Genomic DNA, 113,509 nt, shown 5'->3' on the forward strand with positions numbered 1-113,509 from the left:
GTCGATCAAAGAGGGCGCAGATGTTACCCAAGAGCACCCTAGGTAGCAAGCTCAATCAAGCACAGACTTCGGCAACAATCTTAGCTAATTCATCAGCATAGCCACGGACGCTGCTTTCCTCGTCACCCTCGACCATCACCCGCACCAGCGGCTCGGTACCGGACTTGCGCAGCAACACGCGACCGCGACCGGCCATCTGCTCGGTCACACGGGCACACGCATCCTTCACCGACGGGTGCTCCAGCGGATCGACAGCCCCCGAAAGGCGCACGTTGACCAGCACCTGCGGGCACTTCTTCAGGTCGCTGCGCGCCTCGACCAGGGTCTGCTGGCGTCGCTTCAGGGCCATGAGGACCTGCAGGGCGGCGATGATGGCGTCACCCGTGGTGGTGTGCTGGAAGCAGACCAGGTGCCCCGAGTTCTCGCCACCCAGCAGCCAGTTGCGCTCCAGCAGCTCGGCGATCACGTAGCGATCCCCCACCTTGGCGCGCACGAAAGGAATGTTCAGTTGCTCGAGCGCCAGTTCGAGGCCCAGGTTGCTCATCAGCGTACCGACCACGCCACCGCGCAGACGCCCGCGCTCCTGCATGTCACGCGCGATGATGAACAGCAGTTCGTCGCCGTCGACGACCGCACCATATTGATCGACCATCAGCACGCGGTCGGCATCACCGTCGAAGGCGATGCCGAGATCGGCCTGCTGCGCCACGACCTCGGCCTGCAACGCCGCGATATGAGTGGAACCACAGCCATCGTTGATGTTGAGGCCATCGGGCTGCGCCGAGATGACCCGCACTTCGGCACCCAGCTCGCGGAACACGCTGGGCGCCACCTTGTAGGCAGCGCCATGGGCGCAATCGATGACAATCTTCAGGCCCTTGAAGCTGGTGCCGCTGGGCACGCTGCCCTTGCAGAACTCGATGTAGCGACCCGAGGCGTCGTTGATCCGCGAAGCCTTGCCGATGCCGGCAGACTCGACCACGGTCATAGGCTGATCGAGCAACTCCTCGATCATCATCTCGACATCGTCCGGCAGCTTGGTGCCTTCGCTGGAGAAGAACTTGATGCCATTGTCGTCATGCGGATTGTGCGAGGCGCTGATGACGATACCGGCATCAGCCTGGAAGGTCCGCGTGAGGTAAGCGATGGCTGGCGTCGGCATCGGACCGAGCAGCTGCACGTCGGCACCGGCAGCCGCCAGACCTGCCTCGAGGGCGGACTCGAACATGTAGCCGGAGATACGCGTGTCCTTGCCGATCAGGATGCGGCACTTGCCCTGCTTGCGAAATGCCATGCCCGCAGCCCAGCCGAGCTTGAGCATGAAGTCAGGGGTGATCGGAAACTGCCCGACATGGCCACGGATGCCATCGGTGCCGAAGTATTTTCTAGCCATCAGTCTTTCCTTGTTATTGCGCTGCTTCAACCGCAGCGACCATGCGCACCACGTCCACCGTTTCGGCGACATCGTGCACACGCAGAATATGTGCGCCCTTGGTCAGCGCCAGGGCAGCCAGCGCCAGGCTGCCGTAGAGCCGCCCGCCAACCTCGTGGCCAAGCACCTTGCCGATCATGCTCTTGCGCGAGACGCCCACCAGCAGCGGCCGGCCCAGCTCGGAGAGCTCGCCCATGTGCCTGAACAAGGCCAGATTATGCTCCAGCGTCTTGGCAAAACCGAAGCCCGGATCGAGCACGATCCGCTCAGCGGGGATACCGGCGGCCGCGCATGCCGCCATGCGCTCGACGAGAAAGCCCCGCACTTCGGCGACGATGTCCGGGTACTGCGGGTTGTCCTGCATGTTGCCCGGCTCGCCGCGCATGTGCATCAGGCACACCGGCAGGCCGCTGTCGGCGGCGGCGTCCAGCGCGCCATCGCGCTGCAGCGAGCGCACGTCATTGATCAACCCCGCCCCCAGCCTCGCACTCTCGCGCATCACCGCGGGCGTCGAGGTGTCGACCGAAATGATGACGTCCAGCTCACGCGCAATGGCCTCGACCACCGGCGCGACTCGCTCCAGCTCCTCGGTCGGCGACACGACCCGGGCGCCAGGACGGGTGGATTCACCGCCCACATCGATCAGGGTCGCACCGGCAGCGACCATCGCCTCGGCGTGGCGCAAGGCGGCGTCGCGCGCGGTATAGCGGCCACCGTCGGAGAATGAGTCAGGCGTGACATTGAGGATGCCCATCACGTGCGGACGGGACAAATCAAGAAGCCGGCTGCCACAGGGCAGCCGGCTCGGGTGTTGCGCAAAGGACATAGGCGACCTTAGTGCTCGGCAGCAGGACCGCCGATTGGCTTCTCGGGACGACTGGGCTCATCGACCTTGGCCTGCGGCGCACCGGAGTCGCCACCACCATCCCAACCACGCGGCTCGCGAGGTTCGCGGCCATTCATGATGTCGTCGATCTGCTCGGAGTCGATGGTTTCGTACTTCATCAGTGCTTCGGCCATGGCGTCGAGCTTGTCGCGGTTTTCCACCAGCAGGCGCTTGGCCGTGTCGTAGCACTCGTCGATGATGCGACGCACTTCCTCGTCGATCAGCTTGGCGGTTTCACCAGACACGTTGCTGTGCTGGCTGCCCATGCTGCGCCCCAGGAACACTTCGCCTTCTTCCTCGGCGTACATCAGCGGACCCAGCTTCTCGGACAGGCCCCACTTGGTGACCATGTTCTTGGCCAGCTGAGTGGCGCGCATGATGTCATTGGAGGCACCGGTGGTGACGCCATCGAAACCCAGGGTCATTTCCTCGGCGATACGGCCGCCGAACAGCGAGCAGATCTGGCTGATCAGGGCGCGCTTGCTCAGGCTGTAACGATCCTCTTCCGGCAGGAACATGGTCACGCCCAGGGCACGACCGCGCGGAATGATGGACACCTTGTAGACCGGATCATGCTCGGGCACCAGACGACCGACGATGGCGTGACCCGCCTCGTGGTAGGCCGTGTTGAGCTTCTCCTTGTCGGACATGACCATGGTCTTGCGCTCGGCGCCCATCATGATCTTGTCCTTGGCCAGCTCGAACTCCTTCATTTCCACCAGACGCTTGCCTGCACGGGCAGCGAACAGGGACGCCTCGTTGACCAGGTTGGCCAGGTCGGCACCGGAGAAGCCCGGGGTACCCCGCGCGATGACCGCCGCATTGACGTCGTCGCCCATCGGCACCTTGCGCATGTGCACTTTCAGAATCTGTTCGCGACCACGGATGTCGGGCAGGCCCACCACCACCTGACGGTCGAAGCGGCCGGGACGCAGCAGCGCCGGGTCGAGCACGTCGGGGCGGTTGGTGGCCGCGATGACGATGATGCCATCGTTCATCTCGAAACCATCCATCTCCACCAGCAGCTGGTTGAGCGTCTGCTCGCGCTCGTCATGACCGCCGCCCATGCCGGCGCCACGGTGGCGACCCACGGCGTCGATCTCGTCGATGAAGATGATGCACGGCGCGTGTTTCTTGGCCTGGTCGAACATGTCGCGGACACGGGAAGCGCCGACACCGACGAACATTTCCACGAAATCGGAACCGGAGATGGTGAAGAACGGCACCTTGGCCTCGCCCGCCACGGCCTTGGCCAGCAGCGTCTTACCAGTACCCGGGGAACCGACCATCAGCACGCCACGCGGGATGCGCCCACCGAGACGCTGGAACTTGCCCGGGTCACGCAGGAACTCCACCAGCTCGCTGACTTCTTCCTTGGCCTCGTCGCAACCGGCGACATCGGCGAAGGTGGTCTTGACCTGGTCTTCGGAGAGCAGCCGCGCCTTGGACTTGCCGAAGCTCATCGGCCCGCCCTTGCCGCCCGCACCGCCCTGCATCTGGCGCATGAAGAACATGAACACGGCGATGATCACCAGGATCGGGAAGCTCGCTACCAGCAGCTGGGTCCAGATGCTCTGCTGCTCAGGCTGCTTGCCCTCGATGACCACGTTGTTGTCGATCAGGTCACCAATAAGGCCGCCGTCCTGGATCGCCGGACGAATGGTCTTGAAGCCTTCGCCGTCGGTGCGCTTGCCGGTGATCACGTAGCCGTCGACGGTCACGCGCTCGACGCGCCCTTCCTTGACCTGCTCGATGAACTGCGAGTAGCTCAGGGTCTGCGGCTCGCTCGGGCTGGAGAAATTGTTCATCACGGTGACCAGCACCGCCGCGATGATCAGCCACAGGATGAGATTCTTTGCCATGTCGTTCAATTAGCTACCCTCTGAAGCAGGCCTCGTGGCGAAGCGCGCTTCCCATGACGACCAATGATATACCGGCCTAACTTACACCAAACGCCCACATCCCGCAGGCACCGTCTGTAACCCTTTATGAGGGTTGTACTACCTGAGACCAGCAGGTCGGGCCGCCGTTGCAACTCACAACCCGCGAAAGCCCCGCGCCAGCAGGTACTGCTCACGAGATCGATCGCGCGACGACAACGGCTTGCGCATCTGCACCTTGTCGAAGGTGTCGCGCACCTGCCGGTGATAGGTATCGAACCCCTCACCTTGGAAAATCTTGATCAGAAAGTCCCCGCCCGGACGCAGCACGCGTCCGGCCAGGTCCAGCGCCAGCTCGCACAGATACATCGCGCGCGCCTGATCCGCCGTCCTCACCCCACTCATATTGGGGGCCATATCGGAAATAACAAGGTCAACCGGGTTTTCACCGATGGCGGCGAGAATCTGCTCGAACACGGCATCATCGGTGAAGTCGCCCTGGATGAAGGTCACATCCGGAATGCTGTCCATCTCCAGGATGTCGGAGGCGATCAGACGCCCCTTGTCACCGATCACCCGGCTGGTGACCTGCGACCAGCCACCCGGCGCGGCGCCGAGGTCGACCACGGTCATGCCGGGACGCAGGATGCGATCCTTCTCCTGGATTTCCAGCAGCTTGTAGCTGGCGCGGGAACGATAGCCGTCCTTCTGCGCCATCTTCACGTAAGGATCGTCGAAATGTTCTTTCAGCCAACGCTGGCTGGTCTTGGAACGTGCCACTGAAACCTCGGACTCAACGGGTCATGAATAACTGCGCGGGCTCGGGTAAGATAGGCGCCGTTTTCCAGACCGAATTAGGTACTAACGATTATGCCGCTCACTCAAGAGCAGAAGAAACAATTCAAATCTATCGGCCACCACCTGAAACCTGTATTGATCGTGGCCGACAATGGTTTGACCGAGGGCGTGCTGGCAGAGCTGGACCGTGCCCTGAACGATCACGAGCTGATCAAGGTACAGCTGCGCCTCGCCGAACGCGAGGACCGCCAGGCCGCCATCGTGGCCCTGTGCGAAAGCGGCCGCGCCGAACTGGTCCAGTCGATCGGCAAGGTCGCCCTGCTCTATCGCAAGAACCCCAAACCGAATCGCAACCTGTCCAACGTGATTCGCTACCAGGGCTGACACAGGCAGGCGGCGCCATCAGGCGCCGCGCGTCTTCCCCGGCACGGGTTGCAGCACCAGCAGCAACCCGCAGAATGCCATGACCAGATAGCTGAAGCGTAGCCAGTACTCGGCCCCAGGCCAGTAGTGCAGCGCGGCGAAATGACTCAGCGCCATCGCCGCGACGGTCAGCAGCAGCTGCCCGCGCACATCCCGCAGCAAGCTGGCCAGCCCTTCGACACGCAGCAGCGCCAGTGCCTGCAGGGCAACGCCCACGGCCGCCAGGCCCACCAGCAGCGGCATCAGGCGCGCCGCAATCTCCTGCACCAGCAAAGGCGCCAGGCCGGCCTGTTCGATGGCCGGCAGGACGATGAACTGCAACACCCAGATGCCGCCGACCCAGAGGGTCTGGGCCAGCTGCCAGCTGACAGCGGAGGCCCGTGACGGCTGGCGCGGCTTATACGTGGCGGACTTCGACAATCTCGTACTCGACCAGGCCACTGGGGGTCTGCACGCCGACGACATCCCCTTCGCTCTTGCCCACCAGGGCGCGCGCGATGGGAGATGCAACGGAGATCTTGCCCTGCTTGATGTCGGCTTCGTCTTCACCGACGATCCGATAGGTCACGCTCTCGTCGGTCTCGACGTTGGCGATTTCCACGGTGGAACCGAAGATCACCTTGCCGGTGTGCTCGATGGTGGTGACATCGATGATCACCGCATTCTGCAAACGACCTTCGATATCACGCACGCGCGCCTCGACCATGCCCTGCTCCTCACGGGCGGCATGGTATTCGGCGTTCTCCTTGAGGTCACCCAGCTCACGCGCCTCGGCGATCGCCTGGCTCAGGGCCGGACGACGCACCTTGGTCAGGTGCGCCAGTTCTTCTTCCAGGGCGCGAGCGCCCTGGACGGTCATGGGGTACTTGTTCATGCCTTGATTCCTGCATGCAGATCCTGCAGCCGACGCACGGTCTTCTCCGGACCGAACTTGAGCGCCTCACAGACCGCCTGACCCGCCGCGATGGTGGTGGTGCAGTAGATCTTGTGCTGCAGGGCGTTACGACGGATCGAGTAGGAGTCAGCGATGGACTGACGCCCCTCGGTGGTATTGATGATCAGGGTGACCTCGTCGTTCTTGATCATGTCGACCACGTGCGGACGACCTTCGGTCACCTTGTTCACACGGCGCACCGGCAGGCCGGCGGCCTCGATCACCTTGGCGGTACCGGCAGTGGCGACGACTTCGAAGCCCAGGCTGACCAGGTCGCGAGCGACCTGCACGGCCTCGGCCTTGTCATCCTCGCGCACGCTGATGAAGGCACAGCCGGTGTTCGGCAGGATTTCGCTGGCACCGACCTGGGCCTTGGCGAAGGCTTCGCCGAAGCTGTCGCCGACACCCATCACCTCACCGGTGGATTTCATCTCCGGGCCGAGGATCGGGTCGACACCCGGGAACTTGGCGAAGGGGAACACCGCTTCCTTGACGCTGAAGAACGGCGGAATGATTTCCTTGGTGTAGCCCACTTCGGCCAGGCTCTTGCCCGCCATGACGCGCGCCGCCACCTTGGCCAGCGACTCGCCGACGCACTTGGAGACGAACGGCACGGTACGCGAGGCGCGCGGGTTCACTTCGATGACGTAGATGTCTTCGCCCTGTACGGCCATCTGCACGTTCATCAGGCCGACCACGCCGAGCTCCAGGGCCATCTTCTTGACCTGCTCGCGGATCTCGTCCTGGATGTGTGCCGGCAGCGAGTACGGCGGCAGCGAGCAGGCGGAGTCACCGGAGTGCACGCCGGCCTGTTCGATGTGCTGCATGATCGCGCCGATGACCACGGTCTCGCCGTCGCTGACCGCATCCACGTCCACCTCGATGGCGCAGTTGAGGAAGCGATCCAGCAGCACCGGGCTGTCGTTGGAGACCTTCACCGCTTCGCGCATGTAGCGCTTGAGCTCTTCTTCCTGGTAGACGATTTCCATCGCCCGGCCGCCCAGTACGTAGGACGGACGCACCACCATCGGGTAGCCGATGTTCTTCGACAGGGCCAGGGCCTCGTCTTCGCTGCGCGCGGTGGCGTTGGCCGGCTGACGCAGGTTCAGGCGCTGCACCATCTGCTGGAAGCGCTCACGGTCTTCGGCACGGTCGATGGCCTCGGGGCTGGTGCCGATGATCGGTACGCCGGCTTCTTCCAGGGCGCGGCAGATCTTCAGCGGAGTCTGGCCACCGTACTGGACGATGACGCCCTTGGGCTGCTCGACACGGACGATTTCCAGCACGTCTTCCAGGGTCACCGGCTCGAAGTACAGGCGATCGGAAGTGTCGTAGTCGGTGGAGACGGTTTCCGGGTTGCAGTTGACCATGATGGTCTCGTAACCGTCTTCACGCATGGCCAGCGCCGCATGCACGCAGCAGTAGTCGAACTCGATGCCCTGGCCGATACGGTTGGGACCGCCGCCGAGGATCATGATCTTGTCGCGGCCGCTCGGCTTGGCCTCGCACTCTTCCTCGTAGGTGGAGTACATGTAGGCGGTGTCGGTGGCAAACTCGGCAGCGCAGGTATCCACGCGCTTGTACACCGGCAGCACTTTCAGCTTGTGGCGATGGGCACGCAGGCTCTTCTCGGAAACGCCGAGCAGCTTGGCCAGGCGCGCATCGGAGAAACCCTTGCGCTTGAGCTTGAACATCAGGTCGTAGTCGATGGCCGACAGACCCAGGGTCTGCACGGTGGCTTCGTCCTTGATCAGATCCTCGATCTGCACCAGGAACCACTCGTCGATACGGGTCAGGTCGAACACCTCGGCGACGCTCTTGCCGGCGCGGAAGGCATCGGCCACGTACCAGATGCGGTCGGCGCTGGGCACGGTCAGCTCGCGACGCAGGGTACTCTCGGCTTCCGGGTCGTTCAGGTCGAGCTTCGGATCGAAACCGGCGACGCCGACTTCCAGGCCGCGCAGGGCTTTCTGCACCGACTCCTGGAAGGTACGGCCGATGGCCATGACCTCGCCCACGGATTTCATCTGGGTGGTCAGACGGGCGTCGGCCTTGGGGAATTTCTCGAAGGCGAAGCGCGGAACCTTGGTCACCACGTAGTCGATCGACGGCTCGAACGAGGCCGGGGTACGCCCGCCGGTGATGTCGTTCTGCAGCTCGTCCAGGGTGTAGCCGACGGCCAGCTTGGCGGCGATCTTGGCGATCGGGAAGCCGGTGGCCTTGGAGGCCAGCGCCGAGGAACGCGATACGCGCGGGTTCATCTCGATCACGACCATGCGCCCGGTGTTCGGGCAGATGCCGAACTGCACGTTGGAGCCACCGGTTTCCACGCCGATTTCACGCAGCACCGCCAGCGAGGCGTTGCGCATGATCTGGTATTCCTTGTCGGTCAGGGTCTGCGCCGGCGCGACGGTGATCGAGTCGCCGGTGTGCACGCCCATCGGATCGAAGTTCTCGATGGAGCAGACGATGATGCAGTTGTCCTTCTTGTCGCGGACCACCTCCATCTCGTATTCCTTCCAGCCGATCAGCGATTCGTCGATCAGCAGCTCGTTGGTCGGCGACAGGTCCAGACCACGGGCGCAGATTTCCTCGAATTCCTCACGGTTGTAGGCGATGCCGCCACCGGTGCCGCCCATGGTGAAGCTCGGGCGGATAATGCAGGGGAAACCCACCATCTCCAGCACGCCGTAGGCTTCTTCCATGCTGTGGGCGATACCCGAGCGCGGGCAGGCCAGGCCGATGTCCTTCATTGCCTTGTCGAAGCGCGAACGGTCTTCGGCCTTGTCGATGGTGTCGGCATTGGCACCGATCATCTCAACACCGAACTTTTCCAGCACGCCGTGGCGCTCCAGATCCAGCGCGCAGTTCAGCGCGGTCTGGCCACCCATGGTCGGCAGCAGCGCGTCCGGGCGCTCCTTCTCGATGATCTTGGCCACGGTGGCCCACTTGATCGGCTCGATGTAGGTGGCGTCGGCCATGGCCGGGTCGGTCATGATGGTGGCCGGGTTGGAGTTCACCAGAATGACGCGGAAACCTTCTTCCTTCAGCGCCTTGCACGCCTGGGCGCCGGAGTAGTCGAACTCGCAGGCCTGGCCGATGACGATGGGGCCGGCACCGAGGATCAGGATGCTTTTGATGTCTGTACGTTTTGGCATGATCGTTACTCGAATCCTTAGGTCAGTCGGCGGGGCTTAGCGGCGCTTGGCCATGGCTTCGATGAAGCGGTCGAACAGCGGGGCCACGTCGTGCGGGCCCGGGCTCGCCTCGGGGTGACCCTGGAAGCTGAAGGCGTCCTTGTCGGTACGCTCGATGCCCTGCAGGGTGCCGTCGAACAGCGACTTGTGGATCGGGCGCACGTTGCCCGGCAGGCTGCTCTCGTCCACGGCGAAACCGTGGTTCTGGCTGGTGATCATCACCACGCCGCTGTCGAGGTCCTGTACCGGGTGGTTGGCACCGTGGTGGCCGTGGCCCATCTTCAGGGTCTTGGCGCCGGAGGCCAGCGCCAGCAGCTGGTGGCCGAGGCAGATGCCGAATACCGGAATGTCGGTTTCCAGCACGTCCTTGATCGCCTTGATCGCGTAGTCGCAGGGCTCGGGGTCGCCAGGGCCGTTGGACAGGAACACGCCGTCGGGATTGAGCGCCAGCACTTCGCTGGCCGGGGTCTGGGCCGGCACCACGGTGAGGCGGCAGCCGCGCGCGACCAGCATGCGCAGGATGTTCAGCTTGACCCCGTAGTCGTAGGCGACCACGTGATACGGCAGGTCGGCAGCGGCGATCTGCGGATGGCTGTCGCTCTCCAGGTTCCACACGCTGGAGCGCCACTCGTAGGGCTTGTCGCAGGTGACTTCCTTGGCCAGGTCCATGCCCTTGAGGCCCGGGAAGCTGCGTGCCAGCTCCAGCGCCTTCTCTTCGGTGGCGTCAGCGCCAACCAGGATGCAACCATTCTGCGAGCCTTTCTCGCGCAGGATGCGGGTCAGGCGACGGGTATCGATACCGGCGATGGCGACCGTACCGTTCTCTTTCAGGTACTCGTCCAGCGGCTGCTTGTCGCGCCAGTTGCTGGAGATCAGCGGCAGGTCGCGAATGATCAGGCCGGCGGCCCATACACGGTTGGACTCGGCATCTTCCGGCGTGGTGCCGGTGTTGCCGATGTGCGGGTAGGTCAGGGTAACGATCTGCTGGGCGTAGGATGGATCGGTAAGGATTTCCTGATAGCCGGTCATGGCGGTGTTGAACACCACCTCTCCGATGGTCTGGCCATCGGCCCCGATAGATTCGCCGCGAAAAATACTGCCGTCAGCAAGGGCTAAAATGGCAGGTTTGGGGGCTGGCTTAGTCAAGAAGACCTCCGTCACGATCAAGGCTTGAAGCAAACGCAGGTTGTAAAAAAGCGGGATGACGTGTGAAGGTCATCCCGCTTTTTTATTTGAGCCATTCTGCGTAACTTTTAGTGGACACACTAAAACAGGAAGCTTACAGGAAAACCCTTTTTCGGTCCACCCGCCAGGACGCTTCCGTCACACATTTCTCAACGCAGCCCCAGCACGTCCTGCATGTCGTACAGCGCTGGCGAACGCGACTGCAGCCAGAGCGCCGAACGCACTGCGCCCTTGGCGAAGGTCATGCGGCTGGAGGCCTTGTGGGTGATCTCCACGCGCTCGCCCTCGGCGGCGAACAGCACGGTGTGATCGCCGACCACATCGCCGGCGCGCACGGTGGCGAAGCCGATGGTCTCGCGCTCACGCGCCCCGGTCTGCCCTTCACGGCCATACACGGCGACCTTCTGCAGATCACGCCCCAGGGCATCCGCGACCACCTCGCCCATGCGCAGCGCCGTGCCCGACGGGGCATCGACCTTGTGGCGGTGATGGGCTTCGATGATCTCGATGTCCACATCGTCACCCAGCACGCGCGCGGCGGTATCGAGCAGCTTCAGGCACAGGTTGACGCCGACGCTGAAGTTGGCGGCGAAGACGATGGGAATCTGCTTGGCCGCCTCGCTCAGCAGCTGCTTCTCCTCCGGGGTGAAGCCGGTGGTGCCGATGACCATGGCCTTGCCGGCCTGACGGCAGACTTCCAGGTTCTTCAGCGTCACCGAGGGATGGGTGAAGTCGATCAGCACGTCGAAATCATCGACCACCGCCGCCAGCTCACCGGCCAGCGTCACACCGATCTTGCCCAGCCCGACCAGCTCGCCCGCGTCGGCACCGATCAGGCTGCTGTCGGCACGGTCGATGGCCGCGCTGAGCTTCGCGCCCTCGGCCTGGCTCACGGCTTCGATCAGGGTCTTGCCCATGCGCCCGGCGGCGCCCATCACTGCAATACGTTGCATAACATCAGCTCCAAGCTGCACGCTTCAAGCCACAGGCCAAGCGCAAGAGTCTCTTGCAGCCTGTCGCCTGTGGCTTGCCGCTCAATTAAACGTCGCCGAAGAAGCGCTTGACGCCTTCGAACCAGCCACTGGCCTTGGGCGAGTGGGAGTCATCGCCCTGCAGCGACTTGCGGAACTCCTCGAGCAGCTCGCGCTGACGCTTGGTCAGGTTGACCGGCGTCTCCACCGCGACACGGCACATCAGGTCACCGGCCGCACCACCGCGCACCGGGGCCACGCCCTTGCCGCGCAGGCGGAACAGCTTGCCGGTCTGGGTGCCTTCCGGAATCTTCAGCTTGACCCGGCCGTCGAGGGTCGGCACTTCCAGCTCGCCACCCAGCGCCGCGTCGGCGAAGCTGATCGGCACTTCGCAGTACAGATGCTTGCCATCGCGCTGGAAGATCGCATGTTCACGGACGTTGACCACCACATAGAGGTCACCGGCCGGGCCGCCATGCGCGCCGGCCTCGCCTTCGCCGGACAGGCGGATGCGATCACCGGTATCGACACCCGGCGGCACCTTGACCGACAGCGTCTTGCTCTCTTCCACGCGCCCCTGGCCATGGCAGCTGCCACAGGGGTCGGTGATCATCTTGCCGCTGCCGTGGCAACGCGGGCAGGTCTGCTGCACGGAGAAGAAGCCCTGCTGCATGCGCACCTGGCCGATACCACCGCAGGTGGTACAGGTCACCGGGCTGGTGCCCTTCTTGGCGCCGGAGCCATCGCAGGTCTTGCAACCCACCAGGGTCGGCACGCGAATGGTCACGGTGGTGCCGCGCACGGCTTCTTCCAGGTCCAGCTCCAGGGTGTAGCGCAGGTCGCTGCCACGCTGGGCACCGCCGCGCGAACCGCCGCGACCGCCACCGCCGAAGAAATCGCTGAACACGTCGCCGAAGATGTCGGAGAAGTTGGCGCCGCCGAAACCGGCGCCGGCACCGCCGCCCATCTGCGGATCGACCCCGGCATGCCCGTATTGGTCATAGGCCGAACGCTTGCTGGCGTCGGAGAGCACCTCGTAGGCCTCGTTGGCCTCCTTGAATTTCTCCTCCGCTTCCTTGTCGTCCGGGTTGCGGTCCGGGTGGTACTTCATCGCCAGACGCCGATAGGCCTTCTTCAGCTCGGCCTCACTGGCGCCGCGCTCGACCCCCAGAACCTCGTAATAGTCTCGTTTTGCCATAATTGTGCTGCACTCTCAGATTCGTGAGCTCCAGATACGCCGACGCGGGAGAAGGCTCCCGCGCGGCGTATCCTGACCGCCAGATGCGACGGCGGAGCGAAAAGCAGAGGGCGACACGCCCCTCGCTCCCGGAGGGGCGAAAGGCGTGCGCGCATCCCTTACTTGTTCTCCTTGACCTCTTCGAACTCAGCGTCGACCACGTCGTCACCGGCATCCTTGGCGTCACCGGCGTCGGCCTGGGCGGCACCGGCTTGCGGCTGCTCGGCGTACATCTTCTGCGCCAGCGGCGTGGTGGCCTCGGACAGGGCGTTCATCTTGGCCTCGATGGCTTCCTTGTCGTCACCCTTCAGTGCGACTTCCAGTTCACCGATGGCTTTCTCGATGGCTGCCTTCTCCTCGGCAGTCGCCTTGTCGCCCGCCTCGGTGAGCATCTTGCGGGTGGCGTGCACCAGCTGGTCGCCCTGGTTGCGCGCAGTGGCCAGCTCTTCGAACTTGCGGTCTTCCTCGGCGTTGGCCTCGGCGTCACGCACCATCTGCTCGATCTCTTCCTCGGACAGACCGGAGTTGGCCTTGATCACGATGGACTGCTGCTTGCCAGTGGCCTTGTCCTTGGCAGACACGTGCAGGATGCCGTTGGCATCGATATCGAAGGTCACTTCGATCTGCGGCACGCCACGCGGAGCCGGCGGAATCTCGGCCAGGTCGAACTTGCCGAGGGACTTGTTCTGCGCCGCCTGCTTGCGCTCGCCCTGCAGCACGTGAATGGTCACGGCGCTCTGGTTGTCGTCGGCGGTGGAGAACACCTGCGACTTCTTGGTCGGGATGGTGGTGTTCTTCTCGATCAGCGCGGTCATCACGCCACCCATGGTTTCGATACCCAGGGTCAGCGGGGAAACGTCCAGCAGCAGCACGTCCTTGACATCACCAGCCAGTACCGCGCCCTGAATGGCAGCGCCCATGGCCACGGCTTCGTCCGGGTTGACGTCCTTGCGCGGCTCCTTGCCGAAGAACTCGGCAACGGTCTTCTGCACCAGCGGCATGCGGGTCTGACCACCGACCAGGATCACGTCGTCGATCTTGCTGACGTCGATGCCGGCATCCTTCAGCGCGGTGCGGCACGGCTCGATGGTGCGCTGCACCAGGTCCTCGACCAGCGACTCCAGCTTGGAGCGGGAGATCTTCACGTTCAGGTGCTTCGGACCGCTGGCGTCTGCAGTGATGTACGGCAGGTTGACGTCGGTCTGCTGGCTCGAGGACAGCTCGATCTTGGCCTTCTCGGCAGCTTCCTTCAGGCGCTGCATTGCCAGCGGGTCGCCCTTGAGGTTCATGCCGGTTTCTTTCTTGAACTCGTCGACGAGGTAGTCGATCAGGCGAATGTCGAAGTCCTCGCCACCGAGGAAGGTGTCGCCGTTGGTGGCCAGCACTTCGAACTGGTGCTCGCCGTCGACTTCGGCGATCTCGATCACCGACACGTCGAAGGTACCGCCACCCAGGTCATAGACGATCACGGTGTGGTCGCCCTTGGCCTTGTCCATGCCATAGGCCAGCGCAGCCGCGGTCGGCTCGTTGATGATGCGCTTGACGTCCAGACCGGCGATGCGACCGGCATCCTTGGTGGCCTGACGCTGGCTGTCGTTGAAGTAGGCCGGAACGGTGATCACCGCTTCGGTGACCGGCTCGCCAAGGTAGTCCTCAGCGGTCTTCTTCATCTTCTTCAGCACTTCGGCGCTGATCTGCGGCGGGGCCATCTTCTGGCCGTTGACCTCGACCCAGGCGTCGTTGTTGTCAGCCTTGACGATCTTGTACGGAACCATCTGGATGTCTTTCTGCACGACATCCTCGTCGAAACGACGACCGATCAGACGCTTCACCGCATACAGGGTGTTGTGCGGGTTGGTCACGGCCTGGCGCTTGGCCGACTGGCCAACCAGGGTTTCGCCGTCGTTGGCGTAAGCGATGATGGACGGCGTGGTGCGAGCGCCTTCGGCGTTCTCCAGCACCTTGACGTTGCCGTTTTCCAGAATGGAGACGCAGGAGTTGGTGGTCCCCAGGTCGATACCGATGATTTTGCCCATGAAAATTCTCCCGAAACTTTGATTTTTCCGTCGCCTCGCTTCGCAGGCGCCGGTAGCACTAAAACGCTTGACTCAGAAATGGGGTCGCCCCCGAAAATTTCAAGCCTGCTCGTCGATGGACGGCGGCGGCGTGGTCGGCGCCTTGCTCACCACGACCATGGCCGGGCGCAGCAGGCGACCATTGAGCAGGTAGCCCTTCTGGAACACCTTGAGCACCGAGTTCGGCTCGACGTTGACACTCTCTTCCATCGCCATGGCCTGGTGATGCTCCGGGTTGAACGGAGCGCCATGCGGGTCCAGCGTTTCCAGCTGATGACGCGCCAGGGTGTCGATGAACAGTTTGAGGGTCAGTTGCATGCCCTCGCGCACGCCCTTGATCGCTTCGTCGTCCGGGCTGGACAGCTCCAGACCACGTTCCAGGCTGTCGACGACCGGCAGCAGGTCGTTGGCGAATTTTTCCAGGGCGAACTTGTGCGCCTTCTCCACGTCCTGCTCGGCGCGACGACGCACATTCTGCAGCTCGGCCGCCATGCGCAGCGACTGGTCCTGCGCTGCAGCCAGCTGCTCTTCCAGTGCCTGCACGCGAGCCGCCAGGTCATCGCTCGGCGCGACATTCTCGGCCGCCTGAGCCTCGGGGTTCTGCGTATCCAGGTTCTGTTCGTCAGCCATGCCTATCTCCTCTCGAATGAATCGGCGCGAGTCCGGCCCGCGCACCTGCCCGCCTATATGGAGTCAAATCCACAGCTTTCAAGGGGCGATAGAGGAGGATTGTCAGGGAAAGAAAAAACACTGTATAAATAACCAGACATCAAATTCGGGAGCGTTCGCCATGCTGGTGCACCTGTCCATACACAACTACGCCATCGTCGACCACCTGGACCTCGAGCTGGATGCCGGCATGAGCGCCATCAGCGGCGAGACCGGTGCCGGCAAGTCGATCATGCTCGATGCCCTTGGCCTGTGCCTGGGCGACCGTGCCGACAGCGGCGTGGTGCGCCCCGGCGCGGACAAGGCCGACATCCTCGCCAGCTTCGACCTGGCAGAGATCCCCGAAGCCCGCAGCTGGCTCGCCGAGCGCGACCTGGACAGCGACGGCCCGTGCATCCTGCGCCGGGTGATCACCGTCGAGGGCCGCTCGCGCGGCTACATCAACGGCAGCCCCTGCCCGCAAGCCGACCTCAAGGCGCTCGGCGAGCTGATCATCGACATCCACAGCCAGCATGAACACCAGTCGCTGCTCAAGAGCGACACCCACCGCCGCCTGCTCGACGAGTACGCCGGCAGCCAGGAGCTGGCGCGCCAGGTGCAGCTGGCCGCACAGCGCTGGAAGCAGACGCGCAACGACCTACAGCGCATTTCCAGCCAGGGTGACGAGCAGCGCGCCCGCCACCAGCTGCTCAGCTACCAGCTGGAAGAACTGGAAAACCTGGCCCTGGGCGAGAACGAACTGGACGAGCTGGAGCGCGAACACAAGGCCCTGAGCAATGCCGAAGCGCTGCTCGGTGCCTGTCGCCAGGTACTCGAGCTGTGCAGCGAAAGCGATGCAGGCAACGTGCTGTCGGCGCTGACCGCCAGCCTCAACCGGCTTGGCGCCTTTGGCGGCCAGGGCGGCGCGCTGGGCGAAGCGAGCAACCTGCTGGCCAGCGCGCAGATCCAGGTCGAGGAGGCCGTGGGCGAACTGAACCGCTTCGTCGATCACTTCGATGCCGACCCGCAGCGCCAGCAGTACCTCGAAGAACGCCTGGACACCATCTACACCCTGGCCCGCAAGCACCGCATCCAGCCCACCGAGCTGGCCGCCCTGCAGCAACGACTGTTCGAGGAACTGGAGAGCCTCAATGCCGACGACCAGGCCAGCGAACGCCTGGCCGAGGAACTGGCCGCCTACGCCCGTCATTACCAGGAGAAGGCCGCCGAACTCAGCGCGCTGCGCGGCAGCGCCGCCGAGCGCCTGGCCGCGGCCGTCGAGCAGGAAATGCAGGCACTGGGCATGCCCGGCGGGCGTTTCAGCATCCAGCTGCAGAGCATGAACAGCGAAGAGCCACAGGCCAATGGCCTGGAAACCGTGGAATTCCTGGTCAGCGCCAACCCCGGCCAACCGTTGCGCGGCCTGGCCAAGGTGGCTTCGGGTGGCGAGCTGTCACGTATCAGCCTGGCAATCCAGGTGATCACCGCACAGACCTCGCGCGTCCCGACGCTGGTCTTCGACGAAGTGGACGTCGGCATTGGCGGCCCGACCGCCGAGGTCGTCGGGCAACTGCTGCGCCGCCTGGGCGAGCGCGGCCAGGTCCTCTGCGTGACCCACCTGCCCCAGGTGGCTGCGCAAGGCCATCAGCACCTGTTCGTCCACAAGCGCCGCGGCGAAGAGGCCACGTCCACGGCCGTGAGCAGACTGGACGAGAACGGCCGCGTCGAGGAAATCGCGCGCATGCTCGGTGGCGTCGACCTGACCGAAGAATCCCTGGCGCACGCGCGCAAGATGGTCACCAGCGCCCAGGCCGCCTGAGACAACCATCGCCGCAGCCCGGGTGAAGCAGGCCCGGCGTCACGACCAGCAACCGGGCACGGCTCCCGAGCCCAATAAAAAAGGCGACCCGAGGGTCGCCTTTTTCATCGCAGCAGAAGCATCAGCTCTTCTTGCGTACGTACAACACCAGGTTGTGATCGACCAGTTCGAAGCCATGCTCACGCACGATTTCCTTCTGGCGCTTCTCGATCTCGGCGTCGAAGAACTCGATCACCTCACCGGAATCCACACAGACCATATGGTCGTGATGGCCGCTGTCGGCCAGTTCGAATACCGCATGGCCACCGTCGAAGTTGTGGCGAACCACCAGGCCCGCCGCCTCGAACTGGGTCAGTACGCGGTAGACGGTCGCCAGGCCGACGTCCTCGCCTGCCTCCATCAGTGCCTTGTAGACATCTTCCGCACTCATGTGGCGGTGCTCGGCGTTGTCGAGCATCTGCAGGATCTTGACCCGTGGCAGAGTCACCTTCAGTCCAGCTTTGCGCAGTTCGTTATTTTCAACCATGGTCTGCTTTCTCATGGATGCTGTTTCGCAGCACCCTTCAATACGGGTATGATCCGGGGTTCAAGTTGCCCAAGATAGTGGAAGTCACCCTCCGATGCAAAAAACCAAGCTCTTGCTGACCAGCCTGTCGCTGACCGGGCTCTTCGCACTCGCCGGTTGTTCATTCCCCGGGGTTTACAAGATCGACATTCAACAGGGCAATGTCGTGACACAGGACATGATAGACCAGCTGCGTCCCGGAATGACCCGACGCCAAGTGCGGTTTATCATGGGCAACCCGCTGATCACCGACACCTTCCATGCCGATCGCTGGGATTATCTCTACAGCATCCAGCCAGGTGGCGGTCAGCGCCTGCAGGAACGCGTCAGCCTGGTCTTCGACGGCAGCGACCAGCTGGTCGGCCTGGCCGGCGACTTCATGCCCGGCGTAAGCCGCGACCAGGCCATCCTCGGCCAGGACAGCGATACCACCAGTACGCAGCCGCAGGCCAAGCCGCAGGACGACACGCCGCCGGCACCTGGCTCGCTGCTCGAGCAGATCCAGCGCGAAGTCGACCAGGTGGAAACCGTGCCGGTACCGACGCCGGAGCCGCTGGACACCGAACCGCAGTAACACCCAGACATGAAAAAGCCCGGACTCGCTCCGGGCTTTTTCATGTCTGCTCGCCACGTGGCAGCAAGCGCTGTGCTTCAGGCCGACTCGTCGCCCTCTTCCCGGGCCTTGGCCTTGGCCGCACGCTGCTTGCGCACCTCTTTCGGGTCGGCGATCAGCGGGCGGTAGATCTCCACTCGCTCCCCCTCGACCAGCTCGCGTTCCTCCGGCTTGCTGACCGCCTTGCCGAAGATACCCAGCGGCGCCTGCTGCAGATCCAGTTCGGGAAAGAACTGCTGCATGCCGGAGCGCAGCGCCGCCTCGCGCACCGTGGTGCCGACCGGCACCGACAGGCGCAGCAGCTTCTGCCGTTCGGCCAGCGCGTAGACCACCTCGATCGCAATGCTCGGCTTATCCATAGAGTTGCTTGGCTCGCTGACAGAAGGCATCGACCATGGTGTTGGTCGCCTGGTTGAACAGAGGCCCGAGGGTAGCGCGCACCAGCGGCCCGGCGTAGTCGAAGGTCAGATCGAGGCTGATCTTGCAGGCCTTGTCGCCCAGCGCCTTGAACTCCCAGACACCGTTCAGGCTGGTGAACGGTCCTTCCTGCAGGTTCATCTCGATGCGCTGCCCGGGCTGCAGCGCATTGCGCGTGACGAAACGCTGGCTGATGCTGCCCTTGGCCACCTCGAGACTGGCCAGCATGTGCGTCTCGCTGACCTCCAGCACTTCACTGGCGCGGCACCACGGCAGGAACTGCGGGTAGCTGGCGACATCGTTGACGAGGTCAAACAGCGCCTGCGCCGGATAAGGCAGCAACGCCGAGCGCTGGATTCGAGTAGTCATTTACTTGCTCAGCTCCGCGATGAAAACGATCAGAACGCCGATCGGCGCCACGACGCGAATCAGCCAGAGGGCGAGATTGAACAGCAACGGGCTCTTGATCGCCAACTCGTCACGCACCGAATCACGGCTGAGCACCCAACCGGCGAACAGAGCGAACGCCAGGCCGCCCAGCGGCAGCAGGATGCGGCTGGTCAGGTAGTCGATGCTATCGAAGAAGGTCTTGCCGCCCTCGGCGCCCCACTGCAGCAGGTGGAAGCCATCGTCGGCGAAGACGAAGAACTTGGCCTCGGCCCAGACGTTGAACGACAGCACGGTGCCCATGCCGACCAGCCAGCACAGCAGCGCCAGCACCGCCGTGACCAGGGCACGGCTGCGTCCGCTCTTCTCGACGAAGTAGGCGACTGCCGGCTCGAGCATGGAGATCGACGAACTCCACGCCGCCACGGCCACCAGGACGAAGAAGATCAGCCCCATCACCTGGCCGAAGGCGATGTTGCCAAAGGCGATCGGCAGGGTGACGAACATCAGCCCCGGACCACCGCCCGGCTCCAGGCCGGCGGCGAAGACGATGGGAAACAGGGCCAGACCAGCGGTCAGCGCGACCAGGGTATCGAGCAGGCCGACGGTCAGCACGGTGGCGCCGATCGATGCCTTCTTCGGCATGTAGGCGCCGTACACCATGATCGAGCCAACGCCGACGCTCAGGGTGAAGAAGGCATGCCCCATGGCGGCGAGAATGCCACCCTGCACCTTGCTGGCGTCGAAATGGAAGAGGAAATCGAAGCCTTCACGGAAGTGTCCGGTGGTAAAGCTGTAGCCCAGCAGCACCAGGAGCAGCACGAACAGCAGCGGCATCATGATGCGCAGGCTGCGCTCCAGCCCCGCGACCACGCCCTTGGCGATCACGAACGCAGTGATCAGCATGAACAGGCTGTGCCACAGGGTCAGCCGCCAGGGGTCCGCAGTCAGCCCGCCGAACGCCGCACCGGCGCCTTCGGCGGTGATGCCGGTGAAGTCGCCACGCCCCATGCTGAGGATGTAGTCCAGCGACCAGCCGGCCACCACGCTATAGAAGGACAGGATCAGCAGGGCCGCGACCATGCCGCCCAGCGCCGCCAGCGACCAGCCTTTCGACGCGCCCGCCTCGATGGCGAGGCTCTTCATCGAATTGACCGGGCTCTGCCGGCCACGCCGGCCGATCAGGGTTTCCGCCAGCATGATCGGCACGCCCACCAGGGCGATGCAGAACAGGTACATGACGACGAATGCACCGCCGCCATAGACCCCTGTCATGTAGGGGAACTTCCAGATATTACCGAGGCCTACTGCCGAGCCGGTAGCCGCCAGAATGAATACCCAACGACTGGCCCAGGCGCCATGAATCGAAACGTTGTCGCTCGCCATTACGGCCAACACCCCATCACTACGGGAAAAAGATCGCGCATTGTCGAAGATTAGCCGGACAGGCTCAAGCTTGGCTCGGTAAAGCCCCATGGCGCAGGCGCGGGCGACTCCCTATAATGCGCGCCCTATGGCTAAGCAAAAGAAACATCCACAAGGCACCATCGCGCTGAACAAAAAGGCGCTGCACGATTATTTCGTCGAACAGAAGTTCGAGGCGGGCGTCGCCCTGGCTGGCTGGGAAGTGAAGAGCCTGCGCGCTGGCAAGGCCCAGCTGGTGGACAGCTACGTACTGCTCAAGGACGACGAAGCCTGGCTGATGGGGGCGCATATCACCCCGTTGAAAACCGCCAGCACCCACGTCATCGCCGACCCGATCCGCACGCGCAAGCTACTGCTGAACAAGCGCGAGCTGGACAAGCTGTTCGGTGCCGTGCAGCAGAAGGGCTACACCTGCGTCGCCCTGTCGCTGTACTGGAAACAGCACCTGGTCAAATGCGAGATCGCCCTGGCCAAGGGCAAGAAGGACTTCGACAAGCGCCACGTCGAGAAAGAGCGTGACGCCAACCGTGAAGTCCAGCGCGCCATGCGCAGCAAGGGCAAGGACGACTGACAGCGGCTGCGGGCCATGAGCGCTTTCACAGCGACTCTGGCTCCTGCATGTAGCTTGTAGCTGCCTATAGTCCCTGCCGACGCTGCGCTCGCGCCACGCGCCGAGCCTCCAGCTGAACTTCCGCCAGCACTTCCTGCACATAGTCGATGTGCCGGTTGGACAGGTCGCGCGCGTCCTCCGCACGCCCTTCGATGATCGCCTCGAACAGCGCCCGGTGCTGGCTGATCAGCATGTCGCGGGTTTCTTCGCGCTGGGCGTACATGCCACCGATGTTGGTCACCACGTTGCGCTTGAGCAGATCGAACAGGCCGCGGATGGTGTGCAGCAGCACGGCATTGTGGCTGGCTTCGGCAATCGCCAGATGGAAGCGCGCATCGGCCGCGCCCTCCTCGGCCCGCGTGACCTTGCCAGCGCGCGAGTAGCAGTCCTGCAACGCCTCGAACGCCTCGCTCAGCCGTTGCCGGTCGATATCGGTGGCTCGCCGGGCCGCGTAGTAGGCACAGGAACCTTCCAGCGTATGGCGGAATTCCAGCAGGTCGCGCTGCGCATCCTCCTTGTTCTCCAGCAGGTGCAACAGCGGGTCGCTGAAGGTCGAGCCCAGTGATTCGGCCACATAGTTGCCGCCACCCTGACGGCTGACCAGCAACCCCTTGGCCACCAGTTTCTGAATCGCCTCGCGCAGGGACGGACGTGACACGCCGAACTGCTCGGCCAATGCGCGCTCGGCAGGCAGCCGCTCGCCGGCACGCAGGGTGCCTTCGAGAATCATGGTTTCCAGTTGCGCGACGATGTCGTCCGAGAGACGACGCTGTCGCACCAGACCTACTTCCATTGCGCGCTTCTCCATTGGTTTGACCAGGCCATATGCAGCATGGCGCAAGCCTATAGCGCCGCCCCGCGACGAACAAGACAGCATTCTACGACCAAAGTCTTAGCCCTGCGATTTGACAGCGCATTGATCGACTTTTAACCTGAGCCGGCTGTTTTGTAAATTGGTCTTACCAATTAACCCGATTCAATAACAAGAACGAGTCGTCGAGGTCACGCCATGAAGCCCCATAGCGCTGCACGTCTGCCGAATACCGCATCCCCCCTGCTACTGCGCCGCGTGCGCCTTGCCGCGGAGTAAGCCCCATGTCCAACGGAATTCTCGCCCTGCTGGCGTTCTCGCCGATCCTGCTCGCCGCCATCCTGCTGATCGGCCTGCGCTGGCCGGCCAAGCGCGCCATGCCGCTGGTCTATCTGGTCACCGCCGCCGTCGGCCTGTTCGCCTGGGACATGAGCCTCAACCGCGTGCTGGCCTCCACCCTGCAAGGCCTGCTGATCACCCTCGGCCTGCTGTGGATCATCTTCGGCGCGATCCTGCTGCTGAACACCCTCAAGCATTCCGGCGGCATCACCGCCATTCGTGCCGGTTTCACCACCATCAGTCCTGACCGTCGCATCCAGGCCATCATCATCGCCTGGCTGTTCGGCTGCTTCATCGAGGGCGCCTCGGGTTTCGGTACCCCGGCCGCCATCGCTGCCCCGCTGCTGGTGGCCATCGGCTTCCCGGCCATGGCTGCGGTGCTGATGGGCATGCTGGTTCAGAGCACGCCGGTGTCCTTCGGCGCGGTCGGCACGCCCATCATCGTCGGCGTCAACACCGGCCTGGATACCGCGACCATCGGCGCCCACCTGGTGGAGCAAGGTTCCTCCTGGGCGCAGTTCCTGCAACTGATCACCAGTGAAGTGGCGATCATCCACGCCACCGTCGGCGTCCTGATGCCCACCATCATGGCGATGATGCTGACCCGCTTCTTCGGTGCCGAGAAAAGCTGGAAAGCCGGCCTGGCAGTCCTGCCGTTCGCCATCTTCGCCGGTTTCGCCTTCGTCATCCCCTACGTCTTCACCGGCGTGTTCCTCGGCCCGGAATTCCCCTCCCTGCTGGGCGGCCTGATCGGCCTGGCCATCGTCACCAGCGCCGCACGCGTCGGCTTCCTGGTACCGAAGCAGACCTGGGACTTCGCCCCGGCGGACAAATGGCCGAGCGAATGGCTGGGCAGCGTCGAGATGAAACTGGACGAGCTGACCGCCAAGCCGATGAGCGCACTGCGCGCCTGGCTGCCCTACGTGCTGGTCGGCGCCCTGCTGGTGATCAGCCGCGTGTTCCCGCAGGTGGGCAACGCCCTGAAAGCCGTGGTGGTGAACTTCCCCGACCTGCTCGGCGAAGCCGGCGTCAGCGCCAGCTTCCAGCCGCTGTACCTGCCAGGCGGCATTCTGGTCGCCGTGGTACTGGCCACTTTCTTCCTGCACGGCATGAAGGCGCGTGACCTGGGCAAGGCCGTCAAGGAATCCTCCAGCGTGCTGCTCAGCGCCGGCTTCGTGCTGCTGTTCACCGTGCCGATGGTGCGCATCCTGATCAACTCCGGCGTCAACGGTGCCGAGCTGGCCAGCATGCCGATCCTGATGGCGCGCTGGGTCGCTGACAGCGTCGGCGGCATCTACCCGCTGCTGGCCCCGAGCATCGGCGCCCTGGGCGCGTTCATCGCCGGTTCCAACACCGTCAGCAACATGATGTTCAGCCAGTTCCAGTTCGGCGTGGCCAGCAGCCTGGGCATCTCCAGCGCGCTGATCGTCGCGGTGCAGGCCGTGGGCGCCGCCGCCGGCAACATGGTGGCGATCCACAACGTGGTCGCGGCATCGGCCACCGTTGGCCTGCTGGGCCGCGAAGGCAGTACCCTGCGCAAGACTATCTGGCCGACGCTGTACTACGTGCTGTTCACCGGCATCATCGCGCTGGTCGCGATCTACGTACTGGGCATCAGCGACCCGCTGGCCGCCCGCTGAGCACAAGGTTCCACTGCGCCCCGGCCATGCCGGGGCTCTTGCCGTCAGGCTACGCTTCCCCTTTTTCAGCAACAGGATGAGCCCATGATCATTTCTGCCTCTACCGACTATCGCGCCGCCGCTCAGCGCAAGCTGCCGCCCTTCCTGTTCCACTACGTCGATGGTGGTGCCTATGCCGAGCACACCCTGCGCCGCAACGTCGCCGACCTGTCGGACATCGAGCTGCGGCAGCGGGTGCTGAAGAACATGTCCGAGCTGGACCTGTCCACCGAGCTGTTCGGCGAGAAGATGTCGATGCCGGTCGGTCTGGCGCCGGTCGGCCTCACCGGCATGTTCGCCCGCCGCGGCGAAGTGCAGGCGGCCAAGGCGGCAGCGGCCAAGGGCCTGCCCTTCACCCTGTCCACCGTGTCGGTGTGCCCGATCGAGGAAGTGGCGCCGGCGATCGACCGGCCCATGTGGTTCCAGCTTTACGTGCTGAAGGACCGCGGCTTCATGAAGAACGCCCTGGAGCGGGCCAAGGCCGCCGGCTGCTCGACCCTGGTGTTCACCGTGGACATGCCCGTGCCCGGCGCCCGCTACCGCGACGCCCACTCCGGCATGAGCGGCCCGAACGCGGCCATGCGCCGCGTGCTGCAGGCCATGACTCACCCGCAGTGGGCCTGGGACGTCGGTCTGCTGGGCAAGCCGCATGACCTGGGCAACATTTCCGCCTACCGTGGCAACCCCACGGGTCTGGCCGACTACATCGGCTGGCTGGGCGCCAACTTCGACCCGTCGATCTCCTGGAAGGACCTGGAGTGGATCCGCGACTTCTGGGACGGCCCGATGGTCATCAAGGGCATCCTCGACCCGGAAGACGCCCGCGACGCCGTCAGCTTCGGTGCCGACGGCATCATCGTCTCCAACCACGGCGGTCGTCAGCTCGACGGCGTGCTGTCCAGCGCCCGTGCCCTGCCGGCCATCGCCGACGCGGTCAAGGGTGACCTGAAGATTCTCGCCGACTCCGGCATCCGCACCGGCCTGGACGTGGTGCGCATGCTCGCCCTCGGCGCCGATACCGTGCTGCTCGGTCGCGCCTTCATCTACGCCCTGGCCGCCGCCGGTGGCGCCGGCGTGAGCAACCTGCTCGACCTGATCGAGAAGGAGATGCGCGTGGCCATGGTGCTGACGGGCGCCAAGTCCATCGCCGAGATCTCCTCGGACCTGCTGGTAAAGGAGCGCTGAGTCGATGACCGCTGCCGCCACCACCCCGAGCCGTGAAGACCTGCTGGTGCAGATGCGCCAGATCGTCGGTGCCAGCCATGTGCTGACCGACGAGCAAGGCACACGACGCTTCCGCAAGGGCCACCGTACCGGCGAGGGCAACGTCCTCGCGGTGGTGCGCCCGGGCTCCCTGCTGGAGCAATGGCGCATTCTCCAGGCGGCGGTCGCGGCTGATCGCATCGTCATCATGCAGGCCGCCAACACCGGCCTGACCGGTGGTTCCACCCCCGACGGCGACGACTACGACCGTGAGATCGTACTGATCAGCACCCTGCGCGTCAGCGGCGTGCAGCTGATCAACGATGGCCAGCAGGTGGTGTGCCTGCCCGGCGCCACCCTCGACCGCCTGGAACAGGCGCTGGCACCGCTGAATCGCGAACCGCACTCGGTGATCGGCTCCTCGTGCATCGGCGCTTCGGTGCTCGGCGGCATCTGCAACAACTCCGGCGGCGCCCTGGTACGCCGTGGCCCGGCCTATACCGAACTGGCGCTGTACGCACAGGTGAAGGACGACGGCTCGCTGGAACTGGTCAATCACCTGGGGATCGAGCTGGGCGACAGCCCCGAGGAAATCCTCACCCGCCTGCAGCAGGGCGACTACAGCCCGCAACAGGTACGCAACGAGGCCACCGCCAAGGCCTCCGACGCACGCTATGGCGAGCACGTGCGCGATGTCGACGCCGACACCCCGGCGCGCTTCAATGCCGACCCGTCACGCCTGTTCGAGGCCTCCGGTTCGGCCGGCAAGCTGTGCCTGTTCGCGGTGCGCCTGGACACCTTCCCGAAGGAACCGAGCACGGTGTTCTACATCGGCAGCAACGACCCGCACGACCTGACCGAGGTGCGCCGCCACCTGCTGGCCAGGCTGCCGCGCCTGCCGATCGCGGGGGAATACATCCACCGCACCGCCTTCGACATCGGCGAGAAGTACGGCAAGGACACCTTTCTGGTGATCGACAAGTTCGGCACTTCCAGGGTGCCGGCGGCCTTCGCCATGAAGAGCCGGGTCGACGGGTTCTTCGAGCGCTTCGGCCTGCGTGGCGTGACCGATAAAGTGATCCAGGCGCTGATGAACCTGCTGCCCAGCCACCTGCCCGCGCGCATGCGCGAGTACCGCGACCGCTTCGAGCATCACCTGCTGGTGCGGGTGTCCAACGACACCCTGGAGCAGACCCGCGCCTTCCTCGCCGAGTTCTTCGCTGGCAGCGACAGCGGCGCCTACTTCGAATGCGACGCCGAGGAAGGCCGCAAGGCGTTCCTGCATCGCTTCGCCGTCGCCGGTGCCGCGATCCGCTACCGCGAGGCGCACCGCAGCAGCGTCGAGGACATCCTCGCCCTGGACATCGCCCTGCGCCGCAACGATCGCGACTGGGTCGAGACACTGCCGGACGAGATGGAGGAGCAGATCATCCACAAGCTCTACTACGGGCACTTCTTCTGCCACGTGTTCCACCAGGACTACATCGTCAAGAAAGGCAACGACCCGATCGCGATGGAACACCGCATGTGGGCGCTGCTCGACGAGCGCCGCGCCGAATATCCGGCCGAGCACAACGTCGGCCACCTGTACGTGGCCAAGCCGGCGCTGGCGGGCTTCTATCGCGAACTCGACCCGACCAACAGCTTCAACCCCGGTATCGGCCATACCTCGAAGAAGAAGCACTGGGGCGATTGCTGCTGATACGTTACGCAGCAGCGGCTTCAGAGCTTCACGGCTGAAGCCGCTCCTACGGATAAGCACGCACGCCGGGTACAGTCCGGGGCCGACCCTGTAGCCCGGATGCAATCCGGGTCACCCTGACTGCCATTTTGCGGATGTCATCCGGGCTACAAAAAAACAAAGGCCCGCCAATTGGCGGGCCTTGTCGTTTGCCGCTGCGACCGATCAGGCGAAGACGATCTCGTCGCCCGCCACCTTGGCCTTGACCTGCACACCCGGAGCGAAGTCGCCTGCCAGGATGCGCTGCGCCAGCGGGTTCTCGATCCAGCGCTGGATCGCACGCTTGAGCGGGCGCGCGCCATACACCGGGTCGTAACCGACGGCGATCAGCTTGTCGAGCGCCTCCGGCGTCAGTTCCAGGCTCAGCTCACGCTCGGCCAGGCGGCCACGCAGGCGCTGCAGCTGAATCTCGGCGATGCCGGCGATCTGCTCGCGGCCCAGCGGCTCGAATACCACCACCTCGTCGATCCGGTTGATGAACTCGGGGCGGAAGTGGCTGCTCACCGCGTCCATCACCGCCGCGCGCTGCGCTTCCCTGTCGCCGACCAGTTCCTGGATCTGCGCCGAGCCCAGGTTGGAGGTCATCACGATCACGGTGTTCTTGAAGTCCACGGTACGCCCGTGGCTGTCGGTCAGCCGGCCATCCTCGAGCACCTGCAGCAGCACGTTGAACACATCCGGGTGCGCCTTCTCGACTTCGTCCATCAGCACCACCGAGTAGGGTTTGCGGCGTACCGCCTCGGTCAGGTAACCGCCCTCCTCGTAGCCGACGTAACCGGGCGGCGCACCGATCAGGCGCGCCACGCTGTGCTTCTCCATGAACTCGGACATGTCGATGCGCACCAGCGCCTCCTCGGTGTCGAAGAGAAACTCGGCCAGCGCCTTGCACAGTTCGGTCTTGCCCACCCCGGTCGGGCCGAGGAAGAGGAACGAGCCGCTCGGTCGGTTCGGGTCCGCCAGCCCCGCGCGCGAACGGCGCACGGCGTTGGCCACGGCGACCACCGCTTCGTCCTGGCCGATCACCCGCTGGTGCAGCAGGCCTTCCATCTTCAGCAGCTTCTCGCGCTCACCCTCGAGCATCTTGCTCACCGGGATGCCGGTCCACTTGGAAACGACCTCGGCGATTTCCTCGTCGGTGACCTTGTTGCGCAGCAGCTGGTTCTCGCTCTTGCCGTGCTGGTCGACCATCTGCAGGCTGCGTTCCAGATCGGGGATCACGCCGTACTGCAGCTCGGCCATGCGGTTGAGGTCACCCTTGCGCCGTGCGGCCTCCAGCTCGGTCTTGGCCTGTTCGATCTTCTGCTGGATCTGCGCCGAACCCTGCACCTCGGCCTTCTCCGACTTCCAGATCTCGTCGAGGTCGGCGTACTCCTTCTCCAGCTTGGCGATGTCGTCTTCGAGCTTGATCAAGCGTTTCTTGGTCGCCTCGTCGTCTTCCTTCTTCAGCGCCTCACGCTCGATCTTCAGCTGGATCAGGCGGCGATCCAGACGATCCAGCTCCTCGGGCTTGGAGTCGATCTCCATGCGAATGCGGCTGGCGGCCTCGTCGATCAGGTCGATGGCCTTGTCCGGCAGCTGACGGTCGGTGATGTAGCGATGGCTGAGCTTGGCCGCGGCGATGATCGCGCCATCGGTGATGGTCACCCCGTGGTGCACCTCATAGCGCTCTTTCAGGCCACGGAGGATGGCGATGGTGTCCTCCTCGCTCGGCTCGTCCACCAGCACCTTCTGGAAGCGACGCTCCAGCGCGGCGTCCTTCTCGATGAACTGGCGGTATTCGTCCAGCGTGGTGGCGCCAACGCAATGCAGCTCGCCCCGCGCCAACGCCGGCTTGAGCATGTTGCCGGCATCCATCGCGCCCTCGGCCTTGCCAGCGCCAACCATGGTGTGCAGTTCGTCGATGAACAGAATCACCCGGCCTTCCTGCTTGGCCAGCTCGTTGAGCACCGCCTTGAGGCGCTCCTCGAACTCGCCACGGAACTTGGCGCCGGCGATCAGCGAGCCCATGTCCAGCGACAGCAGGCGCTTGTCCTTCAGGCCATCGGGCACCTCACCGTTGATGATGCGCTGCGCCAGCCCCTCGGCGATGGCGGTCTTGCCGACACCGGGTTCACCAATCAGCACCGGGTTGTTCTTGGTACGCCGCTGCAGGACCTGGATGGTGCGGCGGATCTCGTCGTCACGCCCGATCACCGGGTCGAGCTTGCCGTCCTCGGCACGCTTGGTCAGGTCGACGGTGTACTTGTCCAGCGCCTGGCGCGACTCCTCGACATTGGGGTCGTTGACGGCCTGGCCGCCACGCAGGTTGGCGATGGCATTTTCCAGGGCCTTCTTCGATACGCCCTGGCCAAGCAGCAGCTTGCCCAGCCTGGTGTTCTCGTCCATGGCGGCGAGCAGCACCAGCTCGCTGGAAATGAACTGGTCGCCCTTCTGCTGGGCCAGGCGGTCGGCCTGGTTGAGCAGGCGCGCCAGGTCCTGCGACAGATTGATGTCGCCGGTGGGATTCTGCAGCTTGCCGAGCTGGTCCAGCTCGCGGGTCAGGCCCTGGCGCAGGCTGTTGATGTCGAAGCCCACCTGCATCAGCAGGGGCTTGATCGAACCGCCCTGCTGCTCGAGCAGGGCCTGCATCAGGTGCAGCGGTTCGATGGCCGCGTGGTCCATGCCCACGGCCAGGGATTGGGCGTCGGAGAGTGCAAGTTGCAGCTTGCTGGTCAAACGATCGATACGCATAAATGTCCTTCCTCCAGAAGAGCGGGCCGGGACAACATCCCCGAAAACCGATACCCGCCGAGATGAAGACTAGATAAGGACGATTACGCCGTATTCAAGATCAGGCGATTTGATCCAGGTCAAGCGCGCCTACAGCCAGGTGACCTGTTGCTCCAGCGGGAAGCGCAAGCGCGGGTTGTACACGCCCTTCTCGCCCTGGCGGCCGACGGCCAGGAGCATGATCGGTATGGCCTGGCGCGGAATCTCCAGCACGCGGCGCAGGCGCACTTCATCGAAGCCTTCCATCGGGCAGGTCGCGTAACCGTGGCTGTGGAAGGCCAGCATCAGGTTCTCGGCCGCCAGCGCAGTGGACTTCACCGCCCACAGGCGCATGTCCGCCCGGCTGTTGGGCGTTCGCATCAGGGCCTTGCGCAGCCCCAGCAGGCGTACCAGCTGGCGCTTGAACAGCCCGAGCAGTCCCAGCGGCCCCTGGTTGTACTGAAACGGCGCGGTCTTGCTGTAGAAACTGCGGATGCGGGCCGGCACCTCGGCTTCCGGCCAGTAGTCGATGACGTTGCGGCACGCCTGACGCCAGGTGTCCGGACGGGCCAGCACGGCGATGATCAGTGGCGCCCGAGCAGCATTCTGGCCCATGCAGACCGGGTGCAGGCGGGCCAGCAGGCCCGGGTCGCGAATGACCTGGAAGCTCCAGGGCTGCAGGTTGCAGGAATTCGGCGCCAGCACGGCCAGCTCCAGGCAGTCGCGGATAACGTCGTCCGCCACCGCTTCGGGCGTGAAGCGGCGCACGGCACGGCGCCCTTCGATCAGCGCGCGCAACTCGGCCGGCGACGCCATGGCAGGCAATTGCTCGTTGGGAAAGCTGGTCATGGTTGCACTCCTCGGCAAGTCGTCCGATTAAGCAAGCGAACGACCGCATGAACAAGGGTGCATGAGGAAATGGCCGTGGTTTTGGCCGATTCGCCACGCCTGCCGGCTCGTTCGAGCTGGCAGGCCCACGGCTCAGAGGCCGAGCGCTTTCTCGACGGCCTGGATGAGCGCCGGGTCGTCCGGCGTGGTGCGTGGGGAGAAACGCGCCAGCACACGACCGTCCTGGCCAACCAGGAACTTCTCGAAGTTCCAGGTGATGTCGCCCGGAAACTCGGCGCCCTCACCGGCGAGCAGGCGATACAACGGATGGCGCCCTGGGCCGTTGACCTCCAGCTTGCTGCCCAGCGGAAAGCTCACCCCGTAGTTGAGGCTGCAGAACTCACGGATTTCCTCCTCGCTGCCAGGTTCCTGGCCGGCGAACTGGTTGCAGGGCACACCGAGCACGGTGAAGCCATTGCCCTTGTACTGCTGGTAGAGCTTCTCCAGCCCGGCGTACTGAGGGGTCAGGCCGCACTTGGAGGCGACGTTGACCACCAGTACCACCTGGCCCTTGTAGGGCGCCAGCGGCAGTTCCTGGCCGTCCAGCGCGCGTAGATTGAGATCGTGAAAGGCACTCATGACGAACTTCCTCAGCGAATTCAGTGCAGCGGGCGCGTGGCCCTGAAACGGCTGGCCCGAAGACCAACGGGCATGCATGAAAAAGGCGCCCTGAGGCGCCTTTATCGCAAACTTCAGCTTAGCAGTGGTTCCGCCAAGGGGAACGACCGCAAGTCGCCCGACAGGCAACTCAGTGGTGGTGACCACCTTCGCCATGGATGTGACCGTGGGCCACTTCTTCGGCGCTGGCTTCACGCACGTCGACGACCTTGACCTTGAAGTTCAGGCGCTGGCCAGCCAGCGGGTGGTTGCCGTCGACGGTCACGTCGTCGCCGTCGATATCACGGATGGTGACGATCTGCATGCTGCCGTCCGGGCCGGACGCGTGGAACTGCATGCCCACTTCCAGGGTGTCGACGCCTTCGAACATGGCGCGGCTCAGGGTCGCGACCAGCTCGGCGCTGTACTCGCCGTAGGCTTCTTCCGGCTCGACGGAGACTTCGACTTCGTCGCCCGCCTGCTTGCCCACCAGGGCCTTCTCCAGGCCGACGATGATGTTGCCGGCGCCATGCAGGTACACCAGCGGCGCGCCGCCAGCGGAGCTGTCGATCACCTCGCCGGCATCGTTGGTCAGGGTATAGTCGATGGAGACGGCCTTGTTGGCGGCAATCAGCATGTGGAGACCTTTTGCGAAAGAGAAATGAACGGTCAAGTCTAACCAAGGCTGGTCGCGATTGCGACCCGACCCCGGACAAACGGGCCGCATGGATCGTTGATTTTCGTCAGGACGAACATGGCGATTGGCTGGCAGTCTTGTCTTGTGGTCATACTCAGCATGTACGCCACCGACCGCCCTGGCAGAATCGGCCCTGGGTACTCGATCCCGAACAGCGCCAGGCCAGGCTGGGCAGCCCATTCGCCTGTGGCTGGTGCGCCAGGGATCGGTCGCACGAACCCTCCAAGGAAGCTTAAATGTCGGCACGCAACATTCTGGTGATCAACTGCGGCAGTTCGTCGATCAAGTTCGCGCTGGTCAACGAGGCACAAGAAACCTTCATCCTCAGCGGCCTGGCCGAGCGCCTGGGCAGCCCCGAGGCGGTCCTGCACTGGCGCCTGGGTGAACACAAGGACAGCCTGGCGCTGCCAGGCGCGGACCATCGTCAGGCCCTGTCCCATCTGCTGCCGATCGTGCAGCAGGCCGCAGCCGGCGCCCTGCACGGCATTGGCCACCGCGTGGTGCACGGCGGTGAACACTTCTCCGGCGCCAGCCGCCTGGATGCCTCCAGCCTGCACAGCATCCGCCAGATCGCACCACTGGCGCCGCTGCACAACCCCGCCAATCTGCAGGGCATCGAAGCGGCGATGAAACTGTTCCCGGACCTGGTCCAGGTGGCGGTCTTCGACACCGCCTTCCACCAGACCCTGCCCGAACACGCCTTCCGCTACGCCGTCCCGCAGGCGCTGTACGCCGAACATGGCGTGCGCCGCTACGGTTTCCACGGCACCAGCCACCGCTACGTCAGCCAGAAGGCCGCGCAGATGAGCGGCCTGGCGGTCGAGGCCAGCAGCTGGCTGGTAGCCCACCTGGGCAACGGCAGCTCCACCTGCGCCGTGGAGAACGGCCTAAGCCGTGACACCAGCATGGGGCTGACTCCGCTGGAAGGTCTGGTGATGGGCACACGCAGCGGTGACGTCGACCCCAACCTGCACAGCCACCTGGCGCGAACCCTGGGCTGGAGCCTGGAACAGATCGACGCCATGCTCAACCACGACAGCGGCCTGCTCGGCCTTTCCGGGCTGTCCAACGACATGCGTACGCTGGAGCTGGCGCGCGAGCAGGGCCACCCCGGCGCCACGCTGGCCATAGAGGTGTTCTGCTACCGCCTGGCCAAGTCACTGGCCGCCATGAGCTGCGCCCTGCAGCGTCTCGACGGCGTGGTCTTCACCGGCGGCATCGGCGAGAACTCGGCGCTGATCCGGCGCAAGACCCTTGACCATCTCGGCCTGCTCGGGCTGAAGCTCGACGAGCAGGCCAACGCCCGCTGCATACGCGGCATAGCCGGCGCGATTCATGCGCCAGGCCACCCGCGCGTGCTGGTGGTGCCCACCAATGAAGAGCGGCAGATCGCCCTCGACACCCTTGCCCTGCTCGACTGAGGCTTTTTCATGCACACATTCTTCATCGCCCCCACCGGTTTCGGTGTCGGTCTCACGTCCATCAGCCTCGGCCTGGTCGGTGCCCTGGAGCGCAGCGGCCTGAAGGTCGGCTTCTTCAAGCCCATCGCCCAGCCGCATGCCGGTGACCTCGGGCCGGAGCGTTCCAGTGAACTGATCGCCCGCACCCATGGCCTGCACTCGCCCAAGCCGCTGCCACTCAGCCATGTCGAGCGCATGCTCGGCGACGGCCAGCTGGACGAGCTACTGGAAGAGATCATCAGCCTCTATCAGCAGGCAGCCGCCGGCAAGGACGTGGTCATCGTCGAAGGCATGGTGCCGACACGCCACGCCAGCTACGCCGCGCGCGTCAACTTCCACCTGGCCAAGAGCCTGGACGCCGACGTGATTCTGGTCAGCGCACCGGAGGACGAGAGCCTCACCGAACTGTCCGACCGCGTCGAGATCCAGGCCCAGCTGTTCGGTGGGCCGAAGGATCCGAAGGTACTCGGGGTGATCCTCAACAAGGTACGCAGCGAGGACGGTATCGATGCCTTCGCCGAGCGCCTGGAAGACCTGTCACCGCTGCTCAAGAGCGGCGACTTCCGCCTGCTCGGCTGCATCCCCTGGCAGGACGAGCTGAACGCGCCGCGCACCAAGGACATCGCCGAGCTGCTCGGCGCCCGCATCCTCAATGCCGGTGACTACGAGCAGCGGCGCATGATGAAGATCGTGCTCTGCGCCCGCGCCGTGGCCAACAGCGTGCAGTTGCTCAAGCCCGGCACCCTGGTGGTGACGCCCGGCGACCGTGACGACATCATCCTCTCGGCCTGCCTGGCCGCGATGAACGGCGTGCCGCTGGCCGGCCTGCTGCTGTGCAGCGATTTCGCCCCCGACCCGCGCATCATGGAACTTTGCCAGGGAGCGCTGGCCAGCGGCCTGCCGGTGATGACGGTAAGCACCGGTTCCTATGACACCGCCACCCATCTCAACCGCCTGAACAAGGAAATCCCGCTGGATGACCGCGAGCGCTCGGAGAAGGTCTCCGACTTCGTCGCCGGGCACATCGACCATGACTGGCTGCGCACCCGCTGTGGCACGCCGCGCGAACTGCGCATGTCGCCACCGGCATTCCGCTATCAGCTGGTGCAGCGGGCCAAGGCCGCTGCCAAGCGGATCGTCCTGCCCGAGGGCAGCGAGCCGCGTACCGTGCAGGCTGCCGCCATCTGCCAGGCGCGCGGCATCGCCCGCTGCGTATTGCTGGCCAAGCCGGAAGACGTGCAGGCCGTGGCGCGTGCGCAGGGCATCGAACTGCCGGACGGCCTGGAAATCCTCGATCCGGACCTGATTCGCGGTCGCTATGTCGAGCCGATGGTCGAACTGCGCAAGGGCAAGGGCCTGAATGCGCCGATGGCCGAGGCACAACTGGAAGACACCGTGGTGCTGGGTACCATGATGCTGGCGCTGGATGAGGTCGACGGCCTGGTGTCCGGCGCCATCCACACCACCGCCAACACCATTCGCCCGGCCCTGCAGCTGATCAAGACCGCTCCCGGCTACAACCTGGTGTCCTCGGTGTTCTTCATGCTGCTGCCGGACCAGGTGCTGGTCTATGGCGACTGCGCGGTGAACCCCGATCCGAACGCCGAGCAACTGGCCGAGATCGCCCTGCAGAGCGCCGCCTCCGCGCAGGCCTTCGGCATCGCGCCGAGAGTGGCGATGCTCAGCTACTCCACCGGCGACTCCGGCAGTGGCGAGGAAGTGGAGAAGGTCCGCGCAGCGACCCGCCTGGCTCGCGAGAAACGCCCGGAGCTGCCACTCGACGGCCCGCTGCAGTACGATGCCGCCGCCATCGACAGCGTCGGCCGGCAGAAGGCGCCGAACAGCCCGGTCGCCGGGCGTGCCACGGTGTTCGTGTTCCCCGACCTGAACACCGGCAACACCACCTACAAGGCCGTGCAGCGCAGCGCCGACTGCATCAGCGTCGGCCCCATGCTGCAGGGCCTGCGCAAGCCGGTGAACGACCTGTCGCGCGGTGCGCTGGTCGATGACATCGTCTATACCATCGCACTGACGGCGATTCAGGCGGCGGACCTGCCGAGCTGACCCCGGGAATGCGCCATGTCCCGCAACGAACCGGGCGCACCGGCGGCCGGCATGCATGGCGCAAGCCCGAGGCAGACGAAACCCTCTGGTCATGGCTGGCACTTGCAGGTCAGTGCACAGCCGTTAACCTTGGCGCCGAACCAGCTCGCCGCACGCAATGCCGCAGCTCTTTCAACCGCAACGGGGCTCAGCGAAAGCCCCATTCTCAGGCTGCCCGCCGGGCGTGCAGCCTGCCTACGGAGGCGTTCGCCCGATGCTGCACTTTCTCCCTGCGCCACTGCGCGGCCTGATCGCCGGGCTGCTGTTGGCACTCAACACGCTGTTCTGGTGCTGGCCGCTGTTCATCGTCGCCCTGCTGAAACTGCTGCTGCCGTTCGCCCCCATCCAGCGCGCGCTGCGCTTCGTCATGCACGGCATCGCGGAAAGCTGGATCGGCGTCAACAAGTTCTGGATGCGCCTGGTCGGCACCATCGAATGGAACGTCCAGGGCCTGGAGCGCTTCGATACCCGGCACTCCTACCTAGTGACCAGCAACCACCAGAGCTGGGTCGACATCCTCGTGCTGCAGTACCTGCTCAACCGGCGCATGCCGCTGCTGAAGTTCTTCCTCAAGCAGGAGCTGATCTGGGTCCCGGTGATCGGCCTGTGCTGGTGGGCGCTGGAGTTTCCGTTCATGAAGCGCTTCAGCAAGGAGTACCTGGCCAAGTACCCGGAGAAACGCGGCCAGGACCTGGCCACCACTCGCAAGGCATGCGCCCGCTACAAGACCAACCCGGTGGCGGTGTTCAACTTCCTCGAAGGCACCCGCCTGACCCCGGCCAAGCACGCCCAGCAGCAATCGCCGTTCAGGCATCTGCTCAAGCCCAAGGCTGGCGGCATCGCCTTCGTGCTGGATGCCATGGGCGAGCAACTGCACGCCATCGTCAACGTCACCATTCACTACCCGCACGGCGTGCCGGGCTTCTGGGACCTGCTCTGCGGTCGCCTGGACGCCGTCCAGGTGCGTTTCCGGCAGGTCGACATCCCGCGTGAATTCATCGGCCGCAACTACGACCAGGACGAGGACTACCGCCGGGCCTTCCAGCAGTGGGTCAACCGTCTGTGGGAAGAGAAGGACGCGGAGCTCGCCAGCCTGCACCAGCAGGCCTGAGCGACGCTGCCGGGATCAGTCCTCGCGCGGCAGCGGCAACGTACTCCAGTCCAGCTGGGCCGGCACCCGCAAGGCAGTGCCGGCCGGCACCCCCGGCGCCACCAGAAAGCCCTGCATGAAGTTGCAGTGATGCTGCACCAGCCACTCGCGCTGGGCCTGGGTCTCGACCCCTTCGGCAATCACCTCCAGGCCCAGATGGCGGCCGAGATCGATGATGGTGCTGACCACCGCGGCATCGCGCGGTGAATCGAGCATGTTGGCGATGAACAGGCGGTCGATCTTCAGCGTATCCAGTTCGAAGTGGCGCAGATAGGCCAGCGACGAGTAGCCGGTGCCGAAATCGTCGATGGCGATCTTCACTCCCAGTTCCCGCAGGTGACGCAGCTGCGCCTGGGTCAGCTCCAGGTCCTGCATCAGGGCGCTCTCGGTCACCTCGACCTCCAGCTGGCTGGGCTTGAGGCCATGGGAGTCGAGGACACGCTGCAGGTCGGTGACCAGCTGCGGCATGCCGAACTGCACCGGGCTGACATTCAGGCTCAGCACCATGTCCTCGCCGAACTGGCGCTTGAAGATCGCCAGCTGCCTGGCCCCTTCCCGGAAGATCCACTCGCCCAGGCGATTGATCAGCCGCGTTTCCTCCAGCAAGGGGATGAACACGTTGGGCGCCACCGTTCCGGCAACCCGATGCTGCCAGCGCAGCAAGGCCTCGAAGCCGCGCAGACGTCCGCTCGCCAGTTCGAACTGCGGCTGGTAGACCAGCACGAAATCGTCGTTCTCGATGGCATGGCGCAGGCTTTCCTCGAGCATCAGCCGAGAGCGCGCACGGCCGTTCATCTCTGGCGAGAAGAAGCGGTACTGCTGGCGCCCGGCACGCTTGGCCTCGTACATCGCCATGTCGGCGGAACGCAGCAGGCCCTCGACGTTCTGCCCGCATTCGGGGAAGCAGGCGATGCCGACGCTGGCGCCCAGGGTGACATCGACACCGTCGAGGGTGTGGCGCACCGACACCAGCTCGATCAGTTTCTCCGCCACCCGCGCGGCGTCTTCCGGGTGGCCGAGGTTGTCCAGCAACGCGGTGAACTCGTCGCCACCGATGCGTGCCAGGCTGTCGTATGGCCGCAGGCAGGCCTTGAGCTGCTCGCCGACCCGGCGCAGCAACTGGTCGCCGACATCATGGCCGAGCGAATCGTTGATGCGCTTGAAGCCGTCCAGATCCAGATAGAGCACCGCAAGCCGCTGGCCACTGCGCTCGATGCGCGCCAGCGACGACTCCAGGGCCTGGTGAAAACCGCGCCGATTGAGCAGGCCGGTCAGGGAGTCGGTCACCGCCTGCGATTCCAGCTGTGCGTGAAGATTGCGCACCACCGACATGTCCAGGGCAATGACCACCATGGCCCGTTGCAGCCTGGGCAGCGGCGAACAGGACAGCGCCACCGGCAGGCAACCGCCATCGAGCGTGCGCATCATCGCCTCGTGCACGCGGTAGGTCGCCTCGCGCTTGAAGTGCAGATAGAACTCGGACTGCTGCCAGCCGCCCTCGCAGGCAGGATTCTTGAGAAACGACAGCAGGTCGACGCCCTCCAGGTCCCCCACCTCGCCGCCGAGCATCTGCGCCATGGCCGGGTTGGCGAACTGGATGCGCCCGTCTTCCCCGACCACCAGGATGCCTTCGGCGGCATTGGCCAGGACCGACGCATTGAAGGCGCGAGCACGGTCGAGCTGCAGCGACAGCTGTTGCAGCTCCATACGGTTGCTTTCGTGCTCCAGCAGGCTCTCGATCTTGTGCCGCAACACGCTGGGATCGAAGGGTTTGAGGACGAAGTCCACGGCACCGGTGCTGTACCCGCGCAGCACCGCTTCATGGGTCTGGGCGATGGCCGAGACGAAGATGATCGGCGTCAGCCGGGTGCGCGGATTGCCGCGCATCAGGCGGGCGACTTCGAAGCCGTCCATGCCCGGCATCTGCACATCCAGCAGGACCAGGCCGACATCGTCCTCGAGCAGATAGCGCAGGGCCTCCTCGCCCGACTTGGCACAGCGCAGCTGCCACTCGCCATCCTCGAGCAGCGCCTGCATGGCCTCGAGGTTCTCTATACGGTCGTCCACCACCAGCAGCGTCTGTTTGGCGGGTATGGCAGCGGTCTTGCTCTGCGCCTGGGCCATCACTACTCCTCTATCCTTCGCCCTTGCATCAGTTGCTCCTGAGATCAGGGTAGATCATTGCCGGTCGATGGCACGGCTGACATGCCCAGCCAGTGCTCCAGCATGGCCAGCAGCTCATCGCGCTTGACCGGCTTGGCCATGTAGTCGTCGGCGCCCGCGGTGATGCACTTCTCGCGATCGCCCTTCATGGCGTGCGCGGTGAGGGCGATGATCGGGATCACGCAGCCATGTTCCTGCTTGAGCAGGCGTGTCGCGGTATAGCCATCCATGTTGGGCATCGCCATGTCCATCAGGATCAGGTCGAAGGGCTCACGCTGGTAGCTGGCGATGGCCTCGACCCCATCGGTGGCCGAGCTGACCTGTAACCCGGCCTCGTCGAGCAGTGCGGTCAGCGCGTAGACGTTACGCACGTCGTCATCGACCAGCAGAATGCGTCGCCCCTGCAGGCTGCCGGCCTGTGGCTCGGCCTGCTGCGGCGCGCGCACGTCGCCCAGGAAGCCCTGCACCGCCTGGCACAGCGCCTGGGTATCGTCGCCATGCTTGCGCACCACCACGGCACTGTAGCGGCGCAGGCGCTGCAGGGTCTGCTGGGTCACGTCCACCCCGGTATTGATGACGATGCGCGTCCCCTGCAGCGAGCGCATCTGGTTGAGGCTGTCGAGCAGGGCGAAGCCGTCCTGGTCGGGCAGGTCCAGGTCGATCACCAGCGCGCAGAACTGCCCCTGCGCATACGCCAGGCGCGCCTGCTCGCCGTCGGCGCACGCGCAGACCTTGAACCCCAGCGCGGTCAGTTGCTCACGGTAGTGCTCGCGCTCCACCTCCACGTCCTCGACCAGCAACAGCGCGGTCTCCTGCGCCGCACCATGCTGCAGTTCGATGAAGACCTGCTCCAGCTCATCGGTGCCGATCGGCTTGACCAGGTAGCGCGTGCCGTCGTCGTTCCAGCCCGCCGGCTGCGGTACGCAGGAGATGATGTGTACCGGTGTATGACGATGCGTCGGCTGGGCACGCAGCCGCCGGAACAGCTGCCAGCCACTGAGATCCGGCAGGAGGATGTCGAGGATCACCGCATTGAACGACTCCTGCTGCAGCACCCCCAGCGCCTGCAGGCCGGTGCGGCAGTGGACGCTGGAGAAGCCGTGGGAATGGGCTTCCTCGGCGATCACTGCGGCGAAATTGGCGTCATCCTCGACGATCAGCAACGGCGGCCCCTCGCCGGCGCGTTGCGGCCCCTCGACAGGCGCCTCGACATTCATCGGCGCGACCTGCACCGGCAACCTGACGGTGAAGGTGGAACCCTGCCCCGGCGCGCTCTGCAGGCTGATATCGCCATCCAGCGCCAGGACCAGCTGGCGGGTGATCGCCAGCCCCAGGCCGGTACCGCCGAAACGGCGGCTGGTGGAACCGTCGATCTGCTGGAAGGCCTGGAAGATCTGCTCGTGCTGCGCCGGATCGATGCCGATCCCGCTGTCCCGCACGCTGAAGCACAGCAGCTCGCGCTCGTCGTCCTGGCGTCCCTCGCTGCTGACGGTCAGGGTGACCTCGCCGTGGTCGGTGAACTTCAACGCGTTGGACAGCAGGTTGCGCAGGATCTGGTGCAGGCGCACGCGGTCGGTATGGATCACGCGCGGCACACCGGCGTCGAGCTGCGTATGCAGACGCAGGCCCTTGAGTTCGGCCATCGGCCGCAGGCTGGCATCCAGTTCCACCAGCACGTCCTGCATGTTGATCGGCTCGAGCTTGAGCTGCATGCGCCCGGATTCGACCTTGGCCAGGTCGAGCACATCGTTGATCAGCTGCAACAGGTCGCTGCCGGCACGGTGCACGATGTCGGCATGCTTGCTCTGTTTCTCCGTCAGGTTGCCCGCCAGGTTCTGCCGCAACTGGTCGCTGAGGATCAGAATGCTGTTGAGCGGCGTGCGCAGCTCATGCGACATGTTGGCGAGGAACTCGGACTTGTAGCGGTTGGCCAGCAGCAGTTGCTCGGCCTGCTCGCGCAGTTTCTGTTCGGCGGCCTTGCGCTCGCTGATGTCGATGATCACCGCCTGCACCAGGCTCTCGTCGCCACTGCGAATGGGCGAAAGGCCCACCTCCAGGGGGATCATCCGCCCCTCGCGATGCAGGCCGAACAGCTCGCGATTACCGCCCATGCGCCGTTGCTCGGGCATAGCCTGGTAGCCACGGCGCATAGCCACATGGCTACCGCGCTGTGCCGCCGGCAACAGCATCTCGACCGGCTCACCCAGCAGCATCTGCCGCTCGTAGCCGAACAGCAGCTCGGTCTGGCGGTTGACCATGGCGATACGACCGAGCCCGTCGACCAGCAGGATGGCGTTGGGCGATGCCTCCACCACCAGACGGAAGCGCTCCTCCGCCACCTTGCGCGCACGCAGATCGACCAGGTTGATCAGGTAGCTGCTGCCCTCGTGCAACGGGTTCAGGCTGATGCTGACCGGAATCGACTCGCCACGCAGGGTACGCACCGTGCGTTCGTCGCTCTCGGCCAGCTGTTGCTGCAGGTCCTTGGGCGATTCGATATTGGCCAGCATGCGCAGCACCGATTCGCCAGGCAGCGCGTTCAGCGGGCAGTCGAACAGCTCCGCGGCGCTGCGGTTGGCCATCTCGATCCGCCCCTCGGCGTCGCAGAGCAGCGTGGCGACCGGCAGGCGCTCGACCAGCAGGCGGAAGCGTTCCTCGCGCTCCTGCAGGGCCTGCCCTGCCATCTCGCTGATGTTCAGCTTGCGTTCACGCTGATAGAGGAAGCCGCCGAACAGCAGCGACAGCATCAGAGCGGCGACCAGACCCGCCCAGAGCCCCAGTGTGCCGGTTCGATCGATCAGGCTGCGCTCGTACTCCGGCGTGCCGAATACCTCCAGCTGCCAGGTACGGCCATACAACGACAGCTCCTGCTGATAGCTGAACAGCGGCGACCAGTCGTTGACGCCGACCTCCTGGCTGAGCAGCTGCAGATCGGTGGCCCGGGGGTCCTTGAGCTGGATGTCGAACAGCCGCGTCTGCCGTCCGAGAATCCCCTCGATGAGGTCGTGGCTGCGAAACGCACCGTGGACGAGTCCCAGCAAGGCGGCCCGGCGCTGTTCGGCGGAGTTGACCGGCACGCCCGGACGATACACGGGCAGATAGAGCAGCACGCCGGACTGGACGTTGACATCCACCTCCTGACGCAGCACCAGCGGCCCGCTCAGGCTCGCCTCACCGGTATCGACACTGCGCTCGACCGCCGTGCGACGAACCGTCTCGCTGAGCATGTCGTAGCCGAGCACGCGCCTGTTGCGCCAATCCAGCGGGCTGACGTAGTCGATCGGCAGATAGTGCTCGCGATCGCCACTCGGGAAGATCTGGTAATCGAAGCGGCCGTCGCCCTTCACCTCAGCGGCGAAGTCAGCCAGTTGCTCGGGCGTCAGGTAGCGTGACCAGGCGACAGCCTGGATGCCTGGATAGCGGTCCTGCAGCTGCAGCTGGTCCACCGCTCGCTCCCACTCCGCGAGCGTGACCTGGTCACTGCCGATCATCAGGCCTGCGATACCCCGCAGCACCATCTCGTAGGCCTGCATGCGCGCCAGCACACGCTGGCCGATGTCCTGGGCCTCCTGCTGGAAGCCCCTCTGGCTCTCCTCCCGCGCACGCTCCTGCAGGGTGTTCCACTGCCAGAAGATCAGGCCACTCAGCCCCAACATGAGGCCAAGCGCCACCAACAACGGTGTCCAGGGCCATGGCGGCCGCTTGACAGCTCTGTCGTCCATTCACACTCCTTCGGTCATCCAGAACCAACACCGACAGCCGAGCTGTCCGTGGGTTTTACAGAACCATAAAAAGCATTCTAGTCAGGTTTTGAATGACTGGCCTTTTGCCAGGGGAGATACGACAGGCGGTCAGAAAACGCGAAGATGGCGCCAGCCCGGCGGCGAACGCTCTGCAGCCGCGGCCACAAAAAAGCCCCCGGAACGGGGGCTTTCGTCAGCCTGGCGGCGCCTCAGAGCGGGCGCAGGTTGATCTCGACACGGCGGTTCTGCGCACGCCCCGCCTCGCTGGCGTTGCTCGCGATCGGCTGGCTCGGGCCGGCGCCGTAAGCGGAGATGCGCTGGCCCGGCACGCCGTTGGCCGTCAGGTAGTTGGCCACGCTCTGCGCGCGACGCTGCGACAGGCTCTGGTTCAGTTCCTGGGAACCGGTGCTGTCGGTGTGGCCGACGATGTTCACCCCGTTCTTGTCGAACTCCTTGAACACCAGCACCAGCGAGTTGAGCGTCGGGTAGAAGCCGCTGGAGATGTCGGCGGAATTGCTGGCGAAGGTGATGTTACCCGGCATGATCAGCTTCAGATCGTCGCCGTTGCGCTGGACCTGCACGCCGGTGCCCTGCAGGGTCTGGCGCAGCTTGGCTTCCTGGGTGTCGACGTAGTAGCCGTAGCCACCGCCGGCCGCGCCACCGACGGCTGCACCGATCAGCGCGCCCTTGGCACGATCCTTCTTGCTCGAGGTCGCCGCACCGATCACCGCGCCGGTCACCGCGCCGACACCGCCATAGATACCGGCTTTACCAGCCTGCTGCTCACCGGTGTAGGGATTGGTGGTGCAGCCAGCCAACATGGCCATGAGCGCAGTGGCTGCGATCAGATTACGCCTAGTTTTCATAAGGTTTCCTTTGAGATTTCTTCTGGTATCGGGCAGACATGCCGCAGTCTTCGAGCGCCTCGAGGGCCGCGAAGTTCAACCCTAGCTTAGCAGCCGGCGCATGCCAGAACTGCGACACAGGGCCAATCCGGCCAGTCGTTGCGCAGGAGTCACTGCACGCCCGGCAGCGGCCGCAGGGTCACTTCGACACGCCGGTTCTGCGCCCGGCCCTCGGCCGTGGTATTGCTTGCCAGCGGTTGGTCCGGTCCCATGCCCCGGGTGCTCAGGCGACCCGGATCGACGCCCTGCGCCAGCAGGTAGTCCGCGACGCTCTGCGCCCGGCGCTGCGACAGGTCCATGTTGTAGGCGTGCGAACCCGTGCTGTCGGTGTGGCCGACGATCTCGATACTGTTCTGGTTGTACTGGCGAAACGAGTTGGCCAGGTTGTTCAGCGGCTGATAGAAGCTGCTGGATATCTGTGCCGAGTCGGTAGCGAAGGTGATGTTGCCGGGCATGACCAGCTGGATCACGTCGCCCTGGCGCTGCACCTCCACACCAGTGCCCTGCATGCTGCGGCGCAGCTCTTCTTCCTGCTTGTCGGCGTAGTAGCCGTAGCCCGCCGCAGCGGCACCGGCGACGGCAGCGCCGATCAGCGCACCCTTGCCTCGGTTGTCGTGGTTGATCAAGGCGCCGGCCGCGGCGCCCGCAAGCGCCCCGATACCGCCATAGGTGGCGGCCCGGTTGGAGCTGGGGGCGCTCTGGTCATAGGGATTCTGCGAAGCGCAGCCGCCCAGCAGCAGCGCGGAGGAACACAGGGCAATCAGTGTCGAGCGGAACATGAAGGCATCTCCATGAACGGGGGATGATGGCCTTTTGATCGGTATTCGCTCGATTAGTGCCCCGTCAGGCGCGAATAAAGGGGTTCTCGCGCATCTCGTCGCCCAGTCGTGTGTCGGGACCATGGCCGGTCACCACCGTGGCCTCTTCATCCAGACGATACAGGCGCTGTTTGATCGAGCGCTCGATGGTGGCGTAGTCACCGCCCCACAGGTCGGTACGGCCGATGCCCCGGCGGAACAGCGTGTCCCCCGCGATCAGCAACTTGGCCTCCTCGAACCAGAAGCTCATCGAGCCGGGCGTGTGCCCGGGTGTATGCAGGGCCACGCCACAGCCGCAGGCCAGCTCCTCGTCGTCATCCAGCCACTGGTCCGGCGCCGGCACCGGCGTGTAGGGCACGCCGAACATGCTGCACTGCATCTCCAGGTTGTCCCAGAGGAACTGATCCTCCTTGTGCAGGTGCAGCGTCGCTCCGGTCTTCTCCTTCATCTGCCCGGATGCGAGGAAGTGATCGAGGTGGGCATGGGTGTGGATGATGCTCACGACCTTGAGCCCGTGGACATCCAGGCGCGCCATGATCAGATCGGGGTTGCCGCCCGGATCGACCACGATGGCCTTCTTCGTCAGCGGATCACCGATGATGGTGCAGTTGCACTGCAGCGGGCCGACGGGAAAGGTTTCGCGGATCAGGGCTGGGCGTTCGGCGGTGCTCATCAGGGGGCCTCGTTGCGGTAGTCGACGGGCAGTTTACCGGTCCACTTGCGGAATGCACGACGGAAGTTGGACGGGTCACTGAAGCCCAGCAGCTGCGCGATTTCATACAGCGGCAGGTGCGTGGTGGTCAGGTACTGCAGGGCCAGGCGCCTGCGCACGTCATCCAGCACCTGCTGATAGCTGGTGCCCATCTGCGCCAGGTGCCGGCGCAGGCTGCGGCCGCTGGTGTGCAGGGCGCTTGCCGCGCTGTCCAGATCGGGAAAGTCGCCAGGGCGAGCGAGCAACAACCGGCGCACGCGCGTGAGCAGGCCATCCTGCACATCGAGGCTGGCCAGCAGCGCCTCGCACTGCTGCTCGCACATCTGCACCGTGGCCGGGTTGGCCAGCGCCATCGGGCGCTGCAGGTAGTGCCGGGGCAGACGCAGCCAGTGGCAGGGCTGCTCGAACTGCGCAGCGACGCCGAACACCTCGGCATAACGCCCGGCATAGTCCGGTGCGGCATGGGCGAAGCCGACCGCAAGGCCCTGCAGCGCTTCGCCCAGGAGAAAACGCGCGATGGTGTGGATGCTGGTCAGCAGCCCCTCGGCGGCAAAACGCGACTGCGGCCCCATGGGGAACGACTCGACCGCACGCAGTTCCATGGCATCGCCCTGCTCCACCAGCTCGAGGTCGAAGGCCAGGCCCAGCACGCGGTAATACTTCAAGGCGAACTGCAGCGCCTTGCCCAGATCCGCGCTGGACAGCACGGCATAGCCGAGGATGCCATGGGTGGAAACGTTGAGCCGCTGCCCCAGCACCAGGCCGAGCGCCGGTTCTCCACAGCGCTCCAGTGCGGCCTGGGTGAGCAGGTGGAAATCGAGGAAGGACAGGCGGCCATTGGGGCTGCCCAGTACTTCGGGGCGGACCCGTGCGGCGGCGAACAGCTCGGCGCGTGCCTGGCCCAGTTCTTCGGCCAGCGCCAGCAATGCCTCGGCGTAGGCCACGGGCACCAGTTCGGCGGTGAGGTTGAGGGCGTGCTTCATCGAGGGGTTGTTCCGGCGACTGGCCGTAAATGACCGTCCTGAACGCAGACCTTAACCCAGCACATCGCTGTTCGCGGCCGCACTGCCCCCCTAACTTTCTGCTGGAAAAACGCACTGGCCAGATATGACTGTCACCTTGGCTGTTACGAACCTGTGACGAGCCGCGCATGGCGCTCATAGTGGACGCCAGTCAAACAGCGCAATGGAGCCCTCATGGCCAGCACCACACCGGAAGGATTGCAGATTCGCCCCAGACACATGGACTTCGATCTGCCCAACCCGCTGCCGCGCCACTGGAACGGCGGCGACGCCTTCAAGACCCACCTGTTCGATGCCATGTCGGTGTTGTTTCCCGACGGCGAACGCTTCTTCATCGATTCGGTGCGCCACTTCCGCGACCGCATCGACGACCCGGTGCTCAAGGAGCAGATTCGCGGCTTCATCGGCCAGGAGGGCCATCACAGCCGCGAGCACCTCGAGTACAGCCAGCGCCTGCGTGACCTGGGTTACAACGTCGAGCGCATCGAGAAGCGTGCCCGCGCGCGCATCCGCTACACGCAGAAGAAGTTCTCGCCGCAGCGGCAACTGGCGGCGACCGCCGCACTGGAACACATCACCGCAATCATGGCCGACGGCCTGCTGAGAAACGACGTGCAGATGGCCGACGCGCATCCGACCCTGGCCCGTCTCTGGCGCTGGCATGCGCTGGAGGAGACCGAGCACAAGGCCGTGGCCTTCGACGTCTACAACCAGGTGTGTGGCAGTCGCAAGCTGCTGCGACGGGCAATGCTCATGGGCACCTTCTTCTTCGTGCTCGATACCACCCGTGGCCTGGCGCACATGCTCAAGGTCGACGGCCTGCTGTGGAACTGGCGCGTATGGCGCGACGGCATCCGCTGGATGTGGGGCAAGGAAGGTGTTTTCCGCCCGTTGATCGGCACCTATCTGGACTTCTTCAAGGACGGTTTCCACCCCTGGGAGCATGACAATCTCGACCTGCTGCACGCCACCCGCGAAGAGTTCGACGGCAGCCCGCAGCAGGCCAGTGCCGCCTGAGGCGCTGCCGCAGCCAAGTGATGCGTGAAAAAGCCCGGCTCTGGCCGGGCTTTTTCATGTCCAGTGCGCGCTCAGCCCTTGAGGAACCTCATCGCATCGGCGGCGCTCTGCTCGGGAATTTCCTCCATGGGGATATGCCCGACGCCGGCATAGACCTTGACCTCGATCCCCGGCAGATCACGCTGCCACAGCGGCACGTGACGGGGCGAAATCCAGCGGTCGCGTTCGCCCCACATCAGCAAGGTCGGTGCCTGGATCTGCGCGACCCGCTCGGGCGTCGCGTGCAGCTCCTCCTTGTTGACCTTCAGCAGCACACGGAAGATATCCATCATGCCGCGGCGATTGCCCGGCCTGCGTGACAGGTCGTAGTAGCGATCGACCACACCGGGCTTGATACGCCCCGGCTCGCCATAGACCTCCTTGATGCCCTGGGCGATCAGCGCGCGCGGCATCCACATCGGCATGGCCAGGGTGGCGCCAGGCAACGCCGCGGCGGCAATCATCCAGGGCACCTTGCGCATGGGGTAGCCGGCCGGATCGATGAGCACCAGCTTGCCCACACGCTGCGGCTGGACCAGGGCGAAGTTCCAGGCGATGTAGCCGCCCAGGGAGTTGCCGGCGATATCGGCCTTCTCCACCTGCAAGTAATCGAGCAACAGGCCCAGCACGTGGATCATGCGCTCGGCCGAGTAGCGGCCATCACGTGCGGGCCCGGTCAGACCGAAGCCCGGCACGTCGAAGCGGATGATGCGGTAGTCGGGCGCGAATGCCTGCACCCAGGCGTCCCAGGTATGCAGCGAGGCGACCACGCCATGGATCATCACCAGCACCGGCTTGCCACGACTGCCCTCGTCCCGGTAATGGATGTTGAAGCCGTCGAGTTCGATGTAGCGTGAGCCCTGCTGCGCATTGCCGTAACGCTCCTTGAGGCGCTCCAGGGGCAAGGCGCCGAAGCCCAGGCGGGCGAAACCGGCAGCGAGCGGCGGTTGCAGGGACAGGCTGTTGGCGGTCATGCACGGTACCTCGATCTTGTTGTAGGTAACGTGCATCAGAGCATGAGTCGCGCTGCGTTAGTGCCCAACCTTGGGACTGTTCCCGCTCAGCATGGGCATAGCGACGCGATCAGCAGATCCCCCAGGACGGTCTTGGCCTGCTCGATCTCCACGCGGCTGGCGTTGCGCCCGAGCAGGTCGAGGGAGGCCGCCTCGAGCGCCCAGATCAGCGCCTGGTAAACCAGCGGATCGCGCGGTGCGAGCTCGGGCTCCAGACGCTCGACCAGCAGCCGCAGCATCTCCTGGTGCGCTCGCTGGCGATGGACCGCCAGCGGCGACTGCGCACGCAAGGCTTCCTCCTGCATCAGGCGAATGATCGGCCCGACCGCCAGGTGATAGTCGAAGAAGCGCCCGACCATCGCCCGCAACCACTCCTGCGGGCTCCCGGCGACCTGCTGCATCTCGCGAAAACGCGCGAGCAACAGCTGCACCGAAGTCTGGTAGATGCCTTCGAGCACCTGTGCCTTGTTGGCGAAGTACTTGTAGAAGGTTCGACGCGACACCTGCGCAGCGTCCAGCAGGTCGTTGACCGTCGCCTGCTCCACCCCCTTGCGGGCGAACACACCGATGGCCGCCAGCTGGATGTTGGTACGTTGCAGATGGCCGACCAGCGGCCCCTCGCCGCCTTCGCCCTGTTGCGAGGCTAGCGCGCCGTAACCGCCCAGGTCCTCGAATACCGCCCGTATCGCACCGTGCCCGGCCAACTCGTCCATGCCCCGTCCCAACCAAGGCGCGGGTGACGTGACCGCGCCAGCTGAGTACTCTGGAGCCGCCTTCAACCGCGGAAATCGAATGTGTCCCCGACCCTAGCACGTCGCCTGTCCTGGCCGCTGGCCATCCTTTTGCTGGTCTGGTTGTCGCCGGTTACGGCGGCCGAGCTGTTCTACCTCGGCCAGCGCATCCCGGATATCCACACCCCCTGGCGCAGTGGCGACTACCGGCAACTGCGCGAGGCGCTGGAGAAGATCGACGGGACGCAGGCCAATGCCTTGCCGCGTCGCAGTGGCGAATTCACCGGGCCGATCTACCAGCGCATGGTTTCCCCGGAGAATTTTCGCCCGCAGCTGAACATCTACGCGCCCCTGGAGCTGCGCCAGAACGAGGCACGCGAGGTGCTGTTCGAACTCAAGGAGCTGATGCGCCTGTACTTCGACTTCCGCGCCCGGCAACAACCCTACGCCGCCGAAGCGCTGGGGCTGATGACCTACTCGCTGCGCCAGCAGGCCATTCTCTTCACCCTCACCACCGAGTTCTGGATGACCCTGTCGCAGGGCGAGCAAAGCAACCCGGTGCGCCTGCAGGGCCTGCAGGAAACCAAGGCCGCAGCGGCCATGCTCGGCGGCAGCGCCCTGGACTACCTGGAGCTGACCCAGGCCTTCGGCCGCGACGAGCTGTTGCTCTACAGCGCCGAGCTGAGCCAGCAGCTACCCGAGCTGTTCGTGCATCTGCCGGTCGAGGTGCAGGCACAACTGCTGGCCCGCCTCGAAGGCCTGGCCAGCGGGCATCGCTACCCGCAGGTGCGGCAGGACATGAGCACCTTGCTACCGGTCCTGCAGATGATCCACCAGGACGTGCAGACCCAGCTGGCGCAACCGGCAAAACCGGCGAAGAAGGCGCCCAGCCTGGACCTGTCGGCGCCGGACTCAGTGCAGTAGGCCAAGGCCCTTGGCGCGGGCGACCGCCTGGGTACGCCGCTCGACCCCGAGCTTGCTGTTGATGTGGCGGGCGTGCGTCTTGACGGTGTGCAGGGAGATGAACAGCCGCTCGCTGATTTCCTGGTTCGAGCAACCACGCGCGATCAGCTGCAGCACGGCCAGCTCGCGGCTGCTGAGCTTTTCCGCCAACGGCTCCTGCTCCAGCTCGGGCTCGACGACGAACTGCGCCGCCACCGGCAACTGGGCCAGCAACTCGTCACACAGCGGGCTGGGCGGACGCGCCAGCAAGCGCTCGCGCAACCAGTGCGGCTGATGCTGCAGTAGCTCGACGAACGGCAGCAACGCCCCGCCCTGAGCGGCATCCAGGCAGCTATCTAGCTGTTGCTGCGCCTCGCGCTCACGCCCGGTCTGCTTCAACAGTTGCGCCAGCTGCGCCTGCGCCATCAGACCAACCAGTTGCCCGCCCAGCCCCTGGGCACGCTGCGGCAACGCTCGCAAGCGCCGCTCGGCGTTGTCCACGGCGCCCTGCAGACGCTCCAGCGCGGCGTGCTGCAGGTCGATGTGCATGGCGAGCTGCGGGTGGAACTCCGGCGCCAACGCCCGCCCCTGATCGCCGTAGGTTTCCGCAAGCTGTGGCAGCCAGGCTGCGGCCAGTTCGACCTGGCCCTGACGCAGCCACAGCTCACACTTGATCAGCGTGATCATCGCCAGGTAGTAGATCGCAGGCACATCCCAGACATGCATCAGACGCTCGGCCTCGCCGAGCAGGGCAAATGCCTCGGCAGGACGCTCCTCGCGCCCTTCCAGGCAGGCCAGCACGCAATAGCCGATCAGCACGCCGACATCACGACAGGCACGGGCCTCGGCGATGCCCGCACGTAGATGCTCGGCCGCCCGGGCATCCAGACGCAGGCTGAGCAGATAGCCCTCGTACAGGGTCAGCCGCGCACGCACGGAATAGCTGCGCTGGGTCGGCAGCCGCTGCACCAGCAGCAAGCCCTGATGCACTTCGTCCTGCGCTCGCAACACCTCACCACGGGCCTGCAGTACGCGGGCACGCTCGTAATGCGCGAGGGCCTCGAACAACGGGTTGCCGATACGCTGCGCCAGCTCCAGCGCATCGCGATTCAGTCCCCGCGCACGCCACAGGTCGCCATGCACCATGGCCAGGTTGGACAGCGCCGACAGGCACAGGAAATGCGGACCGTAGCGTTCGCCAGGCAGACAGGCCTGGGCTTCGCTGCACTGCCGCTCGGCCCGTGCCCCATCGCCACGGCCACGGGCGATCACGCCATCGAGGGCCTGCCACTGCGCCAGCAGGCTGCACTGGCTGGCCGCATCGGCAGCGGGCAGGAATCGCCCGAGCTGCTCGAGCAACTCCTGCGCCGCATCCAGCTGACAGGCCAGCGCCAGGGCCCAGCCATAGAGCATGATCAGTCGTGGGGTACTGGCCAGCAGGTCGTCCGGCAGGTTGGTTTTCCAGCGCAGCAGCATGGCGACGTTCTGCTCGGCGAGCATCTTCTCTTCCGAGAGGTTCTGCACCAGGCTGGCCGCCACATCAGCCTGACCGGCCACCAGGGCCTGCTCGATGGCAGAGTCCAGCATGCCCTGCGCGGCGAACCAGCGGCAGGCACGCAGATGCGCACCGCCACGCGAAGCATTCGAGCCATCCGCGGCACGCGCATTGAGCAGGTCGGAGAACAGGTGGTGGTAACGAAACCAGTTGCCCTGCTCGTCGAGCGGCACCAGGAAGACCTGATTGGCCTGCAACTGGCGGATGATCGCAGCGCTGTCGTGGCTGTCGCGCACCGCATCGCACAGATCGGCGCAGAAGCGCTCGAGGCACGCGGTGTCGTAAAGGAACTGCTGCACCTCGGCGGGCTGGCGCTCGATCACCTCTTCGAGCAGGTATTCGCGGATCAGCCCCTCACCGCCGTGCAGCTGCAGACAGGCTCCCGCCCCCAGCTCCTCGGAAGCCAGCAGCCAGAGGCGCAGGCCGGCGATCCAGCCCTCGCTGCGCTGCAGGATACCGGCCACCTGCTGCCGCTCCAGGCGCGTGCCCTGGCTCGCCAGCAATGCATCCAGCTCCGCTGCGGTGAGGCGCAGATCCTGCTCGTTGAGTTCGAGCAACTGCCGCGACAGGCGCAGGCGCGCCAGGTGCCAGTCGGGTCGCTGACGACTGGTGACCAGCAGCAGCACACCGGGCGGCAGGTGATTGAGGAAGAACTGCAGGCAGCGATCGAGAACCGGCCCTTGCGCCAGGTGATAATCGTCCAGCACCAGCAGCAGCGGCTGGCCATCGTCCAGTTGCCGAGTCAGTTCATCGAGCAGGCCGTCGAGCCACTGTTCGAAGGCGAAGGGCTGATGGCGCTGGCGCATTTTCAGCAGGCCAAGGGCGTCCTCGCCAAGGCCCGGGTACGACTGCTGCAGGCCTTGCAACAGCCGTTCGAGGAAGCGCCCGGGATCACGATCCCGCTCGCTCAGGCCCAGCCAGAGGCTGCGCCAGTGATTCGGCAGGCGTTCGCAGAATTCGATCGCCAGCGAGCTCTTGCCAAAGCCGGCAGGCGCGCTGACCAGCAGGAGGCGTCCTTGCAGTCCTTCCTCGAGGCGCTCGCACAGCCTGGGCCTGGGCATGTGCCCGGCCGGCAGCGGTGGCCGATAGAAACGCGCCTCCGCCGGCGTAGCCGGTGCATAGGGGAAGGCTGGGGAGCGGGAAAGGTCTGTCATCGGCCGATTCTTGGAAGTCTTCTGTCTGGGGCTCGATCTGAGCTCAGCCTAGCGACTTGCAGTGGCCTTTAGAAGCGCTTGCTACAGTCCGTAACGAAAAAGCCGGCACAAGGCCGGCTTTTTCGTGGTGCGTGCAACTATCAGCGAACGCCCGCCTGGCGCAGGGCCGCTGGCGTGTAGTCGCTGCTGGAGGCCTTGTAGTTGAAGTCGTAGGCCTGTTTCTCCTCGTTCTTCATACCCAGGGCCAGGTAGCGACCGGACAGCAGGTCGTACAGCGCTTCCAGCGTGTACCACGGCACTTGCTTGTCGTAGTAGTACTGGGCATGCGCCTCGGCTACGCGCCACAGGGTGCCACGACCGTCGTAGTGGTCGATCAGCGCCGCTTGCCAGGTATCCTCGTCGAGGTAGAAGTCGCGCTTGGCATAGATGTGGCGCTCACCCTGCTTGAGGGTCGCGGTCACATGCCATACGCGGTGCAGCTCGTAGCGAGTCAGGTCCTGGTTGATGTGGCCAGCCTTGATGATGTCTTCGTACTTCAGGCTCGGCGAGTCCAGCTTGTAGGCGTTGTAGGGGATGTAGATCTCCTTCTTGCCTTCGAGCTTCCAGTCGTAACGGTCCGGCGCGCCGTTGTACATGTCGAAGTTGTCGGAGGTACGCAGGCCGTCAGCCGCAGTCCCCGGACCATCGTAGGACACCTGCGGGGCACGCCGCACACGACGCTGACCGGCGTTGTACAGCCACGCCAGACGCGGCTCCTTCACCTGGTTGAGGGTTTCGTGCACCAGCAGCACGTTACCCGCCAGGCGCGACGGAGCGGTCACGCGCTGCTTGAAGTAGAACAGGACGTTGCTTTCCTTGCTCGGGTCGAAGTCGGTCAGCGCGTCACGGAAGGTGAACTCGTCCTGGAAGTAGACCAGCGAGTAGGAACCGCTGGCCTGCGGGGTCGCCTGAGTGACCAGACGGCGCACGCTGCCACCGCGGTAGCGGGTGATGTGGTTCCAGATCGCTTCCAGGCCGTTCTGCGGAATCGGGAAGGGGTTGGCGGTCTGGAAGTTCTCCAGGCCGTTGCCACCCTCGACCATCTTGGTGTTGACCGCATTCTGCTTGGCCGCCTCGATCACCGCTGGTGGCAGGCTCGCCGAACGATGGCTCGGGTAGACCGGCATCTTGTAGCTGTCGGGGTAGCGCTTGAACATGGCCAGCTGGCCAGGCGTCAGCTTGTCCTTGTACTGGTCGACGTTCTGCGCGGTGATGGTGAACAGCGGCTGCTCGTTGGCGAACGGGTCGGACAGGAAGCCCTTGCCGTCGACGGTGCCGGCATTGGCCGGCAGGCCGCCGGTCCAGGCCGGAATCGAGCCATCGGCATTACCGGCCATCTCGGCGCCAACCGGGGTCAGCGTGTTACCCAGCTTCGCCGCCTCGTCCGGCGACACCGCCGCCATCACGCTGGTGGCCAGCAGAGACAGGGTCAGGATGCCGCTTTGCCACAGTTTTTTTGTTGTTTTCGTTTGCATCTTCATTCCTCGAAATTCCTGGCCGCTTAGAAGTTCACGCCGAAGCTGAGCGCAACGAAGTCACGGTCAATTGCAGTGTTGTATTTGCCACCGAAGAAATCGGTATAGGACAGACTGGCCGTGTACATATTCTGGTACTCGGCATCCAGCCCCAGGCTGACGGCTTTAGCCCCCTCATTGAACAGGCCATTAGGACCGTAGCCGTTCACGTCATGCGACCAGGAAACACTGGGCTTGAGGTTCACACCGGCGAAAACGTCCGGATAGTCCCAGATTGCGCGCGCACGGTATCCCCAGGAGGTGCTGGTTACAAAGCCGTCATCTTCACAGTACTTGCTGACATTCTCGGCACTGGCGCTGCCCAGGGTGCTGGTGTTCAGCGCACGGCAGGTATTGACAGGCCCAGTTGCAGGCAGAGGACCTGGGCCAAATACCGGGTCACGGCCATAACGCAGGTCATTTGAGTTCTCCAAGCCTCCGACGTGCACCACACCGATCTCACCGACCAGAGTCAGGCGGCTTGCGCCCATTACCTGATCGAAGAAGTGAGTGAAGGTGGTCTGGAACTGGGTGATTTCTTTACGGCGGTAGCCATTGACCTCATCACCAGGCTGCCCGTCGATCAGGGACGCATTGGGGAAGATGGAGACCCCGAGCGGACGAACACCCGCAAACAGGATATCGGTAGTGTTCAGCAGAACAGGCGCATTGGGTCGGTAGCTGATTTCACCGCTCCAGGCAGTACCGGTAGGCAGAGTGGTCGAGAAACTCAGGCCATAAAGGCGGATATCTTCCGGGTACTCGAGGAAGTAGGTGGAGTTACCGGCCACCACCAGCGGTGCCGCCGCACCTGTAAGCCCTGCGGTGGCATAAACGTCAGCACCCGGGGCGGCGGCGCTGAACGCCGGCGTGCGGCTGTGGTAATTCATGAAGTAGAGGCCGAATTCGGTATCCAGCTCCTCAGCGAAATAGCGGAAGGCCGCGCCCCACTGACCGCTGTCACGAGCGTCTCTATCACCGCTGCGTCGAACCAGCACGCCCTCGGAGTTCTGGTCGATCACCAGGTCCGGGCGTCCAAGAAGATTGGTCAGTGCGTTGTTGACCGACGCGCCGGCTGCCAGGTTGTTGCTCAGTACTCGCAGATTGTTGTCGCAACCATCGGCAATGATGTCTGGCTGGGCAAAGAAGGTGCCGCAGTTGTCGACGACCGTCTGATCCCATTCCAGTTGGTAGAAAAGCTCAGCCGACAAGTTGTCGGTCAGGCTTTGCGACACGTAGAACATGTTGACCGGAATCAGGCCTTCCTTGATTTCCGCGCCAGGACGGCGGAATGCAGCCGCATCAATCGGGTTGATGGAGTTGATGCTGTTCTGGATGAAGGTACTTTCACCCCAGCTCACCACCTGCTTACCCAGGCGCACCGAACCCGGCTGGTTACCGATCGTGTAGTTGTGATAGATGAATGCGTCGAGGATTTCGGCACCGGAGGCCTGCGCGGCGGTTTTCCGGTTGCTGTCGTCGATGTCCTTGAACAGGCGGCTCTCGTCCTTCAGCTCGAAGTCGTACCAGTACTTGCCTCGAACGAATACCCCGGTGTCTCCGTACTTCAGTTCGAGATCATGGATACCTTTGAAGATCTTCGAGAAGGTCTCGCCTTTCTTGAAGTTGAGATGACTGTCGTCGGTGGTCTGGGACAGGCCATCACCACCGTTGTTCACGCCGATCAGGTCCTTGTCGGCTCCGCGTACGGACCAGCTGGCACCCACAGACAGCGACGAATCGAACTGACCTTCGATCTCACCGATATTGAAAGTGACGCCGAATGCCGGAGCGGCAAGGGTGGAAGCGAGGCTGACGGCCAGCGGAAGTTTCGCCAAACGCCAGTAGGGTTTTGTTCTTGTTGTCATCGACGCTACTCCATGTGTTTTTTGTTATGGATGCTTGGACTATAGCCAGCGGGTACTACTGCTTGATCCCTCGAAAGTGTGATTTGCAGTCCCCAGGCACTCTGGCTCGCAGGTTTCACGTCCTGCGCCTAGCCAAGCATGGACGCGAAACAGCAATTAGCAAGCCAAACGCTTGTTTGACCGGGCGGTCACTTTCACCGCCCAGCCAGTGCGCCGCTCACAACGTGGAGAGAAATGCGCTGCCCGCCTCCTGCCACTGGGCGATTTCGACGCGAATACGCTTCTTGTCCAGTTTGCCGACGCTGGTCTTGGGAATTTCGGTAACAAGGGCGATCTGCGAAGGAATGGCCCACTTGTTGATGTGCCCCTGCTCGACGAAAGGCTTGAGGTGCTCCTTCAGCCCCTTGGCATCCAGCGCCTCGCCGTCACGCACCACCAGCAGGGCGAACGGCCGCTCGCCCCACTGCGGATCGGGCACGCCCACCACCGCCACTTCGCGCACGGCAGCGTGACGACTGATCAGGTCTTCCAGTTCGAGCGAGGAAATCCACTCGCCACCGGTCTTGATCACGTCCTTGATGCGGTCGCGAATCTCGATGAAACCCATGCCATCGATGGTCGCCACATCCCCCGTGTGCAGCCAGCCGTGGGCCCAGAGCTCCTCGCCTTTCTCCGGTTCGCGGAAGTACCCCTGGGTCAGCCACGGCGCACGCAGCACCAGCTCACCCTGCGCCTCGCCGTCGCTCGGCAACAGCTTGCCCTCATCGTCCATGATCGCGGCTTCCACCAGCGGCACCGGGATACCGGCCTTGATGCGGTACGCCGTGCGCTCATCCTCGCTGCCCGCACGCAGCTCCTCGTTGAGGTAGGCGCAAGAGATCAGCGGACAGGTCTCCGACATGCCATAGGCGGCCGTCAGCTGGATGCCGCGCGCCTTGGCCGCCTCGTACAGCGAACGGTTGAGCGCACTGCCACCGATGATCATCTTCATGCCACCGAAGTCATGCCCTTGCGCCCCCGGTGCGCCCAGCACCATCTGCAGGATGGTCGGCACGCAGTGGGAGAAGCTGACCTTCTCCTCCTTGATCAGGCGGCAGAGCATGTCCGGCTCGTAGCGGCCGGGGTACACCTGCTTGACCCCGAGCATGGTCGCCACGTAGGGCACACCCCAGGCATGCACGTGGAACATCGGCGTGATCGGCATGTAGACGTCGTCATTGCCCAGCAGGCGAATGCTGTCCAGCCCCCCCATGGTGGCGGCCATGGACAGGGTGTGCAGCACCAGTTGGCGGTGGGTGAAGTACACCCCCTTGGGGTTGCCGGTGGTGCCGGTGGTGTAGAAGGTCGTGGCCACCGAGTTCTCGTCGAAGTCGGCGAAGTCGTAGCGGGGGCAGGCGGCGGACAGCAGGCTTTCGTACTCGCCGACGAGCCCTGGCAGCTCGGCACTGCGCTCATCGCCATCGGTCAGCAGCAAGGTCTTCTCGACGGTGGTCAGCTGCCCGGCAATGCCGTTGTAGAGGGCGACGAATTCGCTGTTGACCAGCACGAAGCGGTCTTCGGCATGGTTCATGGTGTAGAGGATCTGGTCCGGCGACAGGCGGATATTGATGGTGTGCAGCACCGCGCCGAGCATGGGGATGGCGAACATGCACTCCAGGTAACGGTGGCTGTCCCAGTCCATCACCGCCACGGTGTCACCGGGCTTGACCCCTGCCTCGCTGAGCACGTTGGCCAGACGCGCGACCCGCTCGTTGAAGGTCGCGTAGCTGTAGCGCAGCTTGTCGCGATAGACGATCTCGCGGGTTTTCTCGTAGCGGCTGCCGGACAGCAGCAGGCGCTTGATCAGCAGCGGATAGGCGTGAGCGTTTTCAGCGGGAGGGATCAGTCGAGTCTGCAGCATGAAGTCACCTTGAGGCACGCTAGGGTTTGGTATCCAGCGACTCTAGAACGGTGCCTGTACAGGGAAATCAGCCCAAAGAATGATTTGCCGCGTGACCCTATTTAGAATCCTGGTCACGAGTTAGAATCGACACCACGCAAACGTATAAAAACAGACTTTACCAAGCCCCATCTTCGTTCGAGGTAACACCATGTCCGATATCGTCATCGTCAGCGGCGCCCGCACCCCAATGGGCGGTTTCCAAGGCAGCCTGGCCAGCGTAGCAGCCGTCGACCTGGGCGCGGCCGCCATTCGCGAAGCGGTCAAGCGCGCCGGGATCGAGGCGGCCGACGTGCAGGAAGTGATCATGGGTTGCGTCCTGCCTGCCGGTCTCAAGCAGGGCCCGGCGCGCCAGGCGTCGCTCAATGCCGGTCTGCCGGCGGCCACCGGCTGCACCACCATCAACAAGCTGTGCGGCTCGGGCATGAAGGCCGTGATGATGGCGTTCGACTCGCTGAAGGCCGGCAGCAACCAGGTGATGATCGCCGGCGGCATGGAGAGCATGTCCAACGCGCCGTACGTCCTGGAGAAGGCCCGCACTGGCTTGCGCATGGGTCATGGCGAGATCAAGGATCACATGTTCCTCGATGGCCTGGAGGACGCCCGTACCGGCCGCCTGATGGGCTCCTTCGCCCAGGAGACCGCAGACCAGTACGGCATCACCCGCGAGGAGATGGACGCCTACGCCATCGAATCGCTGCGCCGTGCCCAGGCCGCGATCCACGACGGTTCGCTGGCGAACGAGATCGTGCCGGTCACCGTGACCTCGCGCAAAGGCGAGGTGATCGTGAAGGACGACGAACAGCCGCTGACCGCCAACCTGGACAAGATCCCCGCGCTGAAGCCCGCCTTCAAGAAGGACGGCACCATCACCGCGGCCAACGCCAGCTCGATCTCCGACGGCGCCAGCGCGCTGCTGCTGATGACTGCCGAAGAAGCGGCTAGACGCGGCCTCAAGCCGCTGGCCAGGGTCGTGGCCCACGCCACCCAGAGCCAGGACCCGAGCGAGTTCACCCTGGCCCCTATCGGTGCGATGAGCAACCTGCTGAAGAAGACCGGCTGGAACAAGGACGAAATCGATCTGTTCGAGATCAACGAAGCCTTCGCCATGGTGACCATGCTGGCGATGCGCGAACACGGCCTGGATCACGCCAAGGTCAACGTCTTCGGCGGTGCCTGCGCCCAGGGACACCCCGTCGGCTCGACCGGCTCGCGCATCATCCTCACCCTGATCAACGCCCTGCAGGCGAAGGGCGGCAAGCGTGGCGTCGCCTCGCTGTGCATCGGCGGCGGCGAGGCCACAGCCGTCGCCATCGAACTGCTGTAACCCCGCCCCTCAAGAAAAAGCCCCGCAACTGCGGGGCTTTTTCGTTCAGCGCATCTCGGTGAACGCCAGCTTCACGCCGATACCGACCAGCACCGCGCCCATCAGTCGATCGAACCAGTGGCCCATGCGTGCGAACCCCGCGCGCACCCGCTGCTGACTGAACAGCCAGGCCACCAGGCAGAACCAGAATGCGGTCGCCAGCGCCAGGTAGAGGCCATAGCCCGCCTGCACGGCGATCGGGGTATGCGGGTTGATCACCACGGTGAACAGCGAGAGGAAGAACAGCGTCGCCTTGGGGTTGAGCCCGTTGGTGACGAAGCCGGTGACGAACGCACCGCGCCCGCTGCGCTCGCCGGCGGCCAGGTTCAGTTCGGCACTGCCCGGTTCAGCCGGGCGGGCACGCAGAGCCTTGACCCCGATGTACAGCAGGTAGGCCGCCGCCAGCCACTTCAGCGCGTTGAACAGAACGATGGACTGCGACACGATCAGGCCGATGCCGAGCAGCGAATAGGTCACGTGCACCAGAATGCCGGTGCCCACGCCAAATGCCGTGAACAGCCCCGCACGGCGACCATAGCCGACGCTCTCGCGCACCACGATGGCGAAATCGGGGCCCGGGCTGGCCACCGCCAGCAGGTGGATCAGGGCGACGGTGAGAAATTCACTCCAGTACATGGCGGCTCCGCATCGGTGATGAAGGTCTGGTAGGCTCGCCAATCTACTCTTGCGACCCTCCTGCGAAAAGGTACAGCTGATGAGCAACAGCCCACGCGCCGTCTTCCTCGACCATGCTTCCCTCGACCTCGGCGACCTCGACATGCAGCCGATGCGACAGGCCTTCGCCGAGCTGACCCTGCATGCCCATACGGCGCCGGATCAGGTCGCCGAACGCCTGCAAGGTGCACAGGTTGCCATCAGCAACAAGGTGCCGCTGGACGCCGCCACATTCGACGCCTGCCCGGATCTGCGACTGGTCCTGGTCACCGCCACCGGTACCAACAACATCGACCTGAACGCCGCCAAGGCCCATGGCGTGACCGTCTGCAACTGCCAGGGCTACGGCACCCCCTCGGTGGCCCAGCACACGCTGATGCTGCTCCTGGCACTGGCCACGCGCCTGCCCGACTACCAGCGTGATATCGCGGCAGGTCGCTGGCAGCAGGCCAGCCAGTTCTGCCTGCTGGATCACCCCATCGTCGAACTCGAAGGCAAGACCCTGGGCATGCTTGGCCACGGCGAACTGGGGGGCGCGGTCGCCCGCCTGGCCGAAGCCTTCGGCATGCGTGTGGTGCTCGGCCAGCTACCCGGTCGCCCTCCGCGCGCCGACCGCCTGCCGCTGCACGAACTGCTGCCGCAGGTCGATGCACTGACCCTGCACTGCCCCCTCAACGAACAGACACGCAACCTGATCGGCGCAGCCGAACTGGCGCTGATGAAACCACGCGCCTTCCTGGTCAACACCGCACGCGGCGGCCTGGTGGATGAACAGGCACTGGCCGACGCACTGCGACGCGGCCACCTGGGCGGCGCGGCGACCGATGTCCTGCTGCAGGAACCGCCGAAGGACGGCAACCCGCTGCTGGCCACTGACATTCCCCGCCTGATCATCACCCCGCACAGTGCCTGGGGCAGCCAGGAAGCACGCCAGCGTATCGTCGGCCAGGTGGTGGAGAACGCCGCCGGCTTCTTCGCCGGTGCGCCGCTGCGAGTCGTCGGGTAACAGGCCGCTGAAAACGCAGGCGAGACGACAAGACAAGGCCCATGGCAGCCCCGCAAAAGCGGCCGAAACACCGCACAGCGGATTAGCCGCCACGGGCTGGCCCGAAGGGCGAACGTAGAGAGTGAGGAGCATTGGGCGCGCTTCGTTCGCCCCTTCCGGGCTGCGCTGAAGCCGGTTCGGCCTCTGGCTATGAGGCTGATGTCAACGCAGCAGTACCAACGTAGGTAGTTTTTCAACGAACTGGTAAGCTGCGCAGCTTTTTCAGGCAGGTGCCCCCATGGATCCGCGAAGCGAAGTTCTCCTGCGCCAGGCCGAGCTGTTCGATGGCCAGGTACTGCTGGCAGGCCTGCCGGCCGATGACTTGCTCGGCGCACTGCCGCAGGCCCGTGGCTGGAACTGGCACGCCGGTGACCAGGCGCTGCTCGCTGCACGCTTTCCGGGGCGCAGCCAGTTCGACACGCAGATGCCGGCGGGTGACTACCGCGCCGCGGTGCTGTTCCTGCCGAAGTCGCGAGAGCTCGCGGACTACCTGCTGCAGGCCCTGGCCGCACGGCTGGCCGGCAAACCGCTGTACCTGGTGGGAGAGAAACGCGGCGGCATCGAGCGCGCCGCGAAACAGCTGGCCGTCTTCGGCAAGCCGCGCAAGCTCGACAGCGCCCGGCACTGCCAACTTTGGTGCGCCACTGTCGAACAGGCACCGCAGCAGCCGGACCTGCAGGCGCTGGCACAGCGTTACCCGTTGCAACTGAGCGACGGCACCCTGGAGATCGTCACCCTGCCGGGGGTCTTCGCCCACGGTCGCCTCGACCGCGGCAGCGCCCTGCTGCTGGAGCACCTGCAGGACCTGCCCAGCGGCCACCTGCTGGACTTCGGTTGTGGCGCGGGCGTGCTGGGCGCTGCACTCAAGCGCCGCTACCCATCGAGCCAGGTGACCCTGCTCGACGTCGACGCCTTCGCCCTGGCCAGCAGCCGGCTGACGCTGGCGCACAACGGTCTCGAGGCCGAGGTCATTGCCGGCAGCGGGATCGAGTCCGCCCCCGAGGCACTGAGCGCCATCATCAGCAACCCGCCTTTCCATCAGGGCGTGCACACCGATTACCAGGCCAGCGAGAACCTGCTGCTCCAGGCCGGCCGTCACCTCGTCAAGGGTGGAGAGCTGCGCCTGGTCGCCAACAGCTTTCTCAAGTATCCGCCGTTGATCGAGCGCCACCTCGGTCCCTGCCGCACCCTGGCCGAGGCCGATGGTTTCCGCATCTACAGCGCACGCCGCTGAACGGAGTTGCTTCGAACGCGGCGCACGGGCACAATGGCGCCCGTCCTAGGGGAGTAGTCTCCCGCGAGCGCCCTGCTCGCCCGGTATGCGTCAACACACTTGCTCCGCAGAGCATGGCGCATGCGACCCAAGGTCTGCTCAGACAGACCTGCGGTTTGACAAGACCTATGACACGTACAACCTCACCCGGGGGCGGGAAGGTCGTTCGTGTCATAAGCCGTGTTGACCCGCCCCTTTAGGAAACCTGATGCTGGAATCCCTGTTCGTACCCACCCTGATCGTTGCCCTCGCCGAAATCGGCGACAAGACGCAGCTGCTCGCCTTGCTGCTGGCGGCACGCTTTCGCAAACCCTGGCCGATCATCTGGGGCATCGTCGTCGCCACCCTGGCCAATCACTTCGCGGCGGGCGCCATCGGCAACTGGGTCGCCAGCTTCTTCTCCCCGGCAACCCTGAGCTGGATCCTTGCCGCGAGCTTCGTCGCGGTGGCGGCCTGGACGCTGGTACCGGACAAGCTGGACGACGACGAAGAATCCGGCCTGAAGAAATACGGCCCCTTCCTCACCACCCTGATCGCCTTCTTCCTCGCCGAAATGGGGGACAAGACCCAGGTCGCCACGGTGATGCTGGCGGCACAATATCCGCACTTCATCCTGGTGGTCGCCGGCACGACCCTGGGCATGCTGCTGGCCAACGTGCCCGTGGTGCTGGCCGGCAACTTCGCCGCCGAGCGCCTGCCGCTGACGCTCATCCGTCGCCTGGCAGCCTGCGCGTTCGCCGCCCTGGCCATCTATGCCGGCTACCAGGCGCTGAAGCTCAGCGGGCTGATCTGACGCTTCCATGACGCCAGCGAACCGGCATTTCGGCCAATCCCATCGCCCCCTGGCCTGCTGCTAAAGTGCGCACCACGTCACGTAAAACAGCAGGCCGCTGAACCCGTGCGCGACCGGCGCACGCCAGGTGCGGAGCCGCCATGGGCGCCCCGGTCACCTGTTCAACGGCCAGCGGCGCCAGCAGCCGGGAGGGCAACATGTCATTGGATGATCGCAAGAAGGTGGTGTGCCAGCACATCGACCTGGTCTGGAACAGAGGCCGCCTGGCGCTGGCCGAGCAACTGCACTCGCGCGACTTTCTCTACAAGAGTTCGTTCGTCGGTCATCCACTCGACAGCGCCGGCTTCATCCAGATGGTGCAGGACATTCGCCACGCCATGCCCGACCTGCAGGTGGTCATCGAGGAATGCATCGCCGAGGGCTGCAAGGTGGTGACCTGGAGCACGCTGATCGGCACCATCCAGAAACCGGCACTGGGTTACCCGCCCAGCGACAAGGTACTGAGCATCTCGGCCATGGCGTTCTGGACCCTGAGCCCAGGCAACGAAATCCAGGAAATCTGCACCATGTTCGACATGGAAAGCTTCCGCTCCCAACTGGGCCTGCAGACCCGCTCCTTCGCCGAAAAAGCCCTCCCCTGAGAAGACCTGCGGCGTACCATGCACGCCGCAGCAGCTCTGTCAGCGCTTGGCCCGAGCCTGTTCGTACAGCGGCATCACCTTGGGAATGGCCGCCTGCAGCGACGCGATACGGCTACTGGACGACGGGTGCGTGCTCATGAACTCGGGGGGCGCACCACCGCCGGCAGCCGCCATCTTCTGCCACAGGCTGATAGCGGCATTCGGGTCATAGCCCGCACGGGCAGCCAGTTCCAGTCCGATCAGGTCGGCCTCGTTCTCGTTGCCCCGACTGTTGGGCAGGGTGAGGCTGTACTGCACCACCGTATCGGCCATCGCCAGGCTGCTTTCACCCAGCCCCAGCAGAGCGCCGGCGCCCTGCTTGGCCAGTTCGATACCGTACGCCTTGGACATGGCTTCGCGGCTGTGCTCGCGCAGCGCATGCGCCATCTCGTGGCCCATGATCGCGGCGATCTCGTCGTCGCTCAGCTTGAGCTGCTCGATGATGCCGCTGTAGAAGATGATCTTGCCGCCCGGCCCGCAGTTGGCGTTGAGCTCGGGGCTCTTGATCAGGTTGACCTCCCACTGCCAGTTGGCCGCATCCGGGCGAAAACGCGGCGCTTGCGGAATCAGGCGGTTGGCGATGGTCTGCAGGCGCCGGGCATTGGCGCTGCTCTTGTCCAGCGCGCCCTTGCTCGAAGCTTCGCTCAGCGTCTGCTGATAGGACTGCGCATACATCTGATTGACTTCATCAGCTGACAGCATGCTGAACATGTATTGCTTGCGCTCGACGCCGACGGCACCCGCGCTGGTGGTATTGACCGCCTGGCAAGCGGAAATCAGCAACGCGGCTGCCAGGCCACTCAGGTGAAGAACCTTGCTCATCGAGCCATCTCCTTGCATGGGCCGCCTATGCTAGGCCGCCCCGGATACTCGGGCAACCGCCGCACTTGCGTGATGGCCAAGGGCAATCTTTGCTGAATGCAGCACTGACGCAAAGGATCATGCCAGGTCACTAAGGTTTTGCCCTGTCACGGCCGATACAACGTGACAGCCGCACATTGCGCTCGGGAGCTCTCATGAAGTTCAAGTCGATCCAGTTTTCCGTCGCCTTTCTGGCCGGCACCAGCGTGCTGGCGGTCGTCGTGGCCCTGGTGCTCTATGCCCTGTTCGCCGGAGACCGGACCCAGACGCTGGTCCAGCAGCGCACCCAGACCCTGCTCGAACGCGTCATCGAACAGCGCCTTGGCGCCCTGGCGCAAGCGCAGGTCAGTGAGATTCAGCGCGAACTGGAAGTGCCCTTGCAGATCACCGCCGACCTGGCGCGGGTCAACGCCATGCTTGGCATGACCGACAGCAATGGCAGCCCCCTGCTCAGCATCAGCCGCGAGGAGCTGGCCAGCCTGGTGCATGAGACCACGGCCGCCAATCCGAAGCTGCTGGGCAGCTACATCGGCTGGGAACCGAACGCCTTCGATGCCAGCGACGACCTCTACGCCGGCAGCAAGGAGAACGGCTACGACGGCAGCGGACGCTTCCTGCCCTGGTGGTACCGCAACGCCGACGGCAGCCTCGGCGTCGATGCCATCGGCTCGACCGAGAGCGAAGAACTCCTGCCCACCGGCGTGCGAGCCGGCGAGTACTACCTCTGCCCCAAGGAGCGCAAGCGTCCCTGCGTGATCGATCCGGCCCCCTACGACGTCGGCGGCAAGATGACCATGCTTGCCTCGTTCACCGCGCCGATCCTGGTCAATGGCGAGTTTCGCGGCATCGCCGGTGCCGACCTGGCCGTCAACTTCATTCAGGAACTGCTGGTCAAGGCCGACTCGCAGCTGTATGACGGCGCCGGGGACATGGCACTGATCGCCAGCAACGGCCGTCTGGTCGCCTCGACCAAGGCGCCGGACAAACTCGGCGAACCGGCCACCGCGCTGCTCGATGCCAACGAGGTCAGCAACCTGGGCAAACTGCAACCCGGTCAGCCGCTCTACGCCATCGACGCCAAGGACGACCCGGACCACAGCCATATCGAACTGTTCCTCAGTTTCAACATCGGCCAGAGCGATGCGCGCTGGGTGATGATGGTGGTGCTGCCGCTGAAAGCGGTCATGGCCGACCTCTATCAACTGCAGGACGACCTGGCGAGCCAGCGCGACAGCGACACCCTGGGCATGACTCTGGTGGGCCTGCTGATCGCCGGCCTCGGTTTGCTGGTCATCTGGTTCGTGGGCTACGGCATTGCCCGCCCGCTGCGGCAGATGGTCGGCATGCTGGACGACATGGCCAAGGGCGACGGCGACCTGACGGTACGCCTGCAGGTGGAGCGTACCGACGAACTCGGCCAGATCGCCCAGGGCTTCAACGCCTTCCTGACCAAGCTGCAGGCGATGATCGCCTCCGTGGTGACCTCGGTGCAGCAGGTCAGCGACTCCTCCGAGCACACCGCCGATATCGCCATCCGCACCAACCAGGGCGTGCAGAAGCAGCTCGCCGAGATCGAGCTCGTGGCCACCGCCGTGCATGAGATGACCGCCACCGCCCAGGACGTCGCACGCAATGCCACCCACGCCGCCGAAGCGGCCAACCATGCCGACCGCGCGGCCAACCAGGGCAAGCAGGTCGTGCAGGAAACCTCGGCCGCCATCGCCGCGCTGGCCAGCGAAATCGGTCGCGCCGTGGGCGTGGTGCAGAACCTGGCCAAGGACAGCGAGAACATCAACGCCATCCTGGTCGCCATCCGTGGCATTGCCGAACAGACCAACCTGCTCGCGCTCAACGCCGCCATCGAGGCCGCCCGCGCAGGCGAGCAGGGTCGTGGCTTCGCCGTGGTCGCCGATGAGGTGCGCAACCTGGCGCAGAAGACCCAGCAGGCCACCGAAGAAATCCAGACCATGATCCAGCAGTTGCAGCAGGGCACCCGCGAAGTGGTCAAGGTGATGGAGCAGAGCCAGAGCAAGACCGACGACAGCGTGGAACACGCCAACCAGGCGGCCAGCTCGCTGGAAGACATCACCCAGGCGGTCTCGGTGATCAACGACATGAACACGCAGATCGCCAGCGCCGCCGAAGAACAGAGCGCCGTCGCCGAGGACATCAACCGCAACGTCACCAATATCGGTCAGGTCGCCAACGAAGTCGCCGGCGGGGCCGACGAAGCCAGCCAGGCCAGCGCCCAGTTGACCAAGCTGGCCGAGCAACAGCGCCGCCTGATCAATCAGTTCAGGGTCTAGTCGCGGTTATCGGCAGGGGCGCATGCCCCTGCCGAGGCGGCGCCTCAGGCTGGCGTCAGGCACTCCGGTGCATCCAGCTGCGGGTCGTTGACCAGCGTCGCCAGCGGACGCTCTCGCAACGCCACCGGGGATTTGGCCAGCAGCGCGGCCAACTGCTCGGCCGAGGCCTCGTCGCTCAACCACAGGGCCTGCTCGTGTTCATCGAGAATCAGCGGGCGCCGCAACGAGGCAGCGGCCTGGGTCACCAGCGCCACGCTCAGGTACTCGTGCCCGCCCACCGGGTAGATTTCCCACAGCGCCGCGAAATACATCAGCGGCTCGCCATTGGTCATCCAGTACGGGCGCTTGCGCGCCGCACCACGCCACTCGAAGAAGCCATTGGCCGGCAGCAGGCCGCGACGCTGACGAAAGGGCTCGCGGAACATCGGTTGCTCGGTCAGGGTTTCGGCCCGCGCATGCGCCGGCGTCTTCGACAGGTCCTTGAGCCAGGCCGGCGTCAGCCCCCAACGCGCCGGCGCCAGCACCCGGCCGCCCTCGCCGGCATGCATCAGCAGCACCTGAGCGTTTGGCGCGAAGTTCCAGTGCGGCTGCTGATCAGCGGGAAAACCTGGCAGCGCCGCAAAAGCGGGCGACCAGCGAAACAGGGCATAACGTCCACACATGAAACGGCTCGACAGGCAACGGGCGACTCAACACAGCAATTCGCCCTGGAAGGACTCCGGTTCGTCACCGGGCACGGGTTGTGCCGCATTGTACTCGGCGATCAGCGCCCGCGCCTGCTCGGCATCCTCGTTGCCGACCATCAGCCCGAGCAGACCGCACGCCGGCAGCTCACCCACCGCCCCCACCAGGTGCTGCCCCTGCAGATGCGCGCCGATGCCTTCGCTGGCCAGCATGTCCACCAGCAACTGGCCTTCCAGCATGTTCTCCGGTTCGTAGATTCGCTGCATCAGTCGTTTTCTCCCCGCACATCCAGCTGCCAGTCTTCGCCATCGGTGCGCAGCTCGAACTCGATGGGCCGGCAACACACCGGACAATCCTCGATATAGGACTGGTCCCCCGCCGACAGGTCGAGCACGGCTTCCACCGGCTCCCCGCAATAGGGGCAGATATAGGCCTCGGTTTCCAGCATCGCGGCCTCCTTGTGACTTGGCGGTATAATCACCGGTCTATTGCTGAGCCTGCCAGACAGGCTGTCGCTTTTAACCTTAGTCGTTCTAGATCAAGAGAGCATGATGGGCGCATTCGATGCCATCCGACCTTATGCCGACACAGAAGTGCGCCCCGTACTGGCGCGCCTGCTCGCCGACCCGGCGTTTCTCGGCACCCTCACCCGCTTTCGCTTTCCGCGATTGGCCGGTCCACTCGGCTGGCTGCTCAAGCCGCTGATCGCCGCGCGCCTGCGCAGCGAATTCGCCAGCGTCGACTCGGTGGCCAGGCTTCAGGAGAAGATCGAACCCTACATCGATCGCACCATTGAACATGCCAGCGACGGTATCAGCTACTCCGGCCTGGAGCACCTGCAGTCCGGCAAGCCCTACCTGTACCTGGCCAACCATCGCGACATCGTCATGGACCCGGCGTTCGTCAACTACGCCGTCTACCATGCCGGCCTGCAGACGCCGCGTATCGCCATCGGCGACAACCTGCTGCAGCGGCCCTTCGTCAGCGACCTGATGCGCCTGAACAAGAGTTTCATCGTGCATCGCTCGATCAGCGGACGCCGCGAGAAGCTGGCGGCGTATCAACTGCTCTCGGCCTACATCAACCACTCGATCCGCGAGGATGGCGAGTCGATCTGGATCGCCCAGGCCGAGGGGCGCGCCAAGGACGGTGACGACCGCACCGATTCGGCGATCCTCAAGATGTTCCACATGAGCCGCAAGGACGAGCCGTTCGCCGAGGTAATCGACTCGCTCAACCTGATCCCGGTCTCGATCAGCTACGAGTACGACCCCTGCGATCAGGCCAAGGCCCGCGAGCTGAGTATTCGTGCAGCCACCGGCAGCTACACCAAGGCCCCCGGCGAAGATGACAGCAGCATCGCGCTGGGCATCACCGGGTACAAGGGGCGGGTGCACCTGCACTTCGGCCCGCCGGTCGGCGGCCTGGAGGACACCAAGCAACTGGCCCAGGCGCTGGACCGTCACATCCTCGGCCAGTACCGCCTGTTCCCGGTGCACTACCTGGCATACGCCATGTGGGAAGGCCGCGAAGCCGAGCTGAACGTGCCCTCAGCCAGCGAGCTGTTTGCCAGCGCCGACCTGGCCAAGGCCGAAGCCGAGTGGAACAGGCGCCTTGCCGGCTGCAGCGAGGAGGAAAAACCCTACCTCATCCTGCAATACGCCAACCCGGTGCGAAACCAGTACCGGATCAAGGCCGGCCTGCCGCTCTAGGCCTGCAGAAATGCAAACGGCAGCCCGATGGCTGCCGTTCGCGTCTATCGCATGCCCCTCAGAGGCGCGTGCTGAACCAGGACAGCAGCAGGGCCGAGCCCAGGCAGGCTGCCCCGAAGCGATAGAAGAAGCGGTTGATGCGCAGCGTGCGCTCATCCTGATCCTGGACATCCAGTTCGCCGTCGGCGAGCACACGCGCCAGACCCCGCTGCTCACGTACGCGCGTCACCAGGCACAACCAGGCGCCCGCCACGGCGAAGAACAACGCCAGCGAATTCACCGCCCCGGCCGGATGAGCGAGAAACAGCGACCACAACACCTGCAGCGACATGCAACACCTCGAGTTCAGCATGGTGCAGCAACCCCGCCACCGCACCAGAATGGGGATTCGCGGCTGAGCACGGGCGCATTCCAGCCAATCAAAATCGTCGCGCAGTGTACTGAACTCGCGCCTTTATAAGGTTCGTTTCCGACGAACGCAGCGTGCTATCCCGAAATCGTCTGAAAACTGTCATCCGCCTGGCCTAAGGTTTGTATCTCTCAAGATGACCAAACAGTCACAGCTGTTCTTGGAGACTACCCCACGTCCTAGGAGGACCTGTCATGCTCAATCCCCAACCGCTGGATCGCGATTATCTGATCGACTCGCTGGATGAAGTGGATGCCGTGGTCGACGAACTTTCCTTCAACGTACAGGACCAGCACTGGCTGGTTTACTGCGCCCTTGGCGGTCACGAGCATTACGACCTGCCGGACATCGACAATCGTACCGGCATGAGCCTGCCGGAGCTTTACGACCAGGCGGCATGAACGCCCAGGACAAATGAAAACGCCCCGCAATGCGGGGCGTTTTCGTTGCAGGGGCCGTACTTACTGCAGCAGCACCTGGCCGATGGTCGGGTCCTTGAAGGCCCGCGTCAGCGCATCGCTGAGCACATCGCCGACCAGCTTGGTGTTGGTCTGCTGGTTCGGCGCGGTGCCGAAGCGCTGGTTGAGCGAAGCGCCATAACGGCCGGTGTAGCGACGGCTGCCGCCTTGCACATCGGCACGGATGGAGGCGGAGATGTCTGCCTCGGTCACGTACATGCCTTCCTTCGGCGACTGGTACTTCAGGTCCGCCAGGGTGATGGTCAGCTGCGGCGCGTTGTAGGCGTTGGCGGATGGGGTGAAACCGAGCAGGCGCACCGCCGCCTCGGCCTCGGCCTGCAGCTTGGGCAACAGGTTCTCGCCGCTGACGCTGATGGCGCTGGTCTCCGGGTACAGGCCACCGCGCGTGCCCAGTACCGGCGAGGACCGGCCATCGACCACACGCACGACCACCGGCTGACCCTGGCCCACCGGGGTCAGCGAGCTGGTGAGCTTGGGTTGCGGGGTGAGTTGCTGAGGGCTGAGGGCGCAACCCGCCAGCGTCAGGCTGGTGGCAGCAAGCAGGGCGATCAACGCACGGTGCAGCATGCTCATCTCTCCGAGTGAGGTAAAAGTGGCCAGCAGTATACTCAGCGCGGCCAGCGGCCAACAGTACTGAGACCCGAGCGGCGGCGCCGGGGTTCCTGTCATCAGGCTGTCACCGCGTCAGGGCATAAAGGCTGCAGTCACCACGCTGGAGCCTTCGCCATGCTTTTGCACCGCCTGTTCGGCCGTTCCCGCCCGATGCGCCACTTCGCCCTGCTCGATGCCCAGGGCTGCTGCCGTGCGCTACGGCAGGTGCAGGAGCACCCGAGCCAACCCGGCTGGGTGGAAGTCAGTGAACCCAACGCCTCGTGGCTGGGCGCCCCCCTGCCTGCCGGCGCCAGGGTCATGCCGGTCGTCAGCCATACGCGAGCGGCCCGCCCGTTGGCGGCCTGACCGGCGGAAGAATAAAAGTCACGCAAGACCGATCAATTTCCCCTCATTCACCGTTATAATCGCGCCCCGATTATAAGGACGTCTCCTGATCGGGCCGCACGACCTCGCCGATGCAACGTCATCGCCCCGCCCCAGAGAGTCGCCCACTTCGAGCTGCCGTATCCGGCCAGCCGCTTTTCGCCCATATGCAGAGCCGATGGCAGCCATGCATTGCATGACGTGCACGGGCAAAAGCGCGCCGAGGCAGTCGAGCTTTTGAGGTTCACAGCTCCAAAAGAGCGTGAAAAGAACGGTTTTTACAAACTTCACAAGAGTGTGGCGAACAGATGAACAGTTTTGCGTCCGCAATTCCCAGCCTTGACCCTCCCCGCCGAACGGCATGGCCTTACGTCTGAGTCTGTCGGTATCGCCCTGAAAGGCCGCATGGCCGTCCATCTGGTGCAGATTTTCCTGGAGAGAGGTTAATGGCGCATAACGATTACCAAAGCGTGGATGTGGTGCTGGTGGGTGCCGGCATCATGAGCGCGACCCTGGGCGTGCTGCTCAAGGAACTCAACCCCGGCATCACGCTGGAAGTGGTAGAGCTGCGCGAGTCTGGCGCAGTGGAAAGCTCCAACCCCTGGAACAACGCCGGTACCGGCCATGCCGCACTGTGCGAACTGAACTACACCCCGGAAGGCGCGGACGGCAGCATCGACATCAAGAAGTCGGTGAGCATCAATGCCCAGTTCGAGGAGTCCAAGCAGTTCTGGGCCTACCTGATCGGCAAGGGCGCGATCCAGTCGCCGAAGACGTTCATCAATCCCGTCCCGCACATGAGCTTCGTGCGCGGTGATACCGGCAAGGCCTTCCTCAAGAAGCGCTTCGAGGCGCTGCGCCAGCATCATGCCTTCACCGACATGGAGTACACCGAGGACCGCGCCACCATCGCCGAATGGGCGCCGCTGCTGATCCCCGGCCGTGACGGCAACGAGCCGCTGGCGATGACCCGCGTGCAGGCCGGTACCGACGTCAACTTCGGTGCGGTCACCGAACAGATGCTCGGCTACCTGACCACGCAACCGAACGCCACGGTCACCTGCAACCAGAAGGTTACCGACCTCCAGCGTGACGGCGAAGGCTGGCTGGTGGACATCAAGGACACCCGCTCGGGCGCCACGCGCAAGCTCAAGAGCAAGTTCGTCTTCCTCGGTGCCGGTGGTGGTGCACTCCCGCTGCTGCAACTCTCCGGCATTCCCGAAGGCAAAGGCTTCGGCGGCTTCCCGGTCAGCGGTCAGTGGCTGCGCTGCGACAACCCGGAGATCGTCAAGCAGCACCAGGCCAAGGTCTACAGCCAGGCCGCCGTGGGCTCGCCGCCCATGTCCGTGCCGCACCTGGACACCCGCGTGGTGGACGGCAAGAAATCCCTGCTGTTCGGCCCGTACGCCGGCTTCACCACCAAGTTCCTCAAGCACGGTTCGTTCCTCGACCTGCCGCTGTCGGTACGCCCCAACAACATCGGCCCGATGCTGGCGGTGGCGCGCGACAACATGGACCTGACCCGCTACCTGATCAAGGAAGTGATGCAGTCCGAGGCGCAGCGCCTGGAGACCCTGCGTGGTTTCTACCCGGAAGCCAAGCCCGAGGACTGGCGCCTGGAAGTGGCCGGCCAGCGCGTGCAGATCATCAAGAAGGACGCCAAGAACGGCGGCATCCTGCAGTTCGGCACCGAGCTGGTGGCAGCAGAGGACGGCACCATCGCCGCCCTGCTCGGCGCCTCCCCGGGCGCCTCGGTGACCGTGTCGATCATGCTCGACCTGATCCGTCGCTGCTTCCCCGAGCAGGCCGACAGCGCCGAATGGCGCAGCAAGCTGGACGAGATCTTCCCGGCCATGGCCGACGTCCTGGCCAAGGACGCCGAGCGCTACCGCGAAGTGCAGGCGCAGTCGAACCAGCGCCTGCAGCTGGACCAGCCCAGCGCCTGATCCGCCCGACAAAAAAACCGCCCCTCGGGGCGGTTTTTTCATGGCTTGCGGCAACGCGTCGGTGCAGTGCCGGCGCGATCCCTCAGGGCTTGCCCCAGGGCAGGATCGGGATGGCGGTCACCGCATTCTGCGGGCTGCCCTCGATCACCCGGTCACTGTAGACCAGGTACACCAGGGTATTGCGCTGCTCGTCGAAGAAACGCACCACCTGCATGGTCTTGAACACCAGCGAGGTGCGCTCCTTGAACACCTCCTCGCCGTCCTCGAGCCTGCCCTTGAAGGTGATCGGCCCGACCTGACGGCAGGCCAGGGACGCCTCGGCACGGTCCTCGGCCAGCCCGAGCCCGCCCTTCACGCCGCCGGTCTTGGCCCGCGACAGGTAGCAGGTCACGCCCTCGACCTTGGGATCATCGAACGCCTCGACGACGATCTTGTCGTTCGGGCCGAGCCACTTGAACACCGTGGACACCTCGCCGATGGTCTCGGCCAGTGCCAACCCTGGCAGCAACATGACACTCAACGCAATTCCCTTGAACAGACGCATGCCTCGCTCCCTTTTCACTAGACCAGGATCAGGTTGTCCCGGTGCACCAACTCGGGTTCATCGACGTAACCCAGCAGCTTTTCGATGGCGTCGGTGGGCTGGCCAATGATCTTCTGCGCTTCCAGCGCGCTGTAGTTGACCAGACCACGGGCAATCTCGCGACCATCAGGTGCCACGCAGACCACCATCTCACCGCGGCGGAAACTCCCCTGCACCGCCTTCACACCCACGGGCAGCAGGCTCTTGTGGTCCTGCTTGAGCGCCTTGACCGCGCCGGCATCGAGCACCAGGGTACCGCGTGTCTGCAGATGCCCGGCCAGCCACTGCTTGCGTGCCGCCAGCAGACCGCGCTCGGGGGCCAGCAGGGTGCCCAGGCGCTCGCCAGCCTGCAGGCGGGCCAGCACCTGCTCGATGGCGCCACCGACGATCACGGTATGCGCGCCGGAGCGTGCCGCCAGGCGCGAGGCACGCAGCTTGGTCTGCATGCCGCCACGCCCCAGCGCGCCGCCCACGCCACCGGCCACGGCGTCCAGTGCCGGGTCGTCGGCACGCGCTTCGGAAATCAGCTCGGCATCGGGGTTGTGACGGGGATCGGCGTTGTACATGCCGTCGCGGTCGGTGAGGATCACCAGCAGATCGGCCTCCACCAGGTTGGCCACCAGCGCGGCCAGGGTGTCGTTGTCACCAAAGCGGATCTCGTCGGTGACCACCGTGTCGTTCTCGTTGATCACCGGCACCACGTCCAGGCCCACCAGCGTACGCAGGGTGCTGCGTGCGTTGAGGTAGCGCTTGCGGTCGGAAAGATCGTCGTGGGTCAGCAGGATCTGCGCGGTGCGTCGGTTGTGCTCGGCAAAGCTCGACTCCCAGGCCTGCACCAGCGCCATCTGGCCGATGGCGGCGGCGGCCTGCAGCTCGTGCATCGCACTCGGTCGGCTGGTCCAGCCCAGGCGGCTCATGCCGGCAGCCACGGCGCCGGAAGACACCAGCACCAGTTCCACGCCCTGCTCACGCAGCGCGACCATCTGCTTGACCCATACCGCCATGGCCGCACGATCCAGGCCACGCCCGTCGGCGGTCAGCAACGCACTGCCGATCTTCACCACCCAGCGCTTCGCGCCGGTCACCTTGTCACGCATGATCTTCCAGCCTTAGTCAGACACGATGGGTTCCAGCCCACCTACAAAAACGCCGCAATTAAGCGGCGTTGGAAAATTTGCTTAATCCCGGACGTAGATGATTTCCGGGCCGTCGTCGTCTTCATCGTCGAAGAAGTCATCGTCTTCGTCGATATCATCGACACTGCGTACCCCAGCCTTGCGCAGCGCACGCTGGTCATCCAGCGCCTGCAGACGGGCACGCGCCTCGTCCTCGATGCGCTGATCCAGCTCGGCCACCTCTTCGGCGAACACCGGGTCCTCGGCGATGCGCTCACCGCGCACTTCCAGGTAATGCATGATGTCGCGACTGATGCGCTCGGTGCCGTCGCGGCTGATGGCGGAAACCACGTAGACCGGGCCCTGCCAGTTGAGGCGGGCAACGATGTCGGCCTTGCGCGCTTCGCGCTCTTCTTCCGGGATCTGGTCCATCTTGTTCAGCACCAGCCAGCGGTCACGCTCGGCCAGCGCTGGGCTGAAGCGGCCCAGTTCGTCGATGATCACCTGCGCCGCCTCGGCCGGATCGCTCTCGTCCAGCGGCGCCATGTCCACCAGGTGCAGCAGCAGGCGGGTACGCGCCAGGTGCTTGAGGAAGCGAATCCCCAGGCCGGCGCCTTCCGACGCGCCTTCGATCAGCCCCGGAATATCGGCGACGACGAAGCTCTTGAAGCGGTCGACACTGACCACCCCCAGGTTCGGCACCAGGGTGGTGAAGGGATAGTCGGCGACCTTCGGCTTCGCGGCGGAAACGGCGCGGATGAAGGTACTCTTGCCGGCATTGGGCAGGCCCAGCAGGCCGACGTCCGCGAGGACCTTCAGCTCCAGCTTGAGATCGCGCGAGTCCCCCGGCTTGCCCGGTGTGGTCTGGCGCGGCGCACGGTTGGTGCTGGACTTGAAGCGCGTGTTGCCCAGGCCATGCCAGCCACCCTGAGCGACCATCAGACGCTGGCCGGCCTTGACCAGGTCGCCGATCACTTCCTGCGTCGCCACGTCGATCACCGTGGTGCCGACCGGCACCGGCAGGATCAGGTCCTCGCCCTTGGCGCCGGTGCAGTCGGTGCTGCCACCCTTCTCGCCGTTCTGGGCGTGGAATTTGCGCGTGTAGCGGTAATCGATCAGGGTGTTGAGGTTCTCGTCGGCCTGGAGGAATACCGAGCCACCGTCACCACCGTCACCCCCGTTGGGGCCACCCTTCTCGATGAACTTCTCGCGGCGGAAGCTCATCATGCCGTTACCGCCGTCACCGGCTTTTACAAATATCGATACTTCGTCGACGAATTTCATCAGTCTGCCTCCCGCTTCATCTGCGGGCTGGGGGAACGCTTGCCGAATCATCCAGGACTAGCGGATTGGGCAAGCGCACCAAAGATACACAAACAAAAAAGCCCCGTCCTACGGACAGGGCTTTTCCAGCGCGTAGGCGATTAGGCCTGAACAACGCTCACGTAGCGACGGCCGAAAGCGCCCTTCACTTCGAACTTGACCACGCCTTCGACTTTAGCGAAGAGGGTGTGGTCCTTGCCGATGCCCACGCCGAAACCGGGGTGGAACTGAGTGCCGCGCTGACGCACGATGATGTTGCCGGCCTTGATGACCTGGCCACCGTACATTTTCACGCCAAGGCGTTTACTTTCGGAATCGCGGCCGTTACGGGTAGAACCGCCAGCTTTTTTGTGTGCCATGAGTCAATACTCCTATAAAGGGATCGGGGCCGACGAATCAGGCCTGGATACCGGTGATTTTGATCTCAGTGAACCACTGACGGTGGCCCTGACGCTTCATGTGGTGCTTACGACGGCGGAACTTGATGATGCGCACTTTGTCGTGACGGCCTTGCGAAACGACTTCGGCAACCACTTTGGCACCGTCTACGACCGGGGCGCCGATTTTAACGTCGTCGCCATTGCCGATCAGCAGAACGCGATCGAAAGTCACGGCGTCGCCAGTGGCGAGCTCGAGTTTCTCGATCTTGAGGAATTCGCCTTCGGTGACTTTGTATTGCTTGCCACCAGTAACAATTACTGCGTACATGGTAAATCTCCGTTGATCCTGCTCACCCAGCGCTTTAGAAAAGTCGTTGTTGGCTGGCATGGCTGCTCGGGGCCGGAAGTGACACCCTTGCAATTGCGTAAGGCAGGGAAATGCCCAGGGGGAAGTTCAGGGTGCGCGATTGTACGCAAGCGCCGAACGCTGCGCAAGGGCCGCAAGTGCTTGCCTTGACAGCCCCTACCCTGCCACCTAGCATGCCGCGCAGTTTAGAAGGAGCGCCCTTTGTCGATGCAACCCCAGGCTTTCTACCGCGTGGTGGCGGACGATTTCACCGCCGTCGACGGCATCATCCGCCAACAGGTGGTTTCTCGCGTGCCGCTGGTGGAAAAGATCGGCGACTATATCATCTCTGCCGGTGGCAAACGCCTGCGCCCGCTACTGGTCCTGCTCAGCGGTCGTGCGCTGGGTTACCAGGCTGACGACCTGCGCCTGCTGGCTGCGACCATCGAGTTCCTGCACACCGCGACACTGCTGCATGACGACGTCGTCGACATGTCCGACATGCGTCGTGGCCGCAGCACCGCCAACGCCCAGTGGGGCAACGCGCCAAGCGTTCTGGTGGGCGACTTCCTTTATTCCCGCTCCTTCGAAATGATGGTCGAACTCGGCTCCATGCCGGTGATGAAGATCCTCTCCCACGCCACCCGCGTGATCGCCGAGGGTGAAGTGCTGCAGCTGTCCAAGGTCCGTGACGCCAGCACCACGGAAGAGACCTACATGGAGGTCATCCGCGGCAAGACCGCGATGCTCTTCGAGGCCTCCACCCATGCCGCAGCCGCCCTGGCCAATGCCGACGAGACGCAGCGCGAGGCCCTGCGCACCTTCGGTGATCACCTGGGCATCGCCTTCCAGCTGGTCGATGATCTGCTCGACTACAAGGGCGACGCCGCCAGCCTGGGCAAGAACGTTGGTGATGACCTGGCCGAGGGCAAGCCGACCCTGCCGCTGATCTACACCATGCGCGAAGGCACCGAAGAGCAGGCTGCCCTGGTACGCCGTGCGATCCAGAAGGGTGGCATCGAGGACCTGGAGAGCATCCGTGCCGCCGTGGAAGCTGCCGGCGCCCTGGACTACACCGCCAGGCTCGCGCGCGACTACGCCGAGCGCGCCATCGCCTGCCTGGAAGTCCTGCCGCAGGGTGAATACCGCGACGCCCTGATCGAGCTGAGCCGCTTCGCCGTGGCGCGCACCCACTGACCATATCGCACCCTAGTCGCTCGTAGCCCGGATGCAATCCGGGATTCTCTGCACCTGGCCATTCCCCGGATTGCATCCGGGCTACAGGATCCAGGCGCAAACAAAAACGCCCCGAACCAGTCGGGGCGTTTTCGTTATCGCGGCGCGAATTACAGACGCAGGCCGCCATCCAGCTCCAGGATACGACCGGTGTAGTAGTCGTTCTCCAGGATATAGGCCACCGAGTGGGCGATCTCGGCCGGTTTGCCCATGCGCTTGAGCGGGATGCCCGCCGTCATCTTCTCCAGGGCTTCCGGCTTCATGCTGCCGGTCATCTCGGTTTCGATGAAGCCCGGCGCCACGCCGGCGACACGAATGCCGTAGCGCGCCAGCTCCTTGGCCCAGACCACGGTATCGGCAGCGACACCGGCCTTGGCGGCGGAGTAGTTGGCCTGGCCCATGTTGCCGGCACGGGAGATCGAGGAGATGTTGACGATCGCACCCTCGTTCTTCAGCTCGATCATCTTCGCCGCCACTTCGCGGGTGCAGAGGAACACGCCGGTCAGGTTGACGTCGATCACCGCCTGCCACTGCGCCAGGCTCATCTTGGTCATTTCGCCATCCTTCACACGGATGGTCAGACCATCGCGCAGGATGCCGGCATTGTTGACCAGGCCATTGATGGCGCCGAAGTCGTCGGCGACCTGGGCGACCATGTGGGTGACCTGCTCTTCATCGGCGACGTTGCACAGGTAGGCACGCGCATCGCCACCGGCCGCCTTGCAGGCCGCCACGGCTTCGTCGAGCTTTTCCTGGTTCAGATCGACCAGCGCCAGCTTGGCACCCCTGGCCGCCAGGTACTCACCCATGGCGCGGCCCAGTCCCTGGCAACCGCCAGTGATGATGATGACTTTGTCTTTCAGTTGCATCGCTTTATCCCCTCAAGGTGCAGCATTTACCGACCCCGCTGATGCCCTTGAAGCGCTATGCTAGGGCGTCTGTCCGTTGATGACGGATTCTTTGCGAGGAGTCATAAGGTGAGCGTGAAAGCCGGCAAGCATGCACGAGAATTGCTGCTCAAGGAATACCGTGGCGTGCTCAGCACCCACTCCAAGGCCATGCCGGGCTTCCCTTTCGGATCGGTAGTGCCCTACTGCCTGGACGCCGAGGGCCGGCCACTGATCCTGATCAGCCGCATCGCCCAGCACACCCATAACCTCGGGCAGGACGCCAAGTGCTCGCTATTGGTCGGCGAGCGCGGCGCAGAGGATGTGCAGGCGGTCGGTCGCCTTACTTTGCTCGCCGAAGCACGACAGTTGCATGACGAAGACGAAATAGAGGCAGCCGCCCAGCGTTATTACCGCTTTTTCCCCCAGTCGCGCGACTACCATCGGGCGCACGACTTCGATTTCTGGCGGCTGGAGCCGGTGCGCTGGCGCTTCATCGGCGGTTTCGGCGCCATTCACTGGCTCGACCAGGTCGCGCTGGCCAACCCCTTCACGACGGACGGCAGCGAAGCGAGCATGGTCGAGCACATGAACGAGGACCATGCCACGGCCATTGCCCGCTACGTCGAACTGGCCGAGCTGCCGCAGCATGAACCGGCGCAGATGGCCGGTGTCGACAGCGAAGGCTTCCACCTGCGCATCGGCCAGAGCCTGCACTGGCTGCCCTTCCCGACATCCTGCAACAACCCCGGACAGGTGCGCGCAGCCCTGGTGGCGCTGGCCCGCGCCGACAAATGGCCCGAGCCTGGCGTCGCTTAAGCTTGAATTCAGGCCAAAGCCCCATACTTACTCCCTACTGGAAGTTCGCTTCCGCCAAGGATTCTTCGATCATGCGTGCGTTTCTGTTTCTGTTCCTGCTGTTCCCGATCATCGAGCTGGCCGTCCTGATCAAGGTCGGCGGTGCCATCGGCGTGCTGCCGACGGTCCTGCTGGTGATCGGGACCGCCATTCTTGGCAGCGTCCTGCTGCGCGTGGCCGGTGTCGCCACGGCCTGGCGCGCCCGTGAGAAACTGGCGCGCGGCGAGATGCCCGAGCAGGAAATGCTCGAAGGCCTGCTGATCGCGGTCGGCGGTGGCCTGCTGCTGCTGCCGGGCTTCATCAGCGATATCTTCGGCGTGCTCTGCCTGCTTCCCTTCACCCGCCGCCTGCTGGTCGGCAAGATCCGTCGCCGCGCCGAGGAGCAGGCCCTGCGCCAACGCGCGTTCTTCGACGATGCCGCCGCCCGCGCCGGCAAGACGCACCCCAATGTGCTCGAAGGCGAATACGAACGCCGCGACTGATTCACGCCACAGGCACTCGCCTGCGGCGATCCCCCGGCAGACCTGCTGTCGAGCGCAGCAGGCTGCCGCGACAAGCGCATCGGCCGCCAATCCTCGGCCTTACCCCGAGAACGCCGACTGCGCACGCAAAAAAAATCACCAGCGCCCCTTGAAATGCCTCCGCCCGCCCACATGTAGCAGTCACCGCAAGGTGCCTGCCCTACGAGGCAGTCCGACTTTCGCGGTGCGCACAGCGCGCCGCACCCGGCCCCGCCGGATTTTACAAACCCGCCGACCAGACAAGAGTCGGCAAGTTGGCCATTCAATTGTTAGGAGAGATCGACAATGAAGCTTCGTCCTCTGCATGACCGCGTCGTGATCCGTCGCAGCGAAGAAGAGACCAAAACCGCAGGCGGCATCGTGCTGCCGGGCTCGGCCGCCGAGAAGCCGAACCAGGGTGAAGTCGTTGCCGTCGGTACCGGCAAGGTTCTGGATAACGGCGAAGTCCGTCCGCTGGCCGTCAAGGTCGGTGACAAGGTGGTATTCGGCCCTTACTCCGGCAGCAACACCGTCAAAGTCGACGGCGAAGACCTGCTGGTGATGGGCGAGAGCGAAATCCTCGCTGTCGTCGAAGCCTGATTCCGACGAATCTCCGTTTAACCTTCAAGAATTTGAGGACTGATCAAGATGGCTGCTAAAGAAGTCAAGTTTGGCGATTCCGCCCGCAAGAAAATGCTCGTTGGCGTCAACGTACTGGCCGACGCCGTCAAAGCCACCCTCGGCCCGAAAGGTCGTAACGTGGTTCTGGCCAAATCCTTCGGCGCCCCGACCATCACCAAAGACGGTGTTTCGGTTGCCAAGGAAATCGAACTGAAGGACGCCTTCGAGAACATGGGCGCCCAGCTGGTCAAGGACGTTGCGTCCAAGGCCAACGACGCTGCCGGTGACGGCACCACCACCGCTACCGTTCTGGCTCAAGCCATCGTCAACGAAGGCCTGAAGTCCGTCGCTGCCGGCATGAACCCGATGGACCTGAAGCGCGGCATCGACAAGGCCACCGCGGCCATCGTTGCTCAGCTGAAAGACCTGGCCAAGCCGTGCACCGACTCCAAGGCCATCGCTCAGGTAGGCACCATTTCCGCCAACTCCGACAACTCCATCGGTGACATCATCGCCGAAGCCATGGACAAGGTCGGCAAAGAAGGCGTCATCACCGTTGAAGAAGGCTCGGGCCTGGAAAACGAACTGTCCGTCGTGGAAGGCATGCAGTTCGACCGTGGCTACCTGTCCCCCTACTTCATCAACAAGCCGGACACCATGGTTGCCGAGCTGGAAAGCCCGCTGCTGCTGCTGGTCGACAAGAAGATCAGCAACATCCGCGAACTGCTGCCGGTTCTGGAAGCCGTTGCCAAGGCTGGCCGTCCGCTGCTGATCGTTGCCGAAGACGTGGAAGGCGAAGCCCTGGCCACTCTGGTGGTCAACAACATGCGCGGCATCGTCAAGGTTGCTGCCGTCAAGGCTCCGGGCTTCGGCGACCGCCGCAAGGCCATGCTGCAGGACATCGCCATCCTGACCGGCGGCACCGTGATCTCCGAAGAAGTCGGCCTGTCACTGGAAGGCGCCACTCTGGAGCACCTGGGTAACGCCAAGCGCGTCGTCCTGAACAAGGACAACACCACCATCATCGACGGTGCTGGTGCTCAGGTCGACATCGAAGCCCGCGTTGCGCAGATCCGCAAGCAGGTCGAAGAAACCTCTTCCGACTACGACAAAGAGAAGCTGCAAGAGCGTCTGGCCAAACTGGCTGGCGGTGTTGCCGTGATCAAGGTTGGCGCTGCCACCGAAGTCGAGATGAAAGAGAAGAAAGCCCGCGTTGAAGACGCCCTGCACGCCACCCGCGCTGCAGTGGAAGAAGGCGTGGTGCCTGGCGGTGGTGTTGCCCTGGTGCGCGCTCTGCTGGCCATCGAAGGTCTGAAAGGCGACAACGAAGACCAGAACGTCGGTATCGCTCTACTGCGTCGCGCTGTCGAAGCACCGCTGCGTCAGATCGTTTCCAACGCCGGTGGCGAGCCGAGCGTCGTGGTCGACAAGGTCAAGCAGGGTTCGGGCAACTTCGGCTTCAACGCCGCGACCGACACCTACGGCGACATGATCGAGATGGGTATTCTCGACCCGGCCAAGGTCACCCGTTCGGCGCTGCAAGCTGCTGCGTCCATCGGCGGCCTGATGATCACCACCGAAGCCATGGTCGCCGAATCGGCTGACGACAAGGCTCCGGCCATGCCTGACATGGGTGGCATGGGCGGCATGGGTGGCATGGGCGGCATGATGTAAGCCAGCCGGCCCTCAGCTGTACCAGGAACCCCGCGCCAGTCGCGGGGTTTTTTATTGCCCGAAAAAAGCTCCCCCGTCGTTCTAAGACGAAAATGCGACATAGGGTCATTTATCGTGGACCTGGGAACGCTGTTTGCTTATGTTTCGTTACAACCCTGAACGACGTAGTAACCGTTCACGAGGCGGACGCTGCGCAAACCTCCAACAGAAGAAGAACAACATGCCTCTATGCAGCACGACTGACCCTTCCCAGCAGGCCTTCCAACACTGGTGGCAGAAAAACGGTGACTGGGTAGAAGAACCCAACGTTCGGCGCGGTGGAGAGAGTGGCGTACAGCGCCTGCTGGATCAGAGCGGCGTGCTCTACGCCAAGAAGCAGGTGGGCCACATCTACCGCAGCCTGCTGTACCCGCAGGGACGCCCTACCGTACTGCGCGAGCGCAGAGCCCTGCAGGCACTACCCGCTCTGGGAGTGCTGGTGCCGAAGATGATCTACTGCGGCATCAACTACGACGCCCAGCAAGGCTGGTGCGGCCTGCTGGTGACCGAAGAGCTGGAAGGCTTCGAGAACATCGAAGTGTGGTACGAGAATGGCGGCCGCGAAGCCTGCGGCGAGGCCGTGCATGCCCAGCTGCTGCAACTTGTTGGTGCAACCCTGGCGCGCATGCACCTGGGGCGCTGGCAGCACGGTTGCCTGTATGCCAAGCACATCTTCGTCCGTATCGACGGCGAAACGCCGCACGTCGCCCTGCTGGACCTGGAAAAGAGCCGTCGCCGCCTGACCCGGGTCCAGGCCGCCCAGCACGACCTGCCGCAACTGCGCCGCCACAGCCCCTGGTCCGATGCGGACTGGCAGCTGGTGCTGAGCGGCTACCGTGAAATTTTCGCCGAGGGCGCACGAGGTCTCGGCACACCTCTTGCGTAACCATCCGGCTGCCGGCCCGTGCCGGCAGCCTCGCTTTGGCTGCAACCCGCTTCACCCGCAACTCCCCCCACCAGGACGTGGCTCTACCTCGCACCTTTGCGCCAGGTAGCGACAGGCATCGCCAAGACGCCAACTGCCAGGGCCGGCTGTTACAGGCGCCCAGTACGGGCACCAAAGGTTACGCCCAAGCGTTACCCAGCACAGGATTGAACCATCCGCGGCGAAGCATGTCTCAGCTCAGCCCCTGGAGGGTGCCAGCCATACGCAGTGACCGCTCGTCGCGCAGATCAGCGACGAGGCGGTGGGTGATCTAGGTTTAGCGAACAGCGTTTGGCAGCGCTATCAAGGGGTTAGCAAAATGAAATTAGAAGTAGCTCGAGGTTTGTTCCTTGGCCTCGCCCTCAGCGTAACGGCGCTCGCTGCCGCTGCCTGGCAGGAACCCGGTCCGCGCGTACTGGACGCGCACGACTGCACGGCCCAGGCCCCCTGCCCCACAGCCCCATTGCGCAAGCACGTGCAACCTGCCGTGAACCCGGATGCCAACCTGCTGGTATTGATGTTCGGCCTGAGCGGCGCGATGAAAGGCGAACAATAGCCCCATCACCCCGTCACCGGGAGACCCGCGCAGCCGCTTGTGCAAATGTTCGCTGCATCACTGATCCAGCCTGAGCCTGGGGCTATCATCGCCGCCCCAACGGAAGCGACTCACAAGGAAGTCACCATGCTCAAGCGCTGGATCTACGCACTCGCCGCTACATTGCTGCTCACTGGCTGCGGCGGCCCGAACAACACCCCCGAAGGCATTGCCGAAGCCTTCCTGCAGGCGGCCTACGGCAACGACGTCGACGCACTGTTCGAGTACATCGACGTTCCCGAAGGCACCGGCGACGAAGAAGTCGCGCTGGTTCGCGGCAAGCTCAGCGCCCAGCTAGCCCGCACCGAGAAGTACACCGAAAGCCAGGGTGGCCTGGATCGCATCGAGGTGCAGGCGCCAACCCTGTCGAACGACGACAGCCAGGCCCGCATCGAGGCCATCGTTCACTTCAACAACAGCGATGCCAAGCCCAAGACCGAGCGACTGCGCCTGAACAAGGTCGACGGCGACTGGAAGATCAAGATCTGAGCCGCCTGCGTCTCGGGCTGTGCCTGAGCCTGCTGCTGGCCGGCGCCACCGTGGCGCTGGCCAGCCTCCAGCCACAACCCTCCGTCAGCGCCCCAGTACGCAGCCTGCCGCCCGTGCAGAACGGCGACTGGGTGTTTCGCCTCGGCCCTTCGCGCGAAAGCCGCCTGATCCAGCAGGTCGGCGGTGGCGACTACTCGCACATCGGCATGATCGTGAGCACCTCGCCCCAAGCGCTGGTGGCACACGCCACCACCGATGACGATCCCGAACGCCCCGACCAGGTCCTGCTCAGCCCGCTGACCGAGTTCGTCGACCCACGCCACGCGCGCGCCTTCGCCATCGCCCGGCCGGACTTTCTCGATGCCGAGCAACGCCTGCAGGTCAGCGCCGCCGTGCGTGACGAGGTCGGCCAGCCGTTCCTCCTGGAGCCACGCAACCTGGCGCATCGCTATTGCACCACCCTGCTCGCCGATGCGATCCGCATGCAGCACCCCAGGTTCGCTCCGCAGTGGCAACGGCTGGACCTGCCGGTGTTTCACGGCGAATATCTGTTCCCTCGCGCATTCGCCGAATATCCCGGCATTACCTGGCTATATCGCTACTCGATCGTCGAGTAATGGCACTTCGGACGGCGCCATTCAGCTTCACTTAAGTCAGCCTCCCTATCGTCTGGGCGAAGCGTGACCGCAGGTCACGTCCTTGCTCGCAACGAGCGATCCAGTCACGCCAGACCAGGAGAGGTCCGCATGCTCCGCACCACCCCCGCCAAACGGACGCCACGCCCAGTGGCCCGCGCCATCGATGACACGGGCATGGCCAGCCCTATCCGCGACACGGGCAAGGAGGACGCCCGATGAATGCACTTCGCGCACTGCCACGGGACGCACTGGCATCCGTGGTGGTCTTTCTCGTCGCCCTGCCGCTGTGCATGGGCATCGCCATCGCCTCCGGCATGCCGCCGGCCAAGGGCCTGATCACCGGCATCATCGGTGGCGTGGTGGTCGGTTTTCTCACGGGCGCGCCGCTGCAGGTCAGTGGCCCGGCGGCGGGGCTCGCCGTCCTCGTGTTCGAGCTGGTGCGCACCCAGGGCATGGCCGCGCTCGGCCCGGTACTACTGCTCGCCGGCCTGATCCAGCTGGTCGCCGGCTCGTTGCGTCTGGGCGGCTGGTTTCGTGTAACGGCCCCCGCCGTGGTCTACGGCATGCTCGCCGGTATCGGCATCCTTATCGTGCTGTCGCAGGTGCACGTGATGATCGACGCCGCGCCCAGGGCCTCCGGCCTGGACAACCTGCTGGCCTTCCCCGACGCCCTGGGCGATGCACTGAGCCTGCTCGGTGGCAACGCGATGATCGCCGGTGCAGTCGGCCTCGGCACCCTTGTCAGCATGGGGCTGTGGGAGCGCTACCGCCCCGCGTCCCTGCGTTTTCTACCCGGCGCCCTGGTCGGCGTGACCCTCGCCACACTGGTCAGCCTGTGGCTGGCCTTGCCGGTCAAACGCGTGGAACTGCCGGCCAATCTCGGCGACGCCATCGACTGGATTACTCCGCAGGGGCTGGCCAGCCTGGCCGATCCGCAGCTGCTGATCGCTGCCCTGGCGATGGCCTTCATCGCCAGCGCCGAGACCCTGCTCTCCGCCGCAGCGGTAGACCGCATGCACGATGGCCCGCGCGCCCGCTTCAACCGCGAACTGTCCGCCCAGGGCATCGGCAACATGCTCTGCGGCGCTGTCGGTGCCTTGCCGATGACCGGGGTGATCGTACGCAGCTCGGCCAACGTCCAGGCCGGCGCCCGCAGCCGCGCCTCGACCATCCTCCACGGGGCCTGGCTGCTGGCCCTGGTCGCCCTTCTCCCCGGCCTGCTGCAGAGCATCCCGGTGGCCAGCCTCGGCGCGGTGCTGGTGTACACCGGCTGCAAGCTGGTCGACCCCAGGGCCATGCGCAACCTCGGCCAGTACGGGCGCATCCCGGTAGTCATCTACGCCGCCACGGCGCTGTGCATCGTCTTCACCGACCTGCTGAGCGGCGTGCTGCTGGGCTTTGCCCTGACCCTGGCCAAGCTGCTGTGGAGTGCCTCACGGCTGCGCATCCGACTCGTCGAAAGCGCCCCCGGCGAGGCGGAACTGCGCATGCGCGGCGCCGCCACCTTCCTCCGCGTCCCCCAGCTGGCCGAACACCTAGCCCGTGTCGAACCCGGAACCCTCCTGCACCTGAGCCTGGCGCGGGTCAGCTACATCGACCACGCCTGCATGGAACTGCTGCAGGACTGGGACCGCTCCGCCCGCGCCCAGGGCGGCGGGCTGGAGATCGTCGAAGGGGCGGCACTGAAACGCCGGGTCGAGGGCCGGCAGCGCACGGCGCTGGCCTGATAGGGAAGTGATTCGCTCACGCTTGCCCTGGGCGAGTCCGCTCGTTTAGCGATGGCACCGCATGGCGACTTGGCGCTAAGGTCTGCCTGAACTCGGACAAGGACGCAGCATGGCCCACGACAAGAACGTTTCACCAACAGGCTGGTACATAGCTTCCTACCTGCTGCGCTTCACTGAAATCGACGCATCGGGGAATGACGATCCTGAAGCACGTTTCCTGTCTTGGGAGAACACCGTCATCGTTCAGGCGCCGAGCCTGGAAGAGGCCTACGACAAGGTCGTAGAAATAGCCACCGAATCCACAGAGCCCTATCTGGGTGGCCCCGATGCCGTGCCGGTCCAGTGGCTATTCGAAGGCGTTACGGAGTTACTTCCAATCTACGAGCCATTGGAGGACGGCGCCGAGGTCATGTGGGGCGAACATCACCCCAGAAAGCTCAAGAACCTGAGAAAACTCGTCAGGCAACGGCATCAGTTTCGCCAATAGGCCGTTGAACGGATAAGAGGTGGGCCGCTGCTGCCAAAAACCTTCCCACAAGAGCCCGCAGCGGCCCTCACGCTCCCGCGATCAAACCTCCGATGATTTGCCGAAGCTCAGGATGTTCGGGCGGTCGAATCCCGAATTCGTCGCGCAGCACCCTCAGCACCTCGTCGACACTGTCCAACTGCACCCGCTCGCTCGCCTGGCCCAGGCGGTGGATCGCGAAACTGCCGTTGTTCAGTGTCTTGCGCAGGCCCGGCCCGGTGCGCGCGGCGATCATCTGGCCGAGAAACGGCGAGTCCGGGTGGGTGCACACGTACCAGTTGCCCACCACGTAGTCGATATCCGCCACCGCCTGCAGATCGAACACGTACATCGCCCGCCAACTGTCGGCCACCCGCGCACGCAAGGTGTAGGTGCCATCCACGTACGACAGTCGATAGGCCTCATGCGGCGTGGCCTGTTCGGCCTCGCTGTCAAGCAGCAAGGGACCGGTCGGCACCATGCCGCCGAAACCGACGTCGGTGATGTAGCGCACGCCCTCCAGCGTCACCAGCACCAGCATGTGGGTACGCGCCGGCAGGGCGTCTTCCGGACCGCCCATCACCACGCGCCCGGTCAGGCCGCGCGCGTCGAAGCCCAGCGCCTGCAACAGCAGCAGGAACAGGCGATTGAGTTCGAAGCAGTAACCCCCACGCCCCTGATGCAGCAGCTTGTCCTGGATCGCAGCGGGCTCGACCTCCACCGGCACACGCAGCATGGTCGACAGCGTTTCGAAGGCGAACTCGGTGGTGTGCCGCCTCTGCAGCTCGCGCAGATTGTCGAGGGTCGCTGCCGGTGCCGAGGCATAGCCCAGGCGCTCCAGGTACCGTTGCAGGTCCAGCATGAAGGGTTCGCTCATCGCGCATCGTCCTCGTCGTCCGGTGGACGGTTTGTAGCAGAGAAGCGGAACGGGCGATATACGAATCACCCTGATCGATTTGCGCCAGCCAGCCCCAAGCGGGCAGTGAGCAGAGTGGGCAACGCCAAGCTCGTCCACCCTCGTGGGTTTCGCGTGCGGCCTCCTCACCCACAGAGGGAACTGATGGTGTCCACTCTGCTGTAGCTGAAGCTGCTCCTGCAGGAGCCTGCGACGGGGCAGTGGGTATGGTTTGCGGCGGCCGGCACATACAAGACGGCCAAAATGCGCCAAGCTGTTGCCATCCCACCCGCTCGCCCGAGGACTTCATCATGCGTCTGCCTCTTTTCTGCTCCCTGGCCCTGCTGCTCTGCCTCGGCGGCTGTGGCGCCGGCGAAACAGCCACCACGGCCACGCTGCAGGCGGAGCAGGCCAAGCAGGCGCAGCAGCAGATGGAGCAGCTCAAGCAGCAGATCGATCAGGCCAATGCGCTGAACAACCAGCGCCTGGAACAGGCCATCGACCAGGCGCAGTGAACGCTGCCTCGCTGCGCGCTAGGCAGTCACTCGATACCCGGAAACAGAAAGGCCGGTCACAAGACCGGCCTTTCTGTTTATCGCCCGATGCTCACTCAGCCATTGCTGGGGAAGGCGAACTGCGCCGCCTCGTGGCTCTTGCGCGCCGGCCAGCGCTGGGTGATGGCCTTCTTGCGGGTGTAGAAGCGCACACCGTCCGGACCATAGGCGTGCAGGTCGCCGAACAGCGAACGCTTCCAGCCGCCGAAGCTGTGGTAGCTCACCGGCACCGGCAGCGGTACGTTGACGCCGACCATGCCCACTTCGATTTCGTCGCAGAACAGACGCGCGGCTTCACCGTCACGGGTGAAGATGCAGGTGCCGTTGCCGTACTCGTGATCGTTGATCAGTTGCATGGCTTCTTCCAGGCTGCCGACGCGGACGATGCACAGCACCGGGCCGAAGATTTCGTCGGTGTAGATGGTCATCTCCGGGGTCACCTTGTCGAACAGGGTGCCACCGACGAAGTAGCCATTCTCGTTGCCCGCGACCACCAGATCACGGCCATCGACCACCAGCTTGGCGCCCTGCTCGACGCCCGCATCGATGTAGCCCTTGACCTTGTCGCGCGCAGCCGCGGTGACCAGCGGGCCCATGTCCAGGCCGCAGGAGGTGCCGGCACCGATCTTCAGCGCCTGGATCTGCGGGACGATCTTGTCGACCAGCGCGTCGGCGATCTGGTCGCCCACGCACACCGCCACCGAGATGGCCATGCAGCGCTCGCCACAGGAGCCGTAGGCCGCGCCCATCAGTGCGCTGACGGCGTTGTCGAGGTCGGCATCGGGCATCAGCACGGCGTGGTTCTTGGCGCCGCCGAGGGCCTGCACGCGCTTGCCGCGCTTGGTGCCTTCGCTGTAGATGTACTCGGCGATCGGGGTCGAGCCGACGAAGCTCAGGGCCTTGACCTCGGGGGCCTCGATCAGCGCGTCGACGGCATCCTTGTCACCGTTGACCACGTTGAGCACGCCCTTGGGCAGGCCGGCCTGGTTCAGCAGCTCGGCGATGAACAGGGTGGAGCTCGGGTCGCGCTCGGACGGCTTGAGGATGAAGCAGTTGCCGCAGACGATGGCCAGCGGGTACATCCACAGCGGCACCATGGCCGGGAAGTTGAACGGGGTGATGCCCGCGACCACGCCGACGGGCTGCAGGTCGGTCCAGGCGTCGATGTTCGGGCCGACGTTGCGGCTGTATTCGCCCTTGAGGATTTCCGGGGCGGCGCAGGCGAACTCGACGTTCTCGATGCCGCGCTTGAGCTCACCCACGGCGTCTTCGATGGTCTTGCCGTGCTCGGCGCTGATCAGCGCGGCGATCTGCTGCTCGTTCTGCTCCAGCAGTTGCTTGAAGCGGAACATGATCTGCGCGCGCTTGGCCGGCGGCGTGTTGCGCCAGGCCGGATAGGCGGCCTTGGCCGCATCGATGGCCAGTTGCATGGTGGCGCGATCGGCCAGGCCGACCTGGCTGGTGGAATCGCCAGTGGAGGGGTTGAACACCGGGGCACTGCGACCGTTGCCGGCAACGCGCTCGCCGTTGATCAGGTGAGGGATATGGCTCATGGGGACTCCTCAGTAGAAATCTTGTGTAGGGTGGATGATGCTCTTCTCATCCACCGTGGCAGATTCGGAACCTGGTGGATGAAAAAGGCGTCATCCACCCTACGGTTGTCGGTATTCGTTTAGTCCAGCTGGTTCAGCACGTCGCCGACGGCGTTGAACACGCGGTCGAGGTCTTCCATCTTGGCGTTGAAGGTCGGGCCGAACTGCAGGGTATCGCCACCGAAGCGTACGTAGAAACCGGCTTTCCACAGGGACATGCCGGCCTCGAACGGGCGGATCACCGCATCGCCGTCACGCGGAGCGATCTGCAGGGCGCCGGCCAGGCCGCAGTTGCGGATGTCGACGATGTGCTTGGTGCCTTTCAGGCCATGCAGGGCCGCTTCGAACTTCGGCGCCAGCTCGGCGGACTGCTGGATCAGGTTCTCGCGCTTGAGCAGGTCCAGAGTGGCCAGACCGGCCGCACAGGCGACCGGATGCGCCGAGTAGGTGTAGCCGTGGGTGAACTCGATCATGTGCTCCGGCGACGGCTGCTGCATGAAGGTGTTGTAGATCTCGCTGGAGGCGATCACCGCGCCCAGCGGGATGGCGCCGTTGGTGATCTGCTTGGCGACGTTCATCAGGTCCGGGGTGACGCCGAAGAACTCCGCACCGCTCCACTTGCCCATGCGGCCGAAACCGGTGATCACTTCGTCGAAGATCAGCAGGATGTTGTGCTGCGTGCAGATCTCGCGCAGACGCTGCAGGTAGCCGACCGGCGGCACGATGGCACCGGCCGAGCCGGACATCGGCTCGACGATCACCGCCGCGATGTTGGACGCGTCGTGCAGTTCGATCAGCTTGAGCAGTTCGTTGGCCAGCTCGACACCGCCGGTTTCGGCCATGCCACGGGTGAAGGCCATGCCCGGCTGCAGGGTGTGCGGCAGGTGGTCGGCGTCCATCAGCTGGCCGTACATCTTGCGGTTGCCACCGATGCCGCCCAGTGCGGTACCGGCGATGTTGACGCCGTGGTAGCCACGGGCACGACCGATGAAGCGGGTCTTGCTCGCCTGGCCTTTCAGACGCCAGTAGGCCTTGGCCATCTTCACCGCGGTGTCAGCGCACTCGGAGCCCGAGCCAGTGAAGAACACGTGATTGAGGTCGCCCGGCATCAGGTCGGCGACCTGCTCGGCCAGCTTGAACGACAGCGGATGGCCGTACTGGAAGCCCGGGGAGTAGTCGAGGGTGCCGAGCTGCTTGGCCACGGCTTCCTGGATTTCCTTGCGCGAGTGACCGGCGCCGCAGGTCCACAGGCCGGACAGGCTGTCGTACACCTTGCGTCCCTGGTCGTCGACCAGCCAACTGCCCTCGGCACCGACGATCAGGCGCGGGTCACGCTGGAAGTTGCGGTTGGCGGAAAACGGCATCCAGTGAGCATCCAGCTTGAGCTGGCTGGCCAGGGACGGGGTTTCGGTCTGCGGCATGTTCATCGGCGTAGCCTCACTCGGCAGGCAATTGAACGCAGGAGTCCGCTTGCGGGCGATCAGCGCCGACGAGCCGGCTCCTGCAGGGTAGTTGCCAGTGAATGTGCCATGAGCATAGAGTCAGTAAAACAACACTCTTTGCAACTTCAGTTCAAGGCCTACTAAACATATGAGCAGTCGTCGTCCCGATCCGCTGGCCCAGGTCAGCGACTTTGAAATTCGCCTGCTCAAACTGTTTCGCAGCGTGGTGGAATGCGGCGGCTTTTCCGCTGCGGAAAGTGCCCTGGGCATCGGCCGCTCGGCCATCAGCCAGCAGATGAGCGACCTCGAGCAGCGCCTGGGCCTGCGTCTTTGCCAGCGCGGCCGCGCCGGCTTCGCCCTGACCGAGGAAGGCCGCGAGGTGTACCAGAGCACCTTGCAGCTGCTCGCCGCGCTGGAGAGCTTTCGCACCGAGGTCAACGGCCTGCACCGGCATCTGCGGGGTGAACTGAACATCGGCCTGACCGACAACCTGGTGACCATCTCGCACATGCGCATCACCCACGCCCTGGCGCGCCTCAAGGTGCAGGGGCCGGACGTGCGCATCCACATCCGCATGACGCCGCCCTCGGAGGTGGAACAGGGCGTGCTCGACGGGCGCCTGCACATCGGCGTGGTGCCACAGGTCAGTGCCCTCTCCGGCCTGGAGTACCAGCCGCTGTACGACGAGCGCTCGCTGCTCTACTGCGCGGTCGGCCACCCGTTGTTCTACGTCGACGACCAGCAGCTCGAAGACCAGCGGCTCAACACCCAGGAAGCCATCGCCCCGACCTTCCGCGTGCCCCCCGAGGTGCAGAGCCACTACCAGGCCCTGAACTGCACGGCCAGCGCCTCGGACCGCGAGGGCATGGCCTTTCTCATCCTCACCGGGCGCTACATCGGCTACCTGCCCGACCACTATGCCCAGGCCTGGGTGCAGCAGGGCCGGCTGCGCGCGCTCAAGCCCGACAGTCGCTTCTACGACATCAACCTGGCGGCAGTCACGCGCAAAGGCCGCCGCGCGCACCTGGTGCTGGAGAGCTTTCTCGAAGCCCTGGCCAGCAGCTGAGCCACGCCTGCCCTAAGCTCCACTTGAGTGCAGCACGCCCCATCGCGGGGCGCGTACGCGCTCGGCCGCAGAATCGAAAACTGAATACCAAGTCAGGAATATTCGTATGCAGTTGATGGGACAAGGCTTTCCGCAACACTGCACACAATTCACCAGCAAGCTGATCAGTTGGATAGCTTTTTGCAACAGGGCGCTCACCTGACCAGATGGACAGGAAAAAAGAATAACGATGATCCTCAGGAGCCAAGATGAACGCCAGTCGCACCATGATGCTCGCCGCCTGCGGCCTGCTGCTGACCACCCAGGCACACGCCGATAGCCCGCTGCTGTGGCAGAACAACAGCCTCACCTACCTGTACGGCAAGAACTTCAAGGTAGAGCCGGCCATTCAGCAGACGCTCACCTTCGAACATGCCAGCGGCTGGAACTGGGGCGACCTGTTCCTGTTCGTCGACCAGAAGTTCTTCAACGGCGCGGAGAACGGTGCGGGGGATACACGCAGCTTCTATGGCGAGTTCAGCCCACGCCTGTCGTTCGGCAAGCTGCTGGGCAAGGATCTGTCGTTCGGCCCGGTCAAGGACGTGCTGCTGGCGGCCACCTACGAATTCGGCGAGGACGAGACCGAAGCCTACCTGCTCGGCCCCGGCTTCGACCTGGACGTTCCGGGCTTCAACTTCTTCAAGCTCAACTTCTACTACCGCCAGCCCGATGGCGACCGCGTCGACCGCAACGGCGATGGCAAGCCGGATGGCAGTGGCGTCTGGCAGGTGACACCGGCCTGGTCCTACACCCTGCCGCTGGGCAAGTCGGACCTGCTCATCGACGGCTACATCGACTGGGTGGTGGACAACGACGCCAGCTACCACAGCAACTACCACATCAACCCGCAGATCAAGTACGACCTGGGCAAGGCCATGGACTGGGGCGACAAGCAGGTCTACGTCGGCGTGGAGTACAGCTACTGGAAGGACAAGTTCGGCATCCAGGACAGCGCCGCCTTCACCACCACGCAGAACACCGCCAGCCTGCTGCTGAAAGTTCACTTCTGATGCGCCTCACCGACCCGCATCGTGGGTCGGTTCCTGCCGCCTGATTCCGACTTGCCACGAGAACGCTCATGACCACTGAATCGCCCTCTTCGTCCGACCTGATCTACGCCCTGGACGACCGCCCCGCGCCCCTGCCGGCCTTCTTCGCCGCGCTGCAGCATGTCCTGGCCTGCTTCGTCGGCATCGTCACGCCGACGCTGATCATCGGCGGCGTGCTCGGCCTGCACGAACAACTGCCCTACCTGATCAGCATGGGCCTGATGGTGTCCGGTGTCGGCACCCTGATCCAGGCCCGCCGCCCCTTCGGCATCGGCGCCGGGATGATCTGCGTGCAGGGCACCAGCTTCGCCTTTCTCAGCGCCGTGCTGGCCGCCGGCCTGATGGTCAAGGCGCGTGGCGGCAGCCCGGACGAGATTCTCGCGATGATCTTCGGCGTGTGTTTCTTCGGCGCCTTCATCGAGATGGTGCTGAGCCGCTTCATCGGCCGCCTGCAGCGCATCGTCACGCCACTGGTCACCGGCATCGTCATCACCATCATCGGCATCAGCCTGATCAAGGTCGGCATCACCGACGTCGGCGGCGGCGTGAAGGCGGAGAACTTTGGCGCACCGATCAACCTGGCCCTCGGCGCCCTGGTGCTGCTGACCATCATTGTCCTCAACCGCCTGAGCAATCCCTGGCTGCGCCTGTCGGCGATCATCATCGGCCTGCTGATCGGTTCGCTGGCTGCCTGGTTCACCGGCGTGCTGGTGCCCAAGGCGCTGCCGGCACTGCCCCTGGTCAGCCTGCCGCTGCCCTTCCGCTACGGCTTCGACTTCGACTGGATGGCCTTCATTCCGGTCGCGCTGATCTACCTGATCACGGCCATCGAGACCACCGGCGACCTGACCGCCAACTGCATGATCTCGCGCCAGCCGATCAAGGGCCCGCAGTACCTGCAACGCATCAAGGGCGGCGTGTTCGGCGATGGCGTCAGCTCGCTGATCGCCGCCGTGTTCAACACCTTTCCCAACACCACCTTCAGCCAGAACAACGGGGTCATCCAGCTCACCGGCGTCGCCAGCCGGCACGTCGGCTACTACATCGGCGCGCTGCTCATCGTGCTGGGTCTGTTCCCCGTGCTTGGCGCGATCCTCCAGCAGATTCCCAAGCCGGTGCTGGGTGGCGCCACGCTGGTGATGTTCGGCACCGTCGCCGCAGCCGGTGTCCGCATCCTCGCGCAAGCCCCGCTGGACCGCCGCAGCCTGCTGATCATGGCCACCAGCTTCGGCATCGGCCTCGGCGTGTCGAGCCAGCCGGACCTGCTGAGCCAGATGCCCAGGCTGGTGCAGAACGTGTTCGGCTCGGCGATCACCAGCGGTGGCCTGACGGCGATCCTGATGAACCTGCTGCTGCCACTGGAAGCGCCTCAGACACAGGACTGACGCACGCAGGCGCAACAGCGGCGACGGCAGCCGAACGCCAAGCAGCCGTCGCCGGTTTGATGACGGCAGGATTCTTGCTGGCAATTCGCCAGATGGCAGCGCACGAACTGCTCTATCTCGGGCAGTTCCGTGCCGATGTCGCCACGTCTTCCACCGCAAGGGGTCATGATGTTCTTCTTCAAACCGGTTCTGGCGTTGATGAACCGCGCCCGCTACGCCCACAAATTCCTGCTGATCTTTACCCTGTTCATGCTGCCCTACTGCTGGCTTTCGCTGAGCAAGCTGCTGGACGTCAACGCGAACCTCGAACAGTCGCGCCACGAGCTGCAGGGCCTGCTCACCCTGGAGCGCTACCTGCCGGTCTATCGCCAGGCCCTGGGCCAGGCCGGCCTGCACGTGATCGGCTATGCCCGTAACAAGGACGACGCCAGGCAGGAAATCGAGCGCCGCAGCCAGGACCTGATCAGCGCCATCAGCACGCTCAACGCCTGGCTGGACGGTGGCCAGTTCAGCGCCATGCAGCTCGCCGAGAGCGACCCCGGCTACAGCCTGGACAAGAAGCTCTCGGTACAGGGCCTGAGCTCGCAGATGATCGAGCATGTCAGCCCGGTACACGCGCTGAGTGCCAACATGCGTGAGATTGCCGCGCTGTCGAAGCTGAGCCAGGACAGCGATCCACGCATCTACCGCAACGTCGACCTGCTGCTCAACCAGTTGCTGCCGCTGTACGAAGTGCTCAACCAGACCCGCACCTTCGCCGGCTACATGACCGCGTACGGGTTTCTCGAATCGTCGTCGCGCGCGGCCATCAGCAATCAGTTCGGCACCCTGCAGCGCTACGCCGATGGCGCCGAGGGCAAGGGCAACGCCCGGGCCCGGCAACTGATGAGCGACGCCGCGCGCGAGGCAGCCGCGCTGTACAAGCGCGAGATCGTCGACACCTACACGCAGAGCGGCTACTTCGACCAGAACGCCGTCGAGCACTGGCTGCAACGCTACGCGGCCTACGCGCCCCATGTCGCCAGCCTGGACCAGGCCGCCGGGCTGCTGCTGGAGGAAACGGCGACGCTGTTGCAGGCACGCGCCGATGCCAATCTCCGTGCACTGCTGCTCTGGGCCTTGTGCCTGTCGCTGGCCGTGGCCCTGCTGGTCTACCTGTTCGTCGGCTTCTATCTGTCCGTGCATGGCGCCATTGCCACACTCAGCAGCGCCACACGGCGCATGGCCGAAGGTGACCTGCGCACCCGCGTCGAGACCGCCGCACGCGACGAGCTGGGCGACCTGGCCCAGGACTTCAACGACATGCAGGCCCGCATGAGCCAGCTGATCGCGCAGGTCTCGCAGTTCTCCGAGAGCACCCTGGGCAAGGCGCAGAACGTCAGCGACAGCGCCTCCACCAGCCAGCTCAGCGTCCAGCGCCAGGCAGGCGAGCTGGAGCTCATCGCCACTTCGATGAGCCAGTTGGTGAGCAACGTCCAGGAGGTCAGCCAGAACTCTCACGTCACGGCCGAGAAAGCCAACAGTGCCGGCGACAAGTGCCGCGAGGGCCGCGTGCAGGTGGATCACGCCGTGTCGCGCATCAACCAGCTGTTCAGCGAAATGGACGACTCCATCGGCGCCATCACCGCCGTGGAGAAGGAAAGCAGCGAGATCGCCAAGGCCGTCGACCTGATCAAGAGCGTCGCCGAGCAGACCAACCTGCTGGCCCTCAACGCGGCCATCGAGGCCGCCCGGGCCGGCGAACAGGGGCGCGGTTTCGCGGTGGTCGCCGACGAGGTGCGCAGCCTGGCCATCCGCTCGCGCGAGCTGACCGGCGAGATCGACCAGACCATCGAACGCCTGCGCCAGCAGGTCGGCAGCGCGGTGAAGATCATTCGTGGCAGCCACCAGAGCGCGGCGCAGAGTGTCGAACAGGTGACCCTGACGGCGAGCATCTTCGAGGCCATCACCGACAGCATGGGACAGATCATCGACCACAACGTGCAGATCGCCTCGGCTGCCGAGCAGCAGGCCGCCGTGGTCCAGGGCGTGGAACAGAACACCCTGGAGATCAAATACCTCAGCGAGAGCAACGCGCAGGAAGCGCAGAGCACCGTACAGGTCAGCGGCGAGCTGACCGGCATGACCCGTGACCTGCACGGGCTGATCGCCAACTTCAGGGTATGAGCGCTCGTCGACGCCACGCGCCGCGCCATTCTGGTGCGCGGCGCACCCTCTCCGTGCAGCGCATGGCGGACCGGGGCGCTGCAGGCAACTTTTCTGGCCATGGAGCTTGTCACCCAGCCAGCGCTGGGGTATCAGTGCAATCGCTCCGCTCCCTGATTCAGTTCGGAATTGCCCATGACCTTCGAAGTCCCCGCCCATAGCAGTAACGGCAAACCCGCCGGGCGCATCCGCCAGAAGAACGAAGAAGCCATCATCAAAGCCGCCGAGGAAGAGTTCGCCCGCCATGGCTTCAAGGGCACCAGCATGAACACCATCGCGCAGAACGTCGGCCTGCCCAAGGCCAACCTGCACTACTACTTCAGCAACAAGCTGGGCCTGTACCTGGCGGTGCTGAGCAACATCCTCGAACTGTGGGACAGCACCTTCAACCACCTGACCGTGGACGACGACCCGGCCGAGGCCCTGGATCGCTACATCCGCGCCAAGATGGAGTTCTCCCGCCGCCACCCGAAGGCCTCGCGCATCTTCGCCATGGAAGTCATCAGCGGCGGCGACTGCCTGTCGCAGTACTTCAACCAGAACTACCTGGAGTGGTTCCGGGGTCGTGCCGCCGTGTTCGAAGCCTGGATCGCCGCCGGCAAGATGGACCCGGTCGAGCCGATCAACCTGATTTTCCTGCTCTGGAGCAGCACCCAGCACTATGCCGACTTCGCCTCGCAGATCTGCCGGGTGAAGCAGTGTTCGCGCCTGACCAAGCAGGACTTCGAGGAAGCCTCGGACCAGCTGGTGCAGATCATCCTCAAGGGCTGCGGCCTGCAAGCCACGCCACGGTAACCTCGTCGTCACAAACCCGCTCTAGTCTGCCGGCCACCAACTGACGAAGAGTGGCCAAACATGCACGACAACGAATCGACCGACCTGCAGCGCCTGGCGATCAGCCGCCGTCGCTTCATCGGCACCGGCGCCCTGGCCGGCGCCGCACTGTTTCTCGCCGGCAGCCCGCTGGGCCGCAGCGCCCTGGCTGCCGGGATCGCCGAAGCCAACTCGACGTTCGGCTTCGCCAACCTGGCCGCCACCCGTGCCGACACCATCACCCTGCCGGCCGGCTACCGCTTCGATCCGCTGATCAGCTGGGGCCAGCCGCTGCATGACGACTCCGCCGCCTACCGCGGTGACGGCAGCCACAGCGCCGCCGAGCAGCTCGGCCAGTTCGGCGAGAACAACGACGGCATGAGCTTCTTCCCCTGGCCAGGCGACAGCGACCGCGCGCTGATGGCCATCAACAACGAATACTGCAACTACCAGTACCTGCTGCAGCACGGCAAACCGCCGCAGTCGCTGGCGGACGTGCGCAAGGCCCAGGCGGCCGTGGGCGTCACCATCATCGAGGTGCGTCGTGACGCCGCCGGCGCCTGGCAGTTCGTCCAGGGCTCGCCCTACAACCGCCGTATCCACGCCAACCTGCCGATGGAGTTCGCGGGCCCGGCGCGTGGCCACGACCTGCTGAAGACCGCAGCCGACCCGGCGGGTATCGCCCCGCACGGCACCTTCCAGAACTGCTCCAGCGGCATGACCCCGTGGGGCACCTACCTGACCTGCGAGGAAAACTTCACCGACTGCTTCGGCAGCAGCGACGCCACGCTGGCCCTGACGCCCGCGCAGAAGCGCTACAGCGTCAAGCTCGAAGGCGCCAGCGACAACCGCTGGCACCTGTACGACGAGCGCTTCGACATCAGCCGTCATCCCAACGAAGTGAACCGCCACGGCTGGGTCACCGAGATCGATCCGTTCGATCCGCAATCCAGGCCGATCAAGCGCACCGCGCTGGGCCGCTTCAAGCACGAGAACGCCGCAATCACCACCAGCCGCGACGGCCACGTGGTGGTGTACATGGGCGACGACGAGCGCGGCGAGTTCATCTACAAGTTCGTCAGCCGTGATCGCTTCAAGGCCGAAGACCCTGCCGCCAACCGCCACCTGCTGGACCACGGCGACCTTTATGTCGCGCGTCTCGGCGGCCAGGAAGGCGAGCAGCGCGGCAGCGGCCAGTGGCTCAAGCTGGCCTTCGGTCACAACGGCCTGACCCGCGAGAACGGCTTCAGCGACCATGGCGACGTGCTGATCCGCGCCCGTGCCGCCGGCAGCCAGGTCGGCGCCACGCGCATGGACCGCCCGGAATGGATCGCCGTCAGCCCGAAAGACGGCCAGGTCTACTGCACCCTGACCAACAACGTCCAGCGCGGCACGGAAGGCCAGCCGGTGGACGCGGCCAACCCACGCGCCAACAACGTCTACGGGCAGATCCTGCGCTGGCGCGAAGCCGGTGGTGATGCGGCTGCCGAGCGCTTCGAGTGGGACCTGTTCGTGGTCGCCGGCAATCCGCAGGCACATCCCGGCAGCGCCAATGCAGGCTCGGCCAACGTCAATGCCGACAACATGTTCAACAGCCCCGATGGCCTGGCCTTCGACAAGGACGGCCGGCTGTGGATCCAGACCGACGGCAACTACAGCGACGCGGGTGACTTCGCCGGCATGGGCAACAACCAGATGCTCTGCGCCGACCCGCTCAGCGGCGAGATCCGCCGCTTCCTGGTCGGCCCGCGCGGCTGCGAGATCACCGGCGTGGCCTTCGCCCCGGACCAGCGCGCCCTGTTCGTCGGCGTGCAGCATCCCGGCGAGGATGGCCAGTCGAGCTTCCCGGACCACCGCGACGGCATGCGCCCACGCTCCACGGTGGTGGTGATCCGCCGCGAGGACGGCGGCGTGATCGGCGCCTGACGCCACGTCGCGCAGCATGACGCCCGCCAGGCTTATACTGGCGGGCGTTTTTCATTGTCCGGCCAACCGATATGCCCAGTACCCTGCTCGGCCCCAGCGAATACCGCGAGGAGATCCGCAAGAGCCGCTTTCTCGCGCTCGCGGCGCCGGTCGCCAGCGCCGCCGAGGCCCAGGCCTTCATCGACCGCCACAGTGACCTGGCCGCCTCGCACAACTGCTGGGCGTGGAAGGTCGGCAACCAGTACCGCTTCAACGATGACGGCGAACCCGGCGGCACCGCTGGCCGGCCAATCCTCGCCGCAATCGAAGGACAGGACTGCGACCAGGTGGCCGTGCTGGTGATTCGCTGGTACGGCGGTATCCAGCTCGGCACCGGTGGCCTCGCACGGGCCTATGGCGGCAGCGCAGCCAGATGCCTGCAGCTGGGCGAGCGCGAGGAACTGGTGACGCGCCTGGCGCTCAGCTGTCACCTGCAGTTCGCCGAGCTGCCGCTGTTCAAGGCACGCCTGGGCGAGTTCGACGCCCTGCTCGCCAGCGAAGAGTACGATGCCAGTGGTGCGCGCCTGCAACTGGCCGTGCCGGCCGAACGCCAGGACGCCCTGGCCCGCCTGCTGGCCGACATCAGCCGTGGCCGCGAGCAGTTGCACAAGCCATGAAGCGCCTGCGTCCGCTCCTGCTGCTGGGCATGAGCCTGAACGCACAGGCGCAGGTGGAAGAACAGCTGCAGTACCAGTACTACGACGTGACCGTCGTCGCCGGCGAGTCCTTGCGCCAGGCACTCAGCCAGGCCTCGACGATTCGCCAGAACGGGCAGGTCTACCACGCCTACACACGCTGGGACGTGACGTGGAACTACTGGTGGCAGGAGGCGCGCGACGGACGCTGCCGCCTGACCCTGAGCCGCACCCGGCTGAGCGCACAGGTGACCCTGCCGCGCCTCGGCGGTGGCGACGCCCGGCAACGCCAGCGCTTCGCGCAGTACCTGCAGGCGCTGCGCGAACATGAGCTGGGGCACTACCGCATCGGTCAGGCGGCCGCCGCCGACATCGATGCCGCGTTGCTGGCCACGGCTGAGTCCCCCAGCTGCAGCGAGCTGCAACGGCACGCCAACCAGCGCGCCAGTGCCGTGCTGCAACGGCATGTCGAACGAGAACGAGACTACGACCGCGACACCGGCCATGGTCGCAGCCAGGGTGCCTGGCTGGCGGAGTAACTGCGCTATGCTGAGCCGTCCCTCTCATCCCTCATGGAGCCTGATATGACCGCGCCCCGATCCATCCTGATCATCGGAGCCTCACGCGGCCTCGGCCTCGGCCTGGCCAGTGAATTCGTCGCCCAGGGCTGGGCCGTTACCGCCACCGTGCGCAGCGCCGCACAGCAGGCGCCGCTGCTGGCACTGCCCGGTGTGCGTGTGGAGCAGCTGGAGATGACCGACGCCGCCAGCCTCGAACAGCTGGCCCAGCGCCTGAGCGGTCAGCAGTTCGACGTCATCTTCGTCAACGCCGGGGTCGCCGGCCCGTCACACCACAGCACCGCACAGGCCAACGCCGAGGAAATGGGCCAGCTGTTCCTGACCAACGCCGTCGCCCCGCTGCGCGTGGCCGAGCGCCTGCTGGCGAACCTGGCCAGCGGGCACGGGCTGATCGTGCTGATGAGTTCGATCCTCGGCAGCATCGAGGCCGGTGCCGGTCTCGGCATGCCGCTGTACGGCGCCAGCAAGGCTGCGCTCAACCACCTTGCGCAGTGCTTCGTGCGGACTCAGGACAACCCCGGCCTCGGGGTCCTGCTGATGCATCCGGGCTGGGTGCGCACCGACATGGGCGGCGCCGATGCCCCGCTGGATATCGCCAGCAGTTGCAAGGGCATGGTCGCGCAGGTCAGCGCCGCCGTAGGCCAGGCCGGGCTGCGCTACCAGGACTACGAGGGCAACCCGCTGCCCTGGTAACGCCTCCCCTTCGCGCGTGCAGCATCAGGGGCGGGCAACGCCTGCCCGCCCCGGTCTTTTAGCCGAACGAAGCACTTTCGCGCCCGAGCGCACAACCCGGGGCGCGTGATCGTTGTACCTTACCGGCCTTGAACACACTCGCAGGATGCGAGCCTCCCCAACCACGACCTGGGTCTAGGTAAATGGACAACCTGTATCAGCCCCCGAAAGCCGAACTGCTGGACGAACAATCCCCTTCCCGTAGCGCCTTCTTCGTCACCTCCAGGGACAAGCTCCATCTGCTGTATTTCGCCACCTTCGGCCTGTACGCCATCTACTGGTTCTACAAGCAGTGGGACAGCCAACGCGCCGCGATGCTGCCCAGGAAGATCGCGCCGGCGGCACGCTCGATCTTCCAGATATTTTTCACCCACTCGCTGTGCCGTCTGATCAGTGAACACAAGCAGCGCCAGGGCCTGGCGTCGTGGGATTACTCGGGCACCGCCTGGCTCTACGTTGCCCTGGCCGTGGCCAACAATGGCTTGTTCCGCGTGGAGATGCAGAACGGTGTTCTCGACCTGCTGCTGTTGATCGGCTGCGTGGCGGTCCCCGCCCTTCCCCTGGCGCAGATCCAGCAGCACGCCAACCAGGCCAGCGGCGATGACACCGGCAAGAGCAACGCCCGAATCAGCGGCTACAACCTGCTGTTCATCATCCCCGGGGCTCTGCTCTGGATGCTCATACTGGTTGGCGTTTTTCTCTGAACTCGAACCGTTGCAGGTCGGGCAGCGTCACGCTCGCACCGAGCCCGCCGCCTGGGTGGACAGGCTTCGCGCTATCCACCCTACGCCCTGATCTCGCTGACCAGCAGTTTGCAAGCGGCGCAGCCGAAGAACGCGGCAAACACCCCCTCGAACAGGGCCCTGGCCTTCATGTACAGGCGCCAGTCTCCTGAGCGAGGGTAGATGCCGGACATGCACCCAGATTGCCAGCAGGGTCGCAGTCGCGGCCAAGGCCTGTCCCACGGATTCGTGACAAGCATCGTGGCGCCTGCCGAGGTACGCGCAAATACGGTGCGCGGGATGCCCGCGGTGGATCGACGCGCACCAATGCCGGGCATGGACATTCGCCACTCCAGGCGGCAAGCCCCCTGCCAGGATTTTCTGACTCTCTGGCCAAGTTTTTGCTTTAGCCCCGCTCAGTTACTTCCATGAGCGCTTTCCATGTCCGCCTCACCCGATTTCCCGCGCCTGCAGCTGACGTCCATCAGCAAGCAGTACCCCGGCTGCCTGGCCAACGACCGCGTCGACCTGAGCATCGCCCCCGGCGAGATACGCGCCCTGCTCGGCGAGAATGGTGCCGGCAAGAGCACCCTGATGAAGATCATCTACGGCGTCACCCAGCCCAGCAACGGAGAGATTCGCTGGCAGGGTGAGGCCTTGACCATGCGCGACCCGGCCATGGCGCGCCGCCTGGGCATCGGCATGGTGTTCCAGCACTTCTCGCTGTTCGAGACCCTGAGCGTGGCCGAGAACATCGCCCTGGCGATGGGCGCGGGCGCCGGTACGCCGAAGCAGCTGGAGCCAAGGATTCGCGAGGTATCGCAGCGCTACGGCATGGCGCTGGAGCCGACGCGCCTGGTACACAGCCTGTCCATTGGCGAGCGCCAGCGGGTGGAAATCGTCCGTTGCCTGATGCAGGACATCAAGCTGCTGATCCTCGATGAGCCGACGTCGGTGCTCACCCCACAGGAGGCCGACGAGCTGTTCGTCACCCTGCGCCGCCTGGCCGCCGAGGGCTGCAGCATCCTCTTCATCAGCCACAAGCTCGGCGAGGTGCGCGCGCTGTGCCAGAGCGCCACGGTACTGCGCGGTGGGCGCGTATCCGGTCATTGCCTGCCGGCCGAGTGCAGCGATCTGCAGTTGGCGCGGCTGATGGTCGGCGACGCCGAGGGCCTGGAAAGCAGCTACGCGAAAGTCAGCGGCGGCCTGCCACGCCTGCGCGTGGATGACCTCAGCTGGCACAACCCCGACCCGTTCGGCTGCTCGCTGCAGAACATTCACCTGGAGGTACGCTGTGGCGAGATCGTCGGTATCGCCGGGGTGGCTGGCAATGGCCAGGACGAGCTGCTCGCCCTGCTCAGCGGTGAAAGCCGCCTGCCCCGTGCCGAGCGCGAGCGCATCAGCCTCGATGCGGCGCCTGTGGCCAACCTGTACCCGGACGCACGGCGCCAGCTGGGCCAGGCCTTCGTCCCCGCCGAACGCCTCGGCCACGGCGCGGTGCCGGAGATGAGCCTGGTCGACAACGCGCTGCTCACCGCCTTCGGCCAGGGTCTGGTCAAGGCCGGCCTGGTGCAGCGGGGCAAGGTGCATGCACTGGCCGAGGAGATCATCCGCCGCTTCGCGGTGAAGACCCCGGATGCCGACACGGCCGCGCGCAGCCTGTCCGGTGGCAACCTGCAGAAGTTCATCCTTGGCCGGGAAATCCTGCAACAGCCCAGGCTGCTGATCGCCGCGCACCCGACCTGGGGCGTGGACGTCGGCGCGGCCGCCGCCATCCATCGCGCGCTGATCGCCCTGCGCGATGCCGGCGCGGCGATCCTGGTGATCTCCGAAGACCTCGACGAGCTGTTCCAGATCAGCGACCGCATCGGTGCGCTGTGCAGCGGGCGCCTGTCGCCGCTGAGCGAGACCGCGCAGGTCAGTACCGTGGAAGTCGGCCGCTGGATGGCCGGTGAATTCGATCAACCCGCCGCTGCCGCGGCCTGCTGACGGAGCCGTCATGCTGTTATCCCTGCAACCCCGCGGCCAGGCGTCGCGCCTCATGCTCTGGCTGTCGCCCCTGCTCGCCGCCGTGCTGACCCTGCTCAGCGGCGTGCTGCTGTTCACCCTGCTCGGGCATGACCCGCTGGAGACCCTGCACACCCTGCTGATCGCCCCGCTCAGCGACTGGTATGGCGTGTCCGAGCTGCTGGTCAAGGCGCTGCCGATCCTGCTCTGCGCCCTCGGCCTGGCCGTGGCCTATCAGGCGCGCATCTGGAACATCGGCGCCGAAGGCCAATTGCTGATGGGCGCACTGGCCGGCAGCGCCATGGCCCTGCAACTGATCGACTGGGACAGCCGCTGGGCCCTGGCTTGGGTGGTGCTCGCCGGCACCTGCGCCGGCGCGGCCTGGGCCGGGCTCACCGCGTGGCTGCGCACGCAGTTCAACGCCAACGAGATCCTCACCAGCATCATGCTCAACTACATCGCGTTGAACCTGCTGCTGTTCTTCGTCCACGGCCCGCTGAAGGACCCGGCCGGGTTCAACTTTCCCGAGTCGGCCATGTTCGGCGATGCCAGCCGCCTGCCGCTGCTCAGCGAGGACAGCCGCCTGCACGGTGGCCTGTACCTGGCGCTGCTGGCCCTGGTGGCGGTGTGGGTGCTGCTGCACAGGAGCTTTCTCGGTTTCCAGATCAAGGTGCTCGGCCTCGACAGCCGTGCCGCCGGCTTCGTCGGCTTTCGCGAGAAACGCCTGGTGTGGTTCGCCCTGCTGGTCAGCGGCGCGCTGGCCGGTGTGGCTGGCGTCGGTGAAGTGGCCGGCCCCATCGGCCAGCTGGTGCCGCAGGTTTCCCCCGGCTACGGCTATGCGGCGATCACCGTAGCCTTTCTCGGCCGCCTCAACCCACTCGGCATCGTCGTCGCCAGCCTGCTGATGGCGCTGCTCTACCTGGGCGGCGAGAACGCGCAGATGAACCTCAACCTGCCGCAGGCGATCACCCAGCTGTTCCAGGGGATGATGCTGTTCTACCTGCTGGCCTGCGACGTGCTGATTCTCTACAAGCCACGCTTCGCATGGCGCTTCAGGCTGCAGGCCACAAGCCGCAAGCAGGAGTCCGCCGCGTGACCTACCTCCATCCTTCTTTTTCTTGCCGCTTGCAGCTTGAGGCGTGACGCATATGGATCTCGACCTGTTGACCAATATCTTCTACGCCATGGTGCGCACCGGCACGCCGCTGCTGCTGGTGGCCCTCGGCGAGCTGGTGTGCGAGAAGAGCGGCGTGCTCAACCTCGGCCAGGAAGGCATGATGCTGTTCGGCGCGGTGATCGGTTTCATCGTCGCGCTGAGCACCGGCAGCCTGTGGCTGGGCGTGCTGCTGGCGATCGCCGCCGGCATGCTGCTGTCACTGCTGTTCGCCGCCGTGGCGCTGGGCTTCAACGCCAACCAGGTGGCCACCGGCCTGGCGCTGACCATCTTCGGCGTCGGCCTGTCCACCTTCGTCGGCGCCGCCTGGGTCGGCAAGCCGCTGTCCGGTTTCGAGCCCATCGTCATCCCGCTGCTGGCGGACATTCCGCTGGTCGGGCGCATGCTGTTCGCCCAGGACGTGCTGATCTACCTGTCGTTCGCCCTCTTCGCCCTGGTCACCTGGGTGCTGCTGAAAAGCCGCATCGGCCTGATCATCCAGGCTGTCGGCGAAAACCCGGACGCCGCCAGTGCCATGGGCCTGCCGGTGCTGCGCGTGCGCACCCTGGCGGTACTGTTCGGCGGCGCCATGGCCGGCCTGGCGGGCGGCTACCTGTCGTTGGCCTACACGCCGATGTGGGCGGAGAACATGACCGCCGGCCGTGGCTGGATCGCCCTGGCGCTGGTGGTGTTCGCCAGCTGGCGGGTCCTGCGCGTGCTGCTCGGCGCCTACCTGTTCGGCCTGGCCAGCATCCTCCACCTGGTGGCACAGGGCATCGGCCTGTCGATCCCCTCCAACCTGCTGGCCATGCTGCCCTACGTCGCCACCATCGTGGTGCTGGTGCTGCTCTCGCGCGATGCGATCAAGACCCGGCTGTACGCACCGGTATCGCTGGGCCAGCCCTGGCAGCCGGGACATTGAAACCAATGAATCGCGGCTGAAGCCGTTCCTGCACGATCAGTGCGGCGTCTGGAAGCGGCTTCGTGGGAGGGGCTTCAGCCGCGACCAGAGGTTTTCAGGTATACCTTTGTCATACCCTGAACAGGAGGCAAAGGAATGCCCCACTCAGCCCGTTTGCGCAACGGCCGGGTCTCGGAAATCCAGCGTATCTATCTACTCACCGCCACGACCGAAAACCGCAAGATGCTATTCTCGGACCTCACTGTTGGTCGGCTCGTCGTTGCCGAGCTGAGAGCCGCTCAGCAAGATGGACTCGCCGACTCTCTGGCCTGGGTCCTCATGCCCGATCACCTGCACTGGCTGATCGTCTTGAAGCAGGGCTCACTCAGCGATTTGATGCGCCGCATCAAGGGACGCAGCGCCAAGCGCGTCAATGCACTGTCCGGCCAACAGGGAAGGCTCTGGCAGGATGGCTTCCATGATCGAGCGCTGCGCCGTGAGGAAGACATTCTGCCGGCCGCGCGTTACATCGTCGCCAATCCATTGCGGGCAGGCCTGGTCAACCGAGTGGGCGACTACCCGCTATGGGATTCGGTGTGGCTCTGAGCTTCGGAGGGTCGCGGCTGAAGCCCCTCCCACAAGAGCAGTGCCAATCCGTGGCATCAGGCCTGCTGCGACATGACCGGCCACAGCTGTGCGACTGCCCAGGCCAGTTCGAAGAACAGGAAGATCGCGATCAGTGGTGTAGCGCCGTGCACCAGCGCGTAGATCTGCCAGGTGGAGAACAGCACGCGCCCCGCCCCGTCGTAGCGGCCGAATACCGCCTGCGGGTCACGGATGCGCAGCACCGACCAGACGCAGACGATCGAGCCCATGAGGTTGGCCAGCAACAGGTGCATCGGCTCGAACGGCGGCAGCGCGCCGGGCAGGCCAAGGCCCTGGTGCAGGGCCTGCAGCAGGCCGTGCAGGGCCATGAAGCTCCAGGGCGTGACGAAGGCGGCGGTCACCAGCAGGTCATACCAGCCACCGGCGCGTACCAGCCGGCGATAGTTTTCGGGCGTCCACATGGGTAATGCTCCAATCATTCAGGGAGCACTCAGGCTAAAGCCTGGAGTATGCTCCAAGGTCAACCCCCACCGAGTGCCGAGCATGCGTATCGGAGAATTGGCCGCAGCCTGTGAAGTGAGCCGTGACACGCTGCGTTTCTACGAACAGCGCGGGCTGATCGCCGCACGCCGCAATGACAACGGTTACCGCGACTACCCGGCCGAAACGGCGCAGCTGGTCACCTATATCCGCACGGCCCAGCGCCTGGGATTCAGCCTCGGCGAGATCGGCAGCCACATCGGCGAGCTGTGGCAGGCCAGTGACCCGGACCAGGCCGTCACCCGGCTGCTGCAGGACAAGCTGGCGTTGATCGAGCAGCGCATCGAGGAGTTGCAGCACCTGCGCGGCGAGCTTCAGCAGCGCCTGGCCACCACCTGCCCGTTGCGCCGCTGACAGGCGGGACGCATTGCATGCTGACCCGAAAGTCAGCTATCGTCGCCGCACGTCGCGCGCGACGCACCTGGATCAGCAGACAGGGTCAACACTGAGCTGGCTTACCTGAAATCAACCTCAGAGGAGCCACTCAATGGCTGCTACCCGTATCTGGATCAAGACTCCCCTCGCCATCTTCACCGCCAACGACCTGGACGCCAGTGGCGGCCTGGTGGTCGAAAACGGTCGCATCGTCGAACTGCTCGGCGCCGGCCAGCAGCCCGCAGGGCCCTGCCAGCAGGTGTTCGATGCGCGCGAGCACGTCGTGCTGCCCGGCCTGGTCAACACCCACCATCACTTCTACCAGACCCTCACCCGCGCCTGGGCGCCGGTGGTCAACCAGCCGCTGTTTCCCTGGCTGAAGACGCTCTACCCGGTGTGGGCACGCCTCACCCCGGAGAAGCTCGCCCTGGCCAGCAAGGTGGCCCTGGCCGAACTGCTGCTGTCGGGCTGCAGCACAGCGGCCGATCACCACTACCTGTTCCCCGGTGGCCTGGAGAACGCCATCGACGTGCAGGTCGAAGCCGTGCGCGAGCTGGGCATGCGCGCCATGCTCACCCGTGGCTCGATGAGCCTGGGCGAGGCCGATGGCGGCCTGCCGCCGCAGCAGACGGTGCAGCAGGGCGAGGTGATCCTGGCGGACAGCCAGCGCCTGATCGGCCAGTACCACGAGCGCGGCGATGGCGCGCAGATCCAGATCGCCCTGGCGCCCTGCTCGCCCTTCTCGGTGACCCAGGACATCATGCGCCAGAGCGCCCAGCTCGCCGATGAGCTGGACGTGCGCCTGCACACCCACCTGGCGGAAACCCTCGACGAGGAAGACTTCTGCCTGCAGCGCTTCGGCCTGCGCACCGTGGACTACCTGGACAGCGTCGGCTGGCTCGGCCCGCGCACCTGGCTGGCCCATGGCATCCACTTCAACCCGGACGAGATCGCCCGCCTCGGCGCCGCCGGCACCGGTATCTGCCATTGCCCCAGCTCCAACATGCGCCTGGCCTCGGGCATCTGCCCCAGCGTGGAACTGCAGGCCGCCGGCGCGCCACTGGGCCTGGGCGTCGACGGCTCGGCCTCCAACGATGCCTCGAACATGATCCTCGAAGCGCGCCAGGCGCTGTATATCCAGCGCCTGCGCTACGGGGCCGAGCAGATCACCCCGCAGCGCGTGCTCGGCTGGGCGAGCAAGGGTTCGGCGCAACTGCTGGGACGCAGCGACATCGGCGAACTGGCAGTGGGCAAGCAGGCCGACCTGGCGCTGTTCAAGCTCGACGAGCTGCGCTTCTCCGGCAGCCATGACCCGCTCTCCGCCCTGCTGCTGTGCGGCGCCGACCGCGCCGACCGGATGATGATCGGCGGCACCTGGCGGGTCGTCGACGGGCAGATCGAAGGCCTGGACGTGGCGCAACTGATCGCCGACCACCGCCAGGCGGCGCGCGAGCTGATCGCCGGCTGACCTCGTCTTCACAGGCGGGGTCGCAGCCGGCGATACCCGGCCCTCATGCCATGGGGCCAGTCGCGGCCGAAGCCCCTCCCACGCGGCCCCTCCCACAAGAACAGCGCCACCCTGTGGGAGGGGCGTTCGCCACGACCATCGTGTCCTCCATGCGAGGCTGGCGCGACGCACCACAACACGACATGCACGCCTGCCACGCACCAATACGGCTCCGGCGTCGGGCCTGGCGCGCGGGGGAAACGCCACCACCTCCGCTATTTGTCCTGTTGGTCAGCTTTTTGCAGTCATGGGATCAGCCAACCAACGGCCATCCCAATACCAAGACTGGAGCTCCACCCACCATGTTCGAGAAGAGCAAGAAACCGCTGCTGCGCACCCTCGTCGCCGCCCTCGGCTTTGGCGCCATGCTCAGTGCTTCCGCCGCCGATCCGCTGAAGGTCGGCTTCGTCTACATCGGCCCCATCGGCGACCATGGCTGGACCTATCAGCACGAGCAGGGCCGGCAGATGCTGATCAAGGAACTCGGCGACAAGGTCACCACCAGCTTCGTCGAGAACGTGCCGGAAGGCGCCGACGCCGAACGCGTGATTCGCAACATGGCCAAGGGTGGCTTCGACCTGATCTTCACCACCTCCTTCGGCTACATGAACCCGACGATCAAGGTGGCCAAGCAATTCCCCAAGGTGACCTTCGAACACGCCACCGGCTACAAGCAGGACAAGAACGTCGGCACCTACCTGTCGCGCTCCTATGAAGGCCGCTACGTCGGCGGCTTCCTCGCGGCGAAGATGACCAAGACCAAGAAGGTCGGCTATATCGCCTCCTTCCCGATTCCCGAGGTGATCCGCGACATCAACGCCATCCAGCTGGCCCTGGACAAGTACAACCCGGGCACCGAGATCAAGGTGGTGTGGGTCAACACCTGGTTCGATCCGGGCAAGGAATCCGATGCCGCCAACGCGCTGATCGATCAGGGCGTGGACGTGCTGTTCCAGCACACCGACAGCCCGGCGCCGATCCAGACCGCCGAGCGCCGTGGGGTCTACTCCGTGGGCTACGCCTCGGACATGGCCCACTTCGGACCCAAGGCCGTGCTCACCTCCATCGTCAACGACTGGGGCCCGCACTACGTGAAATCCGCCCAGGCGGTGATCGACGGCACCTGGCAGCCTCAGGACTTCTGGGGCGGCCTGGCCGAGGACACCATCGAGCTTCCTATCAGTGACCTGGTGCCGGCCGACGTGAAGAGCGAAGCCGAGCAGATCATCGCCGACATCCGCAGCGGCGCGTTCCACCCCTTCACCGGCCCGATCAAGGACCAGAGCGGCGCGGTGCGCATCGCCGAAGGCGTGAGTGCAAGCAACGCCGAGCTGGCCTCGATGAACTACTACGTGGAAAACGTGAAGGCCGAACTGCCCAAGTAAGCACTCGCCACGGCCTGCGGCACCCGCCGCAGGCATCGCGGCCGAGGCAGACACCTCAGCCACGACGACTCGACCACCACCGATGCCGTCCCTGCCGATCTTCGGCAGAACCGCATCCAGGGGATCTCGTACGAGGTCCTTTTTCGCTGCCCTGGGTACGAGAAGACTCGCAGCAACTCCCCGGAGCCTTTATGAACAGCCTGCCCATCATCGATATCGCCCCCCTGTACAGCGACGACGCATCCGCCTGGCCCGCCGTGGCCGAGGCCATCGACCGCGCCTGCCGCGACCGGGGCTTCTTCTACATCGTCGGCCACCCCATCGGCGGCACGCGCATCGACGCCCTGCTGAGTGCGGCGAAGACCTTCTTTGCCCGGCCTGCTGAAGAAAAACTCAGGATCGATATCACCCAGACCGCCCATCACCGTGGCTACGGCGCGATCGCCACGGAACAGCTCGACCCGAACCAGCCGAGCGACCTGAAGGAAACCTTCGACATGGGCTTCCACATGCCTGCCGACCACCCCGAGGTGCTGGCCGGCAAACCGCTACGCGGGCCGAACCGTCACCCGGATCTGCCGGGCTGGGCCGCACTGCTGGAACAACACTACGAGGACATGCAGGACCTGGCCAGAACCCTGCTGCGCGCCATGGCCATGGCCCTGGACATCGACCGGGACTTCTTCGATGCGCGTTTCCACGAGCCGATCAGCGTACTGCGCATGATCCACTACCCACCGCGCCACACCGCCACCAGTGCCGATCAGCAAGGTGCCGGCGCGCACACCGACTACGGCTGCATCACCCTGCTCTACCAGGACGATGCCGGCGGCCTGCAGGTCCGCGCACGCGATGGCGAGTGGATCGACGCCCCGCCGATCGCCGGCAGCTTCGTGGTCAACATCGGCGACATGATGGCGCGCTGGAGCAACGACCGTTACACCTCCACGCCACATCGCGTGATCAGCCCGCTGGGAGTGGACCGCTACTCCATGCCGTTCTTCGCCGAACCGCATCCCGACACGCTGATCGACTGCCTACCGAACTGCTCCAGCGCGGACAACCCGCCCAGGTATTCGCCGGTGACCAGCGCCGAGTACCTGCTGTCGCGCTTCGCTGATACCTATGCCTACCGGCGGGAAGAGGCATAGCGCTGGTTGCCTCGCTGGGTGGATGACACTCTTCTCATCCACCGTTGCGGCAGCGGAACCTGCGCATCGGTGGACATGCAGAGCGATGTCCACCCTACGTATGGATGACCTGTGGGAGGGGCTTTAGCCGCGACAGCCGGCGGTCGGTCTGTCGCGGCTAAAGCGGATCGCCGCCCGCCCCTCCACACAGCAAATTCCTGTCCCTGCGGTTAAACTTTACGACTACCTCAAGCCTGACCACGAGATCCGACCATGCCCGAATGGCTCAATGCCCTGCCCAAGGCCGAACTGCACCTGCACCTGGAGGGCTCGCTGGAGCCGGAACTGCTGTTCGCCCTGGCCGAACGCAACCAGATCGCCCTGCCCTGGAGCGATGTCGAGGCCCTGCGTGCGGCCTACGCGTTCAACAACCTGCAGGAGTTTCTCGATCTGTATTACGCCGGCGCCAACGTCCTGCGTACCGAGCAGGACTTCT

104 protein-coding genes and 1 riboswitch (1 of these 105 only partly in view) are annotated in these 113,509 nt (G+C 64.8%); of the genes, 54 read left to right on the forward strand and 50 right to left on the reverse strand.

Annotated elements, in window-relative coordinates; all coding sequences use genetic code 11:
* Positions 1-55: 55 nt before the first annotated feature.
* The 4 genes from glmM to rlmE form a co-directional block, all read right to left on the reverse strand.
* A complete protein-coding gene (glmM, locus tag EPK82_RS02090) occupies positions 56-1,393 on the reverse strand; it encodes a phosphoglucosamine mutase (RefSeq protein WP_037050825.1) in 1,338 nt (445 codons plus the stop codon).
* A gap of 13 nt (positions 1,394-1,406) precedes the next feature.
* Entirely contained in the window at positions 1,407-2,258 is an 852-nt protein-coding gene (gene folP / locus EPK82_RS02095; protein WP_134675646.1) for a dihydropteroate synthase, read from the reverse strand.
* 8 nt (positions 2,259-2,266) lie between these two features.
* Entirely contained in the window at positions 2,267-4,180 is a 1,914-nt protein-coding gene (gene ftsH, locus EPK82_RS02100; protein ID WP_037050830.1) for an ATP-dependent zinc metalloprotease FtsH, read from the reverse strand.
* A 174-nt stretch (positions 4,181-4,354) separates the two neighbouring features.
* On the reverse strand, positions 4,355-4,978 hold the full coding sequence (gene rlmE, locus EPK82_RS02105) for a 23S rRNA (uridine(2552)-2'-O)-methyltransferase RlmE (protein WP_037050834.1): 624 nt from the start codon (positions 4,976-4,978) through the stop codon (positions 4,355-4,357).
* A gap of 90 nt (positions 4,979-5,068) precedes the next feature.
* On the opposite strand from rlmE, the gene yhbY reads away from it, so the two are divergent.
* Entirely contained in the window at positions 5,069-5,380 is a 312-nt protein-coding gene (gene yhbY / locus EPK82_RS02110; RefSeq protein WP_037050836.1) for a ribosome assembly RNA-binding protein YhbY, read from the forward strand.
* A gap of 18 nt (positions 5,381-5,398) precedes the next feature.
* On the opposite strand, the gene EPK82_RS02115 is transcribed toward yhbY, so the two are convergent.
* From EPK82_RS02115 to grpE, 8 genes are all read right to left on the reverse strand, one after another.
* On the reverse strand, positions 5,399-5,839 hold the full coding sequence (locus EPK82_RS02115) for a DUF4149 domain-containing protein (RefSeq protein WP_134675647.1): 441 nt from the start codon (positions 5,837-5,839) through the stop codon (positions 5,399-5,401).
* On the reverse strand, positions 5,817-6,293 hold the full coding sequence (gene greA, locus EPK82_RS02120) for a transcription elongation factor GreA (RefSeq protein ID WP_037050841.1): 477 nt from the start codon (positions 6,291-6,293) through the stop codon (positions 5,817-5,819). Before greA ends, EPK82_RS02115 begins: the two co-directional genes overlap by 23 nt.
* Positions 6,290-9,511: a carbamoyl-phosphate synthase large subunit gene (carB, locus tag EPK82_RS02125; RefSeq protein ID WP_037050844.1), complete on the reverse strand. Its 3,222-nt coding sequence runs from the start codon at positions 9,509-9,511 to the stop codon at positions 6,290-6,292. The genes greA and carB overlap by 4 nt, the downstream gene beginning before the upstream one ends.
* A gap of 36 nt (positions 9,512-9,547) precedes the next feature.
* Positions 9,548-10,696, reverse strand: a complete 1,149-nt coding sequence (carA, locus tag EPK82_RS02130; RefSeq protein WP_134675648.1) for a glutamine-hydrolyzing carbamoyl-phosphate synthase small subunit — start codon at positions 10,694-10,696, stop codon at positions 9,548-9,550.
* A 188-nt stretch (positions 10,697-10,884) separates the two neighbouring features.
* Positions 10,885-11,688: a 4-hydroxy-tetrahydrodipicolinate reductase gene (gene dapB, locus EPK82_RS02140; RefSeq protein ID WP_134675650.1), complete on the reverse strand. Its 804-nt coding sequence runs from the start codon at positions 11,686-11,688 to the stop codon at positions 10,885-10,887.
* 85 nt (positions 11,689-11,773) lie between these two features.
* A complete protein-coding gene (gene dnaJ, locus EPK82_RS02145) occupies positions 11,774-12,904 on the reverse strand; it encodes a molecular chaperone DnaJ (protein ID WP_134675651.1) in 1,131 nt (376 codons plus the stop codon).
* Positions 12,905-13,062: 158 nt separating this feature from the next.
* Positions 13,063-14,979 (reverse strand): molecular chaperone DnaK, encoded by a 1,917-nt coding sequence (gene dnaK, locus EPK82_RS02150; protein ID WP_037050854.1) that lies wholly within the window; start codon positions 14,977-14,979, stop codon positions 13,063-13,065.
* 99 nt (positions 14,980-15,078) lie between these two features.
* The gene (gene grpE / locus EPK82_RS02155) at positions 15,079-15,648 is read right to left on the reverse strand and encodes a nucleotide exchange factor GrpE (protein WP_037050856.1); all 570 of its coding nucleotides are present in this window, start codon (positions 15,646-15,648) and stop codon (positions 15,079-15,081) included.
* Positions 15,649-15,808: 160 nt separating this feature from the next.
* Here grpE and recN point away from each other — a divergent pair, with 160 nt between their 5' ends.
* Positions 15,809-17,485 carry a DNA repair protein RecN gene (gene recN / locus EPK82_RS02160; protein WP_134675652.1) on the forward strand — a complete coding sequence of 559 codons (1,677 nt, stop codon included), beginning with the start codon at positions 15,809-15,811 and terminating at the stop codon, positions 17,483-17,485.
* Positions 17,486-17,606: 121 nt separating this feature from the next.
* Here recN and fur read toward each other — a convergent pair whose 3' ends face one another.
* Positions 17,607-18,011 carry a ferric iron uptake transcriptional regulator gene (fur, locus tag EPK82_RS02165; protein WP_037001567.1) on the reverse strand — a complete coding sequence of 135 codons (405 nt, stop codon included), beginning with the start codon at positions 18,009-18,011 and terminating at the stop codon, positions 17,607-17,609.
* Positions 18,012-18,105: 94 nt separating this feature from the next.
* On the opposite strand from fur, the gene EPK82_RS02170 reads away from it, so the two are divergent.
* Positions 18,106-18,624 (forward strand): outer membrane protein assembly factor BamE, encoded by a 519-nt coding sequence (locus tag EPK82_RS02170; RefSeq protein ID WP_037050859.1) that lies wholly within the window; start codon positions 18,106-18,108, stop codon positions 18,622-18,624.
* Positions 18,625-18,701: 77 nt separating this feature from the next.
* On the opposite strand, the gene EPK82_RS02175 is transcribed toward EPK82_RS02170, so the two are convergent.
* Genes EPK82_RS02175 through EPK82_RS02185 form a run of 3 tightly spaced genes read right to left on the reverse strand, consistent with a single transcriptional unit; the run spans position 18,702 to position 20,853 of the window.
* A complete protein-coding gene (locus EPK82_RS02175; protein ID WP_037050860.1) occupies positions 18,702-19,022 on the reverse strand; it encodes an RnfH family protein in 321 nt (106 codons plus the stop codon).
* Positions 19,015-19,449 carry a type II toxin-antitoxin system RatA family toxin gene (locus EPK82_RS02180; protein WP_134675653.1) on the reverse strand — a complete coding sequence of 145 codons (435 nt, stop codon included), beginning with the start codon at positions 19,447-19,449 and terminating at the stop codon, positions 19,015-19,017. Before EPK82_RS02180 ends, EPK82_RS02175 begins: the two co-directional genes overlap by 8 nt.
* Positions 19,450-20,853: a sodium-dependent transporter gene (locus EPK82_RS02185; RefSeq protein ID WP_047592256.1), complete on the reverse strand. Its 1,404-nt coding sequence runs from the start codon at positions 20,851-20,853 to the stop codon at positions 19,450-19,452.
* Between the two features lie 127 nt (positions 20,854-20,980).
* Here EPK82_RS02185 and smpB point away from each other — a divergent pair, with 127 nt between their 5' ends.
* A complete protein-coding gene (gene smpB / locus EPK82_RS02190; RefSeq protein ID WP_037050873.1) occupies positions 20,981-21,463 on the forward strand; it encodes an SsrA-binding protein SmpB in 483 nt (160 codons plus the stop codon).
* Between the two features lie 64 nt (positions 21,464-21,527).
* On the opposite strand, the gene EPK82_RS02195 is transcribed toward smpB, so the two are convergent.
* Positions 21,528-22,295: an FCD domain-containing protein gene (locus tag EPK82_RS02195; protein ID WP_037050875.1), complete on the reverse strand. Its 768-nt coding sequence runs from the start codon at positions 22,293-22,295 to the stop codon at positions 21,528-21,530.
* Between the two features lie 302 nt (positions 22,296-22,597).
* On the opposite strand from EPK82_RS02195, the gene EPK82_RS02200 reads away from it, so the two are divergent.
* From EPK82_RS02200 to dld, 3 genes are all read left to right on the forward strand, one after another.
* Positions 22,598-24,292, forward strand: a complete 1,695-nt coding sequence (locus EPK82_RS02200; protein WP_134675654.1) for an L-lactate permease — start codon at positions 22,598-22,600, stop codon at positions 24,290-24,292.
* A gap of 84 nt (positions 24,293-24,376) precedes the next feature.
* Positions 24,377-25,516, forward strand: a complete 1,140-nt coding sequence (lldD, locus tag EPK82_RS02205; protein WP_037050879.1) for an FMN-dependent L-lactate dehydrogenase LldD — start codon at positions 24,377-24,379, stop codon at positions 25,514-25,516.
* Positions 25,517-25,520: 4 nt separating this feature from the next.
* On the forward strand, positions 25,521-27,236 hold the full coding sequence (dld, locus tag EPK82_RS02210; RefSeq protein WP_134675655.1) for a D-lactate dehydrogenase: 1,716 nt from the start codon (positions 25,521-25,523) through the stop codon (positions 27,234-27,236).
* Positions 27,237-27,440: 204 nt separating this feature from the next.
* Here the strand turns inward: dld and clpB are convergent, their stop codons facing one another.
* From clpB to EPK82_RS02230, 4 genes are all read right to left on the reverse strand, one after another.
* The gene (gene clpB, locus EPK82_RS02215) at positions 27,441-30,005 is read right to left on the reverse strand and encodes an ATP-dependent chaperone ClpB (protein ID WP_134675656.1); all 2,565 of its coding nucleotides are present in this window, start codon (positions 30,003-30,005) and stop codon (positions 27,441-27,443) included.
* 129 nt (positions 30,006-30,134) lie between these two features.
* Positions 30,135-30,872 carry a nitroreductase family protein gene (locus EPK82_RS02220; RefSeq protein WP_134675657.1) on the reverse strand — a complete coding sequence of 246 codons (738 nt, stop codon included), beginning with the start codon at positions 30,870-30,872 and terminating at the stop codon, positions 30,135-30,137.
* A 132-nt stretch (positions 30,873-31,004) separates the two neighbouring features.
* Positions 31,005-31,490 (reverse strand): glutathione peroxidase, encoded by a 486-nt coding sequence (locus EPK82_RS02225; protein ID WP_037050890.1) that lies wholly within the window; start codon positions 31,488-31,490, stop codon positions 31,005-31,007.
* Between the two features lie 169 nt (positions 31,491-31,659).
* The gene (locus tag EPK82_RS02230; RefSeq protein ID WP_037050891.1) at positions 31,660-32,145 is read right to left on the reverse strand and encodes an FKBP-type peptidyl-prolyl cis-trans isomerase; all 486 of its coding nucleotides are present in this window, start codon (positions 32,143-32,145) and stop codon (positions 31,660-31,662) included.
* Between the two features lie 11 nt (positions 32,146-32,156).
* Between EPK82_RS02230 and EPK82_RS02235 the strand changes: the two genes are divergently transcribed.
* The 4 genes from EPK82_RS02235 (at position 32,157) to EPK82_RS02250 (ending at position 36,879) form a co-directional block, all read left to right on the forward strand.
* Positions 32,157-32,441 (forward strand): DUF3565 domain-containing protein, encoded by a 285-nt coding sequence (locus EPK82_RS02235; protein WP_081876458.1) that lies wholly within the window; start codon positions 32,157-32,159, stop codon positions 32,439-32,441.
* Positions 32,442-33,626, forward strand: coding sequence for an acetate kinase (locus EPK82_RS02240; RefSeq protein WP_037050893.1), 1,185 nt, complete (start codon positions 32,442-32,444; stop codon positions 33,624-33,626).
* 9 nt (positions 33,627-33,635) lie between these two features.
* The gene (pta, locus tag EPK82_RS02245; RefSeq protein WP_134675658.1) at positions 33,636-35,729 is read left to right on the forward strand and encodes a phosphate acetyltransferase; all 2,094 of its coding nucleotides are present in this window, start codon (positions 33,636-33,638) and stop codon (positions 35,727-35,729) included.
* 253 nt (positions 35,730-35,982) lie between these two features.
* Positions 35,983-36,879, forward strand: a complete 897-nt coding sequence (locus tag EPK82_RS02250; RefSeq protein ID WP_037050896.1) for an acyltransferase — start codon at positions 35,983-35,985, stop codon at positions 36,877-36,879.
* Positions 36,880-36,894: 15 nt separating this feature from the next.
* Here the strand turns inward: EPK82_RS02250 and EPK82_RS02255 are convergent, their stop codons facing one another.
* The 6 genes from EPK82_RS02255 to EPK82_RS02280 form a co-directional block, all read right to left on the reverse strand.
* Positions 36,895-39,042, reverse strand: coding sequence for a putative bifunctional diguanylate cyclase/phosphodiesterase (locus tag EPK82_RS02255; RefSeq protein ID WP_037050898.1), 2,148 nt, complete (start codon positions 39,040-39,042; stop codon positions 36,895-36,897).
* A gap of 44 nt (positions 39,043-39,086) precedes the next feature.
* Positions 39,087-42,803, reverse strand: a complete 3,717-nt coding sequence (locus EPK82_RS02260) for a response regulator (RefSeq protein WP_134675659.1) — start codon at positions 42,801-42,803, stop codon at positions 39,087-39,089.
* 230 nt (positions 42,804-43,033) lie between these two features.
* The gene (locus EPK82_RS02265; RefSeq protein WP_037050901.1) at positions 43,034-43,690 is read right to left on the reverse strand and encodes an OmpA family protein; all 657 of its coding nucleotides are present in this window, start codon (positions 43,688-43,690) and stop codon (positions 43,034-43,036) included.
* Positions 43,691-43,839: 149 nt separating this feature from the next.
* Positions 43,840-44,508 (reverse strand): OmpA family protein, encoded by a 669-nt coding sequence (locus EPK82_RS02270; RefSeq protein ID WP_134675660.1) that lies wholly within the window; start codon positions 44,506-44,508, stop codon positions 43,840-43,842.
* 64 nt (positions 44,509-44,572) lie between these two features.
* Complete coding sequence (locus EPK82_RS02275) at positions 44,573-45,220, reverse strand: MBL fold metallo-hydrolase (protein WP_134675661.1); 648 nt, start codon at positions 45,218-45,220, stop codon at positions 44,573-44,575.
* Positions 45,220-46,242, reverse strand: coding sequence for an AraC family transcriptional regulator (locus tag EPK82_RS02280; RefSeq protein WP_134675662.1), 1,023 nt, complete (start codon positions 46,240-46,242; stop codon positions 45,220-45,222). Before EPK82_RS02280 ends, EPK82_RS02275 begins: the two co-directional genes overlap by 1 nt.
* 213 nt (positions 46,243-46,455) lie before the next feature.
* Here EPK82_RS02280 and EPK82_RS02285 point away from each other — a divergent pair, with 213 nt between their 5' ends.
* The gene (locus EPK82_RS02285) at positions 46,456-47,298 is read left to right on the forward strand and encodes a metal-dependent hydrolase (RefSeq protein ID WP_134675663.1); all 843 of its coding nucleotides are present in this window, start codon (positions 46,456-46,458) and stop codon (positions 47,296-47,298) included.
* Positions 47,299-47,369: 71 nt separating this feature from the next.
* On the opposite strand, the gene EPK82_RS02290 is transcribed toward EPK82_RS02285, so the two are convergent.
* Both EPK82_RS02290 and EPK82_RS02295 read right to left on the reverse strand, forming a co-directional pair.
* Positions 47,370-48,311 (reverse strand): alpha/beta fold hydrolase, encoded by a 942-nt coding sequence (locus tag EPK82_RS02290; RefSeq protein WP_134675664.1) that lies wholly within the window; start codon positions 48,309-48,311, stop codon positions 47,370-47,372.
* Between the two features lie 86 nt (positions 48,312-48,397).
* Positions 48,398-49,063: a TetR/AcrR family transcriptional regulator gene (locus EPK82_RS02295; protein WP_037050912.1), complete on the reverse strand. Its 666-nt coding sequence runs from the start codon at positions 49,061-49,063 to the stop codon at positions 48,398-48,400.
* Positions 49,064-49,144: 81 nt separating this feature from the next.
* On the opposite strand from EPK82_RS02295, the gene EPK82_RS02300 reads away from it, so the two are divergent.
* Complete coding sequence (locus EPK82_RS02300) at positions 49,145-50,005, forward strand: hypothetical protein (RefSeq protein WP_134675665.1); 861 nt, start codon at positions 49,145-49,147, stop codon at positions 50,003-50,005.
* Here the strand turns inward: EPK82_RS02300 and EPK82_RS02305 are convergent.
* The 4 genes from EPK82_RS02305 to EPK82_RS02320 form a co-directional block, all read right to left on the reverse strand.
* Complete coding sequence (locus EPK82_RS02305) at positions 49,994-52,732, reverse strand: LuxR C-terminal-related transcriptional regulator (protein ID WP_134675666.1); 2,739 nt, start codon at positions 52,730-52,732, stop codon at positions 49,994-49,996. The genes EPK82_RS02300 and EPK82_RS02305 overlap by 12 nt on opposite strands.
* Before the next feature lie 140 nt (positions 52,733-52,872).
* Entirely contained in the window at positions 52,873-54,246 is a 1,374-nt protein-coding gene (locus tag EPK82_RS02310; RefSeq protein WP_061241609.1) for a DUF1329 domain-containing protein, read from the reverse strand.
* Positions 54,247-54,272: 26 nt separating this feature from the next.
* Positions 54,273-56,153, reverse strand: a complete 1,881-nt coding sequence (locus EPK82_RS02315; RefSeq protein WP_134675667.1) for a DUF1302 domain-containing protein — start codon at positions 56,151-56,153, stop codon at positions 54,273-54,275.
* Positions 56,154-56,370: 217 nt separating this feature from the next.
* Complete coding sequence (locus EPK82_RS02320; RefSeq protein WP_134675668.1) at positions 56,371-58,053, reverse strand: fatty acid--CoA ligase; 1,683 nt, start codon at positions 58,051-58,053, stop codon at positions 56,371-56,373.
* Positions 58,054-58,243: 190 nt separating this feature from the next.
* Here EPK82_RS02320 and EPK82_RS02325 point away from each other — a divergent pair, with 190 nt between their 5' ends.
* Positions 58,244-59,419: a thiolase family protein gene (locus EPK82_RS02325; RefSeq protein WP_047588054.1), complete on the forward strand. Its 1,176-nt coding sequence runs from the start codon at positions 58,244-58,246 to the stop codon at positions 59,417-59,419.
* Positions 59,420-59,464: 45 nt separating this feature from the next.
* On the opposite strand, the gene EPK82_RS02330 is transcribed toward EPK82_RS02325, so the two are convergent.
* The gene (locus tag EPK82_RS02330; protein ID WP_037050923.1) at positions 59,465-60,094 is read right to left on the reverse strand and encodes a LysE family translocator; all 630 of its coding nucleotides are present in this window, start codon (positions 60,092-60,094) and stop codon (positions 59,465-59,467) included.
* A 79-nt stretch (positions 60,095-60,173) separates the two neighbouring features.
* Between EPK82_RS02330 and EPK82_RS02335 the strand changes: the two genes are divergently transcribed.
* From EPK82_RS02335 to EPK82_RS02350, 4 genes are all read left to right on the forward strand, one after another.
* Positions 60,174-61,139: a 2-hydroxyacid dehydrogenase gene (locus EPK82_RS02335; protein ID WP_134675669.1), complete on the forward strand. Its 966-nt coding sequence runs from the start codon at positions 60,174-60,176 to the stop codon at positions 61,137-61,139.
* A gap of 277 nt (positions 61,140-61,416) precedes the next feature.
* Complete coding sequence (locus EPK82_RS02340; RefSeq protein WP_134675670.1) at positions 61,417-62,412, forward strand: class I SAM-dependent methyltransferase; 996 nt, start codon at positions 61,417-61,419, stop codon at positions 62,410-62,412.
* Between the two features lie 36 nt (positions 62,413-62,448).
* A riboswitch (yybP-ykoY riboswitch) is annotated at positions 62,449-62,636 on the forward strand.
* Positions 62,637-62,659: 23 nt separating this feature from the next.
* Positions 62,660-63,244 (forward strand): TMEM165/GDT1 family protein, encoded by a 585-nt coding sequence (locus tag EPK82_RS02345; protein WP_037050928.1) that lies wholly within the window; start codon positions 62,660-62,662, stop codon positions 63,242-63,244.
* A 197-nt stretch (positions 63,245-63,441) separates the two neighbouring features.
* Entirely contained in the window at positions 63,442-63,885 is a 444-nt protein-coding gene (locus tag EPK82_RS02350) for an ester cyclase (RefSeq protein ID WP_037051056.1), read from the forward strand.
* A gap of 39 nt (positions 63,886-63,924) precedes the next feature.
* On the opposite strand, the gene EPK82_RS02355 is transcribed toward EPK82_RS02350, so the two are convergent.
* A complete protein-coding gene (locus EPK82_RS02355) occupies positions 63,925-64,746 on the reverse strand; it encodes a M48 family metallopeptidase (RefSeq protein ID WP_134675671.1) in 822 nt (273 codons plus the stop codon).
* A gap of 194 nt (positions 64,747-64,940) precedes the next feature.
* On the opposite strand from EPK82_RS02355, the gene EPK82_RS02360 reads away from it, so the two are divergent.
* Positions 64,941-67,091 (forward strand): methyl-accepting chemotaxis protein, encoded by a 2,151-nt coding sequence (locus EPK82_RS02360; RefSeq protein ID WP_134675672.1) that lies wholly within the window; start codon positions 64,941-64,943, stop codon positions 67,089-67,091.
* A 44-nt stretch (positions 67,092-67,135) separates the two neighbouring features.
* Here the strand turns inward: EPK82_RS02360 and EPK82_RS02365 are convergent, their stop codons facing one another.
* The 3 genes from EPK82_RS02365 to EPK82_RS02375 are packed head-to-tail and all read right to left on the reverse strand — an operon-like array spanning position 67,136 to position 68,223.
* Positions 67,136-67,753, reverse strand: a complete 618-nt coding sequence (locus EPK82_RS02365; RefSeq protein WP_134675673.1) for an SOS response-associated peptidase — start codon at positions 67,751-67,753, stop codon at positions 67,136-67,138.
* A 27-nt stretch (positions 67,754-67,780) separates the two neighbouring features.
* The gene (locus EPK82_RS02370; protein WP_037050940.1) at positions 67,781-68,041 is read right to left on the reverse strand and encodes a putative signal transducing protein; all 261 of its coding nucleotides are present in this window, start codon (positions 68,039-68,041) and stop codon (positions 67,781-67,783) included.
* The gene (locus EPK82_RS02375) at positions 68,041-68,223 is read right to left on the reverse strand and encodes a CPXCG motif-containing cysteine-rich protein (protein ID WP_037050941.1); all 183 of its coding nucleotides are present in this window, start codon (positions 68,221-68,223) and stop codon (positions 68,041-68,043) included. The genes EPK82_RS02370 and EPK82_RS02375 overlap by 1 nt, the downstream gene beginning before the upstream one ends.
* Positions 68,224-68,323: 100 nt before the next feature.
* Here EPK82_RS02375 and EPK82_RS02380 point away from each other — a divergent pair, with 100 nt between their 5' ends.
* Positions 68,324-69,487, forward strand: coding sequence for a 1-acyl-sn-glycerol-3-phosphate acyltransferase (locus tag EPK82_RS02380; RefSeq protein ID WP_134675674.1), 1,164 nt, complete (start codon positions 68,324-68,326; stop codon positions 69,485-69,487).
* A gap of 58 nt (positions 69,488-69,545) precedes the next feature.
* Here the strand turns inward: EPK82_RS02380 and EPK82_RS02385 are convergent, their stop codons facing one another.
* Positions 69,546-69,818, reverse strand: coding sequence for a hypothetical protein (locus EPK82_RS02385; RefSeq protein ID WP_037050946.1), 273 nt, complete (start codon positions 69,816-69,818; stop codon positions 69,546-69,548).
* 272 nt (positions 69,819-70,090) lie between these two features.
* On the opposite strand from EPK82_RS02385, the gene EPK82_RS02390 reads away from it, so the two are divergent.
* Entirely contained in the window at positions 70,091-70,297 is a 207-nt protein-coding gene (locus tag EPK82_RS02390; RefSeq protein ID WP_037050948.1) for a hypothetical protein, read from the forward strand.
* 60 nt (positions 70,298-70,357) lie between these two features.
* Here EPK82_RS02390 and EPK82_RS02395 read toward each other — a convergent pair whose 3' ends face one another.
* Complete coding sequence (locus EPK82_RS02395) at positions 70,358-70,942, reverse strand: YajG family lipoprotein (protein ID WP_037050950.1); 585 nt, start codon at positions 70,940-70,942, stop codon at positions 70,358-70,360.
* A 159-nt stretch (positions 70,943-71,101) separates the two neighbouring features.
* Between EPK82_RS02395 and EPK82_RS02400 the strand changes: the two genes are divergently transcribed.
* Together EPK82_RS02400 and mqo are read left to right on the forward strand one after the other, a co-directional pair.
* A complete protein-coding gene (locus tag EPK82_RS02400; protein WP_037050953.1) occupies positions 71,102-71,332 on the forward strand; it encodes a hypothetical protein in 231 nt (76 codons plus the stop codon).
* A gap of 464 nt (positions 71,333-71,796) precedes the next feature.
* Positions 71,797-73,296, forward strand: a complete 1,500-nt coding sequence (gene mqo / locus EPK82_RS02405; protein ID WP_134675675.1) for a malate dehydrogenase (quinone) — start codon at positions 71,797-71,799, stop codon at positions 73,294-73,296.
* An 82-nt stretch (positions 73,297-73,378) separates the two neighbouring features.
* On the opposite strand, the gene EPK82_RS02410 is transcribed toward mqo, so the two are convergent.
* From EPK82_RS02410 to rplU, 5 genes are all read right to left on the reverse strand, one after another.
* On the reverse strand, positions 73,379-73,840 hold the full coding sequence (locus EPK82_RS02410; protein WP_134675676.1) for a CreA family protein: 462 nt from the start codon (positions 73,838-73,840) through the stop codon (positions 73,379-73,381).
* Between the two features lie 17 nt (positions 73,841-73,857).
* Positions 73,858-74,976 carry a glutamate 5-kinase gene (gene proB, locus EPK82_RS02415; protein WP_037050961.1) on the reverse strand — a complete coding sequence of 373 codons (1,119 nt, stop codon included), beginning with the start codon at positions 74,974-74,976 and terminating at the stop codon, positions 73,858-73,860.
* An 81-nt stretch (positions 74,977-75,057) separates the two neighbouring features.
* On the reverse strand, positions 75,058-76,278 hold the full coding sequence (cgtA, locus tag EPK82_RS02420; RefSeq protein WP_037050962.1) for an Obg family GTPase CgtA: 1,221 nt from the start codon (positions 76,276-76,278) through the stop codon (positions 75,058-75,060).
* Positions 76,279-76,418: 140 nt separating this feature from the next.
* Entirely contained in the window at positions 76,419-76,676 is a 258-nt protein-coding gene (gene rpmA, locus EPK82_RS02425; RefSeq protein WP_031303584.1) for a 50S ribosomal protein L27, read from the reverse strand.
* A gap of 37 nt (positions 76,677-76,713) precedes the next feature.
* Positions 76,714-77,025, reverse strand: a complete 312-nt coding sequence (rplU, locus tag EPK82_RS02430) for a 50S ribosomal protein L21 (RefSeq protein ID WP_037050963.1) — start codon at positions 77,023-77,025, stop codon at positions 76,714-76,716.
* Between the two features lie 246 nt (positions 77,026-77,271).
* On the opposite strand from rplU, the gene EPK82_RS02435 reads away from it, so the two are divergent.
* Positions 77,272-78,240 carry a polyprenyl synthetase family protein gene (locus tag EPK82_RS02435; protein WP_037050964.1) on the forward strand — a complete coding sequence of 323 codons (969 nt, stop codon included), beginning with the start codon at positions 77,272-77,274 and terminating at the stop codon, positions 78,238-78,240.
* Between the two features lie 149 nt (positions 78,241-78,389).
* Here EPK82_RS02435 and EPK82_RS02440 read toward each other — a convergent pair whose 3' ends face one another.
* Positions 78,390-79,148 carry an SDR family oxidoreductase gene (locus EPK82_RS02440; protein ID WP_037050966.1) on the reverse strand — a complete coding sequence of 253 codons (759 nt, stop codon included), beginning with the start codon at positions 79,146-79,148 and terminating at the stop codon, positions 78,390-78,392.
* Between the two features lie 108 nt (positions 79,149-79,256).
* Between EPK82_RS02440 and EPK82_RS02445 the strand changes: the two genes are divergently transcribed.
* The 10 genes from EPK82_RS02445 (at position 79,257) to EPK82_RS02490 (ending at position 87,719) form a co-directional block, all read left to right on the forward strand.
* Positions 79,257-79,985: a HugZ family pyridoxamine 5'-phosphate oxidase gene (locus tag EPK82_RS02445; RefSeq protein ID WP_134675677.1), complete on the forward strand. Its 729-nt coding sequence runs from the start codon at positions 79,257-79,259 to the stop codon at positions 79,983-79,985.
* Positions 79,986-80,056: 71 nt separating this feature from the next.
* Positions 80,057-80,506, forward strand: a complete 450-nt coding sequence (locus EPK82_RS02450) for an FxsA family protein (protein WP_037050969.1) — start codon at positions 80,057-80,059, stop codon at positions 80,504-80,506.
* A 324-nt stretch (positions 80,507-80,830) separates the two neighbouring features.
* Positions 80,831-81,124, forward strand: a complete 294-nt coding sequence (locus tag EPK82_RS02455; RefSeq protein WP_037050970.1) for a co-chaperone GroES — start codon at positions 80,831-80,833, stop codon at positions 81,122-81,124.
* Between the two features lie 48 nt (positions 81,125-81,172).
* The gene (groL, locus tag EPK82_RS02460) at positions 81,173-82,819 is read left to right on the forward strand and encodes a chaperonin GroEL (protein WP_037050971.1); all 1,647 of its coding nucleotides are present in this window, start codon (positions 81,173-81,175) and stop codon (positions 82,817-82,819) included.
* Positions 82,820-83,039: 220 nt separating this feature from the next.
* The gene (locus tag EPK82_RS02465) at positions 83,040-83,744 is read left to right on the forward strand and encodes a lipopolysaccharide kinase InaA family protein (RefSeq protein WP_134675678.1); all 705 of its coding nucleotides are present in this window, start codon (positions 83,040-83,042) and stop codon (positions 83,742-83,744) included.
* A 358-nt stretch (positions 83,745-84,102) separates the two neighbouring features.
* Entirely contained in the window at positions 84,103-84,339 is a 237-nt protein-coding gene (locus tag EPK82_RS02470; protein ID WP_134675679.1) for a hypothetical protein, read from the forward strand.
* Positions 84,340-84,465: 126 nt separating this feature from the next.
* Positions 84,466-84,867 carry a DUF4878 domain-containing protein gene (locus EPK82_RS02475; RefSeq protein WP_167494321.1) on the forward strand — a complete coding sequence of 134 codons (402 nt, stop codon included), beginning with the start codon at positions 84,466-84,468 and terminating at the stop codon, positions 84,865-84,867.
* 50 nt (positions 84,868-84,917) lie between these two features.
* Complete coding sequence (locus EPK82_RS02480; protein ID WP_167494322.1) at positions 84,918-85,484, forward strand: C40 family peptidase; 567 nt, start codon at positions 84,918-84,920, stop codon at positions 85,482-85,484.
* A gap of 236 nt (positions 85,485-85,720) precedes the next feature.
* Complete coding sequence (locus EPK82_RS02485; RefSeq protein WP_134675682.1) at positions 85,721-87,232, forward strand: SulP family inorganic anion transporter; 1,512 nt, start codon at positions 85,721-85,723, stop codon at positions 87,230-87,232.
* A gap of 109 nt (positions 87,233-87,341) precedes the next feature.
* A complete protein-coding gene (locus tag EPK82_RS02490) occupies positions 87,342-87,719 on the forward strand; it encodes a DUF4288 domain-containing protein (RefSeq protein ID WP_037050978.1) in 378 nt (125 codons plus the stop codon).
* 67 nt (positions 87,720-87,786) lie between these two features.
* On the opposite strand, the gene EPK82_RS02495 is transcribed toward EPK82_RS02490, so the two are convergent.
* Entirely contained in the window at positions 87,787-88,614 is an 828-nt protein-coding gene (locus EPK82_RS02495; RefSeq protein WP_134675683.1) for an arylamine N-acetyltransferase family protein, read from the reverse strand.
* 329 nt (positions 88,615-88,943) lie between these two features.
* On the opposite strand from EPK82_RS02495, the gene EPK82_RS02500 reads away from it, so the two are divergent.
* Positions 88,944-89,147, forward strand: a complete 204-nt coding sequence (locus EPK82_RS02500; RefSeq protein WP_172979181.1) for a hypothetical protein — start codon at positions 88,944-88,946, stop codon at positions 89,145-89,147.
* Positions 89,148-89,242: 95 nt separating this feature from the next.
* Here EPK82_RS02500 and EPK82_RS02505 read toward each other — a convergent pair whose 3' ends face one another.
* The gene (locus EPK82_RS02505) at positions 89,243-90,739 is read right to left on the reverse strand and encodes a CoA-acylating methylmalonate-semialdehyde dehydrogenase (RefSeq protein WP_037050981.1); all 1,497 of its coding nucleotides are present in this window, start codon (positions 90,737-90,739) and stop codon (positions 89,243-89,245) included.
* Positions 90,740-90,858: 119 nt separating this feature from the next.
* Positions 90,859-92,205, reverse strand: a complete 1,347-nt coding sequence (locus EPK82_RS02510; protein ID WP_134675684.1) for an aspartate aminotransferase family protein — start codon at positions 92,203-92,205, stop codon at positions 90,859-90,861.
* A 163-nt stretch (positions 92,206-92,368) separates the two neighbouring features.
* Between EPK82_RS02510 and EPK82_RS02515 the strand changes: the two genes are divergently transcribed.
* From EPK82_RS02515 to EPK82_RS02580, 14 genes are all read left to right on the forward strand, one after another.
* A complete protein-coding gene (locus EPK82_RS02515) occupies positions 92,369-93,286 on the forward strand; it encodes a LysR family transcriptional regulator (protein ID WP_037050983.1) in 918 nt (305 codons plus the stop codon).
* A gap of 248 nt (positions 93,287-93,534) precedes the next feature.
* On the forward strand, positions 93,535-94,335 hold the full coding sequence (locus EPK82_RS02520) for an outer membrane protein OmpK (RefSeq protein WP_134675685.1): 801 nt from the start codon (positions 93,535-93,537) through the stop codon (positions 94,333-94,335).
* Positions 94,336-94,403: 68 nt separating this feature from the next.
* Positions 94,404-95,759 carry a uracil-xanthine permease family protein gene (locus EPK82_RS02525; protein ID WP_134675686.1) on the forward strand — a complete coding sequence of 452 codons (1,356 nt, stop codon included), beginning with the start codon at positions 94,404-94,406 and terminating at the stop codon, positions 95,757-95,759.
* A gap of 168 nt (positions 95,760-95,927) precedes the next feature.
* The gene (locus tag EPK82_RS02530) at positions 95,928-97,925 is read left to right on the forward strand and encodes a methyl-accepting chemotaxis protein (RefSeq protein WP_134675687.1); all 1,998 of its coding nucleotides are present in this window, start codon (positions 95,928-95,930) and stop codon (positions 97,923-97,925) included.
* Positions 97,926-98,099: 174 nt separating this feature from the next.
* A complete protein-coding gene (locus EPK82_RS02535; protein ID WP_037050989.1) occupies positions 98,100-98,759 on the forward strand; it encodes a TetR/AcrR family transcriptional regulator in 660 nt (219 codons plus the stop codon).
* A 60-nt stretch (positions 98,760-98,819) separates the two neighbouring features.
* The gene (locus EPK82_RS02540; RefSeq protein ID WP_037050991.1) at positions 98,820-100,703 is read left to right on the forward strand and encodes a PhoX family protein; all 1,884 of its coding nucleotides are present in this window, start codon (positions 98,820-98,822) and stop codon (positions 100,701-100,703) included.
* Positions 100,704-100,774: 71 nt separating this feature from the next.
* The gene (locus EPK82_RS02545; protein ID WP_037050993.1) at positions 100,775-101,359 is read left to right on the forward strand and encodes an IMPACT family protein; all 585 of its coding nucleotides are present in this window, start codon (positions 100,775-100,777) and stop codon (positions 101,357-101,359) included.
* Positions 101,356-101,916 (forward strand): DUF922 domain-containing protein, encoded by a 561-nt coding sequence (locus EPK82_RS02550; protein WP_134675688.1) that lies wholly within the window; start codon positions 101,356-101,358, stop codon positions 101,914-101,916. Before EPK82_RS02545 ends, EPK82_RS02550 begins: the two co-directional genes overlap by 4 nt.
* A 45-nt stretch (positions 101,917-101,961) precedes the next feature.
* Positions 101,962-102,648 (forward strand): SDR family oxidoreductase, encoded by a 687-nt coding sequence (locus EPK82_RS02555; protein ID WP_134675689.1) that lies wholly within the window; start codon positions 101,962-101,964, stop codon positions 102,646-102,648.
* A 182-nt stretch (positions 102,649-102,830) separates the two neighbouring features.
* Complete coding sequence (locus EPK82_RS02560; RefSeq protein WP_134675690.1) at positions 102,831-103,391, forward strand: MFS transporter permease; 561 nt, start codon at positions 102,831-102,833, stop codon at positions 103,389-103,391.
* Between the two features lie 459 nt (positions 103,392-103,850).
* Positions 103,851-105,398, forward strand: a complete 1,548-nt coding sequence (locus tag EPK82_RS02565) for an ABC transporter ATP-binding protein (protein WP_134675691.1) — start codon at positions 103,851-103,853, stop codon at positions 105,396-105,398.
* A gap of 10 nt (positions 105,399-105,408) precedes the next feature.
* Positions 105,409-106,512 carry an ABC transporter permease gene (locus tag EPK82_RS02570; RefSeq protein WP_134675692.1) on the forward strand — a complete coding sequence of 368 codons (1,104 nt, stop codon included), beginning with the start codon at positions 105,409-105,411 and terminating at the stop codon, positions 106,510-106,512.
* A 52-nt stretch (positions 106,513-106,564) separates the two neighbouring features.
* Complete coding sequence (locus EPK82_RS02575; RefSeq protein ID WP_037051002.1) at positions 106,565-107,491, forward strand: ABC transporter permease; 927 nt, start codon at positions 106,565-106,567, stop codon at positions 107,489-107,491.
* 135 nt (positions 107,492-107,626) lie between these two features.
* Positions 107,627-108,076 (forward strand): REP-associated tyrosine transposase, encoded by a 450-nt coding sequence (locus EPK82_RS02580; RefSeq protein ID WP_134675693.1) that lies wholly within the window; start codon positions 107,627-107,629, stop codon positions 108,074-108,076.
* Between the two features lie 56 nt (positions 108,077-108,132).
* Here EPK82_RS02580 and EPK82_RS02585 read toward each other — a convergent pair whose 3' ends face one another.
* The gene (locus tag EPK82_RS02585; RefSeq protein WP_134675694.1) at positions 108,133-108,537 is read right to left on the reverse strand and encodes a hypothetical protein; all 405 of its coding nucleotides are present in this window, start codon (positions 108,535-108,537) and stop codon (positions 108,133-108,135) included.
* Between the two features lie 82 nt (positions 108,538-108,619).
* Here EPK82_RS02585 and EPK82_RS02590 point away from each other — a divergent pair, with 82 nt between their 5' ends.
* From EPK82_RS02590 to EPK82_RS02610, 5 genes are all read left to right on the forward strand, one after another.
* Positions 108,620-108,970, forward strand: coding sequence for a MerR family transcriptional regulator (locus tag EPK82_RS02590; RefSeq protein ID WP_037051010.1), 351 nt, complete (start codon positions 108,620-108,622; stop codon positions 108,968-108,970).
* Positions 108,971-109,103: 133 nt separating this feature from the next.
* Positions 109,104-110,459: an 8-oxoguanine deaminase gene (locus EPK82_RS02595; protein ID WP_134675695.1), complete on the forward strand. Its 1,356-nt coding sequence runs from the start codon at positions 109,104-109,106 to the stop codon at positions 110,457-110,459.
* 341 nt (positions 110,460-110,800) lie between these two features.
* The gene (locus EPK82_RS02600; RefSeq protein ID WP_047584278.1) at positions 110,801-111,883 is read left to right on the forward strand and encodes a BMP family ABC transporter substrate-binding protein; all 1,083 of its coding nucleotides are present in this window, start codon (positions 110,801-110,803) and stop codon (positions 111,881-111,883) included.
* A 191-nt stretch (positions 111,884-112,074) separates the two neighbouring features.
* Positions 112,075-113,034 carry a 2-oxoglutarate and iron-dependent oxygenase domain-containing protein gene (locus tag EPK82_RS02605; protein WP_134675696.1) on the forward strand — a complete coding sequence of 320 codons (960 nt, stop codon included), beginning with the start codon at positions 112,075-112,077 and terminating at the stop codon, positions 113,032-113,034.
* A gap of 252 nt (positions 113,035-113,286) precedes the next feature.
* On the forward strand, positions 113,287-113,509 hold the 5' end (the start) of the coding sequence (locus EPK82_RS02610; protein ID WP_047587811.1) for an adenosine deaminase. Its footprint extends 725 nt past the window's final position; 223 of the gene's 948 nt are visible here — the first part of the coding sequence; its start codon is at positions 113,287-113,289; its stop codon lies off the right edge, out of view.

Source organism: Ectopseudomonas khazarica, from assembly GCF_004521985.1.
Classification (GTDB): Bacteria; Pseudomonadota; Gammaproteobacteria; order Pseudomonadales; family Pseudomonadaceae; genus Aquipseudomonas; species Aquipseudomonas khazarica.

Excerpts from the sequence above, each read along its gene's own strand:
- EPK82_RS02270 (WP_134675660.1), bottom strand. The coding sequence starts at position 44,508 with ATGTTCCGCTCGACACTGATTGCCCTGTGTTCCTCCGCGCTGCTGCTG.
- EPK82_RS02525 (WP_134675686.1), top strand. The coding sequence starts at position 94,404 with ATGACCACTGAATCGCCCTCTTCGTCCGACCTGATCTACGCCCTGGAC.
- EPK82_RS02575 (WP_037051002.1), top strand. The coding sequence starts at position 106,565 with ATGGATCTCGACCTGTTGACCAATATCTTCTACGCCATGGTGCGCACC.
- EPK82_RS02350 (WP_037051056.1), top strand. The coding sequence starts at position 63,442 with ATGTCATTGGATGATCGCAAGAAGGTGGTGTGCCAGCACATCGACCTG.
- EPK82_RS02240 (WP_037050893.1), top strand. The coding sequence starts at position 32,442 with ATGTCGGCACGCAACATTCTGGTGATCAACTGCGGCAGTTCGTCGATC.
- recN (WP_134675652.1), top strand. The coding sequence starts at position 15,809 with ATGCTGGTGCACCTGTCCATACACAACTACGCCATCGTCGACCACCTG.
- EPK82_RS02520 (WP_134675685.1), top strand. The coding sequence starts at position 93,535 with ATGAACGCCAGTCGCACCATGATGCTCGCCGCCTGCGGCCTGCTGCTG.
- EPK82_RS02535 (WP_037050989.1), top strand. The coding sequence starts at position 98,100 with ATGACCTTCGAAGTCCCCGCCCATAGCAGTAACGGCAAACCCGCCGGG.
- EPK82_RS02395 (WP_037050950.1), bottom strand. The coding sequence starts at position 70,942 with ATGCTGCACCGTGCGTTGATCGCCCTGCTTGCTGCCACCAGCCTGACG.
- EPK82_RS02375 (WP_037050941.1), bottom strand. The coding sequence starts at position 68,223 with ATGCTGGAAACCGAGGCCTATATCTGCCCCTATTGCGGGGAGCCGGTG.
- EPK82_RS02330 (WP_037050923.1), bottom strand. The coding sequence starts at position 60,094 with ATGTACTGGAGTGAATTTCTCACCGTCGCCCTGATCCACCTGCTGGCG.
- EPK82_RS02265 (WP_037050901.1), bottom strand. The coding sequence starts at position 43,690 with ATGAAAACTAGGCGTAATCTGATCGCAGCCACTGCGCTCATGGCCATG.
- EPK82_RS02285 (WP_134675663.1), top strand. The coding sequence starts at position 46,456 with ATGGCCAGCACCACACCGGAAGGATTGCAGATTCGCCCCAGACACATG.
- EPK82_RS02505 (WP_037050981.1), bottom strand. The coding sequence starts at position 90,739 with ATGAGCCATATCCCTCACCTGATCAACGGCGAGCGCGTTGCCGGCAAC.
- EPK82_RS02260 (WP_134675659.1), bottom strand. The coding sequence starts at position 42,803 with ATGGACGACAGAGCTGTCAAGCGGCCGCCATGGCCCTGGACACCGTTG.
- mqo (WP_134675675.1), top strand. The coding sequence starts at position 71,797 with ATGGCGCATAACGATTACCAAAGCGTGGATGTGGTGCTGGTGGGTGCC.
- EPK82_RS02315 (WP_134675667.1), bottom strand. The coding sequence starts at position 56,153 with ATGACAACAAGAACAAAACCCTACTGGCGTTTGGCGAAACTTCCGCTG.
- EPK82_RS02595 (WP_134675695.1), top strand. The coding sequence starts at position 109,104 with ATGGCTGCTACCCGTATCTGGATCAAGACTCCCCTCGCCATCTTCACC.
- ftsH (WP_037050830.1), bottom strand. The coding sequence starts at position 4,180 with ATGGCAAAGAATCTCATCCTGTGGCTGATCATCGCGGCGGTGCTGGTC.
- EPK82_RS02320 (WP_134675668.1), bottom strand. The coding sequence starts at position 58,053 with ATGCTGCAGACTCGACTGATCCCTCCCGCTGAAAACGCTCACGCCTAT.
- EPK82_RS02310 (WP_061241609.1), bottom strand. The coding sequence starts at position 54,246 with ATGCAAACGAAAACAACAAAAAAACTGTGGCAAAGCGGCATCCTGACC.
- EPK82_RS02455 (WP_037050970.1), top strand. The coding sequence starts at position 80,831 with ATGAAGCTTCGTCCTCTGCATGACCGCGTCGTGATCCGTCGCAGCGAA.
- EPK82_RS02400 (WP_037050953.1), top strand. The coding sequence starts at position 71,102 with ATGCTTTTGCACCGCCTGTTCGGCCGTTCCCGCCCGATGCGCCACTTC.
- rplU (WP_037050963.1), bottom strand. The coding sequence starts at position 77,025 with ATGTACGCAGTAATTGTTACTGGTGGCAAGCAATACAAAGTCACCGAA.
- EPK82_RS02250 (WP_037050896.1), top strand. The coding sequence starts at position 35,983 with ATGCTGCACTTTCTCCCTGCGCCACTGCGCGGCCTGATCGCCGGGCTG.
- EPK82_RS02380 (WP_134675674.1), top strand. The coding sequence starts at position 68,324 with ATGATGGGCGCATTCGATGCCATCCGACCTTATGCCGACACAGAAGTG.
- EPK82_RS02565 (WP_134675691.1), top strand. The coding sequence starts at position 103,851 with ATGTCCGCCTCACCCGATTTCCCGCGCCTGCAGCTGACGTCCATCAGC.
- EPK82_RS02220 (WP_134675657.1), bottom strand. The coding sequence starts at position 30,872 with ATGACCAGCTTTCCCAACGAGCAATTGCCTGCCATGGCGTCGCCGGCC.
- EPK82_RS02255 (WP_037050898.1), bottom strand. The coding sequence starts at position 39,042 with ATGGCCCAGGCGCAGAGCAAGACCGCTGCCATACCCGCCAAACAGACG.
- EPK82_RS02560 (WP_134675690.1), top strand. The coding sequence starts at position 102,831 with ATGGACAACCTGTATCAGCCCCCGAAAGCCGAACTGCTGGACGAACAA.
- EPK82_RS02225 (WP_037050890.1), bottom strand. The coding sequence starts at position 31,490 with ATGAGTGCCTTTCACGATCTCAATCTACGCGCGCTGGACGGCCAGGAA.
- EPK82_RS02490 (WP_037050978.1), top strand. The coding sequence starts at position 87,342 with ATGGCCCACGACAAGAACGTTTCACCAACAGGCTGGTACATAGCTTCC.
- EPK82_RS02465 (WP_134675678.1), top strand. The coding sequence starts at position 83,040 with ATGCCTCTATGCAGCACGACTGACCCTTCCCAGCAGGCCTTCCAACAC.
- EPK82_RS02555 (WP_134675689.1), top strand. The coding sequence starts at position 101,962 with ATGACCGCGCCCCGATCCATCCTGATCATCGGAGCCTCACGCGGCCTC.
- yhbY (WP_037050836.1), top strand. The coding sequence starts at position 5,069 with ATGCCGCTCACTCAAGAGCAGAAGAAACAATTCAAATCTATCGGCCAC.
- EPK82_RS02550 (WP_134675688.1), top strand. The coding sequence starts at position 101,356 with ATGAAGCGCCTGCGTCCGCTCCTGCTGCTGGGCATGAGCCTGAACGCA.
- EPK82_RS02570 (WP_134675692.1), top strand. The coding sequence starts at position 105,409 with ATGCTGTTATCCCTGCAACCCCGCGGCCAGGCGTCGCGCCTCATGCTC.
- clpB (WP_134675656.1), bottom strand. The coding sequence starts at position 30,005 with ATGCGTATCGATCGTTTGACCAGCAAGCTGCAACTTGCACTCTCCGAC.
- EPK82_RS02365 (WP_134675673.1), bottom strand. The coding sequence starts at position 67,753 with ATGTGTGGACGTTATGCCCTGTTTCGCTGGTCGCCCGCTTTTGCGGCG.
- EPK82_RS02605 (WP_134675696.1), top strand. The coding sequence starts at position 112,075 with ATGAACAGCCTGCCCATCATCGATATCGCCCCCCTGTACAGCGACGAC.
- EPK82_RS02485 (WP_134675682.1), top strand. The coding sequence starts at position 85,721 with ATGAATGCACTTCGCGCACTGCCACGGGACGCACTGGCATCCGTGGTG.
- EPK82_RS02470 (WP_134675679.1), top strand. The coding sequence starts at position 84,103 with ATGAAATTAGAAGTAGCTCGAGGTTTGTTCCTTGGCCTCGCCCTCAGC.
- EPK82_RS02175 (WP_037050860.1), bottom strand. The coding sequence starts at position 19,022 with ATGGATAAGCCGAGCATTGCGATCGAGGTGGTCTACGCGCTGGCCGAA.
- carB (WP_037050844.1), bottom strand. The coding sequence starts at position 9,511 with ATGCCAAAACGTACAGACATCAAAAGCATCCTGATCCTCGGTGCCGGC.
- EPK82_RS02325 (WP_047588054.1), top strand. The coding sequence starts at position 58,244 with ATGTCCGATATCGTCATCGTCAGCGGCGCCCGCACCCCAATGGGCGGT.
- EPK82_RS02280 (WP_134675662.1), bottom strand. The coding sequence starts at position 46,242 with ATGAAGCACGCCCTCAACCTCACCGCCGAACTGGTGCCCGTGGCCTAC.
- EPK82_RS02515 (WP_037050983.1), top strand. The coding sequence starts at position 92,369 with ATGAGCAGTCGTCGTCCCGATCCGCTGGCCCAGGTCAGCGACTTTGAA.
- dld (WP_134675655.1), top strand. The coding sequence starts at position 25,521 with ATGACCGCTGCCGCCACCACCCCGAGCCGTGAAGACCTGCTGGTGCAG.
- groL (WP_037050971.1), top strand. The coding sequence starts at position 81,173 with ATGGCTGCTAAAGAAGTCAAGTTTGGCGATTCCGCCCGCAAGAAAATG.
- smpB (WP_037050873.1), top strand. The coding sequence starts at position 20,981 with ATGGCTAAGCAAAAGAAACATCCACAAGGCACCATCGCGCTGAACAAA.
- rpmA (WP_031303584.1), bottom strand. The coding sequence starts at position 76,676 with ATGGCACACAAAAAAGCTGGCGGTTCTACCCGTAACGGCCGCGATTCC.
- EPK82_RS02385 (WP_037050946.1), bottom strand. The coding sequence starts at position 69,818 with ATGTCGCTGCAGGTGTTGTGGTCGCTGTTTCTCGCTCATCCGGCCGGG.
- EPK82_RS02360 (WP_134675672.1), top strand. The coding sequence starts at position 64,941 with ATGAAGTTCAAGTCGATCCAGTTTTCCGTCGCCTTTCTGGCCGGCACC.
- EPK82_RS02370 (WP_037050940.1), bottom strand. The coding sequence starts at position 68,041 with ATGCAGCGAATCTACGAACCGGAGAACATGCTGGAAGGCCAGTTGCTG.
- EPK82_RS02510 (WP_134675684.1), bottom strand. The coding sequence starts at position 92,205 with ATGAACATGCCGCAGACCGAAACCCCGTCCCTGGCCAGCCAGCTCAAG.
- EPK82_RS02530 (WP_134675687.1), top strand. The coding sequence starts at position 95,928 with ATGTTCTTCTTCAAACCGGTTCTGGCGTTGATGAACCGCGCCCGCTAC.
- glmM (WP_037050825.1), bottom strand. The coding sequence starts at position 1,393 with ATGGCTAGAAAATACTTCGGCACCGATGGCATCCGTGGCCATGTCGGG.
- EPK82_RS02180 (WP_134675653.1), bottom strand. The coding sequence starts at position 19,449 with ATGACTACTCGAATCCAGCGCTCGGCGTTGCTGCCTTATCCGGCGCAG.
- dnaK (WP_037050854.1), bottom strand. The coding sequence starts at position 14,979 with ATGGGCAAAATCATCGGTATCGACCTGGGGACCACCAACTCCTGCGTC.
- EPK82_RS02600 (WP_047584278.1), top strand. The coding sequence starts at position 110,801 with ATGTTCGAGAAGAGCAAGAAACCGCTGCTGCGCACCCTCGTCGCCGCC.
- EPK82_RS02495 (WP_134675683.1), bottom strand. The coding sequence starts at position 88,614 with ATGAGCGAACCCTTCATGCTGGACCTGCAACGGTACCTGGAGCGCCTG.
- EPK82_RS02305 (WP_134675666.1), bottom strand. The coding sequence starts at position 52,732 with ATGACAGACCTTTCCCGCTCCCCAGCCTTCCCCTATGCACCGGCTACG.
- EPK82_RS02390 (WP_037050948.1), top strand. The coding sequence starts at position 70,091 with ATGCTCAATCCCCAACCGCTGGATCGCGATTATCTGATCGACTCGCTG.
- folP (WP_134675646.1), bottom strand. The coding sequence starts at position 2,258 with ATGTCCTTTGCGCAACACCCGAGCCGGCTGCCCTGTGGCAGCCGGCTT.
- EPK82_RS02345 (WP_037050928.1), top strand. The coding sequence starts at position 62,660 with ATGCTGGAATCCCTGTTCGTACCCACCCTGATCGTTGCCCTCGCCGAA.
- EPK82_RS02580 (WP_134675693.1), top strand. The coding sequence starts at position 107,627 with ATGCCCCACTCAGCCCGTTTGCGCAACGGCCGGGTCTCGGAAATCCAG.
- EPK82_RS02435 (WP_037050964.1), top strand. The coding sequence starts at position 77,272 with ATGCAACCCCAGGCTTTCTACCGCGTGGTGGCGGACGATTTCACCGCC.
- EPK82_RS02185 (WP_047592256.1), bottom strand. The coding sequence starts at position 20,853 with ATGGCGAGCGACAACGTTTCGATTCATGGCGCCTGGGCCAGTCGTTGG.
- EPK82_RS02450 (WP_037050969.1), top strand. The coding sequence starts at position 80,057 with ATGCGTGCGTTTCTGTTTCTGTTCCTGCTGTTCCCGATCATCGAGCTG.
- EPK82_RS02200 (WP_134675654.1), top strand. The coding sequence starts at position 22,598 with ATGTCCAACGGAATTCTCGCCCTGCTGGCGTTCTCGCCGATCCTGCTC.
- EPK82_RS02335 (WP_134675669.1), top strand. The coding sequence starts at position 60,174 with ATGAGCAACAGCCCACGCGCCGTCTTCCTCGACCATGCTTCCCTCGAC.
- EPK82_RS02540 (WP_037050991.1), top strand. The coding sequence starts at position 98,820 with ATGCACGACAACGAATCGACCGACCTGCAGCGCCTGGCGATCAGCCGC.
- EPK82_RS02475 (WP_167494321.1), top strand. The coding sequence starts at position 84,466 with ATGCTCAAGCGCTGGATCTACGCACTCGCCGCTACATTGCTGCTCACT.
- EPK82_RS02410 (WP_134675676.1), bottom strand. The coding sequence starts at position 73,840 with ATGCGTCTGTTCAAGGGAATTGCGTTGAGTGTCATGTTGCTGCCAGGG.
- fur (WP_037001567.1), bottom strand. The coding sequence starts at position 18,011 with ATGGTTGAAAATAACGAACTGCGCAAAGCTGGACTGAAGGTGACTCTG.
- EPK82_RS02355 (WP_134675671.1), bottom strand. The coding sequence starts at position 64,746 with ATGAGCAAGGTTCTTCACCTGAGTGGCCTGGCAGCCGCGTTGCTGATT.
- EPK82_RS02340 (WP_134675670.1), top strand. The coding sequence starts at position 61,417 with ATGGATCCGCGAAGCGAAGTTCTCCTGCGCCAGGCCGAGCTGTTCGAT.
- EPK82_RS02585 (WP_134675694.1), bottom strand. The coding sequence starts at position 108,537 with ATGTGGACGCCCGAAAACTATCGCCGGCTGGTACGCGCCGGTGGCTGG.
- lldD (WP_037050879.1), top strand. The coding sequence starts at position 24,377 with ATGATCATTTCTGCCTCTACCGACTATCGCGCCGCCGCTCAGCGCAAG.
- EPK82_RS02230 (WP_037050891.1), bottom strand. The coding sequence starts at position 32,145 with ATGCTGATTGCCGCCAACAAGGCCGTCTCCATCGACTATACCCTGACC.
- cgtA (WP_037050962.1), bottom strand. The coding sequence starts at position 76,278 with ATGAAATTCGTCGACGAAGTATCGATATTTGTAAAAGCCGGTGACGGC.
- EPK82_RS02290 (WP_134675664.1), bottom strand. The coding sequence starts at position 48,311 with ATGACCGCCAACAGCCTGTCCCTGCAACCGCCGCTCGCTGCCGGTTTC.
- EPK82_RS02195 (WP_037050875.1), bottom strand. The coding sequence starts at position 22,295 with ATGGAAGTAGGTCTGGTGCGACAGCGTCGTCTCTCGGACGACATCGTC.
- EPK82_RS02500 (WP_172979181.1), top strand. The coding sequence starts at position 88,944 with ATGCGTCTGCCTCTTTTCTGCTCCCTGGCCCTGCTGCTCTGCCTCGGC.
- EPK82_RS02590 (WP_037051010.1), top strand. The coding sequence starts at position 108,620 with ATGCGTATCGGAGAATTGGCCGCAGCCTGTGAAGTGAGCCGTGACACG.
- EPK82_RS02275 (WP_134675661.1), bottom strand. The coding sequence starts at position 45,220 with ATGAGCACCGCCGAACGCCCAGCCCTGATCCGCGAAACCTTTCCCGTC.
- greA (WP_037050841.1), bottom strand. The coding sequence starts at position 6,293 with ATGAACAAGTACCCCATGACCGTCCAGGGCGCTCGCGCCCTGGAAGAA.
- EPK82_RS02440 (WP_037050966.1), bottom strand. The coding sequence starts at position 79,148 with ATGCAACTGAAAGACAAAGTCATCATCATCACTGGCGGTTGCCAGGGA.
- EPK82_RS02295 (WP_037050912.1), bottom strand. The coding sequence starts at position 49,063 with ATGGACGAGTTGGCCGGGCACGGTGCGATACGGGCGGTATTCGAGGAC.
- EPK82_RS02545 (WP_037050993.1), top strand. The coding sequence starts at position 100,775 with ATGCCCAGTACCCTGCTCGGCCCCAGCGAATACCGCGAGGAGATCCGC.
- proB (WP_037050961.1), bottom strand. The coding sequence starts at position 74,976 with ATGCGTGACAAGGTGACCGGCGCGAAGCGCTGGGTGGTGAAGATCGGC.
- dnaJ (WP_134675651.1), bottom strand. The coding sequence starts at position 12,904 with ATGGCAAAACGAGACTATTACGAGGTTCTGGGGGTCGAGCGCGGCGCC.
- EPK82_RS02170 (WP_037050859.1), top strand. The coding sequence starts at position 18,106 with ATGCAAAAAACCAAGCTCTTGCTGACCAGCCTGTCGCTGACCGGGCTC.
- dapB (WP_134675650.1), bottom strand. The coding sequence starts at position 11,688 with ATGCAACGTATTGCAGTGATGGGCGCCGCCGGGCGCATGGGCAAGACC.
- grpE (WP_037050856.1), bottom strand. The coding sequence starts at position 15,648 with ATGGCTGACGAACAGAACCTGGATACGCAGAACCCCGAGGCTCAGGCG.
- pta (WP_134675658.1), top strand. The coding sequence starts at position 33,636 with ATGCACACATTCTTCATCGCCCCCACCGGTTTCGGTGTCGGTCTCACG.